General features: G+C 72.0%; 85 protein-coding genes, 1 pseudogene and 1 riboswitch (1 of these 87 only partly in view). Of the genes and pseudogenes, 38 read left to right on the forward strand and 48 right to left on the reverse strand.

All coding sequences use genetic code 11. The features are described 5' to 3' along the window. Positions 1 to 477, reverse strand: partial view of a phytoene desaturase family protein gene (locus tag ACFYQ6_RS31860; protein WP_388766325.1) — the start only. The gene continues 1098 nt to the left of window position 1, outside the view; 477 of the gene's 1575 nt are visible here — the first part of the coding sequence; the start codon lies at positions 475 to 477; its stop codon lies beyond the left edge, outside the window. Positions 478 to 624: 147 nt separating this feature from the next. Between ACFYQ6_RS31860 and ACFYQ6_RS31865 the strand changes: the two genes are divergently transcribed. After that, positions 625 to 1251 carry a DinB family protein gene (locus ACFYQ6_RS31865; protein ID WP_361582039.1) on the forward strand — a complete coding sequence of 209 codons (627 nt, stop codon included), beginning with the start codon at positions 625 to 627 and terminating at the stop codon, positions 1249 to 1251. 3 nt (positions 1252 to 1254) lie between these two features. Here the strand turns inward: ACFYQ6_RS31865 and ACFYQ6_RS31870 are convergent, their stop codons facing one another. The 3 genes from ACFYQ6_RS31870 to ACFYQ6_RS31880 form a co-directional block, all read right to left on the reverse strand. After that, entirely contained in the window at positions 1255 to 3519 is a 2265-nt protein-coding gene (locus ACFYQ6_RS31870) for a tetratricopeptide repeat protein (RefSeq protein ID WP_361582041.1), read from the reverse strand. A gap of 201 nt (positions 3520 to 3720) precedes the next feature. Beyond that, positions 3721 to 4878, reverse strand: coding sequence for a methyltransferase (locus tag ACFYQ6_RS31875; protein WP_361582043.1), 1158 nt, complete (start codon positions 4876 to 4878; stop codon positions 3721 to 3723). An 80-nt stretch (positions 4879 to 4958) separates the two neighbouring features. Further along, on the reverse strand, positions 4959 to 5171 hold the full coding sequence (locus ACFYQ6_RS31880; RefSeq protein ID WP_361582046.1) for a hypothetical protein: 213 nt from the start codon (positions 5169 to 5171) through the stop codon (positions 4959 to 4961). A gap of 212 nt (positions 5172 to 5383) precedes the next feature. On the opposite strand from ACFYQ6_RS31880, the gene ACFYQ6_RS31885 reads away from it, so the two are divergent. Next, positions 5384 to 6193, forward strand: a complete 810-nt coding sequence (locus ACFYQ6_RS31885) for an endonuclease I family protein (RefSeq protein WP_388766329.1) — start codon at positions 5384 to 5386, stop codon at positions 6191 to 6193. Positions 6194 to 6197: 4 nt separating this feature from the next. Here ACFYQ6_RS31885 and glsA read toward each other — a convergent pair whose 3' ends face one another. Continuing rightward, entirely contained in the window at positions 6198 to 7550 is a 1353-nt protein-coding gene (glsA, locus tag ACFYQ6_RS31890; protein WP_361582052.1) for a glutaminase A, read from the reverse strand. 46 nt (positions 7551 to 7596) lie between these two features. After that, on the reverse strand, positions 7597 to 8091 hold the full coding sequence (locus ACFYQ6_RS31895) for a DUF1269 domain-containing protein (RefSeq protein WP_361582055.1): 495 nt from the start codon (positions 8089 to 8091) through the stop codon (positions 7597 to 7599). A 138-nt stretch (positions 8092 to 8229) separates the two neighbouring features. Between ACFYQ6_RS31895 and ACFYQ6_RS31900 the strand changes: the two genes are divergently transcribed. Both ACFYQ6_RS31900 and ACFYQ6_RS31905 read left to right on the forward strand, forming a co-directional pair. Continuing rightward, a complete protein-coding gene (locus ACFYQ6_RS31900) occupies positions 8230 to 9345 on the forward strand; it encodes a chemotaxis protein (RefSeq protein WP_361582058.1) in 1116 nt (371 codons plus the stop codon). Positions 9346 to 9455: 110 nt separating this feature from the next. Further along, positions 9456 to 9863 carry a hypothetical protein gene (locus ACFYQ6_RS31905; protein ID WP_361582061.1) on the forward strand — a complete coding sequence of 136 codons (408 nt, stop codon included), beginning with the start codon at positions 9456 to 9458 and terminating at the stop codon, positions 9861 to 9863. Positions 9864 to 9988: 125 nt separating this feature from the next. Here the strand turns inward: ACFYQ6_RS31905 and ACFYQ6_RS31910 are convergent, their stop codons facing one another. The 10 genes from ACFYQ6_RS31910 to fdh form a co-directional block, all read right to left on the reverse strand. Beyond that, the gene (locus ACFYQ6_RS31910; protein WP_361582063.1) at positions 9989 to 12376 is read right to left on the reverse strand and encodes a phosphoketolase family protein; all 2388 of its coding nucleotides are present in this window, start codon (positions 12374 to 12376) and stop codon (positions 9989 to 9991) included. 12 nt (positions 12377 to 12388) lie between these two features. Then, on the reverse strand, positions 12389 to 13795 hold the full coding sequence (locus ACFYQ6_RS31915) for an NADP-dependent succinic semialdehyde dehydrogenase (protein ID WP_361582066.1): 1407 nt from the start codon (positions 13793 to 13795) through the stop codon (positions 12389 to 12391). 151 nt (positions 13796 to 13946) lie between these two features. Continuing rightward, positions 13947 to 14408: an ATP-binding protein gene (locus tag ACFYQ6_RS31920; protein WP_361582069.1), complete on the reverse strand. Its 462-nt coding sequence runs from the start codon at positions 14406 to 14408 to the stop codon at positions 13947 to 13949. Between the two features lie 152 nt (positions 14409 to 14560). Beyond that, a complete protein-coding gene (locus tag ACFYQ6_RS31925; RefSeq protein WP_388766334.1) occupies positions 14561 to 16657 on the reverse strand; it encodes a xanthine dehydrogenase family protein molybdopterin-binding subunit in 2097 nt (698 codons plus the stop codon). Positions 16658 to 16699: 42 nt separating this feature from the next. Beyond that, positions 16700 to 17695: an FAD binding domain-containing protein gene (locus ACFYQ6_RS31930; RefSeq protein WP_388766336.1), complete on the reverse strand. Its 996-nt coding sequence runs from the start codon at positions 17693 to 17695 to the stop codon at positions 16700 to 16702. Further along, positions 17692 to 18264: a 2Fe-2S iron-sulfur cluster-binding protein gene (locus ACFYQ6_RS31935; protein WP_361582078.1), complete on the reverse strand. Its 573-nt coding sequence runs from the start codon at positions 18262 to 18264 to the stop codon at positions 17692 to 17694. The genes ACFYQ6_RS31930 and ACFYQ6_RS31935 overlap by 4 nt, the downstream gene beginning before the upstream one ends. A 37-nt stretch (positions 18265 to 18301) precedes the next feature. Further along, on the reverse strand, positions 18302 to 18700 hold the full coding sequence (locus ACFYQ6_RS31940; protein ID WP_361582081.1) for a hypothetical protein: 399 nt from the start codon (positions 18698 to 18700) through the stop codon (positions 18302 to 18304). Positions 18701 to 18711: 11 nt separating this feature from the next. Continuing rightward, complete coding sequence (gene nrfD / locus ACFYQ6_RS31945) at positions 18712 to 19707, reverse strand: NrfD/PsrC family molybdoenzyme membrane anchor subunit (RefSeq protein WP_361582084.1); 996 nt, start codon at positions 19705 to 19707, stop codon at positions 18712 to 18714. Further along, complete coding sequence (locus ACFYQ6_RS31950; RefSeq protein WP_361582087.1) at positions 19704 to 20603, reverse strand: 4Fe-4S dicluster domain-containing protein; 900 nt, start codon at positions 20601 to 20603, stop codon at positions 19704 to 19706. The genes nrfD and ACFYQ6_RS31950 overlap by 4 nt, the downstream gene beginning before the upstream one ends. After that, the gene (gene fdh / locus ACFYQ6_RS31955; protein WP_361582090.1) at positions 20600 to 23872 is read right to left on the reverse strand and encodes a formate dehydrogenase; all 3273 of its coding nucleotides are present in this window, start codon (positions 23870 to 23872) and stop codon (positions 20600 to 20602) included. Before fdh ends, ACFYQ6_RS31950 begins: the two co-directional genes overlap by 4 nt. Before the next feature lie 488 nt (positions 23873 to 24360). Here fdh and ACFYQ6_RS31960 point away from each other — a divergent pair, with 488 nt between their 5' ends. The 3 genes from ACFYQ6_RS31960 (at position 24361) to ACFYQ6_RS31970 (ending at position 26575) form a co-directional block, all read left to right on the forward strand. Further along, positions 24361 to 24702 carry a DUF6479 family protein gene (locus tag ACFYQ6_RS31960; RefSeq protein ID WP_361582093.1) on the forward strand — a complete coding sequence of 114 codons (342 nt, stop codon included), beginning with the start codon at positions 24361 to 24363 and terminating at the stop codon, positions 24700 to 24702. Positions 24703 to 24728: 26 nt separating this feature from the next. Further along, on the forward strand, positions 24729 to 25649 hold the full coding sequence (locus ACFYQ6_RS31965) for a cation diffusion facilitator family transporter (RefSeq protein WP_361582096.1): 921 nt from the start codon (positions 24729 to 24731) through the stop codon (positions 25647 to 25649). Positions 25650 to 25750: 101 nt separating this feature from the next. Beyond that, complete coding sequence (locus tag ACFYQ6_RS31970; protein ID WP_361582226.1) at positions 25751 to 26575, forward strand: VOC family protein; 825 nt, start codon at positions 25751 to 25753, stop codon at positions 26573 to 26575. 60 nt (positions 26576 to 26635) lie between these two features. On the opposite strand, the gene ACFYQ6_RS31975 is transcribed toward ACFYQ6_RS31970, so the two are convergent. Continuing rightward, positions 26636 to 27211 carry a DUF6328 family protein gene (locus ACFYQ6_RS31975; protein WP_361582099.1) on the reverse strand — a complete coding sequence of 192 codons (576 nt, stop codon included), beginning with the start codon at positions 27209 to 27211 and terminating at the stop codon, positions 26636 to 26638. 338 nt (positions 27212 to 27549) lie between these two features. Here ACFYQ6_RS31975 and ACFYQ6_RS31980 point away from each other — a divergent pair, with 338 nt between their 5' ends. Further along, a complete protein-coding gene (locus ACFYQ6_RS31980) occupies positions 27550 to 27936 on the forward strand; it encodes a VOC family protein (protein ID WP_361582102.1) in 387 nt (128 codons plus the stop codon). A gap of 111 nt (positions 27937 to 28047) precedes the next feature. Here ACFYQ6_RS31980 and ACFYQ6_RS31985 read toward each other — a convergent pair whose 3' ends face one another. Continuing rightward, positions 28048 to 28539, reverse strand: coding sequence for a GNAT family N-acetyltransferase (locus ACFYQ6_RS31985; protein ID WP_388766342.1), 492 nt, complete (start codon positions 28537 to 28539; stop codon positions 28048 to 28050). A gap of 303 nt (positions 28540 to 28842) precedes the next feature. Between ACFYQ6_RS31985 and ACFYQ6_RS31990 the strand changes: the two genes are divergently transcribed. Then, the gene (locus ACFYQ6_RS31990) at positions 28843 to 29418 is read left to right on the forward strand and encodes a hypothetical protein (protein ID WP_361582108.1); all 576 of its coding nucleotides are present in this window, start codon (positions 28843 to 28845) and stop codon (positions 29416 to 29418) included. Then, complete coding sequence (locus ACFYQ6_RS31995) at positions 29415 to 30014, forward strand: hypothetical protein (RefSeq protein ID WP_361582111.1); 600 nt, start codon at positions 29415 to 29417, stop codon at positions 30012 to 30014. Before ACFYQ6_RS31990 ends, ACFYQ6_RS31995 begins: the two co-directional genes overlap by 4 nt. Positions 30015 to 30246: 232 nt before the next feature. On the opposite strand, the gene ACFYQ6_RS32000 is transcribed toward ACFYQ6_RS31995, so the two are convergent. Further along, positions 30247 to 31044 carry a tyrosine-protein phosphatase gene (locus ACFYQ6_RS32000; RefSeq protein WP_361582114.1) on the reverse strand — a complete coding sequence of 266 codons (798 nt, stop codon included), beginning with the start codon at positions 31042 to 31044 and terminating at the stop codon, positions 30247 to 30249. Between the two features lie 104 nt (positions 31045 to 31148). After that, positions 31149 to 31643: a DUF6325 family protein gene (locus ACFYQ6_RS32005; RefSeq protein WP_361582117.1), complete on the reverse strand. Its 495-nt coding sequence runs from the start codon at positions 31641 to 31643 to the stop codon at positions 31149 to 31151. A 147-nt stretch (positions 31644 to 31790) separates the two neighbouring features. Here ACFYQ6_RS32005 and ACFYQ6_RS32010 point away from each other — a divergent pair, with 147 nt between their 5' ends. The 6 genes from ACFYQ6_RS32010 to rho all read left to right on the forward strand — a co-directional run bounded on the left by ACFYQ6_RS32010 (position 31791) and on the right by rho (position 41586). Next, the gene (locus tag ACFYQ6_RS32010; RefSeq protein WP_361582120.1) at positions 31791 to 32207 is read left to right on the forward strand and encodes a VOC family protein; all 417 of its coding nucleotides are present in this window, start codon (positions 31791 to 31793) and stop codon (positions 32205 to 32207) included. A gap of 117 nt (positions 32208 to 32324) precedes the next feature. Continuing rightward, positions 32325 to 34709 (forward strand): ATP-binding cassette domain-containing protein, encoded by a 2385-nt coding sequence (locus tag ACFYQ6_RS32015; RefSeq protein ID WP_388766345.1) that lies wholly within the window; start codon positions 32325 to 32327, stop codon positions 34707 to 34709. A gap of 171 nt (positions 34710 to 34880) precedes the next feature. Continuing rightward, positions 34881 to 36737: a methylmalonyl-CoA mutase small subunit gene (gene mutA / locus ACFYQ6_RS32020; protein ID WP_361582126.1), complete on the forward strand. Its 1857-nt coding sequence runs from the start codon at positions 34881 to 34883 to the stop codon at positions 36735 to 36737. Further along, positions 36737 to 38980: a methylmalonyl-CoA mutase gene (gene scpA / locus ACFYQ6_RS32025; RefSeq protein WP_361582129.1), complete on the forward strand. Its 2244-nt coding sequence runs from the start codon at positions 36737 to 36739 to the stop codon at positions 38978 to 38980. Before mutA ends, scpA begins: the two co-directional genes overlap by 1 nt. 11 nt (positions 38981 to 38991) lie before the next feature. Continuing rightward, entirely contained in the window at positions 38992 to 40047 is a 1056-nt protein-coding gene (gene meaB, locus ACFYQ6_RS32030) for a methylmalonyl Co-A mutase-associated GTPase MeaB (protein ID WP_361582132.1), read from the forward strand. 399 nt (positions 40048 to 40446) lie between these two features. Beyond that, a complete protein-coding gene (gene rho, locus ACFYQ6_RS32035; protein WP_388766349.1) occupies positions 40447 to 41586 on the forward strand; it encodes a transcription termination factor Rho in 1140 nt (379 codons plus the stop codon). A gap of 341 nt (positions 41587 to 41927) precedes the next feature. Here the strand turns inward: rho and pgm are convergent, their stop codons facing one another. Continuing rightward, the gene (pgm, locus tag ACFYQ6_RS32040) at positions 41928 to 43574 is read right to left on the reverse strand and encodes a phosphoglucomutase (alpha-D-glucose-1,6-bisphosphate-dependent) (protein WP_361582138.1); all 1647 of its coding nucleotides are present in this window, start codon (positions 43572 to 43574) and stop codon (positions 41928 to 41930) included. 587 nt (positions 43575 to 44161) lie between these two features. On the opposite strand from pgm, the gene ACFYQ6_RS32045 reads away from it, so the two are divergent. From ACFYQ6_RS32045 to ACFYQ6_RS32085, 9 genes are all read left to right on the forward strand, one after another. Next, positions 44162 to 45337: a glycosyltransferase family 4 protein gene (locus tag ACFYQ6_RS32045; protein WP_361582141.1), complete on the forward strand. Its 1176-nt coding sequence runs from the start codon at positions 44162 to 44164 to the stop codon at positions 45335 to 45337. After that, a complete protein-coding gene (locus ACFYQ6_RS32050) occupies positions 45334 to 46791 on the forward strand; it encodes a sugar transferase (RefSeq protein ID WP_388766351.1) in 1458 nt (485 codons plus the stop codon). Before ACFYQ6_RS32045 ends, ACFYQ6_RS32050 begins: the two co-directional genes overlap by 4 nt. 3 nt (positions 46792 to 46794) lie before the next feature. Continuing rightward, positions 46795 to 48177 (forward strand): O-antigen ligase family protein, encoded by a 1383-nt coding sequence (locus ACFYQ6_RS32055; protein WP_388766353.1) that lies wholly within the window; start codon positions 46795 to 46797, stop codon positions 48175 to 48177. Then, a complete protein-coding gene (locus tag ACFYQ6_RS32060; RefSeq protein ID WP_361582146.1) occupies positions 48174 to 49799 on the forward strand; it encodes a lipid II flippase MurJ in 1626 nt (541 codons plus the stop codon). Before ACFYQ6_RS32055 ends, ACFYQ6_RS32060 begins: the two co-directional genes overlap by 4 nt. Continuing rightward, positions 49789 to 50559 (forward strand): polysaccharide deacetylase family protein, encoded by a 771-nt coding sequence (locus ACFYQ6_RS32065; protein WP_361582148.1) that lies wholly within the window; start codon positions 49789 to 49791, stop codon positions 50557 to 50559. Before ACFYQ6_RS32060 ends, ACFYQ6_RS32065 begins: the two co-directional genes overlap by 11 nt. Beyond that, on the forward strand, positions 50556 to 51692 hold the full coding sequence (locus ACFYQ6_RS32070) for a glycosyltransferase (RefSeq protein WP_361582151.1): 1137 nt from the start codon (positions 50556 to 50558) through the stop codon (positions 51690 to 51692). Before ACFYQ6_RS32065 ends, ACFYQ6_RS32070 begins: the two co-directional genes overlap by 4 nt. Further along, positions 51689 to 52369 (forward strand): YveK family protein, encoded by a 681-nt coding sequence (locus tag ACFYQ6_RS32075; RefSeq protein WP_388766356.1) that lies wholly within the window; start codon positions 51689 to 51691, stop codon positions 52367 to 52369. The genes ACFYQ6_RS32070 and ACFYQ6_RS32075 overlap by 4 nt, the downstream gene beginning before the upstream one ends. Next, positions 52366 to 53529, forward strand: a complete 1164-nt coding sequence (locus tag ACFYQ6_RS32080) for a GNAT family N-acetyltransferase (protein WP_388766359.1) — start codon at positions 52366 to 52368, stop codon at positions 53527 to 53529. Before ACFYQ6_RS32075 ends, ACFYQ6_RS32080 begins: the two co-directional genes overlap by 4 nt. Positions 53530 to 53639: 110 nt before the next feature. Continuing rightward, on the forward strand, positions 53640 to 53921 hold the full coding sequence (locus tag ACFYQ6_RS32085) for a chaplin (protein WP_388766361.1): 282 nt from the start codon (positions 53640 to 53642) through the stop codon (positions 53919 to 53921). Between the two features lie 85 nt (positions 53922 to 54006). On the opposite strand, the gene ACFYQ6_RS32090 is transcribed toward ACFYQ6_RS32085, so the two are convergent. Then, positions 54007 to 54867 (reverse strand): tyrosinase family protein, encoded by an 861-nt coding sequence (locus ACFYQ6_RS32090; RefSeq protein ID WP_361582161.1) that lies wholly within the window; start codon positions 54865 to 54867, stop codon positions 54007 to 54009. 19 nt (positions 54868 to 54886) lie between these two features. Further along, positions 54887 to 55405 (reverse strand): tyrosinase family oxidase copper chaperone, encoded by a 519-nt coding sequence (locus ACFYQ6_RS32095; RefSeq protein ID WP_361582164.1) that lies wholly within the window; start codon positions 55403 to 55405, stop codon positions 54887 to 54889. A 191-nt stretch (positions 55406 to 55596) separates the two neighbouring features. Here ACFYQ6_RS32095 and ACFYQ6_RS32100 point away from each other — a divergent pair, with 191 nt between their 5' ends. The 7 genes from ACFYQ6_RS32100 to ACFYQ6_RS32130 all read left to right on the forward strand — a co-directional run bounded on the left by ACFYQ6_RS32100 (position 55597) and on the right by ACFYQ6_RS32130 (position 61662). Further along, positions 55597 to 56886 carry a cytochrome P450 gene (locus ACFYQ6_RS32100; protein ID WP_388766364.1) on the forward strand — a complete coding sequence of 430 codons (1290 nt, stop codon included), beginning with the start codon at positions 55597 to 55599 and terminating at the stop codon, positions 56884 to 56886. Positions 56887 to 56997: 111 nt separating this feature from the next. Beyond that, entirely contained in the window at positions 56998 to 58188 is a 1191-nt protein-coding gene (locus tag ACFYQ6_RS32105; RefSeq protein ID WP_388766367.1) for a glycoside hydrolase family 26 protein, read from the forward strand. A 269-nt stretch (positions 58189 to 58457) separates the two neighbouring features. After that, positions 58458 to 59450: a dihydroxyacetone kinase subunit DhaK gene (gene dhaK, locus ACFYQ6_RS32110; protein ID WP_388766369.1), complete on the forward strand. Its 993-nt coding sequence runs from the start codon at positions 58458 to 58460 to the stop codon at positions 59448 to 59450. Positions 59451 to 59501: 51 nt separating this feature from the next. Next, positions 59502 to 60119 carry a dihydroxyacetone kinase subunit DhaL gene (gene dhaL, locus ACFYQ6_RS32115; protein ID WP_361582175.1) on the forward strand — a complete coding sequence of 206 codons (618 nt, stop codon included), beginning with the start codon at positions 59502 to 59504 and terminating at the stop codon, positions 60117 to 60119. Beyond that, a complete protein-coding gene (locus ACFYQ6_RS32120; RefSeq protein WP_388766372.1) occupies positions 60116 to 60526 on the forward strand; it encodes a PTS-dependent dihydroxyacetone kinase phosphotransferase subunit DhaM in 411 nt (136 codons plus the stop codon). The genes dhaL and ACFYQ6_RS32120 overlap by 4 nt, the downstream gene beginning before the upstream one ends. 286 nt (positions 60527 to 60812) lie before the next feature. Beyond that, positions 60813 to 61298, forward strand: a complete 486-nt coding sequence (locus ACFYQ6_RS32125) for a TetR/AcrR family transcriptional regulator (protein ID WP_361582180.1) — start codon at positions 60813 to 60815, stop codon at positions 61296 to 61298. A 1-nt stretch (position 61299) separates the two neighbouring features. Beyond that, positions 61300 to 61662, forward strand: a complete 363-nt coding sequence (locus ACFYQ6_RS32130) for a hypothetical protein (protein ID WP_361582183.1) — start codon at positions 61300 to 61302, stop codon at positions 61660 to 61662. A gap of 188 nt (positions 61663 to 61850) precedes the next feature. On the opposite strand, the gene ACFYQ6_RS32135 is transcribed toward ACFYQ6_RS32130, so the two are convergent. Continuing rightward, entirely contained in the window at positions 61851 to 62210 is a 360-nt protein-coding gene (locus ACFYQ6_RS32135) for a DoxX family protein (protein ID WP_388766374.1), read from the reverse strand. A 257-nt stretch (positions 62211 to 62467) separates the two neighbouring features. Between ACFYQ6_RS32135 and ACFYQ6_RS32140 the strand changes: the two genes are divergently transcribed. Continuing rightward, positions 62468 to 63319: a LysR substrate-binding domain-containing protein gene (locus ACFYQ6_RS32140; protein ID WP_361582189.1), complete on the forward strand. Its 852-nt coding sequence runs from the start codon at positions 62468 to 62470 to the stop codon at positions 63317 to 63319. Between the two features lie 110 nt (positions 63320 to 63429). Here the strand turns inward: ACFYQ6_RS32140 and ACFYQ6_RS32145 are convergent, their stop codons facing one another. Further along, on the reverse strand, positions 63430 to 64416 hold the full coding sequence (locus tag ACFYQ6_RS32145) for an alpha/beta hydrolase (protein ID WP_361582192.1): 987 nt from the start codon (positions 64414 to 64416) through the stop codon (positions 63430 to 63432). A 142-nt stretch (positions 64417 to 64558) separates the two neighbouring features. Between ACFYQ6_RS32145 and ACFYQ6_RS32150 the strand changes: the two genes are divergently transcribed. Further along, positions 64559 to 65209: an XRE family transcriptional regulator gene (locus ACFYQ6_RS32150; protein ID WP_361582195.1), complete on the forward strand. Its 651-nt coding sequence runs from the start codon at positions 64559 to 64561 to the stop codon at positions 65207 to 65209. A 148-nt stretch (positions 65210 to 65357) separates the two neighbouring features. Here the strand turns inward: ACFYQ6_RS32150 and ACFYQ6_RS32155 are convergent, their stop codons facing one another. Continuing rightward, the gene (locus ACFYQ6_RS32155; protein WP_388766377.1) at positions 65358 to 68849 is read right to left on the reverse strand and encodes a phosphodiester glycosidase family protein; all 3492 of its coding nucleotides are present in this window, start codon (positions 68847 to 68849) and stop codon (positions 65358 to 65360) included. Positions 68850 to 69106: 257 nt separating this feature from the next. Between ACFYQ6_RS32155 and ACFYQ6_RS32160 the strand changes: the two genes are divergently transcribed. Next, complete coding sequence (locus ACFYQ6_RS32160; protein ID WP_388766379.1) at positions 69107 to 69613, forward strand: NUDIX domain-containing protein; 507 nt, start codon at positions 69107 to 69109, stop codon at positions 69611 to 69613. On the opposite strand, the gene abc-f is transcribed toward ACFYQ6_RS32160, so the two are convergent. From abc-f to ACFYQ6_RS32175, 3 genes are all read right to left on the reverse strand, one after another. Further along, the gene (gene abc-f, locus ACFYQ6_RS32165) at positions 69577 to 71265 is read right to left on the reverse strand and encodes a ribosomal protection-like ABC-F family protein (RefSeq protein ID WP_388766382.1); all 1689 of its coding nucleotides are present in this window, start codon (positions 71263 to 71265) and stop codon (positions 69577 to 69579) included. The genes ACFYQ6_RS32160 and abc-f overlap by 37 nt on opposite strands. 373 nt (positions 71266 to 71638) lie before the next feature. Further along, positions 71639 to 72838: a PP2C family protein-serine/threonine phosphatase gene (locus tag ACFYQ6_RS32170; protein ID WP_361582207.1), complete on the reverse strand. Its 1200-nt coding sequence runs from the start codon at positions 72836 to 72838 to the stop codon at positions 71639 to 71641. A gap of 24 nt (positions 72839 to 72862) precedes the next feature. After that, entirely contained in the window at positions 72863 to 73666 is an 804-nt protein-coding gene (locus ACFYQ6_RS32175; protein ID WP_361582210.1) for a GNAT family N-acetyltransferase, read from the reverse strand. Positions 73667 to 74117: 451 nt separating this feature from the next. Here ACFYQ6_RS32175 and ACFYQ6_RS32180 point away from each other — a divergent pair, with 451 nt between their 5' ends. Further along, positions 74118 to 74990 carry an RNA polymerase sigma factor SigF gene (locus tag ACFYQ6_RS32180; protein WP_361582213.1) on the forward strand — a complete coding sequence of 291 codons (873 nt, stop codon included), beginning with the start codon at positions 74118 to 74120 and terminating at the stop codon, positions 74988 to 74990. Between the two features lie 282 nt (positions 74991 to 75272). Then, complete coding sequence (locus tag ACFYQ6_RS32185; protein WP_361581155.1) at positions 75273 to 76532, forward strand: sulfite oxidase; 1260 nt, start codon at positions 75273 to 75275, stop codon at positions 76530 to 76532. A 4-nt stretch (positions 76533 to 76536) separates the two neighbouring features. On the opposite strand, the gene ACFYQ6_RS32190 is transcribed toward ACFYQ6_RS32185, so the two are convergent. After that, the gene (locus tag ACFYQ6_RS32190) at positions 76537 to 77433 is read right to left on the reverse strand and encodes an NAD(P)-dependent oxidoreductase (RefSeq protein WP_361581158.1); all 897 of its coding nucleotides are present in this window, start codon (positions 77431 to 77433) and stop codon (positions 76537 to 76539) included. Between the two features lie 46 nt (positions 77434 to 77479). After that, entirely contained in the window at positions 77480 to 78202 is a 723-nt protein-coding gene (locus tag ACFYQ6_RS32195; RefSeq protein WP_361581161.1) for an adenosylcobinamide amidohydrolase, read from the reverse strand. Positions 78203 to 78444: 242 nt separating this feature from the next. On the opposite strand from ACFYQ6_RS32195, the gene ACFYQ6_RS32200 reads away from it, so the two are divergent. Continuing rightward, positions 78445 to 79458: a PRC and DUF2382 domain-containing protein gene (locus tag ACFYQ6_RS32200; protein WP_361581163.1), complete on the forward strand. Its 1014-nt coding sequence runs from the start codon at positions 78445 to 78447 to the stop codon at positions 79456 to 79458. A 150-nt stretch (positions 79459 to 79608) separates the two neighbouring features. Here ACFYQ6_RS32200 and ACFYQ6_RS32205 read toward each other — a convergent pair whose 3' ends face one another. From ACFYQ6_RS32205 to ACFYQ6_RS32285, 17 genes and pseudogenes are all read right to left on the reverse strand, one after another. Beyond that, positions 79609 to 80520, reverse strand: coding sequence for an ABC transporter ATP-binding protein (locus ACFYQ6_RS32205; RefSeq protein ID WP_361581166.1), 912 nt, complete (start codon positions 80518 to 80520; stop codon positions 79609 to 79611). Next, the gene (locus ACFYQ6_RS32210; RefSeq protein WP_388766404.1) at positions 80517 to 81554 is read right to left on the reverse strand and encodes a FecCD family ABC transporter permease; all 1038 of its coding nucleotides are present in this window, start codon (positions 81552 to 81554) and stop codon (positions 80517 to 80519) included. The genes ACFYQ6_RS32205 and ACFYQ6_RS32210 overlap by 4 nt, the downstream gene beginning before the upstream one ends. A gap of 44 nt (positions 81555 to 81598) precedes the next feature. Then, positions 81599 to 82669, reverse strand: a complete 1071-nt coding sequence (locus ACFYQ6_RS32215; protein WP_361581169.1) for an ABC transporter substrate-binding protein — start codon at positions 82667 to 82669, stop codon at positions 81599 to 81601. Positions 82670 to 82699: 30 nt separating this feature from the next. Beyond that, positions 82700 to 82887, reverse strand: a riboswitch (cobalamin riboswitch). Between the two features lie 262 nt (positions 82888 to 83149). Then, the gene (locus tag ACFYQ6_RS32220; protein ID WP_361581172.1) at positions 83150 to 84997 is read right to left on the reverse strand and encodes an acyl-CoA dehydrogenase; all 1848 of its coding nucleotides are present in this window, start codon (positions 84995 to 84997) and stop codon (positions 83150 to 83152) included. Positions 84998 to 85035: 38 nt separating this feature from the next. Continuing rightward, positions 85036 to 85992 (reverse strand): carbohydrate kinase, encoded by a 957-nt coding sequence (locus tag ACFYQ6_RS32225; RefSeq protein WP_388766387.1) that lies wholly within the window; start codon positions 85990 to 85992, stop codon positions 85036 to 85038. Between the two features lie 254 nt (positions 85993 to 86246). After that, entirely contained in the window at positions 86247 to 86510 is a 264-nt protein-coding gene (locus ACFYQ6_RS32230; RefSeq protein ID WP_145812833.1) for a type B 50S ribosomal protein L31, read from the reverse strand. Positions 86511 to 86613: 103 nt separating this feature from the next. Further along, positions 86614 to 87981: an MFS transporter gene (locus tag ACFYQ6_RS32235; protein WP_388766390.1), complete on the reverse strand. Its 1368-nt coding sequence runs from the start codon at positions 87979 to 87981 to the stop codon at positions 86614 to 86616. Beyond that, a complete protein-coding gene (locus tag ACFYQ6_RS32240; protein ID WP_361581178.1) occupies positions 87978 to 88613 on the reverse strand; it encodes a helix-turn-helix domain-containing protein in 636 nt (211 codons plus the stop codon). Before ACFYQ6_RS32240 ends, ACFYQ6_RS32235 begins: the two co-directional genes overlap by 4 nt. An 82-nt stretch (positions 88614 to 88695) precedes the next feature. Further along, positions 88696 to 89577: an ABC transporter substrate-binding protein gene (locus tag ACFYQ6_RS32245; RefSeq protein ID WP_388766406.1), complete on the reverse strand. Its 882-nt coding sequence runs from the start codon at positions 89575 to 89577 to the stop codon at positions 88696 to 88698. 87 nt (positions 89578 to 89664) lie between these two features. Further along, positions 89665 to 90276, reverse strand: a pseudogene (locus tag ACFYQ6_RS32250) (GNAT family N-acetyltransferase); the annotation flags it as partial. 49 nt (positions 90277 to 90325) lie between these two features. After that, on the reverse strand, positions 90326 to 91237 hold the full coding sequence (locus ACFYQ6_RS32255) for a YihY/virulence factor BrkB family protein (protein ID WP_388766392.1): 912 nt from the start codon (positions 91235 to 91237) through the stop codon (positions 90326 to 90328). A 120-nt stretch (positions 91238 to 91357) separates the two neighbouring features. Then, the gene (locus tag ACFYQ6_RS32260) at positions 91358 to 91675 is read right to left on the reverse strand and encodes a cupin (RefSeq protein ID WP_361581188.1); all 318 of its coding nucleotides are present in this window, start codon (positions 91673 to 91675) and stop codon (positions 91358 to 91360) included. Positions 91676 to 91707: 32 nt separating this feature from the next. Continuing rightward, positions 91708 to 93342 (reverse strand): alpha-amylase family glycosyl hydrolase, encoded by a 1635-nt coding sequence (locus ACFYQ6_RS32265; RefSeq protein WP_361581191.1) that lies wholly within the window; start codon positions 93340 to 93342, stop codon positions 91708 to 91710. A 106-nt stretch (positions 93343 to 93448) separates the two neighbouring features. Further along, entirely contained in the window at positions 93449 to 94399 is a 951-nt protein-coding gene (locus tag ACFYQ6_RS32270; RefSeq protein WP_361581194.1) for a carbohydrate ABC transporter permease, read from the reverse strand. A gap of 15 nt (positions 94400 to 94414) precedes the next feature. Further along, entirely contained in the window at positions 94415 to 95377 is a 963-nt protein-coding gene (locus ACFYQ6_RS32275; RefSeq protein WP_388766395.1) for a carbohydrate ABC transporter permease, read from the reverse strand. 86 nt (positions 95378 to 95463) lie between these two features. Then, positions 95464 to 96876: an extracellular solute-binding protein gene (locus ACFYQ6_RS32280; protein ID WP_388766397.1), complete on the reverse strand. Its 1413-nt coding sequence runs from the start codon at positions 96874 to 96876 to the stop codon at positions 95464 to 95466. 425 nt (positions 96877 to 97301) lie between these two features. Beyond that, entirely contained in the window at positions 97302 to 101591 is a 4290-nt protein-coding gene (locus ACFYQ6_RS32285; protein WP_388766399.1) for a discoidin domain-containing protein, read from the reverse strand. Between the last annotated feature and the right edge of the window lie 448 nt (positions 101592 to 102039).

Genomic DNA, 102039 nt, shown 5'->3' on the forward strand with positions numbered 1-102039 from the left:
GGGCAGGGGTTCGGTGAGGGTCGGAAAGACCCGCTCGGCGACCCTCCGGGTCGTCCCGTAGAAGCGCTGCCAGGCGTCGTACTCCCGGTCGTTCCCGGTGAGCGCGGCGAAGGAGTCACGGGTCCTGTCGCCACCGACGAGCAGTCCGGTGTGCCGCCCGCCCCGTACGGCCGGGGTGTACGAGGACACCGTGCGCTTGCGTACGGCGAAGTCGAGACCGAGCTCACGGACGATCTTCTGCGGGAGGAGCGACACGAGGTAGGAGTAGCGGGAGAGCCGGGCGTCGATCCCGTCGAAGGGGCGGGTCGACACGGCTGCTCCCCCGGTGCCCGGGAGGCGTTCCAGTACGAGGACGGACTGCCCGGCGCGGGCGAGGTAGGCGGCGGCGACCAGGCCGTTGTGGCCGCCGCCGACGATCACCGCGTCGTAGTGGGAGCGGGTGGGCGTACCGGGTGGGGCCGTCTCGTCTGCGGGCATGCCCCTTCGTAGCACGGGATGATCTCCCGGCACAGGGGGCGCGGTCCGTGGCGCGGGCTCCGAAAAGCGGTGGGCCTGTGGGGGCCGCTGTGGCAGGGTGCTCGCTGACCTCGCCCTTCCGCATTCGAACTTGCCCAGGAGTTCTCCGTGGACACACCAGCACGTCTGCAACCGTTGCTCGAGCAGTTCGACTGGGCGTGCGAGCGGCTGACCAGGCGGATGGCCGGTCCGACCGTGGACAGCGGGAACGGCACGGACGTGGACGTCCCGCCGCTCACCGACGAGGAGTACCTGTGGGAGCCGCTGCCGGAGTGCTGGTCGGTGCGCCGCAGGACCGAGGGCCCCGGCCCTGGCGCGAGCGCCCTGACGGGCGCGGGCGACTGGGGGCGCGACACGGCGTCGCACCCTCATCCCTCGCCGCCGCCGTTCACGACCCTCGCGTGGCGCCTGAGCCATCTCAGCGAGCTGCTGGTCCTGCGTGCGGACCACACGGCGGGGCGTCACGCGCTGACCCGTGAGGACTACCGGGTGGCGGGGGACGCGGCCGGGGCCCTCACGGACTTCGGCGCATCGGCGGCGGCGTGGCGTTCGGCGCTGCTCGGCGCCGACGACACCGCGCTCGACACGGTCGGGTACTGCACGTACCCGTACGGCGGCGACCCCGAGGAGCGCTTCCTCGACGTCGTCTGGTGGGTCAACCAGGAGCTGCTCCACCACGGGGCGGAGATCGCGCTGCTGCGGGACCTCCACCGCGCGCGGGGAAGCCTCGCCTGACGGTCAGTGCGGGGGGATGCCGCGCTGCCGGCGCAGGTCGGCGACCCTGCGGTAGAGGTCGACGGCCTCCGTGCCGCGGCCGAGCTGTTCCAGGCAGTGGGCCTCGTCGTTGCGGCTGGCCAGCGTGTCCGGGTGATCGGCGCCGAGGACCCGTTCGCGGGCGTCGGCGACCGTACGGTAGCCGCTCAGGGCGTCGGCCCAGCGGCCGAGCCAGCCGAGTCCGACGGCCACCTCCCGGCGGCTGACGAGGGTGTCGGGGTGGTCGGGCCCCAGCGTGCGCTCCCGGATCGCGCACACCTCGCGCGACTCGGCGAGGGCCTCCTCCCAGCGCGCCATCCGCCCGAGGTTGACCGCGAGGCCGTGGCGGGCGCGGAGTGTCTCCGGGTCGTCCGGGCCGGCGGCCCGGGTACGGTCGTCGGCCAGCGCGCGGTAGAGGTCCAGGGCCTCGGCGCTGCGGCCCAGCCGGCCGAGGCTGATGCCCACCTCGTAGCGCGCGGACAGCGTGTCGGGGTGCAGGGCGCCGAGCGTGACGGCCCGGGCCTGCGCCACCTCGCGGTAGGTCTGCAGGGCCTCGGTCCAGCGGTCCAGCCGGCCGAGGGTGTATGCCACCTCGTAGAGCGTGACCAGGGTGTCGGGGTGTGTGGCGCCGAGCAGCCGGCCACGGGCGTCCGCCACCTCACGGGCCATCCGGTACGAGTCGTCCAGGCGGCCCAGCCGGCTGAGGTTGAAGGCCAGGTTGTGCCGGCAGCGCAGGGTGTCGGGGTGGTCCGGCCCCATGGAGCGCTCCCGCGAGGCGAGCACCGCGGCGTAGACCTGGTGGGCCTCGAAGTGCCGGCCGAGCTGTCCGAGTACGTAGGCCGTCTCCTGGCGGGCCGCGAGGGTCTCCGGGTGGTCGGGGCCCAGGGCGCGTTCGCGGCCGTCGGCGACCCGGCCGAACTCACGCAGGGCGTCCGCGGCCTGTCCGGTGCGGCTGAGGGTGAAGGCCACCTCGTAGCGGCTGGCGAGGGTGTCGGGGTGGTCGGGGCCGAGCGCGTGCGAGCGTTCGGCGGCGACCGCGCGGTGGACCTCGGCCGCCTCCTCCCAGTGCCCGAGGCGGCCCAGGTTGAGCCCGGCGCTGTGCCTGCTGGCCAGGGTGGCCAGGAGTTCGGGCGACGGGGTGGGGCGGCCCGCTCCCGCGGGCGGGAACGCTCCGCCGGGTGACTGCGGGCCCGCCGCTCCCGTGGTCCACGCTCCGGTGAGAGCGAGCGCCTGGTCGATGGCGGCCGTTCCCGGGTACGCGGCGCTGCGGGCCTTGTGACCGGTGGTCATGTCACGGGTCCAGGAGGGCAGTCGGGGAGGCTGCCCGCCGGGCCGCCGGGCAGGGTGCTCGAACGGCACCGGCGGGGCGAGCATGACCCGCCCGGCCTGCGGCTGCTCACCGGTGCGCCCGAGAGCTATGCGTGCCCTCAGGTCCCCCGCGTCGGAGGGCCGCTCCCCCGGGGTCTTGGCCAGCAGGTCCAGGACGACGCGGTCGAAGAAGCGGGGCAGTTCGGCACGGTGGGTACGCGGAGGCTCGGGCACGGTGTCGCGGTGTCCGACCAGGACGGCCCACGCGTCGTCCATGTCGAACGGCGGGACGCCCGTGGCGATCTCGTACAGCACACAGCCCAGCGAGTAGAGGTCGCTGCGGTGGTCGACCTCTCCGCCGCTGATCTGTTCCGGCGACATGTAGTGCGGGGTGCCCATGGCGATGCCGGTGCCGGTGAGGCGCGAGGTGAACCCGATGTCGGCGCCGAGCCGGGCGATGCCGAAGTCGCAGATCTTCACCGTCCCGTCGGCGAGCCGCATGATGTTGGCGGGCTTGAGGTCGCGGTGCACTATGCCCTGCTGGTGGGTGTAGCCGAGGGCGTCGGCGACCTGCTCGGCGATGTCGACGACGTCCGGCACCGGCAGCGGGTGCTGTTTGTTGTCCTCGAGGAGCTGGCTGAGGTTGCGGCCTTCCAGGAGCTCCATGACGAGGTAGAGGACACCGTCCGCCTCCCCGAAGTCGTGGACGACGGTGACGCCTCGGTGCTGGAGAGCGGCGGCCACGCGCGCCTCCCGGCGGAACCGCTCGCGCAGGATGCGGGTGAAGTCGCGGTCGTGCTGCGGTCCCACCGGTTTCAGGCACTTGACGGCGACCTGCCGGCCCAGTGCTTCGTCCCGGGCACGCCACACCTCGCCCATGCCTCCGCGCCCGATGAGATCGAGCAGCTGGTACCGGCTCTGGATCAGCCTGGTGTCCGCCATCGCCTGTTGCCGCCCCCGTCTGCTCCGCGTCCCGCCTACAGCTGTGCCCCGCCCCGGCCCGTCCAGTATGGCGGCACGTCTGCGGAGTGGGTACGGGGCGGGCCTGCTGCGCGCTCACGACGGGGCCGGGCGCGCAGCCGCCGGCGGGACCCGGGTCACCGGGGTGCCGCCGGGGCGGCCGGACGCCGCCCGTGACGTGGCTCAGCGCTTGACGGCCCGCAGGACCACGAACTTCGGGTCACCGGCCACCGTGACGCAGTTGCCGAAGATCCGGCGCAGCTGGGTGTGGTAGCCGAGGTGCCGGTTGCCGACGACCCACAGCTCGCCGCCCTGACGCAGTGCGGCCCGCGCGCCGTGGAACATGTTCCGGGCGGTGGCGTCGGTGACCGCCTGGTGCGAGTGGAACGGCGGGTTGCTGAGGACCAGGTCCACGCTCGCCGCAGGCACGTCGGCCATGCCGTCGCCGACCAGGAACCGGGCATCGGCGTCCGGTCCGGTGTTGGCCCGGAACGTCTCCTCCGCGGAGGCCACGGCCTGGTAGGACTCGTCGATGAAGGTGACGGTGGCGTCCGGGTCGGCGAGCGCGGCGGACGTGCCCACGACGCCGTTCCCGCAGCCGAGGTCGACGATGTGGACCGGGCCCTTCCGCGTGGGGAGGTGCTTGAGGAAGAAGCGGGTGCCGATGTCCAGCCGTTCGGCGCAGAAGATACCGGCGTGGTTGGTGACCGTCCGGCCCGACACGGGGCCGACGTCGCCGGGCAGTTCGTAGCGGTACGGCCAGGGGCTGGAGGTCCTCGGGAGGGCCGGGTCCGGGGTGCAGAAGATGAGGCGCGCCTTCTTCACCGCGAGGGAGGTGCGGGTCGGCCCGATGATCCGCTCGAAGAGTTTGAGGGTGGAGGTGTGGATCTCCTTCACCATGCCGGTGCCGATGACCACGGTCCCCTCGTGCACGGCCGGAGCGAGCCGGTGCAGCTGGTCCTCCAGGAGCGCGAGGCTCTTCGGGACCCGTACGAGCAGCAGGTCGACGCGTGCCGGCGGGGTGTCCCGCACCGACAGCATGCGTACGGCGTCCGGATCGAGGCCGTTGCGCTCCAGGTTGGCCAGCGTGGCCCGCCGCGCGAGGTACGAGTCGGTGATCTGCACGGGGCGGTGGGGGGCGAGCACGGTGGCGAGGGCGCCCCAGCGGTCGCCGACCACGGCCACGGTGCCCGAAGGACGCACCGGCTCGTCGCCCCCGGCGCCCTCCAGGCGGTTCAGCAGGTACTCGTCGGCGGCGTCCCACGCACGGAGGGGGTCGCGCGGGTTCTCGGGAAAGCGGGCGAGATCGAATTCGCCCTGTGACGTCGTCAAACGGTTCATATTGCGTTCAGGCTAGCCGAGTGGCGGGGAGCGCCCTGCACGCTCCCCGCCCCGGTCGCCCCTTCGTCGGCCCGCGGGGCTTACGGGAGCCGCTTGTCCAGAGCCGAGCGGCCCTCCTCGGACAGCCTGCGGCGCGCCCATTCCAGACTCTCGGGGGTCACGTCCCGCCCGGAGGCGAGAACCAGGTCCTCCGCGGAGGGCTGGTCGCTCCCGCCGGCATGGAGCAGACGGTCCGGAGTCACCCCCCGGACCTCCGGCACGGATACGGATACGGATTCGGACTCTTCGCTCATACCGCCTCCTCGTCCTTGCGGTAATTCTCGCGCCGCTGCGCCGAGGGCGCATCCGATGCCACGGAGACCCCGCACGAAACGTCACTTGACTTGCACATGATAAATACGCAACGTTCACACGACCGGCACCGTGCGTGTGGAAGGCTCCCGGACGAACAGGCAACCGCACGGCCACCAGGACCCCGTTCGCCGCCCCGGAGAGGACACCCCACATGTCCAGTCGTCGCCGTTTCTACGCGCGTCCACTACTCGCGACAGCCGCCTCCATCGCCGTTCTCACCTGCGCCACGGCCACCGCGCCCGCCGCCACCCCCTCAGCGTCCCCGGCCACGACCCTGGACGACACCTACTACCAGGACGCGCTGGGCAAGACCGGCGCCGCGCTCAAGAGTTCCCTGCACTCGATCATCAGCGACCAGACCACCCTGTCGTACAGCCAGGTCTGGGACGCGCTCAAGGTCACCGACCAGGACCCGTCCAACTCCTCCAACGTGATCCTCCTCTACACCGGCCGCTCGCAGTCCAAGAGCGAGAACGGGGGCGACGTCGGCGACTGGAACCGGGAACACGTCTGGGCCAAGTCCCACGGGGACTTCGGTACCTCGACAGGTCCGGGAACCGACATCCACCACCTCCGCCCGGAGGACGTCCAGGTCAACTCCATACGCGGCAACAAGGACTTCGACAACGGCGGCAGCGCCGTCTCCGGAGCGCCCAGCAACTACACCGACAGCAACTCCTTCGAGCCGCGCGACGCGGTGAAGGGTGACGTCGCCCGGATGATCCTCTACATGGCCGTGCGCTACGAGGGCGACGACACCTTCGCCGATCTCGAACCGAACGACAGCGTCTCCAACGGCTCGGCGCCGTACATCGGGCGGCTGTCCGTGCTGAAGCAGTGGAGCCAGGAGGACCCGCCGGACAGCTTCGAGCAGAACCGCAACGAGGTCATATTCGACCGGTTCCAGCACAACCGGAACCCGTTCATCGACCACCCCGAGTGGGTCGAGGCCATCTGGTAGGCGCTCAGCCCGGTCCGGCCACGGCCTGCGCACAGCGCTCGACGGCTTCCTCGCGGGAGCCGAAGCGCGGCAGGTCCTGGCCGGTCCGCTCCCGCACCAGGTCCGGCGGGCCGAGCCGGCCGCCGGGATCGACGACGGCCGCGCGCCGTCCGTCCCGGGCGAGCCGGGCCAGGCCCGCGTGCAGCAGCGCGAGGGCCACGGAGTCGGCACCGGTCACCTCGCTCAGGTCGAGCACCACCGGACCCGCCCCGTCCGGGCCGGACTCGTCCAGCGCGTACAGCACGCGCTCGGCGGCCGTCCAGTCGAGGGCGCCCTGCGCCGCGACCACCCCCACCTGTTCGTGCAGCGCCCGCTCGCGCCGGCCGGACGGTGCCGTGGGGAGGACATCGGCGGTGGCGGCCAGCGTGACGGTGGAGCCGGGCAGCGCCGGGTTGCGCATCAGGTGGAGTCCGAGCCGTTCCGACAGTGCGCCGATCGCGGCGCTTCCGCGCACCGATGTGCCCGCGGCGTCCAGCGGCGGGCTGTAGGTGGCGAGGCCGAAGCGCGCGGGGCCCGCGGCGATCAGCCCGCCGGACACACCGCTCTTGGCCGGCAGCCCGACCCTGAGCAGCCAGTCACCGGAGGCGTCGTACATCCCGCAGGTGGCCATCACGGCGAGCACCTGTGCCGCGACCTCCGCGGACACGACTCTCTCGCCGGTCACCGGATTGACTCCGCCGTACGCCAGGGTCGCGGCCATCACGGCCAGATCGACGGCGGTGGCGCGTACCGCGCACTGCCGGAAGTAGGTGTCGACGGCGGCGACCGGATCCAGGGGGAGGGTGCCGGTGCTGCGGATCAGGTAGGCCAGCGCCCGGTTGCGGTCCCCCGTCCCGGCCTCGGAGCGGTACACGTCCTCGTCGACGTCCAGCCGCCGGCCGGCGAAACGGCTCAGGCAGCTCAGAATGGCGGTGAAGGCGGGGACGTCCGCGCGGTCCGGGACGAGCGCGGTGGTGACGATGGCGCCGGCGTTGACCATGGCGTTGGCGGGCCGCCCGGTGCGCGGTTCCAGACTGATGGCGTTGAAGGCCTCGCCGCTGGGCTCCGCACCGACCCAGCGACCGACCTCGTCGAGACCGAGGGCGGACAGGGCGAGGGCGTAGACGAAGGGCTTGGACACCGACTGCAGGGTGAAGGGCGTGTCCGCGGCGCCGGCGCTGTAGCGGTGCCCGTCCATGCTGACGAGCGCGAGCCCGAAGGCGTCGGGGTCGGACCGCGCCAGCCGCGGGATGTAGTCGGCTCGCCGGCCGTCCCGGATGCCCGCGTAACGCGCGTGCAACTCACGCAGCGCGTCCGTGACGGCTTCGGACGCGGCCATCAGCGGCCTCGCCCGCGCCGCACGGGACCGGCCGCCCCGCCGTCCGTCATTCCGACTCGCCGCCGAAGATCTCGCGGAGCTTGGCCTCACGCCCGGTGTCGAGGTTGCTGTGCAGGAGCTCGGCGCCGCCGCCGGGCAGGGACTCACTGATGCGGCTGGGCACTTCGTCCGTGGTGAGCAGGAAGAGCGCCGAAGTCCCCGGCGTGACCTGTTCCTTGACCTCGGCGATGAACTCGTCGTCGATGCCGATGTCGGCGAGCCTCCCGCCGAGCGCCCCGGCCGCGGCTCCGATGGCGGCGCCGAGCAGCGGCATCAGGAAGATGAGCCCGAAGAGCATGCCCCAGAAGGTGCCGCTGAGCGCGCCCGCACCGACGAGGTTGATCAACTGCTTCGTCCTGGGCTTCGAGCGCTCGGCCGGCCACGTCACGACGGCCGCGTCGAGGATCTTGATCAGGCCCTCCTTCTGGAGGGACTTCAGCGCGGTCTCCACGTTCTCCGCGCCCTCGGCCGACTGGAACTTCCACACGGTGAGCGTGGACATCGCATACACCTCCGGAGGGAATACGAATAATTCGCTCATATTAGGATCAAACGGTATGAATTGACTCGTCGAACGATCCGCTCCGCGCCTTGGGGGCGGCCCCAGCACGACGGACCCCGACCCCTCCGGGAGACAACGATGGACACGGACGCCCTGACCCCCGGCCTGCTGCAGGACCTTCGCAGGAACAGGCCCTATCCGGCCCTGTCCCTGACGATGCCCACCCACCGCAAGGCGCCGGACAACGCACAGGACGCCGTACGGCTGCGCAACCTCGTGGCCGAGGCGGGCAACCGCCTGGAGTCCGACCCCCGGGTGACGCGCGAGGCGCGTGCGGCCGTGAAGGCCCAGCTCGACCGGGCGGTGGAGGAGGTCGACCAGCGCCGCGCCCTGGACTCCCTGGTCATCCTCGCCGACGCGGACGAGTACCAGATCTGGCAGCTGCCGCGCACCGCGCCCGAACGGGTGGTACTCAGCGACAGCTACCTGACGCGCAACCTGGTCGCCGCGAAGGCCGGTGCGCGGCTGTTCTGGGTCCTCAGCTTCTCCGCGGAGCACGCCACCCTGTTCTCGGGCACGAACGACGGACTGCGCGCGGAGAAGCGGGGCGCCTTCCCTCTCTCCGCGCCTCACGAGGAGCCCAATCCGCAGCGCGAGGAGCGGATCGGCGACACCCCGAGCACGTACAGCAGCGAGGACACGCGCAACTTCCTGCGCACGGTCGACGAGGGACTGCGCGCGGTCATGGCCGCCGACCCGCGCCCACTGTTCCTGGTCGGCCTCGCACCGGCGCTCTCCCTCCTCGACGAGGTGGGCGAGAGTGCGAAACCGGCCGTCGGCAGGGTCGCGAAGGGCACGACCGCGGACACCACCGCGCCGGAGCTCCTGAAGGAGCTGAGCCCGGCCCTGGAGGACTGGCGCGCCCACGCAGCCGCGGAGATCCGGAGCAGGTTCGACAACGCCCGCAGCAGCCGCTCCTTCGCGGGCGGGCTCGACGAGGTGTGGCTGGCCGTGCGCGAGGGCCGGGCCGGACTCGTCGCGGTCGAGGAGAACTTCGCGACGACGGTCAGGGTCACCGACGGGCACCTGGAGCCGGTGGGCGCGGACGTCACTCCGGCCACGGACGAGCAGGTCCGCGAGGACATCGTCGACGAGCTGGTGGAGGCGGCGCTGGACAACGGCTGCGAGGTGTCCTTCGTCGCCGACGACTCCCTCGCTGAGCACGGGCGCATCGCGGCCGTTCTGCGCTTCTGACCGCGTGTCCTACGTGATGATTATGTGAAGTATGCCTAGGTTTGGCGCTCCGAAGTCGATCTCGCGGTGCTGATCTTCCCGGTCACGCCGTGCACGAAGGAGAGCCATTCATGGACCGATTCAGGCGCGCATCGGCGGCAGCCCTGCTGACAGCGGTGGTACTGGCCGGCGCGGTGGGCGGGGCCGCGGCCTCGTCCGGTGTCCCCGCACCGCCGTCCGGGGCGAGCGCGCAGGACCTGGCCACCCGGCCGGCCCTCTCCGCCCACGCGACCGCGCGCAGCGTCGGCGCCTGGGAGGAGTTCCGTATCCACGGCTCCGCCCGGAACATCAGCTCCGGCACCCCGGTCACCCTCCAGCAGAAGCAGGGCAGGCGCTGGGTCTCCCTGCCGGCCACGATGAGGACCGCCGGCAGCGGTGAGTACAGCCTGCGGGTGAAGCTGGGCATCAAGGGCGAGAACGCGCTGCGGATCGTCGGTGGCGGCGCCGTCTCGCCCGTCATCCGTACGACCGTGAACTGACGGTCCCGCGTCGGCGCGCTTCGGCCGGCCTGCTCCCCCGCAGGCCGGCCGAAGCGCGTGAGCCGCGCGGCCCGGCCGAGGTGCGTTCACCGCCCAGGCGGGCCGGAGTGCGTGCGCCGCGCGGGTCAGCCCTCCCAGACCCAGTCGGCCACCTCGGGAAGGTCCGTACCGTGTTCCCGGATCCAGTCGTGGTGGCGGGTGCGGACGTCCGCCATGGCCTGCCGTACGGCGACGGCACGCACCCCGAGGCCGGGTACCCGGTCGATCACGTCCATGACCAGCCGGTAGCGGTCCAGGTCGTTGCGGAGCACCATGTCGAACGGCGTGGTGGTGGTCCCCTCCTCCTTGTAGCCGCGGACGTGCAGGTGGGCATGGCCGGTCCGCCGGTAGGCGAGGCGGTGCACGAGCCACGGATAGCCGTGGTAGGCGAAGATCACCGGCTTGTCCCGGGTGAAGAGGGCGTCGTACTCCGCGTCCGGCATCCCGTGCGGGTGCTCTTCGTGCGGCAGCAGCCGGGTCATGTCGACCACGTTCACCACGCGCACGGCGAGTTCCGGCAGGTGCCGGCGCAGCAGTCCGGCCGCGGCCATCGTCTCCAGGGTGGGTACGTCCCCCGCGCAGGCGAGCACGACGTCGGGCTCGCGGCTGCCGTCCTCGGTGCCCGCCCATTCCCAGACCCCCGCCCCACGGGCGCAGTGGGCGCGGGCCTCGTCGAGGGTGAGCCAGTCGAAGCCCGGCTGCTTGCCGGCCACGACGACGTTGACGTAGTCGCGGCTGCGCAGTACGTGGTCCGCGGTGGACAGCAGCGTGTTGGCGTCCGGCGGCAGATAGACCCGGACGACCTCGGGACTCTTGTTGAGGATGTGGTCCACGAAGCCCGGGTCCTGGTGCGAGAAACCGTTGTGGTCCTGGCGCCAGACGTGCGAGGTCAGCAGGTAGTTCAGCGAGGCGATGGGGGCGCGCCAGTGCAGCCGGCGCGAGGTGCGAAGCCACTTGATGTGCTGGTTGACCATCGAGTCGACGATGTGGGCGAACGCCTCGTACGAGGAGAACAGGCCGTGCCGTCCGGTGAGGAGGTACCCCTCCAGCCAGCCCTGGCAGAGGTGTTCCGAGAGCACTTCCATCACACGGCCGTCGCGGGCCAGGTGCTCGTCGGTGGGCAGGATCTCCGCCTGCCAGGCCTTGGAGGTGGCCCCGTAGAGCGCGCCGAGACGGTTGGACTCGGTCTCGTCGGGGCCGACGACCCGGAAGTCCCTGCGCCCCGCGGTGGCGGCCATGACGTCTCCGAGCAGTCCGCCCAGGACCCGGGTGGGTTCGTGCGTCACCGTCCCCGGCTTGTCGACCCGCACCGCGTGGTCCTCCAGCGGTGGCAGAGGCAGATCGCGCAGCAGCAGCCCCCCGTTGGCGTGCGGGGTCGAGCCCAGGCGCGCCGGGCCTTCGGGAACGCAGTCCAGGACCTGGGCGGTGGGCCGGCCGTCGGCGTCGAAGAGTTCCTCGGGCCGGTAGGAGCGCAGCCACTCCTCCAGCAGACGCAGGTGCGCGGGATCGTCCCGCACACCCGGCAGCGGGACCTGGTGCGCGCGCCAGGTGCCCTCCACCGGCAGGCCGTCGACCTCCGCGGGCCCGGTCCACCCCTTGGGGGTACGCAGCACGATCATCGGCCAGCGGGGGCGTACGGACGCGCCGCCGGACCGGGCGGCGTGCTGGTACCGGGTGATCGCGTCCACGGCGAGGTCCATGGCGGCTGCCAGCGCGCGGTGGACGGTCGCGGGGTCGTCCCCCTCGACGTGGACGGGGTCGTGGCCGTATCCGCGCAGGAGGGCGTCGAGTTCGTCCTCGGGCAGCCGGGCCAGCACCGTGGGATTGGCGATCTTGTAGCCGTTGAGGTGGAGGATCGGCAGGACCGCCCCGTCGTGCACGGGGTCGAGGAACTTGTTGGAGTGCCAGGACGCGGCCAGCGGCCCGGTCTCCGCCTCCCCGTCCCCGACGACACAGGCGACCAGCAGCTCGGGGTTGTCGTAGGCGGCGCCGTAGGCGTGGGTGAGCGCGTATCCCAGCTCTCCGCCTTCGTGGATGGAGCCCGGGGTCTCGGGGGCCACGTGGCTCGGCACGCCGCCGGGGAAGGAGAACTGTTTGAACAGCAGCCCCATGCCCGCGCGGTCGCGGCTGACGTCGGGGTAGGTCTCAGAGTAGCTGCCCTCCAGCCAGGAGTTGGCGAGGACCGCGGGCCCGCCGTGCCCCGGCCCCCAGACACACAGCGCCTGCCGCTTCCTCGCCTTGATCACTCGGTTGAGGTGGGTGTGGACCAGGTTCAGCCCGGGCGAGGTGCCCCAGTGGCCCAGGAGCCGCGGTTTGATGTGTTCGGGGGCCAGCGGCTCGTCCAGCAGCGGGTTCGCCATCAGGTAGATCTGGCCGACCGCCAGGTAGTTGGCCGCCCGCCAGTGCGCGTCGAGCGCGGCGAGCTCGGTGTCGGACAGGACGGTCGCCGCGGACGGCGAGGGGGCGTCGGTCATGAAGGCTCTCTCCTAGCGGGCGTCCGATTCGGGGCCGTACCAGACGGTGGTGGCGTTGCAGAACTCCCGGATGCCGTGCCCGGCCAGCTCGCGCCCGTACCCGGAGCGCTTCACCCCGCCGAAGGGCAGCGCGGGGTGGGAGGCGGTCATTCCGTTGAAGAAGACTCCGCCCGCCTCCAGGTCCCGCACACAGCGGTCCATCTCGCCCTGATCACGCGTCCAGACGTTGGAGCTGAGCCCGAAGGGGGTGTCGTTGGCGAGGTCGAGGGCTTCGTCCAGGTCCGCCACCCGGTAGAGCGTCGCCACCGGGCCGAAGGTCTCCTCCTGGTGGATGCGCATGCCGGAGGTGATGCCGGTGAGCACGGTGGGCTCGTAGAACCAGCCGCGGTCCATCCCTTCGGGCCGTCCGCCCCCGCACAGCGCCGTGGCGCCCTTCCCGAGGGCGTCGCCGACCAGTTCCTCCAGGTCGGTGCGGCCCTGTTCGCTGGAGAGCGGTCCGACGTCCGTGGACTCCTCCAGGGGATCCCCCACCGTCAGGGCCCGCATGCCGGCGGTGAACCGCTCGGCGAAGGCGTCGTACACGTCGGCGTGGACGATGAAGCGCTTGGCGGCGATGCAGGACTGACCGTTGTTCTGCACCCGGGCGGTCACGGCGGTCGCGGCGGCCTTCTCGACGTCCGCCGAGGGCAGGACGACGTACGGGTCGCTGCCGCCCAGCTCCAGCACCGTCTTCTTGACCTCGTCACCCGCGACGGAGGCGACCGCGCGGCCGGCGGGTTCGCTGCCGGTGAGCGTCGCCGCCGCGACCCGGGGGTCGCGCAGCAGCGCCTCGACGGCCCCCGAGCCGATGAGCAGCGTCTGGAAACAGCCTTCGGGGTAACCGGCCCGGGTGAAGAGGTCCTCGATGTACAGAGCGGTCTGGGGGACGTTCGACGCGTGCTTCAGCAGCCCGGTGTTGCCCGCCATGAGCGCGGGCGCGGCGAAACGCATGACCTGCCAGAGCGGGAAGTTCCACGGCATCACGGCGAGGACCACGCCCAGCGGGCGGTAGTGCACCCGGGCGCGCGAGGCGCCGGAGTCCTTCACGTCGGTGTCGTCGGGGTGCTCGTCGGCGAGCAGGCGCTCGGCGTTGGCCGCGTACCAGCGCATCGCCTTGGCGCACTTGGCCGCCTCGGCGCGGGCGGCCTTGACGGGCTTGCCCATCTCGGTCGTCATCGTGCGGGCGATCTCGGCCTGGTCCTCGTCGAGCAGATCGGCCGCCCGGTTCAGCAGACGGGCGCGCTGTGCGAAGTCGGTGGTTCGGTGGTGGCGGAACGCCCGGTGCGCGGCGGCGAGCCTGCGCTCGGTCTCCCGCTCGTCCAGTGCGTCGAATGTCCTGAGCGTCTCGCCGTTCGCGGGATTGACCGTCGCGATGGGCATGGCAGTGCCTCCTTGCGTGTGTTCTTCGACCGTGCCGCGCCGTGGCGCGGCACGCAACGCGGCCCCTCACGCACACGTACCCGGCCGGCGCGGATCATGCGTGCTGCTCGCACGCCGTCCGCACCGGCCGGGCAGGCCGCGGGCTGCTGGGTCACACGAGTTCGGCGACCGGAGCGCCCAGGAACGTACGCCCGCCGGGGAGCGGTGCAGGCGGGAGCAGACCGGTGGTGCACGGCGTCTCCGCGTACCGCGTGAACCACACGACCTTGCCCTCGGCGGTCCGGCAGGTTCCCCAGCTGTCGCTGAGGGCCATGACGCGGCTGAGGCCGCCGCCACCGCCGTCGAGCAGCCGGGGCATCCGGGCGTCGTCGTCGGCCACGGACACCGTCAGGTGCCGGCCGGTCCAGCGGAGTTCGACGACGCACCGGTTGTCGTCGCCGACATGCCGCTGGACGTTCGTCAGGAGTTCCTCGGCGGCCCGGCACACGGGCCGGACGTGCAGATCGAGACTCCAGTGACGAAGGTGTGCGGCGACTATGCGCCGCAGCTGGGAAATGCGCTCTGCCGACACCTGCAGTTCGACCAGATAGTGCCGGTCGAGTGGAACGGTCATCGTCGAGGCTCCTCACCGCGAGGCCCACATGCTTCACCCCGTCTGACCAACGACCCCCGAACACGAAGCGTGAGCAGTTGTCACTTCTGGGTCACTCATCAGGGTGACCCGAGTGAGCCGGTCGCGCAACCGATGGCTCGGGTCACCAGGAGTCACGGGAGGTAGGGCAGCAGCTTGTCCGGGGTGAGGGGGAGCTCACGCAGCCGGGCGCCGGTGGCGTGCCGTACGGCGTTCCCGATCGCGGCGGCGGTCCCGACGATGCCGATCTCGCCGATGCCCTTGCTGCCCATGGGGTTGAGGTGAGGGTCGTCCTCGTCGATCCAGTGGGCCTGGATGTCGGGGGCGTCCGCGCAGACCGGCACGTGGTAGGAGGCCAGGTCGCACTCGGTGAAGTCTCCGAAGAGCGGATCCATGGTGCTGCTCTCGGTGAGGGCCATGCCCAGCCCCATGACCATGCCGCCGATGAACTGGGAGCGCGCCGTACGGGAGTTGAGGATGCGTCCGGCGGCGTACACGCCGAGCAGCCTGCGCACCCGGACCTCGCCGGTCAGGGAGTCGACCGCCACCTCCGCGAAGTGGGCGCCGAAGGCGTGCCGGGCGTACGGGGACTCCTTCGCCGCCTCCTCTGCGGTGTCGGCGGTGACGGTGATCCCCTCGGGCGGGAGGGGCCCGGTGTGCTCCGCGAGCCGCCCCGTCAAGGCGGTGGCCGCCTTGTGCACGGCCGTTCCCCAGGAGGCGGTGCCCGAGGAGCCGCCCGCCACGGACCCGGCGGGCAGATCGCTGCTGCCGATGTCGATCGTGACGCGTTCCTGGGGCACGCCCAGGGCCGAGGCCGCGATCTGCGCGAGGACGGTCCGGGCGCCGGTACCGATGTCGGTCGCGTTGACCCCGATGCGGAAGGCTCCGTCCGGCGCGGCGTGCGCCGATGCGGCGGACTCCGAGAGGAGGACGGGATACGTGGCCGAGGCGACCCCGGTACCGAGGAGCCACGGGCCGTCCTCGCGGGTGGCGGGCTGCGGGTCCCTGTCGTACCAGCCGAAGCGGCGGGCGCCCTCGCTCAGACAGGCCGCCAGGTTACGGCTGCTGAAGGGGCGTCCGCTGTCCGGCTCGGTCTGCGGCTCGTTGCGCAGGCGCAGCTCGACCGGGTCGATCCCGAGGGCGCAGGCCAGTTCGTCCATGGCGGACTCCAGCGCGTACATGCCCGACGCCTCTCCCGGTGCGCGCATCCAGGACGGACTGGGCACGTCGAGGGCTGCCACCCGGTGCTCGGTGCGGCTGTGCGGCGAGGCGTACATGATGCGGGCGGGTACGGCGGCCTGCTCGACGAACTCCTTGACCCTCGACGTGTGCGTGGCGATCTCGTGCGAGACCGAGGAGAGCACCCCGTCGCGGTCGGCGCCCAGCCGGACCCGTTGCACGGTGGGCGCGCGGTGTCCCACGATCGAGGCCATGTAGCGCCGGGGCAGGGCCAGCTGGACGGTGAGCCCGGTGTGCCGCGCCGCCATGGAGGCGAGCACCGCCTGGGGGCGGGGGGTGCCTTTGGACCCGAAGCCGCCGCCCACGTGCTCGGACACGACGGTGACGCGGTCGCGGTCGAGGCCGAGGGCCTGGGCGAGGCTGTCGCGCACCGTGCTCGATCCCTGGCTGGAGTCGTGCACGGTGAGGTGCCCGTCCGCCCACCGGGCGGTGGAGGCGTGCGGTTCCATGGGGTGGTTGTGCAGGCCCCGCATGGTGTACGTGGCGTCGATGCGTACGGGGGCGGCGTCGAAGGCCCGCCCCGCGTCGCCGCGTTCCCGGACGGCGGGATATCCGCCGTTGGCCTTCTCGGGGGTGTAGAGGCCGGGGTGGTCAGCGGTGAGGACGACGTCGTGCCCGGTGGTCGCGTACTCGACGTGCACGGCTTCGGCCCCCGCACGCGCGGATTCCGGCGTCTCGGCGAGGACGAGCGCCACCGGCCAGCCCCGGTGCGGCACCCGGTCGTTCTGGAGCACGGCGAGGATCGGGTCGTCGGGCTCCTCGAGCCGTGGTGCGTTGTCGTGGGTCAGCACGGTGCGCACCCCGGGCACGGCGAGGGCGTCTGCCGTACGGATCGCGGTGACGCGCCCGCTCGCGACGCCGGCGGGGACGATCCAGCCGTAGAGACATCCGGGCTCGGTGTGCTCGGCGGCGTAGCGGGCGCTGCCGGTGACCTTGTCCCGGCCCTCGCGGCGGACGACGGGCGCGCCCAGCGCCTGGGGGGATTCACTCATGACGGAAGTCCTCGGTTCGTCGTGGTGTGCGGGCACGGCGGTTCAGACCGCTGCTGCCTGAGAGGTGAGTTCGGCCAGGGCCCCCACTGCCAGTCTGCGGGCCAGGTCCACCTTGAAGCCGTTGTCGCGCAGCGGCCTGGCGGCCGCGAGTTCCGCGTCCACCGCCCGTGCGAAGGCGTCCTCGGTCGCGGGGCCCCCTCGCAGTACGTCCTCGGCCGCGGCGGCCCGCCACGGCCGGTGCGCCAGCCCTCCGAAGGCGAGTGCGGCATGCTCGACGCGTCCCTCGCGCACGCTGACGACGGCTGCCACGGAGGCCAGCGCGAAGGCGTACGAGGCACGGTCGCGTGCCTTGCGGTAGAGCGAGAGGGCGCCGGCGGGAGGCGGCGGGAGCACCACCTCGGTGATCAGCTCCCCGGGCCGGATCACGGTGTCCTGGTCCGGGTTGTCGCCGGGCAGCCGATGGAAACCGGTGACGGGCACGACTCGCTCCCCCTCCGGCCCGTTCAGCACGACGGTGGCGTCCAGGACCGCGAGGGCGACCGCCATGTCCGAGGGGTTGGTGGCCACGCAGTCCGGCGAGTGGCCCAGGACGGCGAGGTCGCGGTGCACACCCTCGCGGGCCGGGCAGCCGGAGCCCGGGCTCCGCTTGTTGCAGGGCTTGGAGACGTCCTGGAAGTACGGGCAGCGGGTGCGCTGGAGGAGGTTGCCGCCGGTGGTGGCGGTGTTGCGGAGCTGCCCGGACGCCCCGGACAGCAGGGCCTGCGTCAGGACGGGGTAGCTGCCGCGCACGTCGGGGTGGGCTGCCAGGTCGCTGTTGCGTACGGCCGCACCGATGCGGAGCCCTCCGTCCTCGGTGCGGCTGACCTGGTCCAGGGGCAGCCGGCTGACGTCGATGAGCAGCCCCGGCGACTCGACGCCGAGCTTCATCAGGTCGACGAGGTTGGTGCCGCCGGCGAGGTACCGGGCGGTGGGGTCGGAGGCGCCGGCGCGGACCGCTTCGGCGACGGATCCGGGGCGCAGATAGGCAAATGGTTTCATGGGGCCACGTCCTCGATCGCCTGGACGATGTGGGTGTATGCGCCGCACCGGCAGAGGTTGCCGCTCATCCGTTCGCGGATCTCGTCCGGGCCGAGCGGGGCGGGCGCCCGGCCGGCGAGCGCGGTACGCGGGGTGGCGTGGGAGGGGTGCCCGGCCTCGGCCTCACGGAGCATGCCGGCGGCCGAGCAGAGCTGGCCCGGGGTGCAGTAGCCGCACTGCAGCGCGTCCCTCTCCAGGAAGGCCGCCTGCAGCGGGTGCAGCCGCTCCCCCTCGGCCAGTCCTTCGACCGTGGTGATGTGGACGTCCTCCTGGGCGACGGCGAGCAGGAGGCAGCTGTTGGCGCGCCGGCCGTCGACGAGGACGGTGCAGGCGCCGCACTGGCCGTGGTCGCAGCCCTTCTTCGCCCCGGTGAGCCCGAGGTGCTCGCGCAGCGCGTCCAGCACGGTGGTGCGGTTGTCGAGCGTCAGGGTCCGTTCCGTGCCGTTGACGTGGAGTGTGAAGGTGGAACGGTCGTCGGGGCCCGGCATCCGTGCCGTGTCCGCTTCGGCCGTCCCGGGGATGGCATCCATGTACGCGTACCTTCCGGGTTCGGGTGGTGCGGCTGGGTCAGGCGGTGCGGTGGCTCTCCAGCCGCAGCTGGATCTCCTGCTCCTGGTCGCCGGCCGCTGTGCCGACGACGCGTACGGCGAAGGCGTCCTCGAGGTGCTCCTTCAGGCGGCCGACCGCCCAGTAACCGCCCTGCGCCTCGACCGTCACGGGCGCCGAGAGCCGGGCGGGTCCCGTCCCGGCCTTGGTCTCGCTGACGTCGACGGTCGCCGTCCACACGGTGGGGCGTGTCTCCGACGCCTCCTCGGGGGCGTCGCTCGCCGGGCGGTCGGAGTCGAACGAGCGGCGCAGCACGTCGAACACGGTGCGGGCGTCCTCCTTCGGGCATCCGGTCACCGCGACGACGACGTCACCGCTCTCCTGGTGTTCGTGGGTCTGTCCCTGCGTGCTGCTGTTCACCCTGATTCCTTTCACCGGGAGCGCTCGGAGCGCTCCGCGTGTCCTGCGTCCTGTGTGTGCGCCGCTCGCTCCGCGTCCGGCGTGTGCTCGGCCCGTTGCCGGGCCGCCTCCCGCTGGGGAGCGATCGTGTGTACGGGGTCCTCGGCGGAGGCGATTCCCGCGGCGAACACCCCGAAGCGTGTGCAGGCCGAGCCCGCGAGCAGCGCGAGGCCGGCTCCCGCCGCGGCGGGACGGCTGCGGTGCCCGAGGAGGAGGGCCGCCGCGGCTCCCGCGGCGGTGAGACCGCGTGCGGCGCGCATGAGCGTCCCGGCCTTGCCCTCCCTGTACGTCACCGCGACGCTTCCCAGCCGCCGTTCCACCGCCCGGCTCGCGGCGAAGTCCGCGACGGCGGCGAGCGCCGAGGCGCAGCGGGCCGGCGCGTTCTCGCGGAGGGGCGCGGCGACCAGGGCCATGCCGGCGGCAGCGGCGGTCGCCGATGCCGCGAAGAGGTACGGGAGTTCGCGGTGCGCGCCGTGCCACGCGGGTACGGCCGTGTCGGCTGCCAGGACCGCGGTGTACGTGGCCAGGCCGGTGCCCAGCAGGCCGGCGGCTGTCGTGGCCGCCGCGCCGGTCCTGGGCATCCGGCCGGTCACCGCGGTGAACGCGGCGGTACCGGCGGCCGGTCCGTAGGCGGAGAGCAGCCAGGAACCCATGCTCATCGGGGAGGTCGGTTTGAAGACGCGGAGCATGTGGGCGAAGCGCGACGGCCTGCCGAGGTCGTGGACGAGGGCGGCCGCCGAGAGGCCGACGGCCGCGAGCGAGGACATCTTCAGGGCCGTCGCCGTGGTGTCGCGGCCGGTCAGCTGGGCGCCGGCGGCGAGGACGGAGCCCGCGCCCGCGAGGCCGCCGAGGAAGAAGTAGCCGGCGATGTCCTGTGCCGACCACGACGGGGCCTTGATGACGGGGCGCCCGTAGTACGAGACGAACTCCTCACGGCCCTTCCCGTTCCTGGTCGTTCGAGGGCTCATGTCCGCCCACTCCTTCGGGTGAGTGCGGGTAGCGCGAAGGACAGGGCGGCACCGGCGGCCAGGGACAGGGCGGCGACACCGGCGTGTGCCCACATGGCGGGCAGGTCCCGGGTGGTGACCACGGGGTCCGGGGGCAGTCCGTACACCTCGGGTTCGTCGAGGAGGAGGAAGAAGGCGCCGTCCCCGCCGACCCCGTCGTCCGGATCGTGGCCGTACAGCCGCGCCTCGGTGACTCCGGCCGTGTGCAGCTGGTCCACCCGGAGCGCCGCGCGCTCCCGCAGTTCGTCGAGCGGGCCGAACTGGATGGACTCGGTGGGGCACGCCTTGGCGCAGGCGGGTTCCTGCCCCGCCCCGAGCCGGTCGTAGCACATGGTGCACTTGAACACCCGTCCGTCCGTGGGACGTTGCTCGATGACCCCGTACGGGCAGGCGGGCACGCAGTATCCGCAGCCGTTGCAGATGTCCTCCTGCACGACGACCGTGCCGAACTCCGTGCGGAACAGCGAGCCCGTGGGACACACGTCCAGACACGCGGCGTGGGTGCAGTGCTTGCAGACGTCCGAGGACATCAGCCAGCGCATTCCGGTGCCGTCCGCCGGCCCCGGATCCGGCTCGACGAGCGGCAGTTCCGTACGTCCGGCGGGCACGGCCTGCTCGATGAAGGCGACGTGCCGCCACGTGGAGGCGCCGAGCCCGGCGGTGTTGTCGTACGACATACCGGTCAGTGAAAGCCCGTCCTCGGGGAGGGCGTTCCACTCCTTGCAGGCGACCTCGCAGGCCTTGCAGCCGATGCAGACGGAGGTGTCGGTGAAGAATCCGGCGCGCGGCGGGGCGTCCTCGTGACCGGCGTCGCCCGCCGGGTCCGGCTCCGGCCCGCTGAAGAAGCGGTTGTTCATGTCTCCTCCCGCGTTCCGGTGGTCTCCGTGATCCCCGCGCGGCGGCGGTACTCCGCGACGAGTTCGGGCAGTGCGGGGCCCCGGGGCCTGCGTCCGGGGCGGATGTCGGCGGTGAGCGCCTTGTCCTCCTGGATCAAGCCGTTGGGGTCGAGGGCGATGGCCACCAGCTCGTTGGCCGCGTCACCGGTGGCGATCCCGTTGGGGCCCCAGTGGAAGGGCAGGCCGATCTGGTGCACGGTCCGGCCCCCGACGGTCAGAGGTGTGATCCGGCGGGTCACCATGACGCGGGCCTCCACGGCGTTGCGCGCCGTGACGATCGTCGCCCAGCCGCCGTGCTCGAGCCCTCTTTCCTCGGCGAGCTGCGGCGACACCTCGCAGAAGAACTCCGGCTGGAGCTCCGACAGATAGGGCGACCACCGGCTCATCCCGCCTGCCGTGAAGTGCTCGGTGAGCCGGTGGGTGGTGACGATGTACGGGTACACGTCCGCGCCCGGCTCCTCTCCGCTCGGGTGGTAGCGGTTGCCCTCGTGCGGATGCAGATGCCGCACGGGTGAGCGGGAGCGGGAGGGGTGGAGCGCGTTGGTGAAGGGTGAGTCCTGCGGCTCGTAGTGCGTGGGGAGGGGGCCGTCCTCGAGGCCCGCCGGGGCGTACAGCCAGCCCTTGCCGTCGGCCTGCATGATGAACGGGTCGTCACCGCGCAGCGCGTCGGGCCCCTTCGCTCCCGGCGCGGGCACGTGGCCGGGAGCACGGTCGGGCACGAAGTCGGGGACGTCGTACCCGGTCCAGCGGCCCTCGGCCTCGTCCCACCAGATGTACGCCTTGCGGTCGCTCCACGGGGCGCCGTCGGGGGCGGCGGAGGCCCGGTTGTAGAGGATGCGCCGGTTGGCGGGCCAGGCCCAGGCCCATTCGGCCGCCACCCAGTCCTGCTCGCCGTGGGGCTTGCGGCGGGCGGCCTGGTTGACGCCGTCCGCGTACACCCCGCAGTAGATCCAGCAGCCGCACCTGGTCGAACCGTCGTCCTTGAGCTCGGTGTAGGCGGAGAGCGGGGCGCCGTCAGGGCCGTGGCCGTTGATCTCCGCCAGGACCGCTGCCGAGACCGGTTCCGCGAGCGGCCCGTCGACGGGATAGTCCCAGGTGAGGTCCTGGACGGCCCGGTCCATGGGGTCTTCGGACGCGGCGAGCCGTTCCTTGATGCGGCGGCCCAAGTGGTAGGTGAACCAGAGGTCGCTGCGCGCGTCCCCCTCGGGTTCCACGGCCGCGTGGTGCCATTGGAGCCAGCGGTTGGTGTTGGTGAAGGAGCCGGACTTCTCGGTGTGCGCAGCGGCCGGGAAGAAGAAGACCTCGGTGCCGATCTCCTCCGTGGTCATCTCCCCGGTCTCCGTCTCAGGGCCGTCCTGCCACCAGGTGGCGGACTCGATGAGCGAGAAGTCGCGGACGACCAGCCATTCGAGCTGCGCCATGCCGAGCCGCTGCAGCCGGGTGTTGGCGGAGCCGACGGCTGGGTTCTCGCCCATGAGGAAGTAGCCCTTGCACTCCCCGGCCAGCTGCGCCATCACCGTTTCGTAGGTGCCGTGGGGGCCGGTGAGCCGGGGCAGGTGGTCGAAGCAGAAGTCGTTCTCCGCGGTCGCGGCGTCGCCGTAGTAGGACTTGAGCAGGCTGACGAAGTAGGCCCGCATGTTGCCCCAGAAGCCCTTGTCGGTGCGGCTCGCCCGGATGAAGGCGTCCAGGTTCTCGTGGGCGTGGGCGTGCGGCATCGGCAGATAGCCGGGCAGCAGGTTGAACAGGGTGGGAATGTCGCTGGAGCCCTGGATCGACGCGTGCCCGCGCAGGGCCTGGATACCGCCGCCGGGCCGTCCGATGTTGCCCAGGAGCAGTTGGAGGACGCTAGCCGCGCGGATGCACTGGGCGCCCGTGGTGTGCTGGGTCCAGCCGACGGCGTACACGAAGGCGGAGGTGCGGTCCCGGCCGGAGTTGGCGGTCAGCGCCTCGCAGACCTCCAGGAACTGCTCGCGTTTCACCCCGCAGATCTCCTCGACCATCTCGGGGGTGTAGCGGGCGTAGTGGCGCTTGAGGACCTGGTAGACGCACCGGGGGTCGCTCAGGGTCTCGTCCCGCGGAGGCCATGCCTCGGCCTGCGGGCCGCCCGAGCCATGGGCCTCGGACGGGGCTGCGGAGTGGATCCGTTCCTGCGCCGCTCCGGTGCCCGCCCGGTCCTCGTACTGCTCGTCGACGTCGCCTGCGGGCGCCTGCATCTCGGCGTCGCGGTACTGCCAGCTGCGGGGGTCGTAGTGGCCGCGCTCCTCGTCCAGCCCGGAGAAGACTCCGTCCAGGTCCTCGGTGTCCTGGAAGTCGTCGCCGACCAGCGTGGCGGCGTTGGTGTAGGCGAGGACGTACTCACGGAAGTCCTTCTCCTCCGTGAGTACGTAATTGATGACGGCCCCGAGGAACGCGATGTCGCTGCCGGCGCGGAGGGGGACGAACAGATCCGCGAGAGCGCTCGTGCGGGTGAACCGGGGGTCCACATGGATGATCCGGGCGCCCCGGGCCTTGGCCTCCATCACCCACTGGAAGCCGACCGGGTGGGCCTCGGCGAAGTTCGAACCCTGGATGATGATGCAGTCGGAGTGCTGGAGATCCTGCATGAAGGTGGTTGCTCCGCCACGACCGAACGAGGTGCCGAGGCCCGCCACGGTGGAGCTGTGGCAGACCCGTGCCTGGTTCTCCACCTGGACGACGCCGAGGCCCGTGAAGAGCTTCTTGATCAGGTAGTTCTCCTCGTTGTCCAGCGTCGCTCCGCCGAGGCTGGCGATGCCGAGGGTCCGTGCCGTGCGCAGACCGTCGTGCTCCCACTGCCAGGTACGGCGCCGGGTCTCGATGACACGGTCCGCGACCATGTCCATCGCCGTCTCCAGATCGAGGGGCTCCCAGTCGGCCCCGTACGGGCGCCGGTAGAGCACCTGGTGGCGGCGGGCCGGCCCGGTGGTGAGCTGGAGTGTCGAGGAACCCTTGGGGCACAGCCTGCCGCGGCTGACCGGCGAATCGGGGTCGCCCTCGATCTGGACGACCTTGTCGTCCTTGACGTACACCTGCTGACCGCAGCCCACCGCGCAGTACGGGCAGACGGATTTCACGACCCGGTCGGCCGTGGCCGTGCGGGGCGTGGTCGCCTCCGTCCCCGGCGACATCACCGCTCGGCCTCTGCCCAGAGGATCACCCCCGGTCAGCTGTCGGAACGCGGGCCAGCGGCCGAGCGATTCGCGTACTCCCATCGCGTTCCTTCCAGCGGTCCGGTGACTGAACTCCAGGCTCACCCCACGACAGCCTGTCGGCGACACGAGCGCCACCGGCTCCGGCTCCGCGGGAGGAGCCTCAGCGAGCCGCCTACCCGATGTGCCGGGCGGAAACATCTGGCGGGCACCCCGGGAGCAGCGAGCCTCCGGCACGGAGCGGGCGTGCAGCGCGCGACCCGGGGAAGCCGAGGGGGGAAGCGGTGATCACGGACGGCGGAGGAAGGGGAGGCTGCCCCTTTCTGCGACGCGTCCTTCCGGGGTGGCGTCCTCAGGGGTGACACTCTCCGGGCCGGCTCACGGCGGGGACGGTCGCGGCGGGGACGGCCGCGTCCTCGGCAAGAACCTGCCCAGTCATCATCGTGTAGCCGATTTGAACCATATGAAACGCATTTACCGTGACATCGCCATAAAACATGAATTCATACCATTGGCTGTCTGCGATCGTTTCCCCGGGGTATGCGCCATGCATGGACGTAAAGAACGGAGCATGGGAATCGCTCGCCACCACCGGCGGAGCCGACGGAGGGCCGGGTGCGGTGGGCGTGATCATCGGCATCGTCGGCCTGGCCGTGGTGCTTCTGCTGATCGGTGGTTTCTGGTTCGGGATGAGGCGCCGGGACAAGGAGTCACGGCCCCCGCGCCCCGAGGAGCAGCCGCCCCGCCCTGACCACCGCACGGAGATCCAGGAAAGCGGCAAGCACGGCAGCTCGGACAGCTTCCCCGAGAACGGCCACGCACTGTCACCGTACGAACTCGGAAGCCACGGTAATGAGGTGATTCCGCCCGACACCGAGCGACCGCGCGACTGAGGTCGGCGCCAACGGATGGGGGGTACATGAACCGGTCGAAGTCCGATCACAGGACCCGGATCACGGTCCTGGTCGCGCTCGCCGCCAATCTCGTCATCGCAGTGGCCAAGGGGGCAGGGGGATTCCTCTCGGGGTCCCCCGCCCTCCTGTCCGAGGCCGCCCACTCGGTGGCCGACAGCGTGAACGAGGTCTTTTTGCTCGCCGCTCTGCGGCGCAGCCGCCGCCCTGCCGACGCCCGTCACCCCTTCGGGTACGGCAAGGAGCGCTATTTCTGGTCCCTGCTCGCAGCCGTCGGCATCTTCGTGGTGGGCGGCTGCTTCTCGTTCTACCAGGGCTTCGCGGCACTGAGCCGGGACGAGCAGGAGTCGCCGGACGGCTACACGGCCGGCCTGATCGTTCTCGGGATCGCCTTCCTCGCGGAAGGGGCTTCCCTCGTCCGCGCACTGGTGCAGCTCCGCGGTGAGCGGAGTTCCGGGGCCGCTCGCGACCCCGCGTTGCGAACCGTCGTCGCCGAGGACAGCACAGCCGTACTGGGCGTGCTGCTGGCCATGGCCGGCATGGTGCTGCACCTCGTCACGGGGGACGTCGTCTGGGAGGCGTCGGCCTCCATGGGAATCGGCCTGCTGCTGGTCTACGTCGCCTTCCGGCTCGGCAGGGACGCCCGCGACCGCCTGATCGGGGAGTCGGCCGACCCCGAGCTCCGCAGCGGCGTGCAGCAGTTCCTCACCTCCCAGCCCGAGATCGACAACGTCGCGGCCCTGTTCACCATGGGGCTCGGCCTCGATTCGGTCCTGGTCGCGGCCCGGGTCGACCTGGCGCCCGGCATCGACAGCGAAGAGGTCGAACAGGTCTCCGTACGGCTCAAGGGGTCGATCGCCCGCAGCTGGCCGGAGGCCGAGCACGTCTTCCTCGACATCACGAACGCGCCGCCCCGGGGCGGGGTCTGATCGCACGCCCCGCGTGTTGCGGGAGTGGGCGGCGCGCATGAGGCTGGTCCTGGCCGCGCGGCACCGAAGAAGTCATGCCGCAGAACCGAAGGCAGTGGACCATGAACCCTGGCGAACCGCGGACCGTGCCGGAACCGGCAGTGCTGAGCGGTGCGACTGCCCCCTGCTGGGTCCATCTGGTCACTCGCGAACTCGAGGGCGCACAGCGCTTCTACGGCGCCGTCCTGGGGTGGACGTTCCGCCGGGGCCCGCTGGGCAGGGACTTCGTCATGGCACGCTCCGACGGCGTGCCGGCGGCCGGGATCGGCGCGGTGGCCTCCGCCTACCAGGTGGCCGTGGCCTGGATGCCGTACTTCTCCGTCCCGGACGCCGATCTCGTCGCGGGCCGCATCCGTGAACGCAGCGGCACCGTGGCCGTGGGCCCCCTGACGGTCGGGCAGGGCCGCGCCGTCCTGGCCGCCGACCGGGACGGCGCGTCCTTCGGCATCTGGGAGTGGACGGGACGCGCCGCCACCCTCGCCCCGACCGGGAACCGCGCCCACGCATGGCTCCGGCTGCGCACCCGGGACGCCTTCGACGCGGCGATCTTCTACGGCGAGGTGCTCGGCTGGGAGACCGGCGAGTCCGGCGGCTGCGAGGTGGCGTACGTCAAGGAAGAGGTGCTCGTGCGCTGCAACGGGCGTCCGCTGGCCCGGATCAGCTCCGGCGCGGTCGAGTCGGCCCCCGACCCGCAGGTGCGCCCGCACTGGCAGGTGCAGTTCCCGGTCACCGACGTGGAGGCGACGGTGCTCACCGCGGAGCGGCACGGCGGGAGCCTCATGGAGCGGCGTGACGTTCCCCAGGGGAGCGAGGCCACGCTACGGGATCCGGACGGCGCCCTGTTCACCGTGACGGACGTACGCAGCCCCGCGAACGACGACGACTGACCCGCTCCCCCGCGACCTGACCTGCTCCCCCGCGGCCTGATCAGGAACGGCGCCACCTGATCAGGAACGGCCGCCCTCGTCACTGTCGTCGTCCGAGGCGTCGGGGGCCTCGGCGGGGGGCCGGCCGTCGCCCCTGGCTATGGCCCAGAGCGGGAAGACGAACCAGCAGACCAGGAACCACAGGGCCATCACGCCCACCAGCCAGAGCGCCGCGACGTTGTGAAGGGCCACCCGGAGGATGAGCAGCAAGGTGCTGCACATCGTGCAGAAGAGCAGACCGAGCCCCAGCTTCGTCAGGCGTGAGGCCCAGGTGACCGTCTGCGGCTTCATCCGGCGGCCGGTGAGCAGCCGGTGGTACGACACGGGCCCTATCAGCGCGGCGGCGGTCGCCGACCCCAGCATGACGGTCACGACGTAGATGTTCCGGTCAACGGTGGAGAGGTCGGCGAAGCGGGGCTGGAAGACCACCGCGAGCAGGAATCCGAAGAGGATCTGCACACCGGTCTGAGCCACGCGGAGTTCTTGCAGGAGCTCGCCCCACTGCCGGTCCGCGCGCTCCTCCTCCGTCTCCTGGCGTCCGCTGCGCGGATTCGTCCAGGTCCGGCCCTTGCCGTCGTCCGCCGATGTCCGTCCCATCGATGCCTCCCACCTCGTCGAGGTGGTACTGGTGCCCCGAGAAGCCGTGGTGAATCGCTGTCCTCGTGCTCCCGGGCAGTCGCCGAGCAACGCGGTCACCGATGCACTCCATGGTGGCAGCCGCCGAAGAATCCACCACACCACCGAGGGGAAGGACCACGGCCACCGACGGACCCGGGCCGTGCCCCCGCCGCGTCGGGTCAGCTCCCCGACCCGGGGCCAGGCCCTCGACGCACCGTGACAACTCGCCTAGGCTCTTCGTACGGCATCGCGCGTCGGTCACCGGCTGGGTGAGGCGTGGAGGTAGCCCGTGAGATGCCTGCTGGAGGCATTCCACAGTGTCTGTCGAGTTGAATCACACCATCGTTCATTGCCGGGACAACCGGGAGTCCGCCGATTTCCTGGCGCACGTCCTGGGTCTCACCACCGGAACCGAGTGGGGACCCTTCATTCCGGTGGACCTCGCGAACGGCGTCACGCTGGACTTCGCGACCGTGCCCGCCGAGTCGATCACCGTGCAGCATTACGCGTTCCTGATCTCGGAGGCGGAGTTCGACACGGCCTTCGAGCGGATCCGGGAACAGGGTCTCCCCTACTACGCAGACCCCCACATGAAGCACCGGGGCGAAATCAACCACAACGACGGTGGGCGCGGGGTGTACTTCCCCGACCCCAGCGGCCACGGGATGGAGCTCATCACCCGTCCGTACGGCGGCTGGGCATAGGCCCCGCCCGTACGGGCTGGGCATAGGCCCCGCCCGTACGGCGGCTGGGCGTAAGCCCTGCCCTTCCGCACCTCGCGTGGCCCGGCCGGACGTCCGGCCGGGCCAGGCGGTTCAGTGCGCGCCGCCGACCGTGAGGTGCAGCTCGGGCCGGTCCCACATCACTGCGGGCGGGCGGGCGTGGACGGTGCCGGTGCGCTCGGCGCCCACGCCGAGGTAGAAGCTCTCGGCCGGCGGGTGGGCGACGACGCGTACGGCCGCCAGGCCCGCCCGGCGCGCCTCGTCACGCAGGTGAGCGATGAGCAGGCGCCCGATCCCCCGGCCCTGGGCATCGTCCGCGACGAACATCAGGTCGAGCTCCGGCGGGGACAGGACCAGCGCGTAGAAACCGAGCACCCGCTCGTCGTCGACGGCCACATGAACGGCGTGAGCCTCGATGTAGTCGGGACCGACCCTGTATCCGGCGACCATGGGCGCGTACGGGCCCTCGTAGGCGCGGGACGAGGTGACCAGGCGGGTCAGCCGCTTGGCGTCCCGGGCCACGGCGCGCCGCACCCGCACCTCGCCGGCCCGGGTCGCCCGGACTCGCGTAACGCTCGATCTCATGGTGCGAGTATTACGCACTCCGTGAGCTCCACACATCCCGCACCGATCCGCACCGGCTCGGAGCGCCGCTCCCCTCCGCTCGCCGACGCCCGCGGGCCCGAATGAACTGGCCCGCCCTCGCCCCACGCCTACGGAACCGGCCACTCCACGTCGCCCGCGAAATTTTCTGCCTCGAACGGCATCGAGGGGGTACACGGCTGGTGCAGACAGCCCGGCGGCAGTCGAACCGGGCCCCGAACGGAAGGAGTTGACGGGAGTGGAACAGCACGACGCACCCACCGCGAACCGACGGGAGTGTCAGCCATGACGACCGTGGTGATCATCGTTGCCGTCGTCCTGGTGGCAGCGCTCGTACTCTTCCTCGTGCGCGGCCGAGGGACCGGCGGTCATGGGCTCCGGCGCCGCTTCGGCCCCGAGTACGACCGCGTGGTGGCCCGTCACGACGGGGACACGAAGGCTGCCGAGCACGAGCTGTCCGAGCGGGTGAAGCTGCACGGCTCCCTGTCGGAGCAGCCCCTGAGCCCGGAGGCCCACGCGGAGTACGCCCGCCGCTGGGCCGAGGTGCGGGAACGGTTCATCGACTCCCCCCGGGACGCGGTCGTCGAGGCCGACGCGCTTCTGGCCCAGCTGGCCCGTGACCGTGGCTTCCCGGACGGCGGCGATTTCGAGGAGCAGACGGCCGCCCTCTCGGTCCACCACGCCGAGCAGGTCGGCGGCTACCGCAAGGTGCACACGGCCGTACGCGGCCAGGGCGGCACTGAGGAGATGCGGAAGGCTCTGCTCGAGTCCCGCGCACTCTTCGACGTACTTCTCGCGGACGCACCGGATGCGCCGGCCCGGACCGGCCGGCACGAGGCGAAAGGCAGTGCATCAGCATGACGGACCACATCGGACGCACGACAGAAGCCGTCTCCGCCGAGAAGCCCCGGCGCACCGGCGACCCGGAGACCCCGCGCGGCACGACCGCCGGGACGACGGCGCCGGAGAGGACTTCCGCGGCTTCTGCGGCGGCAACAGGAACCACGTCCGGCGCCGAGCGGGAGACGAAGCCGAGGGGCGCGGACGTGGACACCACCGGGGTTCCGGCCGCTCCCCGGACGGCCCCCGCCACCCCGCCGGCTCCCGGCGCCCGGACGACTCCCGCCACCACGGCGGCTCCCGCTGCCCGGACGGCTCCCGAGGTCCAGCGGTCCGCGGCTACCGGCTCGCCCCTGGTCCCCAAGGGCGACCAGGAAGAACTGGCCCTCCGCATGCGGCACGCGGTCACCGACTTCGTCGAGAACCCGCGCCGGGCGGTGGAAGAGGCGGAGAGCACGTTCGACGAGATCGTCGCCGGCCTGACCGAGGCACTCGCGGAACGCCGGCGGGCCCTGCGGGCCGAATGGCGCGAGCAGGACACCGAGGCACAGACGGAGGAGCTGCGTGTGGCGCTTCAGCACTACCGCGACATCAGCGAGCAGCTGCTGAAGATCTGAGAGGCACGGCCCCTCGCACGCCGGCCCGGTGCGCAGTCCTGAAGGACTGCGCACCGGGCCGGCTCGCGTCCGGCAGACAGTCAGCACCTCGGAACCGTCAGCCCCTCTGCACCGGCGGCACTCCGCACACTCGGCACGTCTCGACGTCGCGACGCCCTCGGGCCGCTCGCGCCACGGCCTTTCGCCGGGACCTCGGGACGGGATCGCCGGGAACCGTACGGACGCCGGGACGTCAGACCGGCACCGTCAGATCCGCGCGCAGCCGCTCGGCCACCGCAGGAGGCAGGCGCAGGGCCTTGGTGAGGTAGCCGTCGAGCCCTCCCCAGCGCTCGTCCATGGCGTCCAGGGCCGCCTCCAGGTACCGCGGCCGGGCGTCGACGACCGCGGACGCGATGTCCGGGTCCCCGCCCGCGTCGAGGAAGCGCCGCAGCGCAGGCCCGAAGGCCGCGCGCACCGCCCGGTTCACACCGATGAACTCCGCGCGTACGACCTCGCGTGAGGCGCCCGCCGTCATCAGCAGCAGCGCGGCGGCCCATCCCGTACGGCCCTTGCCGGTCGCGCAGTGGAAGAGCAGCGGCCTCGCCCGCGGATCCGCAGCCGTGTCCAGGAAGGCCCGGTAGGCCGCCGCGGCCCCCGGCGAGAGCACCATCTTCCGGTACGTCTGGGCGAACAGCTCCTCGGCCTTGCCCCCGCCGAGCAGGCTCGCTGCCCCGTCCGGGTCACCGAGCAGAGCCTTGATCCGCGCCGGCGCCACGCCCGGGTTGTCGCCGAGGACGTCGGCGACGAAGAGCCGGGCTCCCGGCGGCAGCCGGTCGGGCGCCCACTGGCGCTCGTCGGCGGTCCGCAGGTCGACGACCGTACGGATACCGAGAGCGGCCACCGCCATGTCGTGATCGGCGTCGAAATCGCTCAGCTGGCCTGAACGCAGAAGGATTCCCTGCCTCAGGCGGTGGGTGCGCCCCAGGGCGATGCCGCCCAGATCACGCAGGTTGACGACGGTGGCTGCGGGGACTGCGCGGGCGGTCTGCACGATGAAATGCCTCTTTCCCGACAGACAGAACTGCAGGTCGGAATCAACGTCGCACGGCGTGCGTGCATCGACAAAGGAAACGTGGACCATGGGCCGACGAGGGATCAGTCGGCGAGGATCCTGGTCTTCTGTGCGGCGAACTCCGCCTCGGTGAGCGCACCCTGCTGCCTCAGCGCGGCAAGCCTTTCGAGAAGGGTGATGACGTCGTCGCCGCCGTCCGCCGGGACGCGCTCGTGTGCCAGGAGCCTTCCGCCCGCCTCTTGGACCGCACGGGTGAGAGGGACCGACCACAGGTCCTCCCACACGATCAGCGCCGCGGAGTCCCCCTCCGACAGGCGTTCCAGTGCATCGAGGTCCGTGATCTGCGGCAGGCCGGCTTCTCCGGCCTTCGACGGCTCGAACGAGAGCAGTCCTTCGGGGTCCATCTCGCGCAGGTCCACGCGCTCGAGGGGGCCGGCCGCCGTTCTGCGGGCGAACGTCAGGTCGAGGATGCGTGCCGCCTCCGAGGCGACGGCGTCGGCCAGTACGGGCGCGATCGCGTCGGCGAAGCGGCCCCCGGGAAAGGTGACGACGAGGTACTCCACGGGTCCCACGGCCACGGTGCGTCCTTCCCCTGCGGTGCTGGGTCGAATGCAGCTTAACTTCGGTCATTCAGTGACGCACTGTGAAAAATGATGGCGAACCTCTCCCGAGGCCGGTCAGGAATCGAGAAGCGCGAGCAGACCCCCGCCCGTAGCGTCGATCGCATGGACCTCACGCTTTCGACGTGCTTCATCGCCGTCGACGACCACGACAACAGGGCACTCACCTTCTACCGCGACGTTCTGGGCCTGGAGGTGCGTAACGATGTCGGGTTCGAGGGGATGCGATGGGTGACCGTCGGCGTTCCGTCGCAGCCCGACGTGGAGATCGTCCTCGAACCGCCGCTCGCCGATCCCGGCGCATCGGCCGCCGACCGGGCAGCAGTTGCGGATCTGCTGCGCAAGGGGATGCTGCGCGGTGTCATCTTCCGCACGGACGACTGCGACGCCACCTTCGCGCGCATCAGCGCTGCGGGAGGCGAGGTGCTCCAGGAGCCGGTGGACCAGCCGTACGGCGTCCGAGACTGCGCCTTCCGCGACCCCGCGGGCAACATGCTGCGCTTCAGCCAGCCCCGTTCCTGAGAACGCCCCGTTCCGCACGACCGATCTGGTAGACAAACGACCGTCGCCGCGCACGCGCCGGCGACGCAGCAGGCGACCGCGCGAGCGGCCCGCGTAACAGATGGAGACACGACGAGCATGGCCACGAGGACGAACACGCAGTCGCCCGCGCTGCATGTTGCCGACAGCCACGATCTGATCCGCGTGCACGGCGCGCGTGTGAACAATCTGAAGGACGTCAGCGTAGAGATCCCGAAGCGCAGGCTGACGGTGTTCACCGGCGTCTCGGGTTCGGGCAAGAGTTCACTGGTCTTCAGCACCATCGCCGCGGAGTCGCAGCGGATGATCAACGAGACCTACAGCGCCTTCGTGCAGGGCTTCATGCCGACGCTCGCCCGCCCCGAGGTCGACGTACTCGAAGGCCTGACGACAGCGATCATCGTCGACCAGCAGCGGCTGGGTGCGGACCCCCGGTCGACCGTGGGCACGGTCACCGACGCCAACGCGATGCTGCGCATCCTCTTCAGCCGGCTGGGCGCGCCGCACATCGGCCCGCCCGGCGCGTACGCCTTCAACGTCCCCTCGGTGCGCGCCAGCGGGGCGATCACCGTCGAGCGGGGCAACAAGAAGACGGTGAAGGCGACCTTCAACCGCACCGGCGGCATGTGCGGGCGGTGCGAGGGACGCGGCTCGGTCTCCGACATCGACCTCACCCAGCTCTACGACGACTCGAAGTCGATCTCCGAGGGCGCCTTCACCATCCCCGGCTGGAAGTCGGACAGCTTCTGGACCGTGCGGCTCTACGCCGAGTCGGGCTTCCTCGACCCGGACAAGCCGATCAGCAAGTTCACCAAGAAGGAGATGCAGGACTTCCTCCACCACGAGCCGGTCAAGGTGAAGGTCGAGGGCGTCAACCTCACGTACGAAGGACTGATCCCCAAGATCCAGAAGTCGTTCCTGTCCAAGGACAAGGACGCGATGCAGCCGCACATCCGGGCGTTCGTCGAGCGGGCGGTCACCTTCACCTCCTGCCCCGAGTGCGAGGGCACCCGGCTCAGCGAGGAGGCGAGGTCCTCGAAGATCGGCGGCGTCAGCATCGCCGACGCGTGCGCGATGCAGATCAGCGACCTCGCCGAATGGGTCCGGGGACTCGACGAGCCGACGGTCGCGCCACTGCTCACCGCGCTGGGGCAGACCCTCGACTCGTTCGTCGAGATCGGCCTCGGCTATCTCGCGCTCGACCGCCCCTCGGGCACCCTGTCCGGCGGCGAGGCGCAGCGCGTCAAGATGATCCGGCACCTGGGCTCCTCGCTCACCGATGTCACCTATGTCTTCGACGAGCCCACCATCGGCCTGCACCCCCATGACATCCAGCGGATGAACGACCTGCTGCTGCGGCTCCGGGACAAGGGCAACACGGTGCTCGTCGTGGAGCACAAGCCGGAGACGATCGCGATCGCCGACCACGTCGTCGATCTCGGCCCGGCGGCGGGTACGGCGGGGGGCACCGTCTGTTTCGAGGGCACGGTCGAGGGGCTACGGGCGGGAGGCACCGTCACCGGCCGCCACTTCGACGACCGGGCCGCGCTCAAGGAGACCGTACGCAAGCCCACCGGCACCCTGGAGATCCGCGGCGCGACGGCACACAACCTGCGGAACGTCGACGTCGACATCCCCCTCGGGGTCCTGGCCGTCGTCACCGGTGTCGCCGGGTCCGGCAAGAGCTCGCTCGTGCACGGGTCGATCCCGGCGGGCGAGAACGTCGTCTCGGTCGACCAGGGTGCGATCCGGGGCTCGCGGCGGAGCAACCCGGCCACCTACACCGGGCTGCTGGACCCGATCCGCAAGGCGTTCGCGAAGGCCAACGGCGTGAAGCCCGCGCTGTTCAGCGCCAACTCCGAGGGCGCCTGCCCCACGTGCAACGGCGCGGGAGTCGTCTACACCGACCTGGGAATGATGGCCGGCGTCTCCACGACCTGCGACGACTGCGAAGGGAAGCGGTTCCAGCCCGCGGTGCTGGAGTACCGCCTCGGCGGGCGCGACATCAGCGAGGTGCTCGCGATGCCGGTGACCGAGGCCGAGGAGTTCTTCGGTACCGGCGAGGCGGCGACGCCCGCCGCGCACCGTATTCTCGGCCGGCTCGTGGACGTCGGGCTCGGCTACCTGAGCCTCGGCCAGCCGCTCACCACGTTGTCCGGAGGCGAGCGCCAGCGACTGAAGCTGGCCACGCACATGGCGGAGAAGGGCGGCGTGTACGTCCTGGACGAGCCCACCGCCGGCCTCCACCTCGCCGATGTCGAGCAGTTGCTCGGTCTGCTGGACCGGCTCGTCGACTCCGGCAAGTCGGTCATCGTGGTCGAACACCACCAGGCGGTCATGGCGCACGCCGACTGGATCATCGACCTCGGTCCGGGGGCCGGTCACGACGGCGGCACGATCGTCTTCGAGGGGACGCCCGCCGATCTCGTCGCGGCCCGCTCCACCCTCACCGGAAAGCACCTCGCGGACTACGTCGGCGCCTGAACGGCGACGTCTCGCCAACGCCCCTGCTTCGCAGGGGCGTTGGCGTCGCGTCTCCCCCGGGCGGATGAGGGGCAAGGCCGCTTCAAGCAGAGATTCCCGCACAATTCGGAGAGTGCAAGGTCACAGCCTGTGGCTCTGCTGCTCGTCCGAGCGCTGACCTAGCATCTGAGCATGACGGTCCTGCCTGCTGACGGGCTCTCTCTGGCCGCCGAGTTCCCCGACCCCTCCCACGACCAGTGGCAGAGCCTTGTCGAAGGCGTACTGCGCAGGTCCGGCAGGGAAGTCACGGGCTCGGCCGCCGAGGAAGCGCTGTCCACCGCGCTCGGGGACGGGCTCACCGCCCGCCCTCTGTACACCTCCACCGACGTGTCGGTGGACCCAGGCCTGCCCGGCTTCGCGCCCTTCACCCGGGGCAGCACGGCGGCGGGGAACACCACGGACGGCTGGGACGTGCGCCAGCGTCACGCCCTCACGGATCCCGCGCGCCTGAACGAGGCTCTGCTCGGCGATCTGGAGAACGGCGTCACCTCGCTGTGGCTGGTGGTGGGCGGTCCCGGTGGTGTGCCGGTCTCCGGCCTCGCCCGCGCGCTGGAGGGCGTCCACCTCGATCTCGCACCCGTGGTGCTCGACGCGGGTGCCGATGCCGGGCCGGCCGCACGGGAGTTGCTCGCGCTCTGCGAGGCGCGGGGCCTCGCCAAGGGGTCCGTGCGGGGCAGCCTCGGCGTCGATCCCTTCGGCCACGCCGCGCGCAGCGGCGCGGAGCCGGACCTGACCGAAGCCGTGCACTGGGCACGGCTCTGCTCCGGCGAGTATCCCGGACTGCGGGCACTTGCCGTGGACGCCCTGCCGTACCACGAGGCGGGCGGTTCGGCGGCCGAGGAGCTCGGGCTCTCGCTGGCCACGGGCGTCGCCTGTCTCCGTGCGCTGACGGCGGCCGGGCTCTCCGTCGAGGAGGCGTGCGGACAGCTGGAGTTCCGTTACGCGGCCACGGCCGACCAGTTCCTGACCATCGCGAAGCTGCGCGCGGCCCGGCGCCTGTGGGCCCGTGTCGCCGAGGTCTGCGGGGCCCCGGACGCCGGCGCGCAGCGGCAGCACGCCGTGACGTCGTCCGTGATGATGACCCGCCGTGATCCCTGGGTGAACATGCTGCGGACGACGCTTGCCTGCCTGGGCGCGGGCGTCGGCGGCGCCGAGTCCGTCACCGTGCTGCCGTTCGATCACGCGCTGGGCCTGCCGGACGCCTTTGCCCGGCGGATCGCCCGTAACACTTCGACGATCCTCATCGAGGAATCGCATCTCGCCCGGGTGACCGACCCGGCGGGCGGCTCCTGGTACGTGGAGCGGCTGACCGAAGAACTCGCCGCCGCGGCCTGGTCGTTCTTCCAGGAGGTCGAGCGGGCGGGCGGTCAGGCCGCAGCTCTGCGCTCGGGAATGGTGAGGGAGCGGATCGCGGCCACCTGGGCGGCGCGGAGCAGGGATCTGGCACGGCGCAAGGAGCCTGTCACCGGCGTCAGCGAATTCCCGGCCCTCGCGGAGCGGCCCGTCGAGCGTGAGCCCGCGCCCTCCGCCTCCTGGGACGGCGGGCTGCCCCGGGTCCGGCGCGACGAGGCGTTCGAGGCGCTACGCGCCCGCTCGGACCGGCATCTGGCGGCCACGGGCAGCCGTCCCCGCGTCTTCCTCGCCGCACTGGGACCGGCTTCGGCGCATACGGCGCGGGCCTCGTTCGCCGCGAACCTCTTCCTGTCGGGCGGCATCGAGCCGGTCCAGGCACCCGTTTCGGTCGACGCCTCGACCGCCGCCTCCGCCTTCGCGGCGAGCGGCGCCACGATCGCCTGCCTGTGCTCGGCGGACGCGCTCTACGCCGAACAGGCGGAAGGTGTCACGGCCGCCCTCCGGGCTGCGGGCGCCGAGCAGGTGTTCCTGGCGGGACGGCCGGACGCGTTCGCCGGGGCCGACGTCCATGTGTTCGCCGGCTGCGATGTGGTCGCCGTCCTGTCCTCCGTACTCGACCGCATGGGAGTGGCGTGATGCAGACCCCTGAGATCACCGGGCCCTCGGAGGCCCCCGCGCCCGTGGTTCCGGACTTCTCCGACGTGGCACTGACCGGGGCGGCGCCCGCCGAGGTGTCCGAGGACCGGTGGCAGGCCGCGGTGAAGGATTCGGCGGGCCGCCCCGAGGAGGAACTGCTCTGGGAGACCCCGGAGGGCATCGGCGTCAAGCCGCTGTACACCGGCCGGGATCTGGAAGGCCTCGACTTCCTCGGTACCTACCCGGGGATCGCGCCGTACCTGCGCGGCCCGTACCCGACGATGTACGTCAACCAGCCCTGGACGATCCGTCAGTACGCCGGGTTCTCCACGGCCGAGGAGTCGAACGCCTTCTACCGGCGCAACCTGGCGGCGGGGCAGAAGGGTCTGTCGGTCGCGTTCGACCTGCCGACGCACCGGGGTTACGACAGTGATCACCCCCGGGTGACCGGTGACGTCGGGATGGCGGGTGTGGCCATCGACTCCATCTACGACATGCGGCAGCTCTTCGACGGCATCCCGCTGGACCGGATGTCGGTGTCAATGACGATGAACGGCGCGGTCCTGCCCGTGCTCGCGTTGTACATCGTCGCCGCGGAGGAGCAGGGCGTCGCGCCCGAGAAGCTGGCCGGGACCATCCAGAACGACATCCTCAAGGAGTTCATGGTCCGCAACACCTACATCTATCCGCCCGGCCCTTCGATGCGGATCATCTCCGACATCTTCGCGTTCACCTCGCAGAAGATGCCGCGCTACAACTCGATCTCGATCTCCGGCTACCACATCCAGGAGGCCGGAGCCACGGCCGATCTGGAGCTGGCGTACACGCTGGCCGACGGGGTGGAGTATCTCCGGGCCGGACAGGCCGCCGGCCTGGACGTGGACGCCTTCGCCCCGCGGCTCTCGTTCTTCTGGGCGATCGGCATGAACTTCTTCATGGAGATCGCGAAGCTGCGCGCGGCGCGGCTGCTGTGGGCGAAGCTGGTGAAGGAGTTCGGACCGAAGAACTCCAAGTCGCTCTCGCTGCGCACCCATTCGCAGACATCGGGCTGGTCTCTGACCGCGCAGGACGTGTTCAACAACGTGACGCGCACCTGTGTCGAGGCGATGGCCGCCACCCAGGGCCACACCCAGTCGTTGCACACCAACGCGCTCGACGAGGCGCTCGCCCTGCCGACGGACTTCTCAGCGCGCATCGCCCGCAACACCCAGCTCCTGCTCCAGCAGGAGTCCGGCACCTGCCGGGTCATCGACCCGTGGGGCGGCAGTGCGTACGTCGAGAAGCTGACGCACGACCTGGCGCAGCGGGCCTGGCAGCACATCGAGGAGGTCGAGGCGGCCGGCGGCATGGCCAAGGCCATCGACGCGGGCATCCCGAAGCTCCGCATCGAGGAGGCCGCGGCCCGTACGCAGGCACGGATCGACGGGGGACGCCAGCCCGTCATCGGTGTGAACAAGTACCGCGTGGAGACCGACGAGAAGATCGACGTGCTCAAGGTCGACAACTCCTCGGTGCGCGCCCAGCAGGTCGAGAAACTGCGCCGGCTGCGCGAGGAGCGCGACGAGGAGGCCTGCCAGGCGGCGCTCCGCGCGCTGACCGAGGCGGCGGGGCGGGATCCCGGCCCGGGTCTCGAAGGCAACCTCCTGGCGCTGGCGGTCGACGCGGCCCGGGCGATGGCCACGGTCGGCGAGATCTCGGACGCGCTGGAGAAGGTGTACGGGAGGCACGCGGGCCAGATCCGTACGATCTCCGGGGTGTACCGCAAAGAGGCAGGAGAGTCCCCGTCCGTGGACCGCACCCGCGCGCTCGTCGACGGCTTCGAGGAGGCGGAGGGGCGGCGCCCGCGCATCCTCGTCGCGAAGATGGGCCAGGACGGCCACGACCGCGGCCAGAAGGTCATCGCGACGGCTTTCGCCGACCTGGGCTTCGACGTCGACGTCGGCCCGCTCTTCCAGACGCCGGGCGAGGTGGCCCGGCAGGCGGTCGAGGCGGACGTGCACATCGTGGGCGTCTCGTCGCTGGCCGCCGGTCACCTCACGCTCGTACCGGCGCTGCGTGAGGAACTGGCCGCCGAGGGGCGCGAGGACATCATGATCGTGGTGGGCGGGGTGATCCCGCCGCAGGACGTCGAGGCACTGCACGAGGCGGGGGCCGCCGCGGTGTTCCCGCCCGGCACGGTCATCCCGGACGCCGCCCACGACCTGGTCACGCGGCTCGGTGCCGCGCTCGGCCACGAACTGTGAGCCGCTGACGGATGGCGCGGAACATCGACATCGACGCGTACGCCAAGGGCGTGCTCGACGGGAAGCGGGCCTTCGTGGCCCGCGCGATCACCCTTGTCGAGTCGGTCCGCCCCGACCACCGGGTGCTGGCGCAGCGGTTGCTGAGCGAGTTGCTGCCCCGTTCGGGGCGGGCCAGGCGGATCGGGATCAGCGGGGTGCCGGGCGTGGGGAAGTCCACGTTCATCGACGCGCTCGGCACACTGCTGACCGGGCTCGGACACCGGGTCGCGGTGCTGGCCGTGGATCCGTCGTCCAGCCGTACGGGCGGTTCCATCCTGGGTGACAAGACCCGGATGGAGCGGCTCGCGGTGGACCCGCGGGCGTTCGTGCGCCCCTCCCCCACGGCGGGGACGCTCGGCGGGGTCGCCAAGGCCACCCGGGAATCCATCGTGGTCATGGAGGCGGCGGGCTATGACGTCGTGCTCGTGGAGACGGTCGGCGTCGGGCAGTCGGAGACCACGGTCGCCGGCATGGTCGACACCTTCCTGCTGCTCACCCTGGCCCGCACCGGTGATCAGTTGCAGGGCATCAAGAAGGGCGTGCTGGAGCTCGCCGACGTCATCGCGGTCAACAAGGCCGACGGCCCGCACGAACGCGATGCCCGCTCCGCGGCGCGCGAGCTGGCGGGGGCGCTGCGGCTGATGCACCCGGCGGACGCGGCCTGGACTCCCCCGGTCCTCACGTGCAGCGCCAGGGAGTCGACCGGTCTGGACACCCTGTGGGAAAGGCTGGAACAGCACCGTACGCTCCTGGAGTCGACCGGGAGGCTGACGGCCGGACGCCGGGAGCAGCAGGTGGAGTGGACCTGGGCGATGGTCCGCGACGAGCTGCTGGACAGCCTCCGCACCCACCCCGTGGTGCGCACGCTCACTCCGGAGCTCGAACGGCGCGTAAGGGGTGGGGAGTTGACGGCGACTCTGGCGGCCGAGCAGATTCTCGAGGCATTTCGCGGGGGCTCGGCGGGGCCGGACGGCGAGCGCTCGGCGGAGCCGGACGGCGGGGGCTCGGCGGGGCCGGACGGCCGCTGACCCTCGCAGGGACCCGGAAGGACTTCTGCCGCTGACCCTCGCAGGACCCTGAAGTGCTTCCGCACGCCTTCCGAAGGGCTTCCCCTTGCTGCGCGCCGGCGGGGAAGCCCTTCGTCGCGCTCCTGGACCCTGCCGGGCCTCTCTCAGCCGGAACTCTTTCCCTGCCGGATCGATCGTGCTATGGTCCGGTCAGCACACGTGAACGCCCGTACCGCACAGGGCGCCGGTGCTTCTCCTCAGCTGTCGGCCGGTCTTCTGATGACCGGCGATCCAGCTTCCCGCACCACCTCTTCCGTCCGGTCCGGGCTTCTTCAGCCCGTCGCACGAGGCGTGATCGCGCCGCCTCACCTTCGCCGGACCTCTCCTCACCATGTCCGCGTGTCCGCGAAAGGACCCACCATGACCAGCACACTCGAACGCCCCGTGATCCCGCAGAACCAGCCCGTCCGCGCCACCGGTGTCCTCGACACCACGAGCGGCGGACATGGCGTGCTGCGGACCGACGGCGGCCTGCCGTCCCCCCGCGACATCCGCGTGGCGCCCTCACTGATCCGGCAGCACGGCCTGCGCAAGGGCGATGTCGTCGAAGGCGTCTGTGAGCGTCCTCGGGCGCTGTCCCTCGTCGAGTCGGTCAACGGGCGCCCGGCGCACGAGCTGCGGGCCCGGCCGCACTTCCGGGATCTCACCCCGCTGCACCCCCGGGAACGGCTGCGCCTGGAGACGCCGGGCGGCGGCCCCGCGCCGCGCCTCATCGACCTCGTGTCGCCGGTGGGCAAGGGTCAGCGCGGCCTGATCGTGGCACCCCCGAAGACGGGGAAGACCGTCCTGCTCCAGCAGATCGCCGCAGCGGTCGCCACCAACCACCCCGAGTGCCACCTGATGGTGGTCCTCCTGGACGAGCGGCCCGAGGAAGTCACCGACATGCGCCGTTCCGTGCGGGGCGAGGTGTACTCCTCCACGTTCGACCGGCCCGCCGAGGAACACATCGCGCTCGCGGATCTGGCCGTGGAACGGGCCAGACGTCTGGTCGAGCAGGGCCGGGACGTCGTGGTCCTGCTGGACTCCCTCACCCGGCTGTGCCGCGCGTACAACACCAGCGCCGGGCCCGGCGGGCGCACCCTGAGCGGTGGCGTGGACGCCTCGGCGCTCGCCGGGCCCAAGAAGCTGTTCGGGGCCGCCCGGGCGGCCGAGGAGGGCGGTTCGCTCACCATGCTGGCGACCGTGCTGGTGGACACCGGCTCGCGCGCCGACGACTACTTCTTCGAGGAGCTCAAGAGCACCGGCAACATGGAGCTCCGCCTCGACCGGGCGCTGGCGGACCGGCGCGTGTTCCCCGCGGTCGACATCGCCCCGTCCGGCACCCGCCGCGAGGAACTCCTGCTGCCCGCGACGGAACTGGCCGCCGTACGGGGGCTGCGGCGGGCCCTGCGGTCGCGGGACGGGCAGGGTGCGCTCGAAGCGCTGCTGGACCGGATCAGCACGACCCCGGACAACGCCGCCTTCCTCCGGCAGGTGAGGCGGACCGTCCCGGACGCGTGACGGGTTATCCGGCCGCACAGGCTGGCCCCGGCCACCGGCGAGGGGGCAACCGATGGACGCGGAAACGCTGTTGGCGAGCCGCTTCGAGTCGCACCGGGGCCGGCTGCGGGCGATCGCCCACCGCGAGGCGGCACGGCCGGCTCTGGTCGACGGAGTCCCCGGAGGCGTGTGGGCGCCCGGTGGCCGCCCGAGGGCCGTCATCACTTTCATCTCCGGCGCCGCGACGATCGTGGCACTCGACATGCCGGCCGACCGGGAGACCATCGCCGCTCTCGACCTGCAGATCTCTGACGCCGTGGCGCGGCGGGCCCCTGGGCTCCGGGGCCCGCCGCGCCACGCGGTCAGCCCGCGTCGCCCAGCGCGTCGGAGACCAGCGCGCGGGCCTCGTCCTGGACCCTGGCCAGGTGTTCGGGGCCCTGGAAGCTCTCGGCGTACACCTTGTAGACGTCCTCCGTGCCGGAGGGCCTGGCCGCGAACCACGCGCTCTCGGTGCAGACCTTGAGGCCTCCGACGGCCGCGCCGTTGCCCGGCGCCTGGGTGAGCACGGCGGTGATCGGTTCACCGGCCAGGGTGTCGGCGGTGACCTGCTCCGGGGAGAGCCGGGCCAGGACCGCCTTCTGTTCGCGGCCGGCGGGCGCGTCGACCCGGGCGTAGGCGGGATCGCCGAAGCGTGCGGTGAGTTCGGCGTAGTGCTGGGAAGGCGTGGAGCCGGTGACGGCGGTGATCTCGGAGGCCAGGAGGGCGAGCAGGATGCCGTCCTTGTCCGTGGTCCACACCCGGCCGTCGCGGCGCAGGAAGGAGGCCCCGGCGGACTCCTCGCCACCGAAGCCCAGGGTTCCGCCGAACAGCCCGTCGACGAACCACTTGAATCCGACCGGGACCTCGACCAGTTGCCGTCCGAGGTCCGCCGCCACCCGGTCGATCATGGACGAGGAGACCAGGGTCTTGCCGATGCCCGTGCCGGCGGGCCAGTTCTCCCGGTGGGAGTAGAGATAGCGGATGGCGACGGCCAGATAGTGGTTGGGGTTCATCAGCCCGCCGTCGGGCGTGACGATGCCGTGCCGGTCGGCGTCGGCGTCGTTGCCGGTGGCGATGGTGTAGGCGTCGCGCTGCTCGATCAGGGAGGCCATGGCGTACGGCGACGAGCAGTCCATCCGGATCTTGCCGTCCCAGTCCAGCGTCATGAACCGCCAGGTGGGGTCGGCGAGAGGATTGACCACGGTGAGGTCGAGCCGGTGGCGTTCGGCGATCCGCCCCCAGTAGGCGACCGACGCGCCGCCGAGGGGGTCCGCTCCGATCCGGATCCCGGCATCACGTACGGCGTCCAGGTCGAGGACGGCAGGGAGGTCGTCGACGTAGGCGGTCAGGAAGTCGTGGCGCCCGGTGGTGTCGGCTGCCAGCGCGCGGGCGTACGGGATCCGGCGGACCTCCTTGAGTCCGCCCTCGATGAGGGCGTTGGCCCGGTCCTGGATCCAGGAGGTGGCGTCCGATCCGGCCGGGCCTCCGTGCGGCGGGTTGTACTTGAAGCCCCCGTCGGCGGGCGGGTTGTGCGAGGGCGTGACCACGATGCCGTCGGCGAGCGCGTCCGTGCGGTCCCGGTTGTACGTCAGGATCGCGTGGGAGACGGCGGGGGTGGGGGTGTATCCGTCGTTCGAATCGATCAGGACGGTGGCACCGTTGGCGGCCAGCACCTCGACGGCTGTGATCCGTGCGGGTTCGGACAGCGCGTGGGTGTCGGCACCGAGGAAGAGCGGTCCGTCGGTGCCCTGACGCGTGCGGTAGTCGCAGATGGCCTGGGTCGTGGCGGCGATGTGGTCCTCGTTGAAGGCCGCCGCGAGGGCGGAGCCGCGGTGGCCCGAGGTGCCGAAGGCCACGCGCTGGTCCGGCTCGGCCGGGTCGGGGTGAACCGTGTAATAGGCCGTCACCAGCCGTGCCACGTCCACCAGGTCTCCGGGCTGCGCGGGCTGACCGGCCCGTTCGTGAACCATCGCTTCTCCTCTGTCCTCATCGGCCTTTCGCGGACCGCCACGGGGCGGACGATCATCACGAGTTGTACCCCGATACTGCCTCGTCGGCCGCACTCCCGGGCACGGGGACGGAACCAGCAGTACATCCGGAGCACCATGGAGCCCAGGCCGTAACGGCAGGATTGGCCGGTTCGCGCGGAAGGCGCGACGAGGAGCGGCAGGGTCGCGAATGCCGGACACGGACGAGGGAAATCGCCGGACGACGGAATTCCGGGGATCAACTCGACGGGAATTGACACCCCTTACCGTGCGCCCCGTTCCCGAGTTCCCGGTAGCGATGCGGGAGGCATACGGCACTGCCATCATGCGCCACCGCCGGGTGCAAATGCGGTCACCGTGGGTTGACACGCCGCAGCATTCGGGAGCCGGTGACGGAAGGCCCCCTCACGGGCAATCCGAGCGGACACGCGCGCGAGTCGTACGTGTTTTCCCACCCATGGTCTGTCACAGTGCGTTTCGGTTTCACCCACTTGAACTCCGCCGCCATATTCCTTACCGCCGGTGTTTACCGAACCGGTTCCTCGGGGGCATGTGAAAGCGAGCCGTGTGTGCTGCAGAAGAGTTGTTCCGAGGAAAACCGGCTGACGGTCCTTCACCTGGTCCAGCCTGTGGAGGGCGGCGTCGCCCGGGTCGTCACCGACCTCGTCGCGGCTCAGGTCCGGGCAGGGCTGCGCCCCGTCGTGGCCTGCCCGGCGGGGGGACCGCTGGCGGACGGGGCCGCCACCGCCGGGGCCCGCGTCCGCGTATGGCCGGCGGAGCGCGCTCCAGGCCCCGGGCTGGTGCGGGAGGTCGCCACGGCGAGCCGTCTGATCCGTGCCTGCGCCCCCGACGTGGTCCACGCCCACAGCTCGAAGGCGGGTCTCGCCGGCCGGCTGGCCGTACGCGGCCGGGTTCCGACCGTGTTCCAGCCGCACGCCTGGTCGTTCGAGGCCCTGGAGGGCAGGGCAGCCGGACGCGCGAGGGCGTGGGAGCGGCTCGCGGCACGCTGGAGCGACCGCATCCTCTGCGTCAGCGAGTCGGAGCGTCGCGCCGGGCTGCTCGCGGGCATCACCGCGCGCTGGTCGGTGATCCACAACGGGATCGACCTCACCCGCTTCCGGCCTGCCGGCGCGGAGGCCTCGGTGGCGGCCCGTGCCGCGCTCCCGCTGCTCGGCGATGTCCCCGCGGACGCGCCCCTGGTCGTGTGCGTCGGACGGCTGAGCCGGCAGAAGGGCCAGGACGTCCTGCTGCGCGCATGGCGGTCGGCCTCCGTGTCCGGGGCCCGGCTCGTACTCGTCGGCGACGGACCGTACGCGGAGCGGCTGCGGCGTGACGCACCGCCCGGCGTGCTGTTCGCCGGGGCGAGCGCGGATGTGCGGACGTGGATCCATGCGGCGGATCTGCTGGTGCTGCCCTCCCGCTGGGAGGGCATGGCGCTGGCTCCCCTGGAAGCCATGGCCTGTGGCGTTCCCGTACTGCTCTCCGACGTGAACGGAGCGAGGGAGAGCCTGCCCCCCGGGCACGCGGCCCACTGTCTCGTGCCGCCGGAGGACCCCCCGGCTCTCGCGGCCGCACTCACCGCCCTGCTGACCGATCCGGCGCTGCGGACCGAGCTGGGTCGCACGGCACAGAGGCGCACCCGCTCGGTCTTCGACGTGACGAAGACGGCCGGAGCGGTCCTGGGCCTCTACGAGGAAGTTGTCGGCCAGTCCCGCACCATGACGAGGAAGCGCACCGAGCGATGACCACGGAGAGTGCACCTGTCCCCCGAGCCGCCCAGGCGACCGCCGTGCGGCGCGCGGCGTACGCGATCCGCCCGCCGCGCAACGGAAGCGGCGGGCCGTCGGCCCCGGCCCTGGCGGGCCGCAGGCGCCGGGCCGCTCCGGCCGCCCTCGTGGCCGGCGACTGCCTGGCGCTCGGGCTGGCAGTGGCGCTGGCCGCCCCGTGGCCCTGGCCCCCGGTCGTGCTCCTCCTCCAGGGCGTGGCCCAGCTCCTCCTGAACGCCTACCGGGGCCTGTACAGGACCGGGCTGTCCCCGTCCGTCCTGGCCGAGCTGCCCGCACTGTCCGGTCTCGCCCTGGTGCAGTGGTACACCACCGCCGAGGTGATGGCGGTGTACGGTTCCCGGCACGTGCCGGGCTGGGCGGCTCTGGGCTGCGCGGCCCTCGCCCAGACGCTGCTGAGCTGCGCGCTGCGCGCCCTCGTGCACCGGGCCCGGATCCGGTCGGCCGCCCGCGATCCGCAGTCCACGCTGATCGTGGGTGACGGGCCGGCGGCCGACCGGATCAGTTCCGTGCTGCAGGAGCATCCGCGCTACGGGATGCGGCCGGTCGGCCGGGTGGGCTCCCGCCCCGACGACGACTCCCCGCTGCCCGTCCTCACGTCGGTGCAGGACGCCGGCCGTGCGGTGATCCAGAACTCGGTGCGGCACGTGGTCTTCACGGTCGCGCCCGAGACCGCGCCGGACGGAGAGGAGCTCTTCGCGCTGTTCGCCCGGCACGGCTGCCGGGTGTGGCTGATCACCGATCAGCGGACGGCCGCACGGTTCAGGAGCACCGCCCGGCCCGACCATGTGTGGGGTTTCGCCGTCCACGCGCTGCACACCGGACCGCACCGGCCGGTGGGATTCCGGGTGAAGCGGGCCATGGACGCCACGCTGGCGGCGATCGCCCTGGTCCTCGCCGCTCCGGTGATGGCCACGTGCGCCCTCGCCGTACGCCTGTGCGACGGCCCCGGCGCCCTCTTCCGGCAGGAGCGCATCGGCCGGGACGGACGGCCTTTCGTCCTGCTGAAGTTCCGCACCCTGCGGCCGGCGGACGCGCACGAGTCGGCCACCCGGTGGAACGTGTCCGCGGACGGGCGCATGAGCCGCGTCGGCAGGATGCTGCGCAGGACGTCGCTCGACGAACTGCCCCAGTTGTGGAACGTGGTGCGCGGTGACATGAGCCTTGTCGGGCCCCGCCCCGAGCGTCCCTATTTCGTCGAGCAGTTCAGCCGCGCGTATCCCGGCTACCGGGCCCGGCACCGGATGCCGGTGGGCATCACAGGGCTCGCGCAGGTGCACGGTCTGCGCGGCGACACCTCGATCGAGGACCGGGCGCGCTTCGACAACAGGTACATCGAGACATGGTCGCTGTGGCAGGACATGTGCGTGCTCGCTCGCACGGCCGGCTCGGTGTTCCGGCTGGGGGGCAGCTGAACCGTGACGCTCACCGTGACCGCGCCACCCGCCCCCCGGGCGGACGTGCTGCCGCCCGACCCCGGCGCGGCCACCGCGCTCCACCGCACCTGGCGCAGCCGATGGCCGCTGCTGCCGCTGGTCGCGACCGTCCTGCTGGTGGCCGTCCCCTTCGAGGGCGCCGAGGGCGGTGCCACACTCGGCGCGACGGCGGCCGATCTCCTGTCGGGCGTGGCCGTCCTGGTCTGCGCCGGGCACCTGCTGTTCCTGCGGCGGCGGCCGCTCACCCCGGCCGCGGCGCTCGTGCTGGGCCTGCCCGCCGCGGGTATCGCCCTGGCCACGGTGTGCGCCGCGGACCCGGCGGCGGCCCTGCCGGGCTTCGTACGTCATCTACAGGTCTTCGTCCTGGTACCCGCCGCGGTCCTGCTGCTGGTGCGGGACGCTCGGGACTTCCGGATCCTCACCGGCGCGCTCGTCCTGCTCGCTCTCGTCCAGGGCACGACAGGCATCCACCAGTACGCCACCGGCTCCGGCGCCTCGTACATGGGCGAGGACATCCGCGCGGTCGGCACCTTCGGCCCCGGCGACGTGATGGGCATGGCCACGGTCGTCGGCTACGGGCTGGTCGCGGCGGCGGCGTACGCGCTGCGCACCCCTGCGGGCGTCCCCCGGTGGGTGCGGCCCTGGGCCCCGGTGACCGCCGCGCTGCTCGTCGTCCCGCTCGCGTTGTCCTTCAGCCGGGGCGCCTGGATCGCGACGGCGGCCGGAGCCCTCGTCGTCATCGCGCTGACCGGGTTCCGGCAGGCGGTCCGCGCACTGGCGGTGCTGGGCGCGGCCGGAGTGGTGCTCGTCGGCGGTTTCGGCGTCGGCTCCGAGATGATCTCGCAGCGGCTCACCAGCATCACCCAGGTGGCGAGTGCGCCGGACCGGTCGGTCAACGACCGCTACACGATGTGGGCTGCGGCCGAGGGCATGTGGCGCGAGCATCCGGCCGCCGGGGTCGGCCTCAAGGGCTTCCCCGCACACCGGGACGCGCACGCCTCGATCGGGCTCTCCGCGGGGAGCGACACGGCGGGGGCCGGCCAGGAGTTCCGAAGGCAGCCGCTGCTCTCCCCGCACAACATGTACCTGCTGGTGCTCAGCGAGCAGGGGCTGATCGGTCTCACCGCGCTGGCCGGGTCGTGGGCGGCCCTCCTGGCCGCAGGCGTACACCGACTGCTGTCGGCTCGGAAGCGGGGATCCGCCGCCGTCGACTGCGGTCTCGCCGCGGTCGGCCTGATGACCTGGCAGACCGTCGACTTCCTGTACGCGGACATCGGCGGCCCTTCCACCGTGCTCACCGGGATCGTGCTCGGCCTGGCCGCGTGGTGGGCGCTCGCCGAGCCGGAGAGGACGGCCGCGGCGTGAGCGGCACCGCCGCGGGTACGGCCGCGGAGGCGAGGGCCACCACACCGCCCACGCCTGACACCCCGGCAGGTCCCGGGCGCTTTCTGGCCCGGGCGGCGGGCGGCGCGGCGGGGCTGACCGTCGTCGCGGCCCTGCTGGGTCTCGTCCGGGACCAGGCCGTCGCCCGGCTCTTCGGCGCCAGTCACGCCAGTGACGCCTTCCTGATCGCCTGGACCGTGCCGGAGATGGCGGCCACGCTGCTGATCGAGGACGGCATGGCGCTGCTGCTCGTGCCCGCGTTCAGCCTGGCGTTGACCCGGCGCGCCTCCGGCGGGCAGGCGCAGGACCCCGTACGCGCCCTGGTGGCGGCGACCCTGCCCCGGCTGTCCGCCGCGCTGGCCTGCGCAGGCGCCCTGCTGGTCTGGGGCGCCCCCTGGGCCGTCGCCGTCCTGGCCCCCGGGCTGGACGATCCCCGGCTCGCCGTGGACTGCACCCGCCTGACGGCCGTCACGGTCCTGACGTTCGGCGTCACGGGTTACTTCAGCGCGGCCCTGCGGGCGCACGGCCGTTTCCTGGCTCCCGCCGGGGTCTACATCGCGTACAACGCCGGCATCATCGGGATGACCCTGGCGCTGCACTCCGTGTGGGGTGTGCGCGCCGCCGCCGCCGGGGTGGCGGTGGGCAGCCTGCTCATGATCCTGACCCTGCTGCCCACGTTCGTACGGCTGGTGCCCGCCGCGCGCGGACGGAAGGGCCGGAAGGAACGCCGGGTGCACGGCCCGGCCCTGCTCGGCGCGACGGTACTGGCGCCGGTCGTCCTGTTCGTGCTGAGCCGTCAGTCGCAGGTGCTCGTCGAGCGGTTCCTCGCCTCGTCCCTGCCGGACGGGGCGATCTCCCACCTCAACTACGCGCAGAAGGTCGCGCAGCTGCCGATGGTGCTGTCGATGATGATCTGCACCGTCACCTTCCCCGTCGTCGCACGGGCCATGGCTTCCGGTGACCGGGAAGGCGCACGTCAACGGGTCGAACGCGACCTCGCGCTGGCGGGCACCGTGGTTCTGCTGGGCACCGCCGTGGTGTTCGGATGCGCGCCGCAGATCATCGAGGTCCTGTTCCAACGGGGCGCCTTCGACGCGGCGGACACGACCGCCACAGCGGGAGTCATGCGCGTCTACGCGCTCGGTCTGCTCGGCCACACGCTGGTCGGCGCCCTGTGCCGGCCGTTCTTCTCGACGGGCAGACCCACCTGGTACCCGCTCGGCGCGATGGGCGCGGGCCTCGTGGTGACCACCGGTGCGGGGGCGGTCCTGACCGCTCCGTTCGGAGTGGCCGGCATCGCCGCCGCCAACGCGGCGGGCATCAGCACGGCGGCCCTGGCGATGCTCCTGGGGCTCCGTGCGCGGGCGGTGGCGGTCCGGACCGGGACGGTCGCCCTCTCCCTGGTCCGTCCGGCGGTGTCGGCGACGGCTGCGGCAGCGGCCGGGCTCTCGGCCGCCGGCCTCGTACCGGGAGCCCTGCCCGGCCTGGTGGCCGGCTGTCTCGTCGTCCCCCTCGCGTTCCTCCTCACCTCCCTCGTCCTCAGAGCCCCCGAAGCCCTGCATCTGCTGGCCCTCGTCCGACAGAGGTTCCCCCATGGCCGCTGACACCTCGCCGCCCTTCGCACGCACGCTCCCCCGACGGTCCCAGCCGTGGATCCTCACCTATCACTCGGTGAGCGATCCGGCGGACGATCCGTACGGCATCACCGTCTCCGCACGCCGCCTGGACGAGCAGCTGACCTGGCTGCGACGCCGGGGGCTGACCGGGGTGGGCGTCTCTGCCCTGCTGCGCGACCGGGCCGCCGGCGGGCGCGGTCTGGTCGGGCTGACCTTCGACGACGGGTACGCCGACTTCCTCGACGAGGCGTTCCCCGTTCTGCTCGCGCACGGCTGCACCGCCACCGTGTTCGTCCTGCCGGGCCGGCCGGGCGGCTCCAACACCTGGGATCCGCTGGGCCCTCGCAAACCGCTGCTGACCGAGGAGGGAATCCGCACGGTCGCCGCCGCCGGCATGGAGGTGGGCTCCCACGGCCTGCTCCACCGGGACCTGACGGAGCTGTCCGACGACGAGCTGCGCGGGGAGACGCTGGGCAGCCGGGAAGCGCTGGCCCGTATCACCGGGGAGGCCCCGGCGGGCTTCTGCTATCCGTACGGCACGGCCGACCGGCGGGTCCTCGGCGCGGTGCGGGACGCGGGATACGCGTACGGCTGCGCCCTCGTCCCCGGAACCCTGACGGGACCACTCGCCCTCGCGCGCACCCACGTCAGCCACGCGGACCGGGGGGCCCGGCTGCGGGCCAAGGAGGTGCGGCACCGGCTGCGGTACCGCTCCGCCGCCCCCGCCGGGGCGGGTGAAGCCGGGTGAGGGCGCTGCATGTCATCACCGGTCTCGGTGTCGGCGGGGCGGAGCAGCAGCTGCGGCTGCTGGTGCGTCATCTGCCGGTGCGCTGCGACGTCGTGACGCTCACCAACCCGGGTGCCGTCGCGGAGGGGCTGCGCGCCGACGGCGTCCGTGTCCTGCATCTGGGGATGCGGAGCAACCGTGACCTCGCCGCCGTGCCCAGGCTCGCCCGGCTCATCCGCAGTGGCTCGTACGACCTCGTGCACACGCACCTGTACCGGGCGTGCGTCTACGGCCGGATCGCCGCGCGGCTCGCCGGCACCCCTGTGGTGTCGACGGAACACTCGCTGGGGCACGCGGAGATCGAGGGCCGCCCGCTGACCCGCGGCACCAAGGAGCTGTATCTGCGCACCGAGCGGCTCGGCGCGGCGACGGTAGCCGTGTCCGAGACGGTCGCCGCCCGGCTCCGCGACTGGGGGGTGCCCTCCGCCCGCATCCACACCGTGCCCAACGGCGTCGACGTGGCCGCGTTCCGCTTCGACGCCGGCCTGCGCCGTGCCACCCGCGCGCTGCTGGGGATCCCCGAGGGTGCCTTCGTGGCCGGCGGTGTGGGCAGGCTCGTACCCGGCAAGCGCTTCGACGTGGCGCTGCGCGCCGTCGCGGCCCTGCCGGGCGCTTGGCTCGTACTGGCGGGGGACGGCCCGGAAGCCGGGCCGCTGCGGGCGCTCGCCGCGCGGCTGGGCGTGGAGGCCCGCGTCCGGTTCCTCGGGGAGTGCGGCACCGCGGGCACGGCCCCGGGTGTCCCCGCCGTGCTCGGCGCGGTGGACGCGTTCGTCTCGGCGTCCCGTGAGGAGTCCTTCGGGCTGGCCGCGGTCGAGGCGCTGGCCTCCGGGCTGCCCGTGGTCCACGCGGCCTGTCCGGCCATCGAGGACCTGCCGGGCCCGGTGCCGGGGACGATCCGTATCGGGTCCTCCTCCGGGGAACCCACGGGCGAACTGACAGCCGCGCTGAGGCGTCTGCGGGCGGGCGGCACCCGTCGGCTGCCTCCGCCGCCCGACCTCGACCACTACGACATCAGGCTCAGCAGCCGGCGCCTCATGGACGTCTACGCACAGGCCACCGCCCCCGTCACCACGACCGAGAGAGCACACCCATGACCGATTCGCCCGCGCAGGAGCCGGCCGTCCCCGGACGGTTCCGCAGGCTCCGCCCCGCATTCGTACGGCCCAGTTGGTGGCCCCTGCCCGCGTGTGTCCTGCTCGGGGCCGCGTGCGGATTCTCGTACGGAATGCTCGCCGCACCCGAGTACGCGGCCACCGGTTACGCCATGGTCACCGCGGGGAAGGACGTCGACCCGGCCGCGGCACTGGGGTACGCGCAGTCCTACGGCCGCCTCGCGACCAGCGACGCCACCCTCGGCTACGCCAAGGGGGCGGCCGGTGAGCCGGTACGCGAGCTGCGCACGCACGTGCTGTCCGAGACCTCCCCCGACTCACCCATGATCTCGATCACCGGTACGTCGCAGGACCCGGACCGGGCCGCGGACATCGCCAACGCGGTGACCGAGGCCATGGTCGTCAGCAGCGGGCACGTCGCGAAGGAGACCGGCGTGAAGCTGGTCAAGTTCTCCCACGCGGTGCCGCCCGGCGATCCCGTCTCCCCGTCCGTTCCGCTGGGCACCGCGGTGGGGGCGAGCGCGGGCGGACTGGCCGGCGGGCTGGTCCTGCTCGTGCGGCCCCGGGCCGGCCGCCGGGACGTCACCGCCCAGGTGCCGGGCCCCGCCCAGGGCGGCACGGCCGCCACCCCGGCCGGAGAACGGGAGCTCGCACGATGAGAGCGGACCTCCGTGGACGGCTCACCGTCACCCTCTGCCGGGATCTTCCGGAGTTCACCGGCCTCGCCGACGAGTGGGACGCGCTGCACCGCCGCTGCCCTACCGCCACACCGTTCCAGAGCCATGCGTGGCTGCACTCGTGGTGGCTCTCCTACGGGACCCCCGGCAGGCTCCGGGTCGTCCTGGCACGCCGCAACGGACGGCTGATCGGCGCGGCCCCGCTGATGCTCGCGCACCGGCCCATGCCGCTGCTGGTGCCGATGGGCGGTGCGATCTCCGACTACTTCGACATCCTGGTGGACGGCGAGGACCCGCACGGCGCGGTCACGGCTCTGGAACGCGGGCTCCACCGCGCCGCCACGCACACGGTCCTCGACCTGCGCGAGGTGAGGCCCGGCTCCTCGGCGCACCTGCTGGCAGACGCCTGGTCCGGCGCGCGGAGCAGCCTCACCGACTCGACCTGCCTGGAGCTGCCCGCCGAACCCATCGACCTCCTCATCGGGCGGATGCCCGGGCCACGCGCACAGCGGGCGCGGGCCAAGCTGCGCAAGATCGACAAGATGGGGATCGAGTGCCACGAGGTGCCCGTCCACCGGGTGGCGGTCGCGATCGGCAACCTGCTGAGGCTGCACGAACTCCAGTGGACGGGCCGGGGGGTCAACGCGGAGCATCTGCGGTCCCGTTTCAGCGCCCATCTGGTGCGTTCCACCCGCAGGATGGTCCGCGACGGCGAGGCCGCCCTCAAGGAGTTCGTGCTCGACGGGCAGGTGGTGGCCGCCGATCTGACGCTGCGGTCCTCGCAGCTGACGGGCGGATACCTGTACGGCGCCGATCCCGGGCTCAGGCAGCGGGTGGACGTCTCCTCGATGCTCATGCGCGAGCTGGCACGCGAGGCGGCCGGCCCGGCGCGGGGAACCCTGAGTCTGCTGCGCGGTTCGGAGCAGTACAAGGGCCACTGGGCTCCCGTGCCCGTGCCCAACCAGCGGCTGCTGCTGGCACGTTCCTCGCTCGAACCGGTGCTGCGGATGCGTGAGGCGCAGGTGGCCGCACGGGACCGGGCGGCCCGGAGTGTGAAGGCCCGCTTCCCGTCGGCGCGGGACTGGCGCGGTGTGCTGCGCGAGCTCCCGTCGGCCGGGCGCGCGTGGGTCGGGTGGAGTTGATCCTAGATGATGACTTTTGCGGTGATCCGTTACCGTCTGCGGACTTACGCGTTCTCAGAGCACAACGGTCGCCTTCCCGGCGACCCGTCACCCCTTCTCAAGGAGAACTGATGTCGCGTATCTCGAAGGTGGCCGCCGTCGTCGCCGGAACCGGTGCCCTCATGGCCGGCGGTGCGGGCATGGCCACCGCCGACTCCGGGGCGGGGGCCGTCGCGGCCCACTCCCCCGGCGTCCTTTCGGGCAACGTCGTCCAGGTGCCCGTGCACGTCCCGGTCAACGTCTGCGGCAACACCGTGAACGTGATCGCGCTGCTGAACCCGGCGTTCGGCAACACGTGCGCGAACGTCTCGGACAGCCACGAGGACAAGGGTGAGTACGGCTACGGCCACTGATCTCCTGACAGGTCCCTCAGGGCCTCCGCTCTCCGCCTCGCGGCGCAGAGGGGAGGCCCTGAGCCGTCCTGAGGGATAGGGCGGCTCAGACGTAGCGGTAGAACCTGGTGTGGTCCATGAGCCGTGAGGGGGCCACGTCCCAGGGTGGCATCGGACGGTCGTAGGCGAACACCCTGTCCCGCTGCGGGTCGTCGGCCGGGAGCGCGCGGGCCGGGAGGTAGCGGGAGCGTGGGTGCGCCTTCTGCCAGCGCGCCCAGAGCAGGTCGATGAAGGCGTGGTGCAGCCAGAAGACCGGGTCGTCCGGCGAGGCCGCGCCCGCCATCGAACCGCCGATCCAGCGGTGCACCTGGTTGTGGTTGGCCACCCCGCGGCCGCCTGTGAGGCCCCAGCCCTCGATCCTGTTCCGGAAGCCGGTGGTGCTGACGCTGTTCCACGGCGCGGTGTCGTAGACGGGGTCGCGCAGGGCGCGGTCGACGTCCGCCTGGCGGGGCAGGGTGACCGGGGCGGAGGGCCGGCCGAAGTCGCGCCGCAGGAAGGGGTCGTCGGTGACCCCGGCGCGGATGCGCCAGTTCCCCTGCCGGTAGGCGAAGGCCCCGGTCAGGACCTGCCGGTCACCCGGCCTGCCGTTGCCGCCGAGGAAGTCGTCGGCCCAGAGTGAGGCGCCCGCCGTGTTGTCCCGGGTCCAGTCCCAGTAGGGAACCGACACCCTGGGATCGACGGCCCGGAGCGCCTTCTCGAACTCCAGCAGGTACTGGCGGTGCCAGGGGAAGAAGGACGGGGTCATGTGGGCGGGCCGCGGCCTGCTCTCGGCGTCGGTCACGTAGTACTGGCGGTGCAGGCCGACGAACTCGTCGTAGCGTCCGGAGCGTTTGAGCTCCAGGATCGCGTCGATCAGGCGCTTCTTCTCGGTGCGCGTGAGATCGCGCTGGTTCTTGCGGTTGTACACCCGTGCGCCTCCTCGGGGTTCAGATGGTGTGCGGGGGCACGGCCGACACCTGGGCGGTGCCGAGCGCGTCGACCGCCGCGCGGGCCGTCTCGAGGAGCGTCGGGAACGACTCGTAGTGGTTGACGGCGCTGAGGTAGCTGCCGTCGGCCCGTCGCATCACGTGCAGGGGCCGCCCGTCGATGCGGACGTCCAGATGCTCCGGGTGATCGGCAGCCGTCGCCGATCGGGCCTCCCCCGGGTGCGGCCGCGTCCCGGCGTACGCCTGTGCTCCCGCGTAGGGCTGTGCGCCCGCCGGGACGACGGTGGTGGCCGTGCCGCGGATGTCGCGGCCCTTGTACAGCTCGGAGAAGCGCTCCGGCCCCACGGCGTCGCGTTCCCCGGGCCGGGACGGGCCGCCGGGCTTCCCGAGAAGGACCGGGGCGAGCGCGCCGCCGGTCGCCACGACGACGGCCGCGGTGAACGCGGTGCGCAGGACGGCGCGGCGGGCCGGGCCGGTGGCCCGGACCGGCTCGCCGTCCGCGCCGGTGGTCGGGTTCATGATGGTGTACCTGCCTCTCGTCCGCACGTGCGAGATGTCTCGCTCTTGAGGGGCAACGAAACGGAACGCGAACGGTTCTCATCCGTTGGGCCTCACGCGACCGTGGGAATTCACGGCGGGGCACGGCCGTGTCGGCCGTCGGGCGCCGCGCACCGGGACAGCATGGCCGTCCGAGCTCCCGGAGGTAGTGCATGAACGCGCCGACACAGGCACCCGCGGACCGCGTGAGGAGAGGGGCCCCAGCCGATCCGGCGGATCCCGGGTTCTGGCGTCTGCCCCGTTCCGAGCGGCTGGCGGTGTTCGCCGGGCTGCGGGAACTCGACGCGCCGGTCCGCTTCACTCCCCGCACGGGCGCGGGGGCGCCGTTCTACGCGCTGGTGAAGCACGCGGACGTGCGCGCTGCCAGCAGGCAGCCGCAGGTCTTCGCCAGCGCCCCCGGCGTCACCACTCCGGAGCCGGCGCGCTGGGCCAAGGCGGTCTTCGGCAACTCCATGGTCAACATGGACGGTGCCGAGCACGCGGCCCTTCGCAGGACGATCTCCCGGGCCTTCACCCCGAGACTGCTCGCCGCGGCGGAGGAGAACATCGCCGCTGTCGCCCGGCGGCTGGTGGACGAGATGGTGGCCGAGGGCTCCGGTGACTTCATGCGCTCGGCGGGCGCCCGCATGCCGTTCGAGGTCATCTGCGACCTGATGGGCGTACCGGGGCGGCGCCGGGCCCGGATCGCCTCGCGCGTCGACCGGACGTCCGAGTACGTCGGGGTCCAGCGCAGGGGGCGGGCGAGGCTGCGGGTGCCGGGGCGCGGGCTGCGTTCCCTGGCCCGTATGCAGTACGACATGGCGGCCGTCGCCCGCGAGCGGCGCCGTGTTCCGGCGGACGACGTGATCTCGGCACTCGTCCGCGCGGATGTCGGCGGCGAGGCCCTGTCCGCGCGTCAGCTCGGCGCGTTCTTCTCGCTGCTGCTCGTGGCCGGTGTGGAGACGACCAGGAACGCGATCGCCCACGGGCTGCTGCTGCTGACCGGGCATCCGGAGCAGCGTGCTCTTCTGGAGGCGGACTTCGACCGCTACGCCGACGGCGCTGTCGAGGAGATCGTCCGGCACTCGACGCCGATCATCCAGTTCCGCCGGACGGTGGTCGCCGAGTGCGACCTGGGCGGCCGTACCTTCGTGCCCGGGGACAAGGTCGTACTCCTCTACGCGTCCGCGAACCGGGACGCCTCGGTCTTCGAGGATCCCGACGCCTTCGACATCACCCGGTCGCCCAATCCGCACCTCGGATACGGTGGCGGAGGCCCTCACCACTGCCTGGGGGCGCACCTGGCGAAGCTGGAGATGAAGGCTCTCTTCCGGGAAATGCTGACCCGGGGGCCGGGATTCCGTGCCGTGGGCGAACCGGGCCTGGTCGACTCGAGTTTCGACAATCGCGTCGGCTCGCTCCCCTTCTCCTTCGAATTCCTTCACCCGAACGGTCCGCACTGATTCCGCGCGTGTCGCGAATGGACTATTCGCGGGCTCTTCCACCGCCCATAGGTGAATCTCTCTCCTTAAGGTCGGAAGCGTCGCACACCGGCCGCAACCCAAGGAGGAGCCGTGCCCGCACAGCGCCGTCTCATCAATTTCGGCATCGGGGCTGCCGCGCTCGGCCTTCTCGTCGGCGGCGCGGTCCTCACGGACCCTGACGGCGAAGGCGCCCAGTCCGGAAAGGGGTCCGCACCCGTTCCGCCCGGCACCGGCGGGACGACGGCCGTCGGCGCCTATCTGGACTACGGCCCCCAGGGCGTCCAGCGGATGCAGGAGCTGTCACGCTGGCTCGACGGTACGGAGCTGCGGGTCGGGCACAGCTATCTGCCGGGCGACCTGTGGGAGAACATCGAGGGCCGCCCCGGGTTCCTCGCCGCGTGGGCCGCGTGGCGCAAGGGCGCCGACGACCGGATGTTCGTCCTCAACACGCCGATGCTGGAACGCAACGAGGAGCGCGTCCCCGACGGCGAGGTGCGGACTCTCCTGCGTGCGGGCGCCGCGGGGCAGTTCGACGAGCACTTCCGCCGGCTGGCCGAGCGGCTGGTCCTGCTGGGGGTCCCGGACACGGTGATCGTTCTCGGCTGGGAGATGAACGGCACGACCTACACACACCGGTGCGGTCCCGATCCGGTGGCGTGGAAGGCGTACTGGAAGCGCATCGTCGCCGCCATGCGGTCCGTGCCCGGCCAGGAGTTCCGCTTCGACTTCGCGCCGAGCCGAGGGCGGGACGCCGTGCCCTGGACCGAGTGCTACCCGGGTGACGACGTGGTGGACATCATCGGCATGGACTCCTACGACCAGCCGCCCGCGCTGACGTTCGACGACCAGGTGAACGAACCGTACGGCCTGCAGAAGCAGGTGGACTTCGCGGCGGAGCACGGCAAGCCGATCTCGTTCCCCGAGTGGGGACTGTTCCGGAACGGCGACAACCCCGAGTACATGCGCCGCATGCTGGAGTGGATCGACCGCCACGATCCGCTCTACCAGACGATCACGGACTACTGCCCGCACGGAGTGTGGCAGTGCTCCGAGAATCCCGAGTCCTCCCGGGTGTTCCGCGAGATGCTGAGCGGGCTGCCGAACGCCGAGCCCTCGGTGCCCGCGCCCGACCCGAGCCCGACGCCCAAGCCCGACAAGCCCCTGCCGACTCCCAGCGTGCCCGCGCCGGACACCAACGGGACCGGGTGGTGCGTGACAGTGCCGCTGAGCGACTGGTTCGGGCAGTGGCTGACCGACCGCGAGTTCTGCGTACGCGGCTGAGCCCCGCCCCGGACCTCGCCGCCTCCTCGGTCTCGGATCGGCCGAGGAGGCGGCGGAGGCGCGTCCGGGCCGCCCCCGGATCGTGCGGGGCGACACCCGATTCGCCGGGCCTTGCCCGGAGCGGTTCGTCGAGCCTCGGTACGACGCGTCGCTTCCCGATCACGCGGGCGTCTTCGATACTGGGTGGCGTACGAGCTGAGTCACGAGGATCGGAAGCACGCTGACCGCCGGTCAGCACGACCCGCCGGCGCTCTCCCCAGGAGGAACCGTTGCGCATGCTCATCAACGTGCCGGAGACCGTCGTCGCCGACGGACTCCGCGGAATGGCCGCCGCCCACCCCGAACTGGTCGTGGACCCCGAGAACCGACTCGTCGTCCGGCGTGACGCGCCGGTGCCCGGAAAGGTGGGACTGGTCTCGGGTGGAGGCTCCGGGCACGAACCGCTCCACGCGGGGTTCGTCGGGCCGGGCATGCTGTCCGCCGCGTGCCCCGGCGAGATCTTCACCTCGCCGGTGCCCGACCAGATGGTGCGTGCCGCCGCCGCGGTCGACAGCGGCGCGGGGGTGCTGTTCGTCGTGAAGAACTACACCGGCGACGTGCTGAACTTCGACATGGCGGCGGAGCTCGCCGAGGACGAGGGTGTCCAGGTCGCCCGGGTCCTGATCGACGACGACGTGGCGGTGGCCGACAGCACGTTCACAGCCGGACGGCGGGGCACCGGAGCGACCCTCTTCGTCGAGAAGATCGCCGGCGCACTGGCCGAGGAGGGAGCACCGCTGGAGCAGGTGGAGTCCGTGGCGCGCAGGGTGAACGATTCCTCGCGGAGCTTCGGGGTCGCGCTCAGCTCCGTCACCACACCCGCGAAGGGCACGCCGACCTTCGATCTTCCCTCGGGCGAGCTGGAGTTGGGCATCGGCATCCATGGCGAACCCGGGCGGGAGCGTCGCCCGATGATGACCTCCGGGGAGATCGCCGACTTCGCCGTCCACGCGGTGCTCGAGGATCTGCGCCCCAGCGGTCCCGTGCTGGTCCTCGTCAACGGAATGGGCGCGACACCCTTGCTGGAGCTGTACGGGTTCAATGCCGAGGTGCAGCGGGTGCTGTCCGAGCGGGGCGTGTCGGTGGCTCGTACCCTGGTCGGGAACTACGTGACGTCGCTCGACATGGCGGGCTGCTCGGTGACCCTCTGTCAGGTGGACGAGGAGATGCTGCGTCTGTGGGACGCGCCGGTGCAGACCCCCGCGCTCCGCTGGGGCCGGTGAAGGGGGTCCGGCCCACTGTGAGCAACCACCTTGTGAGGAACAGGAGTTCTTGTGCTCGACACTGCTTTCTTCCGCCGCTGGATGACTGCCACCGCGGCAGCCGTCGACCGTGAGGCGGACCGGCTGACCGAGCTCGACGCCGCGATCGGGGACGCCGATCACGGAAGCAACATGCGCCGTGGCTTCGGCGCGGTGGCCGACGTACTGGAGAAGGAGGAACCCGCCGCACCGGGCGCCGTGCTGACGCTGGCGGGGCGGCAGCTGATCTCCACGGTCGGCGGCGCGTCCGGGCCCTTGTACGGGACCCTGCTGCGCCACACGGGCAAGAGGCTGGGCGACGAGCGGGAGGTGACCCTCCCCCAGCTGGCCGAGGCGCTCGCGGCAGGCGTCGCGGCGGTGGCGCAGCTCGGCGGAGCGCAGGCCGGGGACAAGACGATGCTCGACGCTCTGCTCCCGGCTGTCGAGGTGCTGGGGTCGTCGTTCGGGGAGGCCAAGGACGCGGCTCTGGCGGGAGCCCTGGCCACGGTTCCGCTGCGGGCACGCAAGGGCAGGGCCAGCTACCTCGGCGAGCGCAGCATCGGGCACCAGGATCCGGGGGCCGCCTCGGCCGCCCTGCTGGTCGGGGCGCTGGCCGAGGCCGGGGAGCCGAGCGGTGGGGGCGCAGCATGAGCGACGAGAAGCAGGTCGGGATCGTGCTGGTCTCGCACAGCGCGCCCGTGGCGGCGGCCGTGGCAGAGCTGGCGAAGGGGCTGGCGGCCGGCGGGGCGACCGCACCGGTGGCGGCGGCGGGCGGTACCTCGGCCGGCGGCCTGGGGACGAGTACGGAGCTGATCGCCGAGGCGGCCAGGGCGGTCGACCGGGGCGCGGGGGTGGCGTTGCTCGTCGACCTCGGGAGTGCGGTGCTGACGGTGAAGTCCATGCTGGCGGACGGCACTGAACTGCCCCCCGGGGCACGACTGGTGGACGCCCCCTTCGTCGAGGGAGCGGTCGCCGCCCTGGTGACGGCGTCGGCGGGGGGCGATCTGGACACCGTCGAGGCGGCGGCCACGGACGCGTACGGGTACCGGAAGGCCTGAGCCGTCGCAGCAGGGGGTCCCCTCCTCCGGGCGGCCGGGTCAGGACACAGGGGTACGGGAACGATGCGGGGCGAGGGGCGTTCCGCGCGGCGCGGTCAGGCGGGAACCCCCGACCGGGTATGCCCGTCGGAACCGCCGCCGACACCGGCCGGCGGGACCGGGCCGGCCATCCGCCCACCACCGGCTTGCCCCTCCGAGGAGCCATCGTCGGCCCCACGAAGCACCGAGGTCAGTTTGAGAATGACCGTTCTTGACTGATCGTTCTTATAACGCGTACCGTCGGGGCATGGGAAGACCTCGCGCATTCGACACGGACCAGGCCGTCAGGGCCGCGGCCGCCCTCTTCGCCACGTGTGGGTACGAGGGCACCTCGATCGACGACCTGACCACCGCCACGGGAATGCACCGGGGCAGCTTGTACAACGTCTTCGGCTCCAAACGGAAGCTGTATCTGACGGCGCTCCGGGCCCACTTGGACCACGAGATCCTTCCGAGCACCGCTGCCGTCGGCAGCCTCACCGATGCCGGGCAGGCCCGCGCGGCGGCGATCGCCGGGTTCGACGACGGCCCGGCAGCCGGCTTCCTGCTCCTCGCCGCCGTCGAACGCGCGCCTCAGGACCCCGAGGCCGCGGAGTTGGTGGCGGAAGGGTTCACCGCTCTGGAGAACGCGCTGCGTCCCACTCATTCCGGCGAGGCGGAACACGTCGCCGCCACCGTCCTCGGCAAGCGCCTGCGTCTGCGCGCCCGCCCGACCACCCCTCAGGAGAGCTGACATGACCGAAATCGCCGTCGACCGCACCCGCGACATGCTGACCGTCCGGCTGACGGGCCTCGACAGACTGTGGGCACTCAAGAGCCAGGTGGAGGTGCCGCTCGCTCAGGTGCGGGGCGCCACTCACGACCCGGGCATCGCCCATGAACGCAAGGGTGCCAAGCTCGGAGGCACGCACATGCCCGGTGTGATCACGGCCGGACGGTTCCGCCGGCACGGCGACCTCGTCTTCTGGGCGGTGCGAAAGCCGGCCAACGCTGTCGTCGTCGAGCTCGCCGAGGGCGCCCCGTACAGCAGGCTCGTCGTGGAGACCGACGATCCGCGGGCCACGGTGGACCTCGTCGAACGGGCCATTGCCGCCTGACGCACGAACCCCGCCGGCCTGCCGCGGGCGCCGGTGGCACCACCGGCCCCGACGAGTCCCACGCTCTTCGGCCCTGCCCGTTCTCGGGGGCGGCGGCCGGGGCCGGAAGGACCCCGGAAGGACCCCGGAACGGATGCCCGAGTGGTGGCGTCGAGGGGGCGGCGAGGCCGAGCCGATGCTGTTTCCGGTCACAGCGCGGCAGCCAGCCGGACGGTGACGCCCGCCGTGACGAGGAGCCCGATGTTGAGTGCGATCCGGCGGTCGTCGCCGGTCAGGTGTACAGCGATCGCGGCGACCTGCAGGAGTACGAAGCCGAGGGCCGCGGCCGACGCCAGCGAGGGAGCGACGCCTGTCAGCGGGGGCAGGATCAGGCCGGTCGCGCCGAGCATTTCGACCGCCCCCAGCCCTCGGAGGACGGGCAAGGGAACGCGGTCCACCCAGGCCATCATCGGCCGGAGTCGGTCGCGGCCGCGTATCACCTTCAGAGTGCCTGAGTAGAGGTAGAAGAGGGCGAGCAGTGCCGCCACGATCCAATAGGCGATGGTCATGATTCCCGTTCGTGGGACGCTGCTCGGCGGTCCCGGTTGATTGCGACGACCGGTGCGCAGCGGCTCGTCGTCTCGATGTGTGTCCGCGATGTCGGCGACCGGCGTCGGCCCGCCGCCGGAGCCCACCACGGGCAGGGCCGGATCGGTGACTCACCGGCCCACGCTTCCTCGGTCACGCCCACCAGTGCACCGCCCGAGCCCCGCCGCTGTCCAAGACCCATCGAGCAGCGCCGATACCCTCCGGGTATCGTCGCGATGTGGAGCTACGGACACTGCGCTACTTCGTCACGGTCGCCGAGGAACTCCACTTCGGCCGGGCCGCCACTCGACTGCACATGAGCCAGCCACCGCTGAGCCGGGCGATCAAACGGCTGGAGGCCGAGGTCGGGGCTCTGTTGTTCGCCCGCTCGCCGGCCGGTGTCACGCTCACGCCGGTCGGGGCCGTACTGCTCGACGAGGCGCGGGCCCTGCTCCTCCACGCCGACCGCGTGGGTGCGCGCGTGAGGGCCGCGGGCGGCGGCGGGATCATCACCGTCGGGATCCTGGGTGACGGTACGGACCCGGGAGCGGCCCGACTGGCGGCCGCCTACCGCCGCGGCCATCCCGGCATCGACATCCACATCCGTGACACCGATCTGACCGATCCGACGTGCGGGTTGCGCGCAGGAAGGGTCGACGTCGCCTTGACCCGGGCGCCGTTCGACGAGACAGCCCTGACGACGCGTGTACTGCGGACCGATCCGGTCGGGGTGGTCCTGCGCGCCGACGATCCGCTGGCAGGCCGCGACCGGCTGCGACTGGCCGAGCTGAGTGACCGTCCCTGGTTCCGGTTCCCGCGAGGCACCGACCCCCTCTGGCAGTCGTACTGGAACGGCGGTGTGCCGAGAGAGGGCCCGGTGGTGCGCGCCGTCCAGGAGTGCCTTCAGGCTGTGCTGTGGAACGGCACGGTCGGCCTGGCCCCTCTCGGGCACGAACTGCCCGGGGAGCTGGCCGTGGTGCCGCTGGCCGACATGGCGCCGAGCCCGGTGGTGGCGGTGTGGAACGAGGGCGACACCAACCCGTTGATACGGTCCTTCGTCGAGATCGCGACGGCGGCGTACCGCCACTGATCACCGGCACGTGCCCCGGCTCGCGGACCGCGCGAACGCCGCGGGACTCCGGACTCGCCGTGCGTCACGTCACCGCGATCCGTCCGGACTGCCGATGTGTCCGGCCTGGTTCAGCGATGGACGGTGCTGAGCCATTGGGTCAGCAGGCGGTTGACCTCGTCGGGGCGTTCCTGCTGGATCCAGTGGCCGCAGCCGTCGAGGATGTGGGAGGCGGACAGGGCGGGGAGGGTGGTGGGGTAGGCGTCGATGGCCTCGGCCATCCAGGTGGTGGAGGCGTCCAGCGCGCCGCCGATGAACAGGGCGGGCTGGGTGACCGGAGCTCCGCGGTGGGGGGCGAGGTCTTCCCAGTCGCGGTCCACGGCGCGGTAGCGGTTGAGCGCGCCGGTCATCCCGGTGCGTTCGAACTCCCCGGCGTAGAAGTCGAGTTCGTCCTCGCTCAGCCAGGCGGGAAGAGTGCCGGAGGGAAACCGGTCGCGCAGCCGGCCTCCTGGGGTGACGAAGTGTGGGTCGGGCTCGTCCTGGGCGGGCATGGTGTCGGCGGACAGGGCCGCGTAGAAGCCCGCGAGCCAGCCCCGGACATCGGGCTCGATCTCTGCCTCGGCACGACCTGGCTGCTGGAAGTAGGAGACGTAGAACTCCTGCTCGGGTCCGCCGATCCGGCCGAAGACGTCGGTGGGGCGCGGGCCGCCGGGCGGTGCGTACGGGACGCTCAGCAGGGCCACGGCGCGGAAGACCCCGGGGTGGAGCAGGGCGGAGGCGGAGGCGATGCCGGCCCCCCAGTCGTGGCCGACGACCACCGCGTCCTCCTCACCGAGGGCGCGCACGACGGTCACACAGTCCTCCACCAGCTCGAGCATCCTGTATGCCTCGATCGCGGCGGGCCTGGACGAGCGTCCGTAGCCGCGTACGTCGATCGCCACCGCCCGGTAACCGGCCTCGGCGAGGGCCGGGAGCTGGCGGCGCCAGGAGTACCAGGACTCGGGAAATCCGTGCACGAGCAGGACCAGCGGCCCGGTGCCCTGCTCGACCAGATGCAGGCGGCCGGCCGGGGTGCCGACGGTTCGGTGGTGAAGTGCGGCGGACGGCTCGGGGTGCATGGAGCTTCTCCTCGGTTCGCAGGGACGCGGGGCGCTCGTCGATCATCCGGCGCGGCGGCAACGCGACGCCACTGCCCTTGCCAGTCTGGCAAAGTTGCAGGACAGAGCAGTGGAGCGGCACGTCCGAAAGGAAACGGGAGCGATGACGGGGGACGACACGGACGAGACGCCGGCAGCGATGGGGCCCCGGCTGCGGGCCGCGCGCGAGCACCGCGGCGCCACACTCACCGGGGTCAGTCGTGCGACCGGCATCTCGCCGAGCACGCTGTCGCGGATCGAGACCGGCCGGCGCAGGCCCACCCTGGAGGTGGTGGTGCGGCTGGCGAAGGAGTACGGCGTCTCCCTCGACGAACTGGCCGGCACCGGGCCCGCCCGCGCGGCCGAACCCCGTGGCCCGGCGCCGCTGAGCTTCGGCGACGACAAGGCGGTACTGCCGCTGACGCGTTATGTCGGCGGGCTGCACGCGCACAAGCACGTCCTGCCCGCCGTGGAGACGCCGCGCGTCCGTCCCCGGCAGGTCTCGCACGAGGGCTACGAATGGCTGTGCGTCCTGTACGGGCGGCTGTGGCTGGCGCTCGGGGACCAGGATCTCCTGCTGAGTGCCGGGGACTTCGCCGAGTTCGACACCCGCACCGCCCACGGGGTCGCGAACGGCGGATCCGACGGGCCGGTCGAGTACCTGATCATGTTCGGGCCGCAGGGAGAGCGACTGCGGCCGCGCACCCCTGAGGCCGGCGGTCGGGGGGACCGCCGGCCTCGTCGTGCCCGGCCCGGCCACGAAGGACAGCACTAAGGGCTGTCCCGGCTCCCGGACCGGTCCGGGAACCGGAACGGGAACGGGAACGGGAACCGGAACGGGAGCCGTGCCCTAGGGGCGCGTGCGGTCCGCTCGTCCGGTCACGGGGCGCGAAGCGGCGGTGGGGCCGTTCGGTGCCGTGGTGTCAGGCCGCCGGCGCCACCGCGCCGGCCGAGACCTCGATCCGTACCTGCCGGGTGGTGCCGTTCACGGTCACCGCCAGGGTGACGGTGCCCGGCCTGAGCGCGGTGAGCATGCCCGTTGCCGGGTCGAGCGTCGCGACGTGGCGGTGCTTGGCCCTGTCCGCCTCACCGATGTGGACACCGGGGGAACCGGTCCAGTCCGCGCTGAGCGGGAAGGCGACGGGCACCACCCGCGCCCCCTGGGTGACGCTCGCCCCGATCCGCGTACGCTGCCCCGCGACGAGCGTCGAGGGTGCGTCCAGGGAGAGCCCGTCGACATGGGCCCGGGTCTGGGCCGAGACCCAGTCCGGTCCTCCGAGCCACGGTTGCCTGCGGGCGGCCGACTGTTCGCCGGACGTCACGCGGTCGGCGCCGATGAGGGTCCACCCGGTGAAACCGCCCTCGTCCGCAGGGCCTGCCGGGGCCTTGCCCGAGTTGCCGTTGACCAGATACGGGACGCCGTCGACGTGCGAGGCGTGGAAGACGCCGACGTGGCTGCCGACCAGGGCCGCGCCCTTGCCCGTCGTACGGCGGAAGTCGGCGAGCCACTGTTCGACGAGAGCCGCCTCCTTACGGTCACTCAGCTGACTGCCCTTCTGCACGGTCGGGTCGCGCGGCGGCACGTGCTCGATCAGCATCACCGAGCCGACGGAACGGTCCGTCGCCGCCGCGTCCAGCTGCGCGCGCAGTTCCTTGATCTGGGCGAAGCCTCCGCCCCGCAGACCGAGACTCGACGTGTCGAGCGTGACGACCCGGGTGCCTCTGTGGTCGAACGTGCGCTGCGCCGGGCCGAACTCGGTGATGAAGTTGTCGATCTTTCCGCCCATCACCTCATGGTTGCCCGGGACGTAGTACCAGGGAAGCGCGTCACCCAGCTCTTCCTCCAGGACCTGGCGGGCGAAGGCGAGGTCGGCGGGCGAGCCCTCGTCGACGAGGTCACCGTTGACGACCAGGAAGTCGGGCCGCGCCTCCTTGATCTCACGCAGGGTGCGGCGGGCCTGCTGGACGATCGGGCTGTCCGGGGCGCGCGCGACGAACTGCGCGTCGGACATCACGGCGAACTGCCAGTCCCTGCCCTCCGTCGTCGCGGCGGAGTCGATCAACGGGTCGACCGGAAGGGGCTGTTCGGGGATCTCGACAGTGGGCGGAACCTGGGCGGACAGGTCGTCGACGACGATCTCGCCGGTGTACTGCCGGGCGGCCGCCGTCTCGGCGAGGTAGAAGCGGAACACGGACAGTGGGGTGGGCGCGCCCGCCGGCACGGTGAAGGTGACCTGCCGCCAGCCTGTCCAGGTGATGTAGGGCCCGCGCAGCAGCTGGTCCGATCCCGCCGCGTCCTTCAGGTGCAGCGTCGGCCAGGCGCCGTTGCCGTCGCCCTTGATCCAGAGGGTGTACGCCTGCGGCTGCCCCGGTACCACGACCGGCTGCGGCGGGGCCGCGTAGGCGGCGCGGGTGGCGGTCGAACGGGTGAAGTCGTAGGTGAGCCGGAGCCCGGTGCCGGTGTGGCCGTCGGGAGTCGCGGCGAGGGAGCCCTCGGCGCGTGCCTGGCTGAACTTCCAGGATCCGGCGTCGTCGAAGCCGGACACCGCCTGGTCGGTGAGGCCGACGCTCACCGCGAGGGTGGTGCTGACGCCTGCCACGGTCGCTTCGATCCGTCCCGCTCCGGCGCCGGTGCGGGACCGTACGGTGAAGGAGCCCTTGCCGTCGTCCTCGACGGCGAAGAGCGCGTGGTCGTAGTCGAGGGTGATGTCGTCCGGTTCGACCGGGGCGCTCGTCCCGTGGGCGTCGTGGCCGACGATGCCGAAGCGGCCGACGGCTTCCCCGTCCGCGAGTCCGACCCGCGTGGCCGTGGGCTGGATCCGGGCGAGCCGGCCGATGACGGTGAGCCCGGTCTCGCCGTGGGCGCCCTCCCGTTCGGCCCGTACGCCGGTCGTGCCGCTGCGGCGGCCGGTGAACGTCCCGTGCTGGTCGACGCTGCCGATCGCGGGGCTGACGGCACGCCAGCGCGGGGCACCTCCGGCCGGACCGTACGTCTCGTCGTAGCCGGCTGCCGTGAGGGCCCGGGTCAGGCCGGGGAAGACCCGCTCGGGGTGGCCGCCGCTCACCGGGTCGTCGCCCGGGGCGGCGCCGGCCGGTGTGCGCGTCTCGACCCAGAACCCCGCGAGCCGGCCACTGCCGTCGGGGGCTGTCAGCGCGAGGCCGTTCGGTACGGTCCGCTCGCTGCCGTCGGAAGGGCTGTTCTCGACCTGGAGGGTGTCGCTGCCGGGCTCACGGGCGACGAGGGTCGAGGAGCCTCCCCCGTCGAGATTCAGCGCGCTGTACGATCCGGCCTCCCGCATCATCGCGCCGAGTTCGGTGAGGGTGACGCCGCCGCTGTCGGCCTGGCGGCCGTCGACGGTGACGACCTGCATGGTCCGGCCGTCCTTGGAGAATCCGACCGCGGTGCGGGGTGCGGCGGTGTTGTTGCCCTCGCCGTCGTGGTTCTGCGCGACGCCGTCGACGACCAGGAGCTCCCTTCCGCCCACGGCGGTGCGCGGCACGGCTCCGCCGTCGGTACGCGCGTGGTACTCGAGCGAGACGGGATCGCCGGGCTCCAGCTCGTCCAGCAGGGCGGCCCCGGCCTCACGTCCGACGAGGACCACGGTGTCATCGGGCACGGGTCCCGATCCCGGCGCTCCGGAGACGGACGCCACCTTGCCGTCGCGGACGGCCACTTCGGCGACGGGCTGCGCGGCGTCAACGGTCAGTGCGCGGTCCGCGCTCCCCCACGCCGAGGTGTAGGCGCCGACGCCCTGCGCCGGTACGTTCGCGGCGTTGTACGCGGCCAGCGGGTGCTCGCCCGAGGGGAGGGTCAGCGTGCCCTCGAAGTACAGCTCAAGGACCCGGCCGGCGTTCTCCGGCCCGATGCCGACCGCCCGGTTGACGCCGGGGGCCGGGGAGTGGACGGTGCGGCCGTCCGCGACGCCGGGGCCCTGGGGCGCCCCGGTCTGGTTGATGTCGAAGAAGTCCGCGTTGATCGCCGCGACGGTGCGGCGCCCGTCCCCGGCGTCGTGCCCTGCGGCCAGCTCGGAGACCGTGTGCCGGTCCGCGACCTTGCCCGAGGAGAGGTAGTCGGCGCGTACGTCGCTGCCGTCCAGATCGACGGAGAGGGTGTCGACCCGCAGCCACTTGTCGGATTCCAGCCGGTCGTACGAGCTCAGGCGGACGCCGGGGGCGACGGGCCGGGTGGTACGAGCCGTCTCGATGCCGTCTCCGTCCACGACGGACGTCGCGTCACCGGAGGGGCCGCTCGCGGCAGGCGGGGCGACGGGTCTGAGGATCTCGGCGGTGGTGTGCGGGCGGGGGTCCGGAGTCGGGTCGGCGGCGGCCGGTACGACGGCTCCGGCCGCCAGTGCCGACACGGTCGCCAGCAGCACGAGGGGACGCAGCGTGCTGCGGAAGGTGCCTGGGCCCACAAATCCTCCTGGTGCGGAGCGGATTGCGCGCGAATCGCGCTGTCGGCGGACAGCATGACCGGGAGTGGGGGGACGCACCAGAGGACAACGGGGACATCAGGAGGAACAGCGTGCGGCGAAGGAGTGACCCGCGGTGCGGGTGGCCCCCGTCGACGCCCTCGACGTCCGTCGGATCGCCCCCGCGCGCCGGGCGGGTCACCCCCGGTCGTCGGCCCGGCGGGTGGCCCACCGAGCGTGCGCCCCGCACACTTGACGGCATGTCGACAGCCAAGCGCAGCGCCGGGCTCCTGCTCTTCCGCGTCGTCCCCGGCACGGAGGGAGGCCGGGACGCGGAGGTGCTGATCGGCCACATGGGCGGACCGTTCTGGGCCCGCCGGGAGGCGGCCGCCTGGTCCGTACCCAAGGGCGAGTACGAACCCGGCGAGGAGCCGTCCGCCGCGGCCCGGCGGGAGTTCGAGGAGGAACTCGGGCTTCCCCTGCCGGAGGGTGAGTGGGTTCCGCTCGGCGAGTCACGGCAGTCGGGTGGCAAGACGGTGACCGTGTGGGCCGTGGAGGCCGATCTCGACCCTTCCGGGGCGGTCCCGGGCACCTTCACCATGGAGTGGCCGAAGGGGTCCGGTGTGCTGCGGAAGTTCCCGGAGATGGACCGGTTCGCCTGGTGCACACCGGACGAAGCCCTCGAACGGCTGGTGGCGGGTCAGCGGGTGTTCGTGGAGCGGCTTCGTGCTCACGTACGCGAGGGCCGCGCGGGCTCGGATTCGTAGGCCCCGGGTCCTCGCACCGCCCGCCCGGCCCGGATGTCGAGCCGTTCGCCGTCGAAGCGCTCGCGAAAGCCCCGGTCGTGCGAGACGACCACGACGGCTCCCCGGTACCGGGCGAGCGCGGCCTCCAGCTCCTCGACCAGGTCGAGCGCGACGTGGTTGGTCGGCTCGTCGAGGACGAGCAGATCCGCCGGGCGGGTCACCATCCTCGCCAGGACGAGCCTGCGCTGCTGCCCGACGGAGAGGGCGGCGACGGGCACGGCCAGGTCCTCCGGGCGGAACAGTCCGAGGGCCAGGAGTTCGTCGGCCCACTCGTCGGGGTGCCCAGGGCGCCCTGCCGCGAAGGTGGCGAGCAGGGTGCGCCGGGTGGGACGGGCGGGAAGTTCCTGCGGGAGGTAGCCGATGCGGCCCCGCCGTCGGACCGCCCCGGTGTCCGGGGCCAGGTCGCCCGCGAGGACGCGCAGGAGCGTGGTCTTCCCCGCTCCGTTCGGCCCGGTGACCAGCAGACGCTGCCCCGGCTGGACACGCAGGGCGGGGATGTCGAGGCGTGTGCCGACGACGACGGACTCCAGCTCGGCCACCGGGGCGTCCCCCTCCGCCGGGACCTCACCGACGGACGCGCCGGTGAGCTCGGCGGTGAAGCGCAGCGGCCGGGGAGGAGCGGGCACGGGTGAGCGGCGCAGTGCCTCCAGGCGGGTCCTGGCCGCCCTGACCTGCCCCGACAGCTTCGCCTCGTGCGACCTGCGGTGCTTGCCGAAGCCCTGCCCGGGGTCCTTGCCGGTCCCCGCGAGCCGCTGCCCGGCCGCGCTGACCAGTTCCTCGGTGCGGGCCAGCTCCGCCAGCCACTCCTGGTGCTCCTGGGCCCAGCGGCTGCGTGCCGCGGCTTTCGCCCTGCGGTAGCCCTCCCAGCCGTCCCCGTGGCGTGAGACGTTCCGCAGATCGCGGTCGACCTCCAGGATCACCGTGGCGATCCGCTCCAGGAAGGTGCGGTCGTGCGTGACGGCGACCACCGTGCCCCGGTGGGCGCGGAGGTGGTCCTCCAGCCAGCCGACGGCGGCGGCGTCGAGGTGGTTGGTGGGTTCGTCGAGCAGGAGGAGTTCCGGCGCGGCGGCCAGCACACAGGCCAGCGCCAGCCGGGACTGCTCACCGCCGGACAGTGTTGCGAGCACGCGGTCCCGGGCGACGTGCGAGAGACCGAGACCGTGCAGCGCTGCGTCGGTCCTGGAGTCCGCCTGGTATCCCCCGCGCTCCTCGTACGCCGTCAGCAGATCGCCGTACGCGGCGAGTTGCGCGCCGGTGGGCTCGCTGCGGGAGAGTTCGTCCTCCGCAGCGCGGATCTGGCGTTCGAGGGAGCGTAGTTCGGCGAAGGCCTCGTCGACGGCGTCCCGCACGGTGCCGAGTGGATCGAGGGTGAGGGTCTGGGCGAGGTAGCCGGTGCCGCCGGGGAAGCCGACGGTGACGTCGCCGCTGTCCGGCGCCTCCGCCCCGGCCATCAGCCGGAGCAGGGTGGACTTCCCGGACCCGTTCTCGCCGATGACGCCCGCCTTCTCGCCGGGGCGGACGGTGAGGGAGACCTGGTCGAGGACGGAACGGTCTCCGTACGCCTTGGAGACGTCGTTCATGGACAGCTGGGCACGGTGGGGCTGAACGGACATGGGTGCTTTCCCTGAGGTGACGGGCCCTCGGCGGCTCGCACGTCGTCGTCACGGACGGAAGCGGGCCACGGGGCCAGGGGTCATCGGCCGGCGGGGAAGGACTGCGGCGCACGGCGTGGCCCCACGGGGGCACACGGCGACGGCGGGCGTCGCGCGGCGGCGTCCTGGCCGGGGATCAGAGAAAGAAGTAGTACGAACCCATGGCAGTCATGGTACCCGGACGGCGGGCGGAGCCGGGGCGAATCCGCTCCGCCCGGGTGCGGGGTCCATCCCTCTGTCGCGACGAAACGTTCGGGAGCGCTCCCGCACCGGCTCGCGGGAGCGCTCCGACAAGGGTCCCGGAGGCACGGAGGCGTCAAGAGCGGTGCGGGCCTCACTTCGTGGGAGTCTCCGGCTCCGGAAGCCCCCGAAGCGGCGAGGGGCTGCCGCTCTCCTGCGGCCTGCTGAGCACGAGGACGGCGACGTCGTCGCGCCGCACCCCGCCGGAGAAGTCCTCCAGATCCGCCAGGAGCGCGTCCAGGATCAGGGGCGGCTCGCGGCCCGACCAGGTGCCGAGCCGCTCGTCGAAGGGGTAGAAGGCACCGGTCGCGTCACGTGCCTCGGTCACCCCGTCGGTGTAGACCATCAGGGCGGCGCCGTCCGGGAACGCGATCCGCTCCGCGACGCGGGCCTCACCGCTCAGCTCCGCCATCCCGAGGGGTACGGACGTCTCGTGCAGGGTGACCGCCGATGCCTGCCCGTCGTGCAGCAGCCGGGGCGGGAGATGGCCGCAGTTGACGACCTGGACCCCGTCCCCTCCGTCGAAACCCAGGACCAGGGCGGTGACGAAGCGCTCGGTCTCGCCGGTCTCGGCGGAGAAAGCGTTGTGCCGGACGACCGCGTCCTCGACGGCGTCGGCCACCGCGCAGAGTTCACGCTCCCGCACTGCGGCCTCCCGGAACGCCCCCAGGGCGGCGAAGCCCGCGCCGATGGCGGGCAGTCCCTTGCCCTGCACGTCCCCGATGATCACCCGGGTCCCGTGGGGCGACTGGACCACCTCGTAGATGTCGCCGCCGACGAAGCGGTCCTCCTCGATCGGCGCGTAGAGGCCGTGGGCACAGACCTGCCGCGTGACGATCGGGAGCGGGCGCAGGATCTGCCGCTGGAGCGCCACGGCGGCCGAGCGCAGCCTGGCCACCTCGGTCGCGTGCCTGATGCGCGCGGCGCACGCCACGACCCCCAGCGCGCTGGCGATGGCCGTGAAGCCGAGGATGAAGGCCACGTCCCAGAACTCCCCGGTCGAGGCGATACGGGAGCCGACGACGATCAACATGACCCAGACCGCCACCGCGGTGGTCTGGCGGACCGTGCAGAAGACCGAGGCCAGCGCGGGCAGCACGACCATCAGCGGGATGAGGGGCAGGTCGTTGCCGGTGAGCGCGTCGAGCAGGACGACCGCGACGGTCAGCAGGAGGAGCCAGAGGGCGAGTGCCCAGTTCCCGATCCGGGCCACGCCCGCGGACGTCTCACCTGGATCCGGCCCGGGCAGCGACACCCTGCGCGCCGCCGACGGGCGCCGGAGCCCCATGACCACGCCGCGCCTCCCACATGTCCGTCGCTACCGCCCCACCTGTTCCAAGCTACCCGCCCCCCGGTCCGGGGTCCTGGCGTCCCGGCTCGCCCCGGGGCCCGCCGGGACGACGGCGCCGAGGAAGGCGGTCCTGCGGCGCAGGCCGAAGCCGAGCGATTCGTAGAGCCGTACGGCGCCCGTGTTGGAGGCCGCCGCGTGCAGGAAGGGGGTCTCGCCCCGCTCCTTGATGCCGTGGGCGACGGCCCGGATGAGGCGGGTTGCGAGCCCCTGGCCCCGTACGGAGTCGTCGGTGCAGACTCCGCTGATCTCGGTCCACCCGGTCGGGTGCAGCCGCTCCCCCGCCATCGCGACCAGGACGCCGGAACGCCGGATGCCGAGATAGGTGCCCAGTTCGACCGTGCGGGGCAGGAAGGGGCCGGGCCGGGTGCGCTCGACCAGGTCCAGCATCTCCGGCACGTCGGCGGGTCCGAGGAGCTGGGCCTCCGGGTCGGGAACCGCGTCCACCGTGTCGTCCACCATCTGCACGCCCTCCGCGTGGAAGACGATCTCCCAGTCGGCCGGCGGCGGCTCGTGGAAGGCGGTGATGGCGACGGAGGCACCCGGGCCCGCGAGCGCCGCGGCATCGGCCCAGTCCTGGGCGTCGGTCTCGTCCGGCAGAGCGAGCCAGGGGGTGACGTCGGGCGGATAGCGCAGGACGCGGCCGCGCCGCTCGGCGAAGTGGGCGTGGGGGCCGGTCAGCGACGACCGGGAGGGGTTGTCCAGCGGATGGGCCTGCTCACTCTCCGGCCCGTGTGCGGGCAGGGGTGCGGGCAGCGGTGTGGCCTCGGGCATGGGCTCTCTCACTCCGGTTGACATCGACGGCCGGCGACAGGGGTGAAAGCCACCCGCGACCCGTACCTATTCCCGGGCGGCCCTCTGTTCACGAACGTGCAACAGGAGCGCTCGCCCGGCCTCGGACACCGCGGATCCCGAGCACGCGGAGCGGGGCGCCGGGACGGGTTCGGCGAATCGTGCGGGCGCTGACCCCGATACCGCCCCAACAGGCCTCCGGCTGTGGCACTCTGGATACGGCCGCCCCACCGGGCTCCCCCGTACCGGTGGGGCGGTCCTGTGCGCTTCCACGCACACGAGCACCTCGCTGTCCCGGGCCTTCGGGGCGGTCCGTCGTTTTCCGGCCGATGACGCGAGGGTTCTGGCTCAAAACAACCTCTGCGTGCATGAGTTGCCGCCCATCGGGCAGGCGCCTACACCTCGGCGCCCACGACCTGAGGAGCGTGACGTGATGACGGCGTACACCGCACGGACCACGGCTGCGGAACAGGCAGGCGTCTCGGACGGGCTTCCCTGGATCGAGGACGCCGGGCAGGTCGCCCCGCAAAACGCGCGCAGGCTGTCGAAGCTCTTCTTCGACCGTCTGCAGACCCTGGACGAGGGCACGCACGAGTACCAGTACGCCCGGAACACCCTCATCGAGATGAACCTCTCCCTCGTGCGGTTCGCCGCCGGCCGCTTCCGCAACCGTGGCAGCGGCGACATGGAGGACATCGTCCAGGTGGGCACCATCGGCCTGATCAAGGCCATCGACCGTTTCGACCTCTCGCGCGAGGTCGAGTTCACGTCGTTCGCGGTGCCGTACATCGTCGGCGAGATCAAGCGGTTCTTCCGGGACACCACCTGGTCGGTTCACGTGCCGCGCAGGCTTCAGGAGTTGCGGGTGGATCTCGCGAAGGCGAAGGAGACGCTCGCGGCGGGGCTCGACCGGGACCCGACCGTGCAGGAACTCGCCGGGCACCTCGGCCTGGACGAGGAAGAGGTCACCGAGGGCATCATCGCGGCCAACGGATACACCGCCGGCTCGCTGGACATGCCGGCCGACACGGCGGAGCCCGCGGGCCGCACGATCGGCGGGCGGTCCTATGCGGACGTGCTGGGCGAGCCGGATCCCGCGATGGAGTCGGTGGAGAACCTCCACACGCTCGCCCCGCTGCTGGGAGAGCTCGACGCACGGGAGCGCCGCATCATCGACATGCGGTTCGGCCATGAGATGACCCAGGCTCAGATCGGCGAGGAACTGGGCATCTCGCAGATGCACGTCTCACGGCTGCTCAGCCGCATCCTGCGCAAGCTGCGCTGCGGAATGCTCACACAGGACTGAGCCGGGCGCGTCCGCCGCAACACTGGGCGTGGCACCGGCCCCGGGACAGCGGGGCCGGTGCCACGCCCAGTGTTGCGGCGGCGTTGCAGCTTCGTGGCCACGTGCGCCCGCCGCTTCCGTACGGGCGCGGAAGCCCTCTACGGTCACTGACCAGCGGCCGCCGACCGCCGGGGGCCCGCGCCAGGGGAATCCGCCCGGCCGCCGTCGCGGGCCCGCGCGGGGCGGACGACGACCTCCCCGGTCGCGGGGCGCTTCCCCCGGCCCCCCTCCCCTGGAGCGCTCATGACGTCCGTACCGCCGTCCGAAGCCGCGTACGACCGGACGCGACTGGGGCAATGGTCCCGCGGCCGGGCGAGGTCGGCCGGGATCGACCGGCGTGACCTGCTGAAGCTGGTCGCTGCGGCCTCGGTCGCCGCACCGCTGATTCCTGCCGTCGCCTCCCCCGCGCACCCGGCGCAGTCCCTGGCAGGGGTGGTGAAGCCGTTGCCCCCTGAGCTGTTCACCGTCCGCGGCACCAACGCGGAGACGAACTTCGCGGCCCTGCGGGACACCGGGCTGCTCACTCCGGCCGACCGATTCTTCGTCCGCAACCACACCGCGACCCCGGTCATCGATCCGGCCGCCTGGAAGCTGACCGTCTGGGGCAGCGGACTGAAGGGCGCCCCGGTCGACTTCACCTACGAGACGCTCCGCGGCCTGCCGTCCGTCACCAGGACGGCCTTCGTCGAGTGCGCGGGCAACGGCCGGAGCTTCTTCAGCACGCAGCAGAACCAGACGGTCAGCGGAACGGCGTGGACCCTCGGTGCCATCGGGACCGCACGCTGGCGCGGGGTCCGGCTGGCGGATGTGCTGCGCCGGGCGGGCATCGGCGAGCACGCGGTCGACGTGCTGCCGCGCGGCCTGGACGCCGAGGTGATCAGCGACGGCACGAACCTGGGCCGGGTCCGCAGGCCGCTCCCGGTGGCGAAGGCGCTCGACGACGTGCTCCTCGCCTACGAGATGAACGGTGAGCCCCTGCCCGCCGACCACGGCGCCCCGGTCCGGCTGATCGTGCCGTCCTGGGTGGGCATCGCCAACATCAAGTGGGTGGGTGACATCGAGGTGAGCGCGGAGCCTCTGCTGAGCCCGTGGAACACCGGCCTGTACCGGCTGTTCGGGCCCGGCTACCCGCCCGAGGGCAGTGAGCCGCTCAGCCGTCAGACGCTCAAGAGCGCGTTCGAGCTGGCCACGGGTGCCACCTTCGCCGCCCACCGCAGGCATCTGCTCACCGGCCGGTCCTGGTCGGGCGGCGCGCCGGTCCGCCGGGTCGAGGTCAGCACCGACGGCGGCAGCACCTGGCGCACCGCCCGGCTGCGGGACGAGCCCAGGGCCGGGAGCTGGGTCCGCTGGACGGCGGACTGGGTACCAGCGGAGACGGGTCCTGCCGTGCTGCTCGCGCGGGCGACGGACCGGTCGGGCCGCACGCAGCCCCCGACGACGGCCCACAACACGCAGGGCTATCTCTTCGACGCGGTGGTGCGGCACCCGGTGAACGTGATCTGAGCGGCTACCGGGGTCGGCCGGCGTAGTACGTGGCGATCATGTCCTGGTCTCCGTGGCCGGCCGCCTCCGCCCGGGTGAACCGCTCGGCGGAGGCGGCGACCAGGTCGAGCCGCACACCGGCCGACTCGGCGGCGTCGAGGATGAGCCTCGCGTCCTTGAGGGCGGTGGAGAGCGCGAAACTGGGGCTCAGGTCGCCGGAGAGCACGGCCGTGGACTTGCCGTGGAGATACGGCGTGTCCAGTGGGCCGCCCTTCATCGAGTCCAGGAACAGCTGCGGGTCGAGGCCGAGCCCTTCGGCGAGGTTGAGGCACTCCGCCACGCCGTTGACCATGTTGATCACCCAGGTGTTGGCGACGAGCTTGAGCCTGGTGGCGGCTCCGGGTTCCTCCCCCACCCACACGGTGCGCCTGCCGATCGCGTCCAGGACGGGGAGCGCCGCGGTGCGACCGCTCGACGGGCCGGAGACGAACACGGTGAGCGTGCCCTGCTCCGCCGGCTGCTTCGTCCCGGAGACCGGGGCGTCGAGGTAGACGAGCCCCATCCCCGCGGCCCGGTGGACCAGGTCGGTCGTGGCGTCCAGTCCGACGGTGCTGCTCTGCAGCCAGACCTGCCCCGGGCGCAGACCAGGGGTCGCTGCGGTGAGCGTCTCGGCCACGGAGCGGCCGTCGTTCAGCGCGGTGAGGACCACGTCGGCTCCCCGCACCGCCTCCTCGGCGGTGTCCGTCACGGTGGCGCCATGGGCCGCCAGAGGCTCCGCCTTGGCCCGCGTACGGTTCCAGGCGCGGACCGGGAGTTGCGCCCTGAGCAGGCTGCGGGCCATACCGGATCCCATGATCCCGGTACCGAGGACCGCGACGGTCGGCGTGCCGGGCGCGGCGTCCGCGGAGGATGCGGTGGTCATGAGTGGTTCCCTTCGTCGGTGCGGGGCGGTCTCGGACCGGTGGGTCTCAAGACTGCCGCAGCGCACCCTCCAGGACAGCGGCGTGCACGGCCCTGGCGAGTCGCGCGCCCCATCGCGAGCGCGGGCCCGCGAACGGTTCACCGGGCCCGTCCCCCGGGTCGGGCGCGGCGACGCACACGGCGTCCGTCGGGGTCCCGGAGCAGTCCAGTCCGGCCTCCACCAGGGCCTGCACCTTGGCCTCGGTCGCGGTCGCCACCGCATTGACCAGCGCGGCGTCGGAGAGGGCGACCGGGAGGACCACCACGATGTTGACGGTGCCGGGAGGCAGAGGGCCTCCGGCACCTTCGGCGGGCACGGCGGCCCAGCCCCGTACGCCGAGGCCGCTGGTGACGGTCGCGGTCGCACCACCGTCGTCCGCGACGGCGTACGCGGTGACGTCGGCGGCCGTCATCAGGCCGGCTCCCGGACCCTCGAGCGCCTCCGAGGCGGCGATCTCCGCGAGGTGGCGCCCGGGGTCGAGCCGGGGGTATCCGCCCGGTACCTGGGCGTTGAGGATCCAGGCGCGCGGGCCGATCCCGCCGCCCAGCACGGCACTGCTGCACACCCGCCAGCCGGGCCCCAGCCGCCAGACCAGGTGGTGCAGCCCGAGACCGTCCTCCTGCCGGGCCAGGAGTTCGCCTCGCTGCGCGGGCAGGCGGATGCCTGTGGATGCGATGGCGTACTCCCTGGCGACGAGCCCGCCGGCGGTCGGCAAGGGCGCGTCGATCATACGGGCGGCCCGAGGCCGCACCTCCGGCGCACCCGGCAGGGTGCTCACCCGAATGGCGTAACGCGCACAGCGGGCCGTCAGCCGCGTGGACCGGGGCCACCGCCCCTCCCCGGTCCCCTGGGCCGCTCGCCGCCCCGGCCGGGAAGTTGCACCGACCATCCGGGTGAGGCGCGATGGAATCCGGACGCGCCACCCCAGGTGGACCCACCCACAGGACGCGCCCGGGCGAGGAGGAATCGGCCATGGGAGCCGCTGACGGTTTCACGGATTCCGGAGAACTCGACGGTCTGACCGTCTACGACAGTGACGGCGAGAAGGTCGGCACGGTGGGCCGGGTGTACGTCGACGACGACACCGGCAGGCCCGACTGGATCACGGTCAAGACCGGCATGTTCGGCATGAAGGAGAGCTTCGTACCGCTTGCCGGAGCCCGTCGCGTGGGCTCCGACCTGCACGTCTCGCATCCGAAGGACCGCGTCAAGGAAGCCCCTCGGGTGGACGCCGACGCGCACCTCTCCGTGTCCGAGGAGGAGGAGCTCTACCGGCACTACGGGATGACCAGGAAGGCCACCGGTCGCGGCGGAGCGGGCGGCGACGCGCGCACCACGTCCGGGACCGGAACGGGAGCCATGGGAGCAGCCGGGGCCGCCGGCGCTGCCGGTGCCGCGGGTACCGCTCGCACCACCTCCACGGGCCAGGCGAAGGGCTCGGGCACGACCGCCGGCATGGGCACCACCGGTGCCGGCACGGGCAGGCACCGCGACATGGACACCTCTTCCACGTCCCGCCCGCTCGCCGGAGCCGGAGCCGAGCGGTCCGCCGCGGGAGCCGGAGGCCACGAGGAGATGATCCGGTCCGAGGAGCAGCTCCAGGTCGGTACGGAGGAGTACGAGAGCGGACGCGCGCGCCTGCACAAGTACGTCGTGACCGAGAACGTCACGCGGACGGTGCCCGTGTCCCACGAGGAGGTACGCGTGGTGCGCGAACCTCTGCAGCCGGGCGAACGGGCCACGGGTGTGAAGGGCACGAGCGAACTCGGCGAACAGGACGTCGAGGTCACTCTGCACGCCGAACGCGCCACCGTCCGCAAGGAGGCGGTCCCGGTGGAGCGGGTCCGTCTCGAAACCAGCAAGGTCACCGAGCAGAAGGAAGTCTCCGCCGAGCTCCGCAAGGAGAAGATCGACTACGCGGACGGCAAGGACATGGGCAGCGGCAAGGACATGGGCGGCGAGTTCGGCCAGGGACGCCGCCGCTGACCCCTCACCCAGCGGCGACAGGCCGCGCGACAGCAGCGAGGGGCGGTCCCGGTCGGTCACGGGCCCGCCCTCTCGTGCGCCCTTCCCGGGCGTTCCTCTCTCCCCTGCGGCCCTCCCGGGGAAGGCTGCACCCGGGAGAGCCCGGGAAGATCAGAACCGGCCGGGTGCAGCCTCCCCCGGGAGGAACCGCACCGAGGGCCTTCCCTCCGGTCCTTCCGGTGTCACCACCGCGCGTACACGGTAGACATCGGCGATGAGTTCCTCGGTGATCACTTCCGAGGGCGTCCCGCCGGCCACCACCCGGCCGTCCTTCATCACCGTGACCCGGTCGCAGAACATCGCGGCCAGGTTGAGGTCGTGCAGCGCGATCACCGCGGTGACGGGCAGCGCGGCCACCAGGGAGAGCAGTTCCAGCTGGTGCTGGATGTCCAGGTGGTTCGTCGGCTCGTCCAGCAGGAGTTCACGGGGCTGCTGCGCCAGGGCCCGGGCGATCTGCACGCGCTGCCGCTCGCCGCCGGACAGGGTGTGCCACGACTGCCCGGCCCGGTCGGCGAGTCCGGTGCGCACCAGTGCCTCGCGTACGGCGTCCTCGTCCTCGGGGCCCGCTGCGGCCCAGGCGCGGCGGTGCGGGATGCGGCCGAGACGTACGACGTCCGCCACGTTCAACTCGACCTGGGTCACGGCGTGCTGGTCGACGACCGCCACCCGGCGGGCGACACCCCTGCGGCCGGTCTCGGCGAGGGTGCGGCCGTCGAGGGTGACGACGCCGTGGCCGGGGGCGAGGACGCCCGCCATCACCCTGAGCAGCGTCGTCTTGCCGGAGCCGTTCGGGCCGAGGAGCCCGACCGTGGACCCGGGCGGCGGGGCGAGGCTCACCCCGTCCAGGAGGATCCGTCCGCCGGCCTGCCGCCCGACCCGGGACGCCCGCAGGCCCTCGTCGGATGCGGCCGCGACGGGTGGCTGCGGGGCCGGGCGCTCCCGCCGGTCCAGCTGTTCCGGCCCGCTCGGATGCTCGTGCCGGGCCAGGCGCCCCGTCGCTCCCCTGCGATCCCACCGCTTCATGCGCTCCTCCGGGTGCGATGGAGGACCAGCACGAAGGCGGGCACCCCGATGAGCGAGGTGACCACACCCACCGGCACCTCCTGCGGGTCGAGGACGGTCCTGGCCAGGGTGTCGACCCAGACCAGGAACACGGCTCCGGCGAGGGCGGTCAGCGGCAGCAGCCGCCGGTGCCCCGAACCGGCCAGTGCCCGGGCGGCGTGCGGCAGGACGAGACCGACGAACCCGATGGCACCGGCCGAGCTGACCAGGGCGGCCGTCAGCAGCGCGGTCGTGCAGAGCAGCACGATCCGGGTGCGGGCCACGTGCACCCCGAGGGACGCCGCCGCTTCCTGGCCGAAGGCGAAGGCGTCGAGGGTTCGGGCGTGGCCCAGGCAGATCGACAGCGTCACGGCCAGGACGGCCGAGCACATCCACACGTCTCCCCAGCCGACCCCGCTCAGGGAGCCGAGCAGCCAGAACAGCACGCCCCGGGTCTGCTCGGCGTCGGCCGCGGTCATCACGACGAAGGAGGTGAGCGCGGAGAAGAGCTGCATGGCCGCGACTCCGGAGAGGACGACGCGGTCGGTGGAGCCACCGAGGGTGTGACTGAGCAGCAGGACGAGGGCGAAGGAGCACAGCGCCCCGGCGAAGGCCCCGGCCGAGACCGACACCGCTCCCCCACCGACACCCAGCACGACGACCACGACCGCGCCGGTGGACGCCCCGGAGGAGACGCCGAGGACGAACGGATCGGCGAGCGGGTTGCGCAGCAGCGACTGCATGACCGTGCCGCAGACCGCCAGTCCGGCCCCGCACACCGCGGCGAGCAGCGTGCGGGGCATGCGCAGGTTCCAGATGATGCCGTCGCGGATCGGTGTCAGCCGCGCGTCGGTGAGGCCGAGGTGCGAGCCGACCGCCGACCAGACGTCAGGGACGGAGATGCGGGCGGGGCCGATCGTGACGGCGACCGCGACGGAGAGGAACAGGAGGGCCACCCCCGCGGCCCAGAGGAAGCCCTGCCGCAGGACGCGGGCACCGGCGACCCTGCCCGCCACGGACGCCTGATCGACGCGTACCTCCGGGGCCTGCGCGGTGCCGGTCACCCCGCGAGCCCGAAGGAGCGCAGCCCGGCCGCGACGCGCTCCACGCCCTCCACGGTCCGGATGGAGGGATTCATGGCCTGCCCGCTGAGCAGGACGTATCGCTTGTGCCGGACGGCGTCCATGTTCTTCGTCGCGGGGTTGGACTCCAGGAAGGCGATCTTCTTCGCCGCGCTCTCCGCCGTCTGCGACTTCCGGGTCAGGTCACCGATGACCAGGACGTCGGGGTTGCGGTCGGCGACGGTCTCCCAGTTGATCTGGGGCCACTCCTCGTGGGTGTCGTCGAAGGCGTTCTCCGCGCCCAGTTCACGCGTGATGACGCCTGGCGCGCCGCAGCAGCCCGCCAGGTAGGGGGCCTCGGAGTTGGCGAACCAGTAGAGCAGCGAGGTGCCGGAGGCGTCGATGCCGTCCGTCGCCTCGGTGATACGGGCCTCGAGGTCGGCCACGAGGGCGTCACCTCGCTCGGGTACGCCGAACACCCGCGCCAGTTCTCGCACTTCGGTGTAGACGCTGTCCATGGTGAGGGGCTTCGTGCGGGAGCCGTCGCCGCTGCCGCTGTTGTCCTTGGCCGCGCAGTCGGCGGGCGAGACGTAGGTCGGTACTCCGAGGTCCTCGAACTGCTCGCGGGGTGCCACGCCTCCCTTGCCCAGGGTCGATTCGAACGAGGCGCTCACGAAGTCGGGCTCCTGGGCGAGGACCTTCTCCGACGAGGGGCGGTTCTCCGCGATGCGGGGGATCTTCGCCTCGGCCTTCTCGAGCCCCTTCATCACGGGGTCGGTCCAGGTCGAGGTGCCAGCGATCCGGTCGGCGAGCCCGAGGGAGAGCAGGATCTCGGTCGACCCCTGGTCGAGGGAGACCGCGTGGCGGGGAGCGGCGTCGACGGTGACGGTGCGTCCGCAGTTCTTCATCGTCACCGGATAGCCGGCGCCCCTCCCGTCCGGTGCGGCTTCGGTGGGGCCGCTGCCGCCGCCGCAGGCGGTCAGCAGGACGAGTCCCGTCAGGAGCAGGGCTGTTCGGCGTACGGTGCTGGCTGTGGGCGGCACGGAGTCCCTCGGCGTCTCTGGGCTCATGCGCGGAGCCCGTACGGAGTTCCGCTCCCGGTACGGAAGCGGTGTGCCAGCAGGTCTTCGGACTCGGGTTCGTCCGGACGGGGCGCCTTCCCGGGGCACCCGAGGGTGTCCCAGTGGCCGTGGCCCCGCCCGTCCCCCTCACCGCTGCGCGTCAGCTCCGGATTCTCACCGGATTCCCTGACTCCACGTGGAGTGTGACTGGCGTCTGCAAGCTATCACGTGGCGCGGCGGCCACCGGCGGGGCCGTGGCCGGTACGGCGGAGGGGCCGTCGCCCTCCGACCCCCCTCCGTACCGGCGGCCGCGAGGCGGTCAGCCCTTGGGGCGAACCGATTCGCCTCTGTCTGGCGAGGGCACGTTCCCCGGGGTGAGGACGGAGAGAGCGGACACCGTGCCCCAGTACGCGAGCAGGACGACGCGCAGTCCCAGGATCTCCAGACCCTCCGCCACCCGGGACCGCCCCCCACGGGGGTGCGAGCCCGTCATCGGGCGCCCGTCCAGGCGGTGTTCCACGGCCCGCGGGGATCGTCGTAGGCGTCGGCGTAGCCGGGTCCGGCGATCGGCCAGTCGGCCAGCAGTTCGGCGGGCAGCGCGAAGGAGTCGGCCAGCTGGGGGGCGTGTTCGGCGACGGCGGCGATCAGTTCCTCGGTGATCTCGGCCAGGGCCTCGGCCTGATCGCTCCTCAGCAGGCCCGCGGCCAGCAGGTCGCCGCTGTTGCGGGCCACCCACTGGGTGGCGAACAGCCGCTCCAGCTCGCCGAGCCGTTCCCTGGCCGCACCTTCGGGCAGGGCGGCGCGAGCCTCGGCGTAGGCCTGCGCGGCATGGCGGTACGCGTAGGCCTCGACGCCGCGCAGGGCGGGCCCGGACGCCGCGTTCCACTGCGCGAGGACCTCGGTGCCGGGCACCCGCAGCGCGCGTGCTCTGGCGCGGGTGAACCAGATGTCCTCGATCGCGGCGAGGAGCCGGACCAGGAAGCGCGGGTCGGAGAGGTCGCCGGGCTCCGTGCCGGGGGCGGCGTCCGCGCGGGCGGGCGGGTCCGCGAGGAGCAGGTCGGCCGCGGCCTTGGCGTAGAGGGCGATGTTGTCCCCCTCCGCCGTGATGGCGCCCTCCACACCCGTGACGAGTTCGGTCATGCCGTTGTTCTCCAGCAGGGCCTGCGCGCCGCAGCGTTCGCGACTCTCGACGATCACCTCGCGGGCCCGCCAGGTGATCCAGGCCTTGGCGACGTCGACGAGCCTCCCCGCCTCGGTGCGGCCTTCCCCTTCCGTACAGCTCTCCCAACGCTCCTGGGCCCTGCGGTGCAGCAGGCTCATGGCGAAGACCGTGGCCATCGCGGAGGCGAGCGGTCCGTGGTGGGTCCGGTGGGCGTTGACCGGTACGGGGGGCGTGCGCCGGGAGCCGGAGATCATCCGGTGGCCGCCGTACCGTACGGCCACCGCCAGGGTCGCGCGGGCCGAGCCCGCCGCGCAGGCACTCATCGAGACCCGGCCGTGGGTGACCCGTCCGATCGAGGTCAGGAAGCGCCGCCGCCTGTCCCCCGGCCCGGTCCGGAACTCGCTTGGAGGCCCGTCGGGTTCGTCGGGCTCGAGCAGTGCGTCCCTCGCCACGAACAACTGGTCGAAGGAGGTCAGGCAGTGGTCCACGGGGCTGCCCATCCGGGCCGGCAGCCGCCGCACCCGGATGCCGGGCAGCGCGCGCTCCGCGTCGGTGAGGTGTACGAGGAAGAGGCGCACCCCGTGGTCCGAGCCGTCGGCCACCAGGCGCGCGGCGACCAGGCCGGACTTGGCTCCGCCCGCCGGGCTGGTGTTGGGCATGAACTTCTGCGCGCCGGCGTTCGGGGTGTGCAGGACGAAGCCGTCCCGCTCACGGTCGTACGTCGCGGTGGTCTCCATGGCGGCGGCGTTGTTGCCGTGAGCCACTTCCGTGCAGAGGAACGTGCCGATGCGCCGCATGGACAGATAGTCCGACAGGTCACGACGGCCGGCTCGGTCGTGGTCGAGGAGGCTGCCGAGGAAGAGGTTGTAGTGGATGCCCGCCACGGTGGTCAGCGCCGGGTCGACCGGGCCGAGCCAGGCGTGCAGCGCGGCCAGGGCACGCGGGTCGGCGGCGAGGCGTGCACCGCTGTCGAGGGAGAGGTTGAGGACCCGCAACCGGTCGTAGGCGAGTTCCAGTCGCTCTTCGGGCGTTCCACCGGGGCGGCGGCGGAACGGTTCTGTGCTGATCAGCCGCTGCCAGAAGCCGTGCTCGCGACGGTGTTCCGGACCGAGGAGGACGCCGGTCAGCAGTTCGGTGGTGGACGGTGGGGCGGTGTCGGTGAGGGTCACGGTCATACGAACTGAACGACGGGGGCGGGGGCGAGGACACCCTGTCACTCTGATGGTCCGGGGAAGGGCGCGCTGGTCAGGGCATCTGCCAGCTCCTCCTCGTCCGGGGGGAGGGCACCGGCCCGCCGGACGGTCACGGCGGCGGAGGCGATCCCGTGGCGCAGCACGTCGGTGAGGGTGGCCGCGTCCATGGAGCGCAGCCGCGCGCGCCCGCCCGCGCCGAGCAGCCGGTGCGCCGCCAGGGCGTGCAGCGCGCCCGACATGAAGGCGTCGCCCGCGCCCACGGTGTCGGCGACCCGGACCGGCGGCGCGCCGAGGTTCACGACCGCACCGGGCAGGTACGCCGTGACTCCCTCCGCTCCCCTCGTGACCAGGACGAGGGCCGGCCCGGAGCGCAGCCACCGCTCGGCTGCCTGCTTCGGGGCGTCCTGCGGGTAGAGCCGGCGCAGGTCCTCGTCGCTCGCCTTGACGATGTCGCTCAGCGCGACGCAGTGCTCGGCGCGGCGGACGGCTGTGGCGTGGTCCCCCATCAGTCCGGGCCGCACATTGGGGTCGTAGCTCACAGTCGTCGTGGCCCGGAGTGCCTCGACCAGGTCGAGGACCGTGGCGGCTCCCGGTTCGAGTCCGGTGGCAAGGGAGCCCGTGTGGACGTGCAGGGGAGGTTCGCCCGGCAGTTGCACCGGGCCGAGCGTCCAGGTGATCTCGAAACCGTAGGTGGCCCGGCCCTCGTCGTCGAGGTCGACGGTGGCAGCGGGGGTGGGCGCCGCGCTGCCGTCCGTCAGCACCCGCACCCCGGCGGAGGCGAGATGGTCCGCGATCAGGCGGCCGTTCGCGTCCGGGCCGAGCTGGGTGATCAGGGTGGTGTCACGGCCGAGCCTGGCCAGCCCGTAGGCGACGTTGGCGGGGCTGCCGCCTGGGTGGGTCCGGTCCGGCTCACCGGGCAGGCGGACGATGTCGGCGACGCATTCACCGATGACCAGGAGGGCGGGGCTGTCGGGCACGGGGGCGGGTCTCCTGGGAAGCGCGGGCGGGAGGGACCGGTGGGAGCACGCCCGGGGCGGGGCACACGGCCGCCGATTCTGCCCGGTGCCCGGCGGCCACGGCGACCCGGGGTTCAGCCGAGCCGATGCCCGAAGACCAGGGCGACCCGAGGTTCAGCCGGCGCCCGGCGGTCCCGGGGTTCAGCTCAGCCGGCGCCCGGCGGTCCCGGGCGGCCCCGAGGTTCAGCTCAGCCGGCACCCGACGTCCACGGGGTTCAGGAGGCGCCCTCACGCCCTTCGTCCCCGTACCGCCGTTCGAACTTGGCGACCTGGCCCTCGGTGTCGACCACACGCGCCTTGCCGGTGAAGAACGGGTGGCTCTCGGCCGAGATCTCCACATCGATGACCGGGTAGCTGTTGCCGTCGTCCCACTCGATGGTCTGCTCGCTCGACGCCGTGGACCGGGTCAGAAAGGCGTACCCGGCGGAACGGTCGCGGAAGACCACCGGGCGGTACGACGGATGCTTGTCCTGCTGCATGCCTGCTCCTGGGGGTACGGGGAACTCGCGTCCCGCTGCTCCGCTCCAGCCTCCCGAACGGCGGGGGCGGGCGCGATCGGGGGCGTCCGTACGGAGCAGCGCATCAGGCCCCGGTCGTCCCGGGTACGGGGACGGTGGCCGTGCGCCTGATCCAGAGCAGCGCTCCGGTCAGCAGCGCGAGGGCGCCGAGCAGCCAGGGCAGCGGACCGGCGGGCAGCAGGCCGACGACCACGCCTGCCGTCGCGCCCACCAGTTGCTGGGCGAGCGACTGCACGGACAGGGCGGTGGCCCTGCCGGAGTCGTCGACGCGGCGGTGCAGCAGGTCGTTCTCACTGGGACCGGCGGAACCGAGGCCCAGGTAGACCAGCCCGTATCCGGCGGCTGCCGCGGCCGTCGTCTGCGGACCGGTGGAGGACACGGTGGCGCCGAGCGTCAGCAGACCGGCGGCGCTCACGCCGAGGCTCGCCAGAACGGCGCGCTCGCCGCCGCCCGCCAGCCGGGCGACGAGGGGTGCCAGATGGCTGCCGAGGGCCGAACAGACGAACCCGGCGGCGGCGAGACCGGCGAAGAGCACGGCGCCGGACTCCGCCGTCCCCGTCAGTGCCGCGGCTCGTCCGGGGGTGAGCAGTTCGAGGACCGCGAGGGCCGTTCCCACTGCGCCGGTCGTCATCAGTACGCGGCGGATCAAGGCGTCTCCCGCGCCGAGCCGCAGACCCGCGACGACGGTACCGGGAACGCTTCGCAGCACTCCGCGCGGGGTGGCTGCGGGCCTGGGCGGCTCCGTCAGGGCGCGCAGGACGTGGAGGATGAAGACGATCTGGACGGCTGCGCCCAGGAGCACGGGTACGGAGAGCGGCACGACGAGGCCGGAGGTGGCCCTCCGCAGCCAGTCCCCCGGGTCCGGGCCGAGGCCGAGCAGCCAGGGCAGCCCGCCGCCCAGGAGCGTGCCGAGCGCGATCGCGCCGGAGGACGCGGCGCTGCCGCGCGCCAGTCCCGTGCGGAGGTCGGCGTCGGGTCCCGAGCGGGCGCGCACGGTGTCGACGTACCAGGCCTCGGCAGGCCCGCTGGACAGGGCGCGGCCGGCTCCCATGAGGGCCGTCCCCAGGGCGAGCACCCAGAAGGCCGAGCCGAGGCCCACGAGCAGGAGGGCGCAGGCGTTGAGCACACCGGCCCAGGCCAGGACGGCGCGGCGGCCGATGACGTCGGAGAGGCCGCCGGTGGGCAGTTCCAGGGCGGCGGCTGTCAGGGAGTGGGCGGCGAAGGCTCCGGCGACGGCCGCGAGGGCCAGGCCGCGTTCGGTGAGGAGCAGCACCAGGGGGGCCAGGGTGAGGCCGGCCGGCAGCCAGAAGAGGAAGGACACCGCGACGAATCTGCGGCGTGCGGTGCGTTCGTCCAGGCCGTCGGTACGCGTGTCCCCGCCCTGCCGGGGAGCGGTGGCCAGGTCTCTGCCGTCCTCGGGCGCCGGGGTCACGCGCCGTCCCCTGCGCTGGGGGCCGCGTCGGCGGCGGGGGTGGAGGGGAGGCCCGTGGCGAGCGGGAGCCCCGCGGTGAGCAGCACGACCTGCCGGGCCCGGGGGTCCTGCTCGTCACGCGCGGTCAGCTCGGCCAGCTTGGCCGCGATGGTGTCGCGGAGTTCCCGGAGGGACTCCGGGGTGAGCCGCGGCATCAGGTCGTCGATCCCCGACGGGTCGTGCCACTCCTCGCCGAGACGGCCCGCGTCGATGTCCGCCTCGTGCTGTTCCATCGTCTGCTGCAGGTGCTCGACCTGGCGGCGCCTGCCCAGCACCAGCATGGCCCGGCCCGCCGGTGTGGCCAGCATGGCGGCGTTGCTCGCAGAGGTGACGGAGTGGACCGATTTCCAGCGCCGCTCGCGGTCGTCGCGGTGCTCCGCCTCGGCCACGAAGGCGTATTTGGCGAGCACCCGCAGGTGGTAGCTGGTCGAGGCGGACGACTCCCCCGTGCTGACCGCCAGCTCGCTCGCGGTGGCGGGACCGTGCAGCCGCAGCAGGCCGAGCAGCTTCAGACGCAGGGGGTGCGTGAGCGCCTTCAGTGCCGCCGCGTCACGGGCGGGGTCGAGCACGCGGTGTGCCGGGTCGCTGTCCATGGCGGCAGCCTAGGGCGCGCCGGCACTTTGCCAAATAGTTTTTGCAGAATTTCCTTGGGAAACTTGCCGAGGAGAAACCCTCTCAGCCGCCCCGCACCCCCTCGACGGCATCCGCCACGAGGGCGAGGAAGCGCGCGTGGGCCTGCGGACTGCACACGGGTTCCGGGTTCCACGGCACGGTACGCACCCGGCGCCCCTTCTCCTGCCAGGCCGGGGCGGCGATCTCGCCGAACGGGACCGCGTTGGACCGGATGTCCGTCAGGACGATGTCCGGCTCCAGGGCCGCCGCGTCCGCCCACTCGACGGTGGCCCAGTTGACCCCGGCCCCGTCCGGCGGGGAGACCAGGCGAACCCCCAGCTCGGCCAGCACCCGCAGCTCCGGCCACATCTGAGGACGGGCGACATGGGCCTGTTCCTGATCGGCGGGCGAGAGTGCCACCACCCTGAGACCCTCGGGCACGGCACCGGCGACCGCGCGGAGACGCGCGCGAGCGGCGTCCAGGTCACTCGCCGCGTCCGGCTCCCGTACGCCGCCGAGCGATCGCGCGAGCTCGGCGAAGCGCCTGGACACCTGGTCCAGGGTGCGCGCCTGGCCCACGTCGATCACGACGACCGGGACACGCTCCTCCAGCTGCTTCGCCGTGTCCGGGTCCAGCCCGTAGAGCTGGCCGTGGCCGTAGCTGACGGCGACGACGAGGTCGGGTGCGCCGCGCAGCAGCGTCTCCACGTCCAGGTCACCGCCGACCCCCCGGTAGTCCACGACGTCCAGCGGGAGCGTGCCGGTCTTCGCCCGGTCCGGCTCGGCCCCGTCGTGCCCGGATCCGAAGATGCCCTCCGGGCATATCCCGTGGTCCCACAGTGTCGCTCCCGCCTGGATGTACGCGAGCACCCGGGACGGACGGCTGTCCGCGGCCGCCAGCTGCCCCCGGTCGTCCGCGAAACTCCACGCGCTCTGGTCGGTCATTCCACTCACCCCCTCCGAACCGGCGGCCTCGGCCCTCGCCCGGGCTCGCCTCTCACTACCTGCCCACCCCGTCGCCTCGACACCCCCGGTGGAGCGCCCGAGATAGGTGAGCGGGCCGGGGTCGGGTACGTCGATCACCTCGAAGCCGAGCCGGTCGTAGAAGGCCCTGGCCGGGGTGTTGGCGGTGAGCATGGAGAGGTGGACGGCCGGGACGCCCCTGGCGTGCAGCGCACCCAGGAACGCACCCATCAGCTCCCTGCCGTACCCCTTGCGCTGATACGACGGCAGCAGATCGATGTGCAGGTGCGCCGGGTAGGCGACCAGCTCGGGCAGGATCATGCGCTCGGGGCGGTGGATGAGGGCCGTCATCGCCTCGCTGAGCGTCTCGGGCTCCCCCACGGGCTCGGGGAAACGGCCGGCGATCCGGGGGATCCAGATCTCCCGGAACGCGTCCACGAACCTCGGCGTGTCCGCGGTTCCCAGGATGTAGCCCACCGCGCGCCCCGAGCCGTCGTCCAGGACGAAGGTCAGTTCGGGTTCGAGGTGGGCGTAGGGCTCGGCGAACAGCGCCGGCATCAGCCCCGGGTCGGGGTACAGGTGCCGGGAGTCACCGCCGTTGTCGGCCGTGCGGACACAGATGTCCGCGAGTGCCTCGTGGTCGCCGGGCCGGTAGGAACGCACGTGCGCGGTGTCTGCCATGTCCTCATCCTGGCAATGTGGGAGCGCTCCCACAAGCCCTGAGGGCCCCTCAGACCACCTCCTGGCCGGGCCGGTCCGGGGTGCGCGCGAGTTCGACGTTGAACTGGGCACCGGTGAGCAGCGCCAGGTTGGTGAACCAGATCCAGATCAGGAACACCACCAGCCCCGCCAGCGAACCGTAGAGCCGGCTGTAGCTCGCGATGTGGGTGGCGTACAGCGCGAATCCGGCCGAGGCGACCAGCCACAGGAACGCGGCGAGCACCCCTCCCGGGAGCGCCCGCCGCACGCTCCGCGCGGAGCGCGGGCCCGTGCTGAAGAGGACCATGATCAGGCAGGCCACCAGACAGAGCATCACGGGCCATTTGAGCGCCTCCCACAACGTCTGTCCGGCGTGCGCCAGGCCCACCCTGCGGCCCAGCCAGCGCGCGAGGGGCCCCGTGAGCACGAGGGCGAACGCGCTGGCCATCAGCAGGACGAGCAGGCCCACGGCCGAGGCCACGATGATGTGCGCCTGGCGCAGCGGGGGCCGGGTGTCCTTGACCTGGTGCATGGCGTGCATCGCCCGGCGGAAGACGGCGAGGTAGCTGGAGGCCGACCACACGGCGCTCACGCTCCCGGTGCCGACGAGCAGCCAGACGGCGGTGCGCTCCTGGGTGGCCGCCTCCAGGGGCCGGCGCAGCGCGGCGCCTGACTCGGCCGGCGCGAAGGCGGTGATGTCGGCGATCAGGGCGCCGGTCGCGTCGGGGTTGGCCAGGCCGATGACCGAGACGGTGACCAGGAGGGCCGGGAGCAGCGCCAGGATGGCGTAGTAGGTGAGTGCGGCCGCCCAGTCGGAGATGTCGTCGTTCCACAGGGAGACGGGCGTACGGCGCAGTGCGGCGCGCCAGCGCCGCTTCGCGCCGCTCGGCCCGTCACAGGGCGGAGTTCGTTCCGCGGCGGGGGTGTCGGTACTGCTGGGCACGCGGGATCTCCGGGGGACGAAGGACGGGCGGGGAGGCGGGACGCCGTCGGTGAGGACACGGCGTCCCGGTCGCCTCCCTTTCTCTCATGCCTCGAACCCGCGGCTGTACTCCAGGTCGGTTCAGTCGTTCACGGCGGTGAGCAGCACCACCGCGTCCTCGAGCGCGAGCAGCCCGTGCCGCTCCTGGGCGATGGGGTGGAGCACGCCCGCCGTCAGGTCCACGTCCCCGGACTCCGCGGTGAGCCGGACCGCGCCGCGCAGCACCTGGAGCGAGGCGGCCGGCGGCGCGTTGTGCTCGTCGAGGGCGGATCCCGCGGTGAGCGCGATCACCGACTGCCGCAGTGGCTCCTGGCGCAGCAGCAGATGGGCGCTGCGCCCGTGCTCGTGGGCGCGGGCCGCGGCCAGGTGCTCGTCGGCGAGGGCGTTGAGATCATCCATACGACCACTCTGCCGCAGCCTCCCCTCCCCCGCTATCGCGTGCCCCGCAGCCAGGCCGCGGTGTCGTCGGGCAGCAGACCGGATGCGTCCAGCGGGCCGCTGGTCAGCAGCATGCCGACGTGGTCCGGGAGCGCGACCGGGCCTCCCGAGAGGTTGACGACGCAGATCAGGCCGTGGGTCCGGGTGAAGGTGAGGACTCCCGGCGGCGACGGCAGCCAGTGCAGCCGCCCGCCGCCCGTCCCGTCGGCGGGCTCGGCGAAGCCCGGCTCCTCGCGGCGCAGCCGCAGCGCCGTGCGGTACAGGCTGAGCATGGAGCCGGGATCGGCGGCCTGCGCGTCAGCGGCGTACGAGGGCCAGGAGGCAGGCTGCGGGAGCCAGGGTTCGGCCTCGGAGCCGAAACCCGCGTGCGGCAGGTCGGCGGACCACGGCAGCGGCACCCGGCAGCCGTCGCGTCCGGGGTCTATGCCACCCGAGCGCTGGTGCATGGGGTCCTGGATACGGTCGAGCGGGATGTCGGCCTCCGGCAGGCCCAGCTCCTCGCCCTGGTAGAGGTAGACGGCGCCCGGCAGGGCCAGCGAGAGCAGCGCTGCCGCGCGGGCCCTGCGGGTGCCCAGCTCCAGGTCGGTGGGGGTGCCGAAGACCTTGGCCGCGAAGTCGAAGCCGGTGTCCTCACGCCCGTAGCGGGTGACCGTGCGCGTCACGTCGTGGTTGCACAGCACCCAGGTGGCGGGGGCCCCGACGGGCGCGTGCTCGGCGAGCGTGCTGTCGATCGCCGAGCGCAGGAGCCCGGCGTCCCAGGGGCAGGCGAGGAAGGTGAAGTTGAAGGCGGTGTGCAGTTCGTCGGGGCGCAGGTAGCGGGCGAAGCGTTCGGAGTCGGGGAGCCACACCTCGCCGACGAAGATCCCGTCGTACCGGTCGGCGATGGCGCGCCAGGAGCGGTAGATGTCGTGGAGCTCGTCGCGGTCGACGTAGGGATGCGGGTCTGTTCCCTCGGTGAAGTCGGGGAGGGCCGGGTCCTTGGCGAGCAGGGCGGCCGAGTCGATCCGTACGCCCGCCACTCCGCGTTCGAACCAGAACCGCAGGACGTCCTCGTGTTCCTGGCGGACCGCCGGGTGCGCCCAGTTCAGGTCGGGCTGGCCCGGGGCGAACAGGTGGAGGTACCACTGGCCGTCGGGCAGTCTCGTCCAGGGGGTGCCACCGAATTCGGAGACCCAGTCGTTGGGCGGGATCTCGCCGCTCGCGCCGCGCCCGTCCCGGAAGTGGAAGAGCTCGCGCTCGGGGCTGCCCGGTGCGGCGGCCAGGGCCGCCCGGAACCAGCTGTGCCGGTCGGAGACGTGGTTGGGGACGATGTCGACGATGGTGCGGATGCCCAGCTGCCCGGCTTCCGCGATCAGCTTCTCGGCTTCGGCGAGGTGGCCGAAGGCGGGGTCGATGACCCGGTAGTCGGCCACGTCGTAGCCGCCGTCGGCCAGCGGGGAGAGGTACCAGGGGGTGAACCACAGGGCGTCGACGCCCAGTTCGACCAGGTAGGGCAGTCTGGCCCGCACTCCCGCGAGGTCGCCGGTGCCGTCTCCGTCGCCGTCGGCGAAGCTGCGTACGTAGATCTGGTAGATGGCGGCGTCGCGCCACCAGGTTGCGGTGGCCTCGGTCGGACGGATGGCTGCCACGTGGCGTTCCTTTCGGGCAGGAGGTACTCCGCCCCCGGCCCTGACGCGGGGCGTTCGATGGACGGGCCGGCGGCGGAGTGCTGGTGGGAGGCGGTGGTCGGGGGTGTCAGCCCTTCAGACCGCCCGCGGTGAGACCGCTCATGATGTTGCGCTGGAAGAGCAGGAAGATCAGCAGCGTCGGCACGGACGCGATGGTGAGCGCGGCGATGAGGACGTTCTGCGGCACCCCGTTGGACAGCGAGTAGATGCCGACGTTGAGGGTCTGTTTCGCCGGGTCCGGCAGGGTGAGCATGGGCCAGAGGAAGTCCTTCCAGACCCCGACGACCGCGAAGATGGAGACCACTCCGAGGATCGGCCGGGAGATCGGCAGGACGACGGAGCGCAGGGTGCGCAGGGGCGAGGCCCCGTCGATGGACGCGGCGTCCAGGAGTTCGCCCGGTATGGAGTCGAAGAAGCGCTTCAGCAGGAAGATGTTGAAGGCGTTGGTGACCGAGGGCAGCCAGATCGCCCAGGGCGAGTTGAGCAGGTTGCGCTCGAAGATCGGCACGTCCAGGACCGTGAGGTACTGCGGTACGACGAGCACGGTCGCCGGGATCATCAGCGTGGCGAGCATCATGCCGAGGATGGCCTTGCCGAAGACCGGCCGCAGTCTGGAGAGCGAGTAGGCGGCTGCCACGTCGAGGACGAGCTGGAAGACGAGTGCCCCCAGCGCGTAGTAGAGGGTGTTGAACAGGAGCCGCGCCAGATCCATCACGGTCCACGCCTGGGAGTAGTTCTCCGTGTGGACGGAGGAGGGGAAGGCGGTGGGCGGGCTCTGGACGACTTCCTGGGTGGTCTTGAGACCACCGGCGACCATCCAGTACAGAGGGCCGAGGAAGACCAGGGTGAAGGCGGCCACCACCAGGGCGAAGACGATCCAGTAGACCGCCTTCCCCCTGGGTCTGCCGAGCTGGGCCGGTGAGATCAGGGTCCGCTGACGGCCCTGTTCCTCCTCCCGGCGGCGGGTCCCGCGTCCGCTGCCGGTCCCCCGGCGGGAGACAAGGGTGCTCGATGCCATCGTTGTGCTCCCGTCCTAGTCTTCGCTGCTGCGGCTGAGGCGTACGTACACCGCGGAGAAGCCCGCGAGGACGACCAGCAGGAGGAGACCGAGGGCCGCCGCTCCGCCGTAGTTGTTGAAGTTGAAGGCGTACTGGTAGATGAGGTAGACGACGGTCGTGGTGGAGCCCTCGGGGCCGGCTCCGTTGGTGAGCAGGAACGGCTCGGTGAAGACCTGCATCGTCGCGATGATCTGCATGAGCAGCAGCAGCGACAGGATGAGCCGGGTCTGCGGAACGGTCACGTGCCAGATCTTGCGCAGGAGTCCCGCGCCGTCGAGTTCGGCCGCCTCGTACAGCTCGCCCGGGATGCCCTGGAGCGCGGCGAGGTAGATGAGTGTGGCGCCGCCCATGTTCATCCAGGTGGAGGCGATGACCACGGAGAGCATGGACGTGCCGGGGTCCTGGAGCCACTGCTGGGCGGGCAGATGGAGGAATTCCAGGATGCGGTTGAAGAGTCCGTAGCCGGGGTCGTAGAAGTACTTGAAGAGCAGCACGGAGGCGACGGGCGGCAGCATGACCGGCAGATAGACCAGCAGCCGCAGATATCCCTGCGCGTGCCGGAACTCGTTGAGCACGACGGCGACGACGAAGGGGACCGCGAAGCCCAGCAGGAGGGCCAGGACGGTGAACAGCAGGGTGTTGCGCCAGGCCTGACCGAACGCCGGGTCGTTGAGGACGTAGCTCAGGTTGGACCAGCCGGCCCAGGTGGTCCTGCCGTCCTCGGTCTTCTGGAACGCCAGGAGGAACTCCCGGACCATCGGATACCAGGAGAAGAACGAGAAGCAGAGCACCGCTCCGATCAGGAAGCCGTGTGCCGAGACGTTGCGGCGTACGGCGCGCGTGAACTCCTCACGGGCGGAGCCCGGTCCGGGTGCGGGCCGGGGGCCGCCGGGCGGCGCTGTGCCCGCCTTTCCGGTGGTCAGGGTGGGGGCCGACATGATCTCTCCTCGGTGCCGGTGCGGTCGCTCGCGTTCGGACGGTCCGGACGCGGGGGCCGGGCCGCGCGACCCGGCCCCCGCGCGCGTCACTGGTTGGCCAGTACCTGGTCGACCTGCCGCGCGGCGGTGTCGAGCAGCTTGTCGATGTCGGCGTCCTTGTTGGTGAGGACCGCGGACATCGCGTTGTCGAGGATCTTGTAGATCTCCTGGGCCTTCGGCGGCTCGGCCTTGCCCTGCACGGGGTTGTCCATGAACGCCTTGAAGTTCTCGACCGGCATCGTGGCGTTGGCGACCCGCTCCGCCTGGTCCACGGCCTTGCTCGCGCCGAGGAAGAAGTTGGGCTGCGGCAGCCCGACGGGGAGGTTGTCGGCCTTCCGGCGGCCCCAGTCGAACTGCCCCTTCTTCGGGGTGAGGTTCTGGAAGTTCAGCCAGGCGACGGCCGCCTTGATCTTGTCGGGCGAACTGCCCTTCTTGATCATGTAGTTGTTGCCGCCGAACAGGGTGGCCTCGCCCCCGGGGATCGGCCCCATCCCGAAGTTCTCGTACTTCGCGCCGAGCTGCTGCACCATGTAGGTGATGTCGTCGGGTGCGGCGAGGAACATGCCGAGCTTGTCGGTGGCGATCTGCTTCTGGAGGTCGCCCCACTTCAGCAGCTGGGTCTTCCCCATGCTGTCGTCCTCCCAGCGCATGTCGTACAGCTGCTGGAGGACCTGCTTACCCTTGTCGTCGTCGAAGGCGGCCTTCTTGCCGCTCGCGTCGACGACGTCGCCGCCCAGACCGTACTGCGTGGCGGTGAAGTGCCAGCCGCCGTTGTTGCCCGCGCTGTACTCGCCGAAGCCCGCGATCCCCTTGCCGAGTGCCGCGATCTTCTTGCTCGCCGCGCGGACCTCCTCCCAGGTCGCCGGCGGGGTGTCGGGGTCCAGACCCGCCTGGGTGAAGAGCTTCCGGTTGATCATGAGGCCCATGGTGTAGTTGCTGGTCGGAAGCGCGTAGAGCTTGCCGTCCTTGCGGGCGACGTCGAGGACCTGGGGCTGGATGTCCTTCAGCGCGGGCACGGACGTCTCGTCGACGTAGGCGGAGATGTCCTCGGCGCCGTCGTTGTCCAGCACCTGCTGGAGGTCGGTGAAGTACGCGTAGAACACGTCCGGCTGGGACTTGCCCTTGAGCATCGCCGTGAAGCGCGGGGGCTCCAGACACTGGCCCGGCGTCGACTTCCCGTCGATCTTGACGTTCGGGTACTTCTTGTTGAACGTCTTGACGTCCTCGTTCCACTCGCGCAGTTCCGCGGCCTTCGCGGCCGACGGCATGCAGTCGATCGTCAGCGTCACCTTGGCCTTCGGGTCGAGCGGCGCCGACGGATCGGACGAGCCTCCACCGGAGTTGTCCTCCCCTCCGCCGCTGCTGCTCGTGCCGCAGGAGGCGAGGGCGGTCAGGGCGAGCGCGGTGACGACAGCGACGGCGGAGGCACGGCGGGTACGACGGAACCCAGCACTTCTCATCGGTGATCCCCTTCGGGCATGAGCACGGAAGACCTCGGCCGACTCTCTGCCGGGGCGCGGCACACTCAACCATCGCCAACATCTGAACGCAATATCTCGCGCAGTTTTCGTAAATGCTTGACAGCACTCCGCATGTGCGCACATGCCGGGCAGAGACGTCACCGCCCTACGACAACACACCCTTCGGGCAGTCCTGATGCGGGTCCGACGTGCACACCGGACGCGACCTGACGCCCGGGACCGGGCCGCCGACGAGGCGGCCGGAAGCCATCCACCAGGTGTCGTTGACCGCAAGAGACGGACTTCCCGCCGCAAAGGCCACACGAACCCTGCCCGCGTCGACGGACGGGCCCGCAGGGCGCACCGTGGCCCCGCTCCGGTCGGTTCCGGAGCGGGGCCACGGCTCGTACGGGTGAGGCGATGCCCTACGGGTTGATGTTGATCTTGAACGTGGAGGTGGTGTTCCGGACGTCCTGGGCGTTGCCGCTGAGCTTCAGCCCGTTGAACGTGACCTCACCGACGGCAGGGCCCTGCCCCGCCTCCGGCATCTCGTTGGCCCACAGCCCGAAACCGGACTTGGCGTCGAAGGCGTCACCGCTCTTGCGCGCCCCGGAGACCGAGATGTCGGTGAGCACCGTGTCCTTGATCGGGAACTGCGGCTGCCCTCCCACGTAGTTGGTCTGGAACATGATCCCGCTGTACGTCGGGTCGACGATGTCCACGTGCGAGATCCGGATGCCCTGGAAGACCTTGGAGGCCGAGAAGAGCCAGATCCCGGGGAAGGTCTGTGTCCCCCAGAAGTGCCCTCCCGCCCGCACCACGGACACGTTCTCGATCGCCGTGGGTCCGGTACCGAAGCCGTTCATCGGATAGCCGAAGTCCAGCGAGCTGACCGTGATCCCGGAGTACACCAGGGTGTCCGCGACGAGGATGTTGCGGAACGTGTTGTCGTAACCGCCGTAGACGGCCATACCCGCGGCCCGCCAGGTGAGGAGGGACGTCAGGTTCTCGTAGACGTTGTTCTTCATGTCGGCGCCGCCTGCGTCGATCGCCGAGAACAGCGCGAAACTGTCGTCGCCTGTCGCCCGTGCCTCGTTGTTGGTCACGTGGTTGTCCGTGGACCCGTTGGTCATGTTGATGCCGTCGGCGAACATGTTGCGGATCCGCGAGTTCTTGATCGTGACGTTGTCGGTGTTGGCGCCCCAGTAGAGGCACACCATGTGCTCGTTCCAGATGTTGTCGATCACGATGTCCGAGACGTTCGAGAAGTCGAACACCTTGCCCGGTCCGTCGATACGGGACGTGTAGTTGCCGAAGTACGCGAAGTTCGAGAACGACGAACCTTTCGCACTGGCCTCCGCACGGAACCCGATGTCGGTGTTGTCCTGCGTGGACGGGGCGCGGAACCGGGTGAACCAGGGCCCGGCGCCGACGACCCGCACGGCCTTGCCGTAGACCTGGAACTTGCCGGCCGTGGAGTAGTCACCGGCGGGCAGATAGACGCCCTTGAGAACACCTGTGGTGTCCATCCTGACCTTGTCCAGGGCGTTCTGCACGTCCTGGTGGGTGAAGCCGGCAGGCACGGTGTAGGTGGCCGGGTCCGGGTTCGCGACCTGGGAGACCTGCTCCAGACTGACGAAGTCGATCGCGTAGGTGCTGGTGTTGGCGGCGTCCTTCTGCAGGCGGATCCTGCTGCCCGCCGGGACGGTCCTGCCCAGCATGACGTTCGCCTCGTCGTAGATGTGCCGGGGCGCTCCGGAGCCGGGGTCGTTGCCGGGTCCGGTCTCGTTCCCGTACAGCCAGGCGTACTTCGAGGTGAGGTCGACGGCCTTGAGGAAGGTGCCGTCGACATAGATGTTCAGCTTCGACTCGATGCCGCCGCCGCCCGCGGAGTCCGGGATGGAGAACCGGGTCACCAGGGTGTTGGTGCTGGCCCTGGTGGTGAACTCCACGTAGTTGCCGGTGCTGTCGAGGGTGACCGCCTTGCGGCCGGACGCCTCGCCCGCGACGTCGCCGACGGTCCTGCCGGGACCGACGACCTTCGCGCCACCGCCTGTGACGCCGTCCTCCGCCTCGTACGTGTCGTACGGCATATTGGCGCCGCGTCCGACGAAGAGCGACTCCGTGCTGGTGTTGTTGGCGCGCTTCACCGGGAGCTCGTTGGCGTCGTCGGCGAGCACCACCTTCACCGTGTACGAGCCGTCGGCGGCCGTCCAGGTGCCGAGGGAGACGGGCGCCGTCGTCGAACCGGCGGCGATGGCTCCGTTGTGCGCCCCGGTGAGGGTCTTCACCGTGGCGCCCTTGGAGTCGAGCAGGCTCAGGGTGATGCCGTGGCCGCCGCTCGCCGAGGCCACGGAGCCCTGGTTCCTGATCGCGACCGAGAAGGTGACGGTGTCACCGTTCGACGGGGCCGACGGCGAGGTCGAGACCGCGCCCGCCACGAGGTCCGAGCTGGAGACCGGTTTCACGACGAGCGGGGAGCCGGCGGTGAAGCGGTTGTCGGTCTCGTTCTGCTCGATGATCTCGCCGGCCGGGTCGACGACCGCGCCCAGCGTGTAGCTGCCCGCGTCGCGGGCCCCGATCGACGCCGTGACCTGGGCAGAAGCGCCCGCGGCGAGAGCGCCCACCGAGGCGGTGGCCACCTTGGAGCCGCCGAGCTCGAAGTCGAGCTTCCCGGCGGGCGAGGCGACGGCGCCGGAGTTGCGGACGGTGGCCGAGAGGGTGATGGCGTCCGACTCCACGGGGGCGGCGGGTGTGGCGCCGACCGCCGTGACCTGGAGGTCGGGGTTCGGGGCCGGAGCGCCCAGCACCTGGAACTCGGCGACCTGGCCGGCGCCGGATCCCGTGTTGGACGCGAACTTCAGCTGGACGTCGGCCACCCGGGCGGTGACCGGGATCGTCACCGTGTTGCCGCTCGCGGGGCTGAACGCGTAGTCCTTGGCGGCGGCCAGGCTCGTGAACGAGGTGGCGTCCTGCTCGCGTCCGAGCACCTGGATGTTCTGGGTGCGCGCACCCCAGCTGCTGTCGGGGTTGAGCTTGACGACGACACTCTCGGTGTCGGCGTTGGCACCCAGCTTGACGGTCAGGGTGTTGGGGTAGCTGCCACCGGCCCCTTCCCAGTAGGTGGTGAGGGAGTTGTCGTTGGCGTTGGCCGCGACGAAGGTGTGGACCACCGAGGAGGCGGTGATCGGCTTGGAGACCGCGAGGTTGGAGGCGCCGCTCGTGGATCCGTTGCGCGTCACGGTGTTACTGGCGCCGGATATGTTGCCCGCCGCGTCCTTGGCCCGCACCACGTAGCTGACGGTGGTCGCCGCGGACCGGGTGTCGGTCCAGGTGGTGACGTCGCCTGCCACGCTCTTGCGGAGCACGTTGTCGGCGTAGACGTCGTAGCCGGTGACGCCCTTGTTGTCGGACGAGGCCTTCCAGGTCAGCTTGATCTGCCCGGTGGACGGCTCGGTGAAGGCGAGGTCGGACGGCGCGGTGGGCGCCTGCGTGTCGCCGGAGTCGCCGGTGCGGGTCACGGTGTTGCTGTTGCCCGACTGGTTGCCCGCCGCGTCCCGGGCCCGGACGTGGTAGCTCACGGTCTCGCTCGCCGGACGGGTGTCCGTGAACGTGGTGACGTCACCCGCCACGGCGGTCAGCAGCGTGTTGCCGGCGTAGATGTCGTAGCCGGTGACGCCTGTGTCGTCCGACGACGCCTTCCAGGTCAGCTTGATCTGCCCGGTGGACGGCTCGGTGAAGGCCAGGCCCGAGGGGGCGGTGGGCGCCTGCGTGTCACCGGTCGTCGGGCCGTAGACCTCCAGCTCGGAGAGCTGGGCCGCGGGCTGGACGGAGTTGGCGGTGACCAGCACCCGCACGTAGCGGGTGGTGGTCGCGTCGAGGGAGATCGTCGCCGACTGACCCCCCGCGGCGTCGAAGGCGTACGCCTCGGGTGCGGTGAGATCGGTGAAGTCCGAGCCGTTGGTGCTGCCTTGGATCTTCAGCGTCTGCGTCCGCCGCTCCCAACCGCCGGGCAGCCTCAGCACCACGCGGTCGACCCGGACCGAGGCGCCCAGGTCCGCCTGGATCCACTGCGGAAGCGCGTTGTTCCTGCTCTCCCAGTAGCTCGCGGTGTTGCCGTCGTTGCCGTTGCCGGCGACGTACGTCTCGGTGTGGCTGCTCGCGGTGAGCGTCCTGCCGGCAGCGAGGTTCGCCGACGACTCTCCGGCCGCACGGACCTCCAGTTCGGAGAGCTGGGCGTTCTGCCAGCCGGTGTTGGCCGTGATGTTCACCCGCACGAAGCGGGTCTGCGTGGCCGGGAAGGAGATGCGCACCTCGTTCGAGGCGCCAGGGCTGAAGGTGTACGCGGCGGAGGTCTTGAGTGTCGAGAAGCTGGTGCCGTCCGCACTGCCCTGGAGCGAGAGGGTCTGCTGTCTGCTCTCCCAGCCCGCCGGGAGTTTCAGGGTGACCTCGTCGACCCGGGCGGCGGAGCCGAGGTCGGTCTGCACCCACTGCGGCAGTGTGCCGCCCGTGCCCTCCCAGTACGTCGCCTGGTTGCCGTCCGTCACGTTGCGGGCGACGTACTCGCTGCCCGCGCTGCTCGCCGCTGCGGCGCGGCCTGCGGCGATGTTGGGGCCGGCGGCCGCCGTGGCGGTGAGCGACGGCCATCCGATCATCAGAAGACTGGTCGTGACCATGACGGAAAGGGCCCGCCATCTCCAGCGTTGGGCTCTCATATGTCCCCGATCTTCGGCCTCGGCGCGGGGCGCGCCAAGGGCGCGGCTCTGTGTGGCACCGCCTCGTGGCAGCCTTTTCTGCGCTCACTGAGCGGTGTTTTGCGCGTAGCTGTCAGAGAGTTGCAGAGAAGACCGAGAGCGTCCACCGTTGGGACAGAAACCGGAACGCCGGGTGGTGGCGTCGCAGACTCATGAAGGTGCGTCGACCGGAGCCTCTTGGTACGAGGACCAGTCGTGTCCAAGGGTCCGGAAGGTAACGCAAGCCATTTGCGTGGACGCGCAAGGTCCCGGAAAGTGCCTGCTCCATGACATGGAGAAGCGGGGGCCGCCCCCAGCGGGGCCCCCGTGCCGACCGGGCGCACAATGTGGCAGGTGGTGGGGGGGGTAAGCAGAAGGTGGGGGGGACCCGGCCCCCCCACCCCCACGACGGGGGGGGGGGGCGCCGCCG

This window comes from Streptomyces sp. NPDC005494 (assembly GCF_042872025.1).
Lineage (GTDB): Bacteria > Actinomycetota > Actinomycetes > Streptomycetales > Streptomycetaceae > Streptomyces.

Coding starts and splice junctions, on each gene's coding strand:
- ACFYQ6_RS31870 (WP_361582041.1), bottom strand. CDS start 3,519: ATGGCGGACACCAGGCTGATCCAGAGCCGGTACCAGCTGCTCGATCTC.
- ACFYQ6_RS31875 (WP_361582043.1), bottom strand. CDS start 4,878: ATGAACCGTTTGACGACGTCACAGGGCGAATTCGATCTCGCCCGCTTT.
- ACFYQ6_RS31880 (WP_361582046.1), bottom strand. CDS start 5,171: ATGAGCGAAGAGTCCGAATCCGTATCCGTATCCGTGCCGGAGGTCCGG.
- ACFYQ6_RS31885 (WP_388766329.1), top strand. CDS start 5,384: ATGTCCAGTCGTCGCCGTTTCTACGCGCGTCCACTACTCGCGACAGCC.
- glsA (WP_361582052.1), bottom strand. CDS start 7,550: ATGGCCGCGTCCGAAGCCGTCACGGACGCGCTGCGTGAGTTGCACGCG.
- ACFYQ6_RS31895 (WP_361582055.1), bottom strand. CDS start 8,091: ATGTCCACGCTCACCGTGTGGAAGTTCCAGTCGGCCGAGGGCGCGGAG.
- ACFYQ6_RS31900 (WP_361582058.1), top strand. CDS start 8,230: ATGGACACGGACGCCCTGACCCCCGGCCTGCTGCAGGACCTTCGCAGG.
- ACFYQ6_RS31905 (WP_361582061.1), top strand. CDS start 9,456: ATGGACCGATTCAGGCGCGCATCGGCGGCAGCCCTGCTGACAGCGGTG.
- ACFYQ6_RS31910 (WP_361582063.1), bottom strand. CDS start 12,376: ATGACCGACGCCCCCTCGCCGTCCGCGGCGACCGTCCTGTCCGACACC.
- ACFYQ6_RS31915 (WP_361582066.1), bottom strand. CDS start 13,795: ATGCCCATCGCGACGGTCAATCCCGCGAACGGCGAGACGCTCAGGACA.
- ACFYQ6_RS31920 (WP_361582069.1), bottom strand. CDS start 14,408: ATGACCGTTCCACTCGACCGGCACTATCTGGTCGAACTGCAGGTGTCG.
- ACFYQ6_RS31925 (WP_388766334.1), bottom strand. CDS start 16,657: ATGAGTGAATCCCCCCAGGCGCTGGGCGCGCCCGTCGTCCGCCGCGAG.
- ACFYQ6_RS31930 (WP_388766336.1), bottom strand. CDS start 17,695: ATGAAACCATTTGCCTATCTGCGCCCCGGATCCGTCGCCGAAGCGGTC.
- ACFYQ6_RS31935 (WP_361582078.1), bottom strand. CDS start 18,264: ATGGATGCCATCCCCGGGACGGCCGAAGCGGACACGGCACGGATGCCG.
- nrfD (WP_361582084.1), bottom strand. CDS start 19,707: ATGAGCCCTCGAACGACCAGGAACGGGAAGGGCCGTGAGGAGTTCGTC.
- ACFYQ6_RS31950 (WP_361582087.1), bottom strand. CDS start 20,603: ATGAACAACCGCTTCTTCAGCGGGCCGGAGCCGGACCCGGCGGGCGAC.
- fdh (WP_361582090.1), bottom strand. CDS start 23,872: ATGGGAGTACGCGAATCGCTCGGCCGCTGGCCCGCGTTCCGACAGCTG.
- ACFYQ6_RS31960 (WP_361582093.1), top strand. CDS start 24,361: ATGGACGTAAAGAACGGAGCATGGGAATCGCTCGCCACCACCGGCGGA.
- ACFYQ6_RS31965 (WP_361582096.1), top strand. CDS start 24,729: ATGAACCGGTCGAAGTCCGATCACAGGACCCGGATCACGGTCCTGGTC.
- ACFYQ6_RS31970 (WP_361582226.1), top strand. CDS start 25,751: ATGAACCCTGGCGAACCGCGGACCGTGCCGGAACCGGCAGTGCTGAGC.
- ACFYQ6_RS31975 (WP_361582099.1), bottom strand. CDS start 27,211: ATGGGACGGACATCGGCGGACGACGGCAAGGGCCGGACCTGGACGAAT.
- ACFYQ6_RS31985 (WP_388766342.1), bottom strand. CDS start 28,539: ATGAGATCGAGCGTTACGCGAGTCCGGGCGACCCGGGCCGGCGAGGTG.
- ACFYQ6_RS31990 (WP_361582108.1), top strand. CDS start 28,843: ATGACGACCGTGGTGATCATCGTTGCCGTCGTCCTGGTGGCAGCGCTC.
- ACFYQ6_RS31995 (WP_361582111.1), top strand. CDS start 29,415: ATGACGGACCACATCGGACGCACGACAGAAGCCGTCTCCGCCGAGAAG.
- ACFYQ6_RS32010 (WP_361582120.1), top strand. CDS start 31,791: ATGGACCTCACGCTTTCGACGTGCTTCATCGCCGTCGACGACCACGAC.
- ACFYQ6_RS32015 (WP_388766345.1), top strand. CDS start 32,325: ATGGCCACGAGGACGAACACGCAGTCGCCCGCGCTGCATGTTGCCGAC.
- mutA (WP_361582126.1), top strand. CDS start 34,881: ATGACGGTCCTGCCTGCTGACGGGCTCTCTCTGGCCGCCGAGTTCCCC.
- scpA (WP_361582129.1), top strand. CDS start 36,737: ATGCAGACCCCTGAGATCACCGGGCCCTCGGAGGCCCCCGCGCCCGTG.
- meaB (WP_361582132.1), top strand. CDS start 38,992: ATGGCGCGGAACATCGACATCGACGCGTACGCCAAGGGCGTGCTCGAC.
- rho (WP_388766349.1), top strand. CDS start 40,447: ATGACCAGCACACTCGAACGCCCCGTGATCCCGCAGAACCAGCCCGTC.
- pgm (WP_361582138.1), bottom strand. CDS start 43,574: ATGGTTCACGAACGGGCCGGTCAGCCCGCGCAGCCCGGAGACCTGGTG.
- ACFYQ6_RS32050 (WP_388766351.1), top strand. CDS start 45,334: ATGACCACGGAGAGTGCACCTGTCCCCCGAGCCGCCCAGGCGACCGCC.
- ACFYQ6_RS32065 (WP_361582148.1), top strand. CDS start 49,789: ATGGCCGCTGACACCTCGCCGCCCTTCGCACGCACGCTCCCCCGACGG.
- ACFYQ6_RS32075 (WP_388766356.1), top strand. CDS start 51,689: ATGACCGATTCGCCCGCGCAGGAGCCGGCCGTCCCCGGACGGTTCCGC.
- ACFYQ6_RS32080 (WP_388766359.1), top strand. CDS start 52,366: ATGAGAGCGGACCTCCGTGGACGGCTCACCGTCACCCTCTGCCGGGAT.
- ACFYQ6_RS32085 (WP_388766361.1), top strand. CDS start 53,640: ATGTCGCGTATCTCGAAGGTGGCCGCCGTCGTCGCCGGAACCGGTGCC.
- ACFYQ6_RS32095 (WP_361582164.1), bottom strand. CDS start 55,405: ATGAACCCGACCACCGGCGCGGACGGCGAGCCGGTCCGGGCCACCGGC.
- ACFYQ6_RS32100 (WP_388766364.1), top strand. CDS start 55,597: ATGAACGCGCCGACACAGGCACCCGCGGACCGCGTGAGGAGAGGGGCC.
- ACFYQ6_RS32120 (WP_388766372.1), top strand. CDS start 60,116: ATGAGCGACGAGAAGCAGGTCGGGATCGTGCTGGTCTCGCACAGCGCG.
- ACFYQ6_RS32125 (WP_361582180.1), top strand. CDS start 60,813: ATGGGAAGACCTCGCGCATTCGACACGGACCAGGCCGTCAGGGCCGCG.
- ACFYQ6_RS32130 (WP_361582183.1), top strand. CDS start 61,300: ATGACCGAAATCGCCGTCGACCGCACCCGCGACATGCTGACCGTCCGG.
- ACFYQ6_RS32135 (WP_388766374.1), bottom strand. CDS start 62,210: ATGACCATCGCCTATTGGATCGTGGCGGCACTGCTCGCCCTCTTCTAC.
- ACFYQ6_RS32145 (WP_361582192.1), bottom strand. CDS start 64,416: ATGCACCCCGAGCCGTCCGCCGCACTTCACCACCGAACCGTCGGCACC.
- ACFYQ6_RS32150 (WP_361582195.1), top strand. CDS start 64,559: ATGACGGGGGACGACACGGACGAGACGCCGGCAGCGATGGGGCCCCGG.
- ACFYQ6_RS32160 (WP_388766379.1), top strand. CDS start 69,107: ATGTCGACAGCCAAGCGCAGCGCCGGGCTCCTGCTCTTCCGCGTCGTC.
- abc-f (WP_388766382.1), bottom strand. CDS start 71,265: ATGTCCGTTCAGCCCCACCGTGCCCAGCTGTCCATGAACGACGTCTCC.
- ACFYQ6_RS32175 (WP_361582210.1), bottom strand. CDS start 73,666: ATGCCCGAGGCCACACCGCTGCCCGCACCCCTGCCCGCACACGGGCCG.
- ACFYQ6_RS32180 (WP_361582213.1), top strand. CDS start 74,118: ATGACGGCGTACACCGCACGGACCACGGCTGCGGAACAGGCAGGCGTC.
- ACFYQ6_RS32185 (WP_361581155.1), top strand. CDS start 75,273: ATGACGTCCGTACCGCCGTCCGAAGCCGCGTACGACCGGACGCGACTG.
- ACFYQ6_RS32190 (WP_361581158.1), bottom strand. CDS start 77,433: ATGACCACCGCATCCTCCGCGGACGCCGCGCCCGGCACGCCGACCGTC.
- ACFYQ6_RS32195 (WP_361581161.1), bottom strand. CDS start 78,202: ATGATCGACGCGCCCTTGCCGACCGCCGGCGGGCTCGTCGCCAGGGAG.
- ACFYQ6_RS32200 (WP_361581163.1), top strand. CDS start 78,445: ATGGGAGCCGCTGACGGTTTCACGGATTCCGGAGAACTCGACGGTCTG.
- ACFYQ6_RS32205 (WP_361581166.1), bottom strand. CDS start 80,520: ATGAAGCGGTGGGATCGCAGGGGAGCGACGGGGCGCCTGGCCCGGCAC.
- ACFYQ6_RS32215 (WP_361581169.1), bottom strand. CDS start 82,669: ATGAGCCCAGAGACGCCGAGGGACTCCGTGCCGCCCACAGCCAGCACC.
- ACFYQ6_RS32220 (WP_361581172.1), bottom strand. CDS start 84,997: ATGACCGTGACCCTCACCGACACCGCCCCACCGTCCACCACCGAACTG.
- ACFYQ6_RS32230 (WP_145812833.1), bottom strand. CDS start 86,510: ATGCAGCAGGACAAGCATCCGTCGTACCGCCCGGTGGTCTTCCGCGAC.
- ACFYQ6_RS32240 (WP_361581178.1), bottom strand. CDS start 88,613: ATGGACAGCGACCCGGCACACCGCGTGCTCGACCCCGCCCGTGACGCG.
- ACFYQ6_RS32245 (WP_388766406.1), bottom strand. CDS start 89,577: ATGACCGACCAGAGCGCGTGGAGTTTCGCGGACGACCGGGGGCAGCTG.
- ACFYQ6_RS32260 (WP_361581188.1), bottom strand. CDS start 91,675: ATGGATGATCTCAACGCCCTCGCCGACGAGCACCTGGCCGCGGCCCGC.
- ACFYQ6_RS32270 (WP_361581194.1), bottom strand. CDS start 94,399: ATGGCATCGAGCACCCTTGTCTCCCGCCGGGGGACCGGCAGCGGACGC.
- ACFYQ6_RS32275 (WP_388766395.1), bottom strand. CDS start 95,377: ATGTCGGCCCCCACCCTGACCACCGGAAAGGCGGGCACAGCGCCGCCC.
- ACFYQ6_RS32280 (WP_388766397.1), bottom strand. CDS start 96,876: ATGAGAAGTGCTGGGTTCCGTCGTACCCGCCGTGCCTCCGCCGTCGCT.
- ACFYQ6_RS32285 (WP_388766399.1), bottom strand. CDS start 101,591: ATGAGAGCCCAACGCTGGAGATGGCGGGCCCTTTCCGTCATGGTCACG.